Genomic DNA, 115,343 nt, shown 5'->3' on the forward strand with positions numbered 1-115,343 from the left:
GGCGCTAACCCTTGAACATTGATTAGAAAAAGGCACCCGAAACGGTGCCTTTTTCGCATTTAGCATGAATTAAATTAATGCATGCATTCGATAGCTTGTCCCATATGACACGAGTTGGTAGGATTCTGGCCTTTCTCGTTCCCTGGGATATCTCATGTTACATGCACTCTTCTTGGTGGGCCTGGTGGCCGAAGGGATGACCGGCGCGCTGGCCGCGGGTCGGCGACGGATGGATCTGTTTGGTGTGGTGATCATCGCCTCGGCGACGGCCATCGGTGGTGGCACCATCCGCGATGTGCTGCTCGGCCACTATCCGCTGCTCTGGATTGAACATCCGGAATATGTACTGCTGGTTGCGGCAGCTGCGATGGCGGGTGTGGTCTCTGCCCCCCTGATGCGCTACCTCGGCAAGCTGTTCATGGCCCTCGATGCCCTGGGACTGGTGGTCTTCTCCATCTTCGGTGCGGCCCGGGCGCTGGATATGGGCCACGGCGCCGGTATTGCCTGCATCATGGCGGTAGTGACCGGGGTCTTTGGCGGGGTGCTGCGGGATCTGTTCTGCCAGCGCATTCCACTGGTATTTCGTCGCGAGCTCTATGCAGCCATTTCGCTGATCACCGCAGCCCTCTACTGTCTGGCGCTGGATCAGGGCTTGCCGACCAACTGGGCCGCGTTCGGTTCCATCGGAATCGGCTTTGTGCTGCGGCTGCTGGCGGTACGCTTCAAGTGGGGTCTGCCCACTTTCAACTACCAGTACGCGACCCATTGAGTACGCCAGCTTCTGGCGAAGCGGGTTAGATTGCGAGCAACAAAAAAGCGCCCGAGTGGCGCTTTTTTCATGGACGTTCTGCGACTCAGTTAATCCCTTCCGAGCTGAAGAAGGTCGCCTTGTCGGCGATAAAACGGATCTTGATGTTCTTCCCTTCCCCGCCCCAGAGGCAGCTGGTAGTGCCCAAGGCATCATCACAACGCTCCGCCTTGCCCAGAATGGTGCTGGCCTCGGCGTAACTCATCCCCATCTTCAACTGGTTGTAATTTTCACGGTTGAGCTTGCTGCAACCGGTCAACAACAGGGCGATCAGGCCGCAAATCACTATCTTTTTCATCGCTATCTCCTCTCTGGTGGGAAGAGCTTGGCAGTTTGCCAACCCCTTTACCAGCTGCGCACCGGGCCGGTATCGAGGTGAACGAAGTTATCACGGGGATAGTAACCAACCCCACCTACCTTGAGCTGGAGCGCCGCCTTGCGCAGATGGGCCAGCTGTACGCCGGGGATCCGCACATCCACCGCCTGCCCCAAGGTGTGGTAGCTGTGCTTGGCCACGCCGCGGCTCTTGTGGCGCTTCTGACGATTGGTCACCGGGGCGCGATAGCCGGAGATCAGCTGGATTTCGCTGCGCCGGCCCAGCTTGTGCTGCAACAGAAACAACTGATCAAACAGCTTCTTGTCGATGTTGAACACTTCATTTCGCCGGTAATCGCGGAAGATGTGGTTGAGCTCGGCCAACCCGTCGCTCAGATAGTGGCCATTCTCCCAATAGCTGGCGCGCACCCGCTCGCCGGTATTGAGATTGAAGAAACTGAGTTCACGCCCGGTGGTACTGCGGCTGGCCAGTGCAGGGAAGGAGATCAGCGAGCTGCCCAGCAGGCAACCGGCTCCCAACAACAGGCGACGTCGACTTATCTCTTGTTCCAGCATAAGGGGTTCGTCCATCGCAGATTCAAGCGAAAATAGTTGAATAAGATCACTGAATGAATGTGATACAGGCGCTTGAAACTACCCTCCGGCGGGGGGCCCTGTCAAACCTCAATCGCCCATAGAAAAGCCCGGCACAGGCCGGGCTTTTCACTCTGTAGCAGGGATCACAGCAGGCGGCTCTGGAAGCTGACCCGATCAAATCCGTAGATGTCGTTACGCAGTTGCTGGCGACCATTTTCGTCGATCCAGCTGCTCCAGTAGACGGTAAAGACCGGGATCGGCGTGGTGAGCGGCAACCATTTGGTCTGGCTCTCCTTGAGGATATTGGCCACCTTGTCCGGCTGATAGCGGGAGTCCGCCAACAACAGCTCGGCCAGATCGTCCGCATGTTCCACCCGGATGCAGCCCGAACTGAAAGCGCGCGCCCCCTGCTCGAACAGCGCCTTGCGCGGGGTGGAGTGCAGATAGATGGCGTCATTGTTGGGCAGGTAGAACTTGTAGCGCCCCAGGGCGTTGTGATCCCCCGGCTTTTGCCGCAGGCGATAGGGGAAACCGGCGGCCAGCGCCTGATGCCACCCCTCTTCGGTGAACTGGACCGGATTGCCCTCGCTGTCGATCACCTCGAACTGCTCGCGACTCAGATAGGCGGGATCGCGACCCAGCTTGGGCAGGATGTCCTTGCTCAGGATGGAGCGCGGCACATGCCAGGAGGGGTTGAGCACGATGGAACGAATTTCGCTGGCCAGAATGGGGGTGGCCCGCTGCTCCTTGCCGACGATGACCCGGCTGGTAAACACCTCGTTGCCGGACTCCACCACGCTCAGGCGGTAGTCGGGAATATTGACCAGCACGTAGCGGCCACCGGCGAGTTGATCCACCAGATCGCGACGCCACAGGTTGCGCAGCAGCAGGCTGGCGCGCACTTGCGGGCCGGTATTGAGCCAGGAGCGGGTCTGACGGCCGATGATGCCGTCCGCGGTGAGACCGTGACGACGCTGGAACTGTTTGATGGCCTGCTCGGTATCACCATCGTAAATCTGATCACCATGGCTCGGGGCGCTGTCGCCCAGCTCGTTGAGCATGGCGCGGATTTGGCCGAGCTCGGCGGAGCTCTCTCCGGCACGCAGGGTCGGCATATCAAGGGTCGGCCACTTGCTGGCCATCGGCATCGCCAGCAGTTTGTGCACTTTGGCCCGCACCGCCTCGTATTCCGCCACCTGAGGGCGCAGGGATTGTACCTGGGTGAGCAGGTCATCATCGCTGGGCTGGGTCACCACAGGGCGGTTCAAATCGAGCTTGAGGGTCTTCATCTGCTCGCGAGAAACCAGATCCATCCCCCGCCAGGCGTGCTGGAAACGGCTCAGCTTGGTAAAAATGTCGTCATAGATGGCGCCACGCTTGTCTGCAGGAGTGGCCTGCAGGCGCTTCCAAAGCGTGAAAAAATCGGGGTGCAGCTGGGCCAGCACAGCCTCTTGCAACTGCAGCTCCAGCTCGACACGGGCCTGTTCGGCCTGACTGCCCTGATACCAGTCGTGTCCGGTTTCACTGGCCGCCACCACGACTTGTGCTTCGGTCGCATGTACCGCGCCAGCGGGCAAACATCCCAGCCACACCAGATTGGCAAGGGCCAGCCAATACTTCATCCCCATGGGTACCTCAAAACGGTTTGTTCACTCTGTCAGGACTGACAAGCAGACCTGATGCTCAGGCCGCTCATGATGCGTGAACGGCCAATACTTTGCTAGCGCCCGGGGGCATAACGCTGCCAGATAATGTCATACGCATCTGTCTCCTTGAACCGCGCCAACGCCTGATTGAATTGTTGCAAAAACTGCGGCGAAAAGCTGCGCTTGCCCAACATAAAGAAGCTCGGCGATTCAGATACCACCATGGGGTGGCTGGTGAACTGACCGCTCATCCCCTCCTTGTTGAGGGCGCTGGGGGTAGCCAGCATGTCACCGAGGAAACCGTCGATCCGCCCGCGGGCCAGCTTCTCATAATTCTGCTGGTCGCTCACCGCACTCACCTGTTTGGCATAGCGAGCGAGCAGCGACATCACTTCATCACCATAGAAGTACTCTTTGGTGACACCGAGGGAGTAACCACTGGCCAGCCAGCTCGCCAAATCCTGCTCGGGGTAGTGGCTGCCCTTGCGGACCCACAGCAAGGTGCGCCCCGGGTTGTAGGAGTCGGAAAACCAGGCATAACGGGCGCGCTCATCATTGATGTTCGCTTCCATCGCCATGTCTATCTCACCATACTCCATTTCGTGAAGTACCCGCTTCCAGGGCAACTCCACATAGTTGACCTTGCAGTGCATGGAAGTGAGCACAGCCGTCAGCACCTCGGCGGCATAACCGCGCACCTGTTGCGGTGAATCGGCTTCGTAATAATGGTAGGGGGGCCAGTTATCGTAACCGACCTGAATAGGCTCGGGACACAGGGCCTTGGCCAATGCCATTGGCGCCCATAATCCAAGCAGCAGAGAGAGGGAGAGCCACTTCATAGGTCATCCTTGACGAATAGGTGAGTCATCATAAATCGCCCCCTGCAAAATGGCGATAGAGGCCAGATGACTATCGCATCCGCTAGAAAATGACGCAGCAAAGCACGTCTATTTGCCCAACGCCCTGCCGGAGCGCCACTGGCAACCTGCGCCCCGCCAGACCTGTTTAACCGGGAAACAGCAACGTTTGGAACAGGGGTAAAAAGGGGTTAATATGTGACCAAATATTTTTTTGTGATCCACTATGCTTTTTTTGCAATTGGATTAGCATATGCGCGACATCGGCCTACCCATTCTGTCAGGCATAGAGAGTGATATGACGTACAAAAAGTTCGGTTTTTTGACTGCCATTCTGGCGTTAAGCGGTTTTTATCTTTACACCCTCTATCTGGCTGCTCACCCCAACGTGAGCCTGGCCTACAAACTCTATTATCTGGAAGGCAAGACCCGCTTCTGGGAACACAACTCCAGCATGACCTATCAGCCGGGTAACGAGCTCAATCTGACCAAGCCGAGCCGCTTCCTCTCCAGCGAAGGCTGGGCCAAGAAGCCGAGCGATGAAGGCACCCTGCTCAGCGGTCAGGGCGGTCTCTACTTTGTGCTGCCCAAGCAGGCGGCCAATCCGGATCAGCTTACCGTACAAGCCCGCATCAACAGCCCGGAAGCCGGTGCCCTGTTGAAAGTGGCACTGGGTCACGACTTCACTACCACGGTGAAACTGGCCAAGGCGGGTATCAACGAAATCCGCCTCAGTCTGCCCGGTGACTCACTCACGGCAGATCCCAAGCGCCCCAATTTTCTGGCACTCTCGGCACCGACCCCCATCAATGTGCAGTCGGTACGTTTGACCGTAGCCCAGTGATCCTTGCCCCGAATACCGTTTTATAAAAACAACTATCCCAAATAAGGACGTTCTTATGTCGCATCCAGATTTTCGACTCTCTCTGGTCGTTCCCGTTTACAACGAGGAAGAGAGCATCGATGCCTTCATCAACGCGATAGACAACGAACTGGCCCCGCTGAAAGACCAGCTTGAAATTGTATTCGTCAACGATGGCAGCCGTGACCGCACCCGTGAAGTGGTCGAGCAGGCCATCGCCCGCGACCCGCGCGTGACCCTGGTCAACCTGGCGCGTAACTTCGGTAAAGAGGCGGCCCTGACCGCCGGTCTGCATCAGGCCAAAGGGGATGCCATCGTGCCGATGGACGTGGATCTGCAAGACCCGCCCGCCCTGATCCTGGAGTTCGTCAAACTGTGGCAGACCGGTGACTATGACACCGTCTACGGCATCCGCGTCGATCGCAGCGCCGATACCCCGATGAAACGCGTGACGGCCGGTGGCTTCTACCGCTTCTTCAACGCCCTCTCCACCAGCACCAAGCTGCCGGAGAACGCCGGTGACTTCCGCCTGATCGACCGTCGCGTGGTCGAGGCGATCAAGCTGCTGCCGGAGCGCAACCGCTTCATGAAGGGTCTGTTTGCCTGGGCCGGTTTCCGTGCCGTTGGCGTCCCCTACGAGCGCCCGGCCCGTCACGCCGGTGAAACCAAGTTCAACTACTGGAAACTGTGGAACTTCGCCCTCGACGGTCTGCTCAGCTTCTCCAGCTGGCCGCTGCGGGTCTGGAGCTATGTGGGTGTCGGCGTCTCCTTCGTCGCCTTCCTCTACATCCTCAAGATCGTGACCCAGGTGGTCTTCTTCGGCATCGATGTGCCCGGTTACGCCTCCCTGATGTCCGTAGTGCTGTTCCTCGGTGGTATCCAGCTGCTGTCGCTCGGCATCATCGGCGAATACATCGGCCGCATGTTCGTGGAAGTGAAACAGCGCCCGGTCTACCTCATTGAAGGGGTCTATGGCCAGTATGCCAAGCAGGATGCGGCCAAACCGCAGAGCGCTGACAACCACCCGCAAGAGCAGCAGGAGCAAGCGCCTCAATGATATCCCGCGAGGAATTCTGGCGGCTGGTACGTTTCGGTTTTGTCGGCGGGGGGGCCACCCTCGTCGACCTTGGCACCTCCATCGCACTGTTTCATACCTGGCCTACCATCTCGGAGCACCTGGTTACCACGCTGGCCTTTGCCATCGCGTTCTGGTTCTCCTTCTTTGGTCACCGCTACATCACCTTCCAGAAGCAGGGAGCCGCCAGCAAGTTTCTGCTGGTCGCCCTCTTCTCGCTGGCGGTGCGTAACCTGATCCTGAGCGGCCTGCTGTTTGCGGGGCTCTCCGGTCTGCTGCCGGTGGTCATCGCCACCCTGACCGTTACCGTCCTCACTTACGTTCTCTCTCGCGTCTGGGTTTTTGCCTGATGAATGATATGACCAATACTGCCCCGCTAACCGGGGCTGCACTCCCCTATCGCCCGTCACTGCGTATCAGCGGCCGTGACTGGCTGATGATCATCGCCGCCTTCATGCTGAGCCGGGTGGCGCTGTATGGCATGGGTTACTTCGGTGTCCAGCTCTACGGCTCCCCCGATATCGGTCCGCTGCAGGCCTATTGTCAGTTCGACTGCGTCTGGTTCCAGCGCATTATCGAGAACGGCTACGACCTCTACCCGCGCTGGCTGAGCAAGGGCAATGCGGCCAACTGGGCCTTTATGCCGCTCTACCCGATGGTCTCCGGTGCCATCTCCAACCTGCTCAATGTGGAGAGCCTGATCGGCCTCATCATTGTGGCCAACGCCTCCTTCTTCGCCAGCCTGCCGCTGATGCTGCTGGTGCTGCGTCAGCTCAAACTGGGTGACGATACCGCCCGCTTCGGCGTATGGCTGCTCGCCTTCTCCCCCTTCTCCGCCTACTTCGTCTCCGGTTATACCGAGTCGACCTTTATGGCACTGATGCTGGGGATGTTCCTGTTCGCCTATCGGGAGCAGTGGCTGATGGTGGCCGTGCTGGGGGTCTGTATCTCCGCCACCCGCAACCTGGGGGTGATGATGGTCTTCCCGGTGCTGATCCTGGCGCTGCAGGCTTACGGCTGGCGTGAATTTTTCCGCTTTACCGAGCGCGCCTTTAAGGTGGTGTTCACTCTCTGGATGATCCCCTTTGGCCTGTTTGCCTACATGGTCTACCTCTATCACCTGACCGGCGATGCCTTTGCCTTCAAGCACATTCAGGTGGCTTGGGGTCGCTATATGGACAGCCCGCTGGACTGGTGGCTAAGCGGTTTCGAGCTGGGCGGCCGCAAGGCTTACCTCTCCATCATGGTGATCTTCGGCTGGTGCCTGAACGGCTACCTGTTCAGCCAGAAGCGCTGGGCTGAAGCGACCCTGATGTTCATCTGCTGCACCATCCCGCTGATGACCGGCCTCAACGCCATGCCGCGCTATATGTTCGGGCTCTACCCGACCCTGCTGGCCATCATTCTGCTGACCCATCGCTGGCCCGCCATCCGCCCAGCAGTGCTCTGTATCAGCGGTATGGTTGCCTCCTTCATCGCGGTGGCCTTCGTCAACTTCAAGTTCTTCACCGTCTGATGTGACGACGATGCCTGATACACCAAATGCCGGTCACCTGACCGGCATTTTTTATAGGCGCCATTTATATCGACAGAGCATCCCACCCACCCTCCATCACACTTTCCTCTGCTTGAAAACGTAACCATTTGAACTGATGTCACAAATCGGCATTTTGCCGATCCAAGGCACTCTTTGCTGCTCCTAGAATGGGCCCTTGTCCGAACTGCCCTGCTCAAGGAATGGCTTATGCGTCGTGCTCATCACTTATCCCCTCTCTGGCTTGCCCTGCTGGCCGCCCCTCTGTTCATCCAACAGGCGATGGCCGCCCCCGAGGTTCGCCTCTATGTGGATGGTCAACCGGTAGCGGCCCCGATCGCGCTGGACAAGGGCACGGTGGAGCTGACCCATCCCCTTGCCAAGGGGAGCCACCAGATCCGCATCAGCGACGCAGACAACAGTTGCGGTACCAGCTTTGGCCCGAGCGAGAGCAAGCCACTCCCCTTCGGCACCGCCCAACCCATGGACAAATGCAGCAAGGATCAGAGCTTTACCCTGCGGGTGATGCTGGCCGGGGAGTATCAGTTCACCTTCAACCCGGATACCCCCAGCCTCAAGGTGTTGCGGGCGACCAAGAAGAGCGAGTTCAAGCGCCAGCCACCACAAGAGCCCTGCATCAGCTGGGATGGCGGCCCGGTCACGGTGTCGCTCAAAGGGGTCTGGCCCGACGGCACCCGACTGAGGGATGCCTACTCAAAACAGGAGGCGGTGGTCAAACAGGGCAAACTGACCCTGACCCCGAGCAAAGAGAGCGGAGGCCTGCTGCTGCTCGAGTCTGTCAACGCAGCCAAGCCAGCACCGTTCAACTGGGATCAGGCGAGCGTCTATTTCCTGCTGACCGACCGCTTCAACAACGGCGACCCCGCCAACGACCACAGCTTCGGCCGCCAGAAGGATGGTCAGGATGAGGTAGCCACTTGGCATGGCGGTGACTTCAAGGGGCTGACCGAGAAGCTCGACTACATCAAGAGCCTCGGCATGAACGCCATCTGGATCACCCCCATGGTGGAGCAGGTTCACGGCTTCATTGGTGGCGGCGAGCAGGGCAACTTCCCCTTCTACGCCTACCACGGCTACTGGGCGCTCGACTTCACCAAGATTGACCCCAACTACGGCGATGAAGAGAGTCTGAAAACCCTGGTGGATGAGGCCCACAAGCGCGGCATGCGGATCATCCTCGACGTGGTGATGAACCACGCCGGTTATGCCACCCTCGCCGATCTGCAAGATCTGGGGCTCACCGAACTGACCCAGAACAGCGGCAAACTGCCGACCGTTTGGAACCAGTGGCGCCCGAGCGGCGGCCTTAACTGGCATGGCTACAACCAGTTCATCGACTATCAATCACCCGCGTGGAACAAGTGGTGGAGTGGTGACTGGGTGCGCGCCGGTCTGCCCGGCTACCCGCAGCCGGGCACCGACGATGTCACCGGCTCGGTGGCGGGGCTGCCGGACTTTCTGACCAAATCGGCCAAACCGGTAGGGCTGCCGCCGTTGCTGGCGGCGAAAAAAGATACCCTCGCCAAGGCGCTACCCGACACTACCGTGAGTGACTATCTCATTGCCTGGCACACCGACTGGGTGCGCCGCTTTGGCATCGACGGCTTCCGCGCTGACACCGTCAAACATCTGGAGCCCGAGGTGTGGGCCAAGCTCAAGCAGGCGGGCACCGCTGCGCTCAAGGAGTGGAAGACCAACAACCCGGGCAAGGCCCTCGACGATCTGCCCTTCTACATGGTGGGCGAGGTGTGGGATCACGGGGTCGCCAAGGATTTCTGGTATCAGAACGGTTTCGATTCCCTGATCAACTTCGACTATCAGCGCGAGTTCGCCCTGCCCCAGGCCCAGTGCATGGCCAGCGCCGAGCCCACCTATGCCAGCTACGCCAGCCGCATCAATCAGGATCCCGAGTTCAATGTGCTGAGCTACATCAGCTCCCACGACACCAAGCTGTTCTTTGGCGACTATCAGGATGTGCCGCTACAGCGCCGGGTCGCCAACAACTTTATGCTGCTGCCAGGCGGCATCCAGCTTTACTACGGCGACGAGTCCGGCCGCGGGCTGGCCAAGGATGGCGGGGTGTTCGATCAAGGCTTGCGCTCGGACATGAACTGGCAGGAGCTGGCCAGCGGAGACAAGGCTGAGCTGGTCAAGCACTGGCAGCAACTGGGCCAGTTCCGCGCCGCCCATCCGGCCATTGCGGCAGGCAGCCACCAGAAACTCTCGGATGCCCCCTACGCCTTCGTGCGGGAGAAGGGGGATGACAAGGTGGTGGTGGTCTTTGCCGGTCGGCAGAAGTAACTCTTGGGCCATATATACCAGCAACAGAGAGGGGAGCCACTGGCTCCCCTCTCTCGTTTATCTATCTGCCAAGGCTCACTGTGACTGGCGCGCCGCCACCGGCCACTGCAGCCGCGCCTTGACCAACATCTCCTGCCACAGAGGCCAAGAGAGCAGCGCCTGCTGATAGACTCCCGCCTGACCGGGCAACAGGATGCCGTAGCTGGCCAGCCGATAGGCCATCACCGCATAGAAGGCATCGACAATGCCCGCCTCGCCAAAGTAGAAGGGGCCCCGCGTCTGCGACCAGATCCCCTGCAAACGGGCCAGCTCACCGACCGCCTCCACCGGGGGATCGATACGGGTTGGCGCCCCAAGAAAGAAGGGGAGCAGGGAACGGATCTGCCGAAATCCCGCGTGCAACTCGGCGCAGAGGCTGCGAGCCAGTGCCCGCTCGGCCAGCGAAACAGGATAGAGCTGGCGGTCGGGACAGAGCTCGTGAACATATTCGGCGATGGCCAGCGAGTCGTGAACCCGCACGCCATCGTGTTCGAGCCAGGGCACCAGACCGGCCGGTGCCAGCCGCTTGAGCCGCGCCAGCGACTTGGCATCCTCCAGATCGAACACCTGCTCCTGCCACGTCAGCCCGCTCATGGCGAGCACCAGTGCCGCCCGCATCGCCCAGGTGGAGCCGGTGCCCACCGCCAATACCAAGGATCCCATCTGTTGCCTCCTGCATGAGTTGCCTGCGACCGGCCGATCTGCCCTGATGGCAAAACATCCGATGGTCGCTTCACATTTGCGCACCCGCGGGTTTGACCCTCTTGGTGAGCGATGCTAGTTTGATTTTTCAAAACAATCAGTTAGCAACAATGTGAGCCATTAACCGAAATATGGACAGCCAATTTACCATCGTCATCGCAGATGACCACCCCCTGTTTCGGGGCGCCCTTTACCAAGCGGTGCACATGGCCATCAACGACGCTCAATTGCTGGAAGCGGACTCCATCGACAGCCTGACCAGCCTGCTCGGCGAACACCCCGAAGTTGACCTGTTGCTGCTCGATCTCAAGATGCCGGGAGCCAATGGCTTCGAGGGGCTGGCCCACCTGCGCGGCCAATATCCCGACCTGCCCATCGTGGTGGTCTCCGCCTCGGAAGATGCGGCCATCATCCAGCAGGTGTTGCGGCTCGGGGCGCTCGGCTTCATTCCCAAATCGGTGCCGATGAAGGAGCTGGTCAATGCCCTCAATACGGTGATCGGGGGGGATAACTGGGTGCCGGAAGGCATCTCGCTCCATCCTGAATCGGAAGATGGCCCCGATTTCGCCAGCAAGCTGGCCAGCCTCACCCCCCAGCAATACAAGGTACTGATCATGCTGCGCGACGGCAGCCTCAACAAGCAGATCGCCTGGGAGCTCAACGTCTCCGAAGCCACCATCAAGGCGCATATCACCGCCATCTTCAGAAAACTGGGCGTCAAGAACCGAACTCAGGCGGTTATCGCCCTGCAACAGCTCGATATCAAGGAGAGCTGACCCCCGCGCGCAGTGACACGCGGGAGACGACATAGCCAGCCATGCTGGCTATTTGTTGCTCGACAATTAGCACGATCGTACTTTATGCTGCCAGCACCAACGAGGAGAGAGTGATGAGCAAGGGGCGCCTGACCCGGGAAAACATTTTGCAGACTGCCTTCGAGCAGGCGAGCCAGCAAGGGCTGGAGAGCCTGACCATTGGCTCGCTGGCCAGCGCCTGCGAGATGTCGAAAAGCGGCCTGTTTGCCCACTTTCAATCCCGAGACAATCTGCAGATCGCCGTGCTGGAGTACGCCGCCGAAGTGTTCCGACTGCGAGTGATCCAGCCGGTACGTCAGCAGGAGCACCATAGCCAGCACGACAAGCTGATCGCCCTGCTGCGCGCCTGGCAGGCGTGGAACCACTGCTTCGCCGGACGCTGCATGTTTCTCGACGCCTGGACCTCGGTGCAGGATGGCCATGAGCAAAAGAGCCAGGTACAACAAGCAGCACGGCAACTGGTGCGCTTCTGGCTTGACTATCTGGCCCGTCAGGTGGTGCAGGGTCAGGCCGCAGGCGAGTGGCGACAGGAGATGGATCCCTGGCGCGCCGTTTATCGCCTCTATGGCCTCTATCTGGCGGATCAGGTGTTCAACGATCTCGAACTGTGTCAGGATCCGGCCCGCCACTTCTGGCCCGAAGTGGACGCTCTGCTGAGCAGCTGGCGCTGATGTTTTGGCATCCGTTCAACACGAATTTTTAAAAACCGACAAAATAGCACGACCGTTCGCACATAAAAACCACAGGATGACCATGAGCAGCAAGATCTACTTCAACACCCGCCGCTTCAGCCCGAGCAAATGGCTGCTGGGGATCGGTACCCGGTTACACCACAGACTCGCCCCCACCCATGCCAAGCGCACCGCCAGCAAGTTGCTGCTCACCCCCCAGCGCAACCAGCGGGATGGCCACGAGCCAGCGGGCCTGGTGAAGCAGGCCGTCCATACCAGCGAAGGGACGCTGATGAGCTATCGGCTCGGTCAGGGGCCACTGTGGCTACTGATGCACGGCTGGTCCGGCAGCGCCAGCCAGTTCTATCCGCTGATGAGCCATATCGCCGCGCAGGGTTTCACCGCCATTGCCTACGATCATCCGGCCCACGGCCAGAGCGCAGGCAACACAGGCCACCTGCCCCGTTTCGTGCGCGCCTTCGACGAGCTGGCAACCAAGCTTGCCAGCGAAGTAGGCCCGCTGCACGGGGTCATCGCCCACAGCATGGGAGGCGCCGTCACCCTCTCCAGCCGTCAGCCGGGTATCGATACCCTGCCGCTGCTGTTGATTTCGCCGGTGCTCGACTATGTGCCCCAGCTCTACGGCATGGTGGCACGCTCCGGCTACTCCATCCGACTGTTCGATGCGGTGGTCAAGGAGATTGAGCAGGAGTACCAGCACCCCTTGAGCACGGTCGATCCGCTGGGTCGCCTCGCCAGTCGCAGCGGCGCGGCGATGATAGTGCACGACGAGGAGGACAGGTTTGCCCCGCACGGCGATTCCTTGCGGGCCAGTCAGGATGGTCATACCCAGCTGGTGAGCACCCGGGGACTGGGCCACGGTCGCATCCTCGCCAGCGCTCCGGTATTCGCCGCCTTTGATCAGCTGGCACGGCCGGAAAATCCTCACCGCGCCCTTTGACATGGGGCCATGAAAAAAACGGGCGAGCGCCCGTTTTTATATTTGATACAGCGCCTTATAGTTAACTTGTCAGTGGGAACATTCTTGTCAGAACACGATAAGGCGCCAGCATATGGCCAGACCCAATACAGCGTTGTTGCTCACCGGTGGCGGTGCTCGCGCCGCCTATCAGGTCGGCGCCCTCAAGGCGATTGCGGAGCTCTACCCGCGCAATCTCGGCATCCCTTTTCCCATCCTGTGTGGCACCTCGGCGGGGGCAATCAATGTCACCGCACTGGCCTGCTACGCCTCCTGCTTCCATCTGGGGGTGCGCAAGCTGGAGTGGGTCTGGCGCCGCTTCGAGACCCACCACATCTTCGATTTTCATCCCGGTCGCCTGCTGTGGCGGCTGATGTACGAGGGGTCGGCAGGGCTGATCAATCCCCACACCAACCACGCCTTTCACCTCTTTGACAACGCGCCGCTGCACCGCCTGCTGGATCAACTCATCGACTATCACCGCATTGATGACAACATCCTCTACGGCAGTCTGGAGGCGCTGGCCATCACGGCGTCAGATTACGATGACGGCCTCTCCACCACCTTCTTTCAGGGGCGGGCCGACCACCATCCTTGGGAGCGGGCCAGACGTCGCGGGGTGCGCACCGTGCTTACATCTGAGCATCTGCTAGCCTCCTCGGCGCTCCCCTTTGTCTTTCCGGCCACCCGGATTGGCGAGAAGTTCTACGGCGACGGTTCCATCCACCAGCTGAGCCCGCTCAGCCCCGCCATCCATCTGGGGGCGGAGCGGATCCTGCTGATCACCCTGGATCCGCCGGCCCACTCGGCGCCGACCCATCACCACGGCCATCTCACCAGCTCCAATATCGCCAGCCATCTGCTCGATACGGTCTTTACCGACACTCTCAACTCCGATCTGGAGCGGCTGTGGCGCATCAACCAGACTCTGGATCTTATCCCTGAGCGGGAGCGCAATCGCCTCAAGCTGAAACGGGTGGAGACCTGCGTGCTGAAACCGAGTCAGGATCTCGATACCATCGCACTGGCCTACCTGCGCAAACTGCCGCTAAAGTTGCGCCGCCTGTTGCGGGTGCTGGGCGTGAAGGGGGATGAGACCAGCAGTCTGGCGAGCTTTCTGATGTTCTATCCGGGTTATTGCCAGCAACTGATCAAGCTGGGCTATCAGGACACTCTGAGGGAACGGGAGAGAGTCGTCGCCTTCCTCGATATCGAAGGGCTACCAAAAGAGCGGGAATAAACGGGGCTGCCGATGAGTGCGAGGGGACTCAGCGTCCCTCCAGCAAACGCTGCTCCGCCTGCTCCATGGCCACCACGGTTCCAAACAGGATCAGCCGATCGCCAGCCGCCAGCACCAGCTCGGGTCTGGGCTCCAGACTCAGATCCCCGCGCTGCACCTCCTTTATCCGCACCTCATCAAGCGGCAACTCGCGCACTTCACGGCCTACCGCCCACGCCTGATCGTGCAGCAAAAGCGGATGGAGACGTTCAAGCAGCTGATCTGCCTCCAGATTACTGGCGCTCTGATCCCCCCAGTAGAAGCCGTGCAAGAAGCGATACTGGCTGCTGCGCTCCAGCTCCATCCGGCGGATCACCCGACCGATGGGGATATCGCAGTTGAGCAGCAGGTGGGAGACCAGCATCAGGGCCCCCTCCTGGGATTCAGGGATCACCTCAAACGCCCCTGCCTGCTTGTACTGCTCCAGAAAGCTGTCATCCCAGGTGCGCACCAGCACCTTGAGATCCCCCGCCAGTTCGCGGATCAGCGCCAGCATCGCCTCCACCCGCTTGCGGTCATCGAAGGTGATGATCACCAGCCGTGCCCGCAGCAGACCGGCGGCCAGTAGAATATCGCGGCGGCTGGCATCGCCGAAGGCCACCTGCTCCCCCGCCAGCTTGGCCTCGCTCACCCGCTCGGGGTCAAGGTCGAGGGCCAGAAAGGGGATCTCCTCTATCTTGAGAAAGCGGGCACAGGTCTGCCCCGCCCGGCCAAACCCGGCAATGATGACGTGCTGGTTTTTGCTCAGGCCCGACTGGGCGACTTCGGAGCGGGTCAGCAGCGCCGGATCGGTCAGGCTGCGAGCCAACGAATGGGCCTGGGCCACCAGCCAGGGGGTCATGGCGATGGAGATGATGCCGATGCCGATCAGCAGGGAGACCAGTTGCTGATCCAGCAAGCCGTGGTGCAGCGCCAGTGCCAGCAACACAAAGCCAAACTCCCCCACCTGACTCAGCATGATACCGGCTGCCATGCTGTCGCGCTTGCGCTCCCCCATCAGCCGCCCGGCCAGCAGCACCAGCAGGGATTTGCACAGCACCAGCAGCACCACGCAGATCAGCACCTGCCACCATGCCCGCGCCACCAGCTCCCACTCCATGGCCATGCCGATGGTGATAAAAAAGAGCCCCATCAGCACGTCGCGAAACGGTTTGATGTCCACTTCCAGCTGATGACGGTAGTGGGACTCCCCCAGCATCATCCCCGCCAGAAACGCCCCCAACGCCATCGATAGCCCGAGCGAATGGGTCATGAACGCGGCGAGCAGCGCCACCAACAGGGCACTCAGCACGAACAATTCATCGGAGCGGGCCCGCGCCACCTCGTGAAACAGCAGCGGCAGAAACCACTTGCCCACCGCCAGCAGAGTGAAGAGAGCAAACAGCCCCTTGAGGGTGGCCCAGGCGATCTCGGCGGCTAGGGCGCTCCCCTGCACTTCCGGCTGGGCGAGGATCGGGATCATCACCAGCAGGGGCACCACCGCCAGATCCTGAAACAGCAGCACGCTCACCCCCAGCTGGGCGCGGCGGGTATGGAGCTGCTTCTGCTCGCCGAGCTGCTTGATCACCACAGCGGTCGAGGAGAGTGCCAACGTCCCCGCCACCACCAGCGACTGGGCCAGACCCAGCCCCCACCACCAGCCGATGGCGAAAAAGAGCAGTGACGTGAGCAGCACCTGCAACATCCCGACCCCCAGCACCAACCGGCGCATCGCCAGCAATTTCGGCAGGGAGAACTCCAGCCCCAGCGAGAACATTAGAAAAACGATCCCCAGCTCGGCAATGGTCTGCATGATCGACTGGCCGGTGATCACCGCCAGCCCGTGGGGGCCGAGCAAGACGCCGGCAATCAGGTAGGCAAGGATGACCGGCAAGCCGAGGCGCCGGAAAGTTGCCACCAGCAGGACGGCGGCGAACAGCAGGATCAACAGATCGGTGTACAAATTTTCCTCTCCTTTTATCGACTTAAGCTTAGTCAGCCGATCTGGCGGGCAGGAAAGATATATTGGGCATGCCAATTGCAGGGAGGAGACAGTAGTCAGGTGTTACAGGTGGAAGACCATGGAAAATACGTCGTCACTTAATGGCTTTAGCCATGGCATCGAGCAGTGGGTTCGCCAGATGGAGCGGCTCACGCCGTTGCCCAGCGTTGAACGCAACCAGTTGCTCGAGCAGTTGTTGGGGCAGAGCGATCTCGGCGGTCTGCTGACAACTTTTGCCGATCGTGCGGCAAGAATTGTCAGGATCCACGGTCTCTACCTCGATTGTGGCCAGCCTCATGTGCTGATCCAGCACCCGCCGCTGGCCACCCTCAACCTGCACAACTATCCGTTCGAGCTGCGCGGTCAGCATGGCCAGCTGCTCGGCCAGCTCCACTACGAGCTGGAACATCCGCTGAGCGGCAGCCAGCAACGGGTACTGATGCAATACCATCAGCTGCTCTGCCTGCTGCTGCCCCTCTATCTCCGGCTGGAAAAACTGGATCAACTGGTCCGGCTCGATCACCTGACCGGCCTTGGCAACCGCTCCTACTTTGACGAGGCCATCGGCCGCGCCATCGAGCAGCACAGCCGAGAGCCCCATGGTCTGGTGCTGGTGCTGCTGGATCTCGATCGCTTCAAGCAGATCAATGACACCTGGGGCCATCCGGTGGGGGATCTGGTGCTGAGCCGCTTCGCCCAGCTGCTCAAGGGGTGCATCCGCAGCACGGATCAAGCCTTCCGGCTCGGGGGAGATGAATTTGCCCTGCTGCTGCAACCGGCCGAACCCGAGGCGTGGCGCCCGGTCTGGCTGCGACTGCAGCATATGTTGATGACCAACAAGGAGCTCAGCACCTTCTCGGTCGGATGCAGCCTTGGCGCCGCCAGCTGGCAATCCGGGGTCGATGTGCCGAGCCTCTACGAGGCGGCCGACAGTCACCTCTACGCCCGCAAGAAAGCAGGCAAGGCCAGCCCTAACGAATAATCCCGAACTCTTCTTTGCTCCGGCACATGCGCGCCATGTGACCGGAGCTTCTTTTTTTGGGGCTAATCCTCCCTCACACCGAGATCACCTCAGGCAAGATCCTGCTCGGGCAGAACCGGGGCGGCACCGCTCCCCTGCCAGTGACACACCAGCCCGGCCCCCTGCGCCATAAAACCGTCGCAGACAAAGAGCCCCACCACCGCCGCCACCTGCTCGCCATAGTAGAGGATGGGGATGCGTCCCCGTTGCCACGAGGGAACACCATACTCTTGCAGCAGCTTCTTCATCCGCCGACTGCCGCTTCGCCCCACAGGTTTGAGGGGGATCCCGGGCGCCACCTGAAAACGCACCGAGAGTGGCTCATCCGCTCGGGGGAGGCGCAGCCGATCCTCGCCGTGCTCCGCCATGCGCACCACCAGCTCGCCCAAACCGTCCGGCAGGGTCAGCGGCTCACCCACGGTCAGCGGCAATACCTGATGACAGGGTTGCAGGTCAGGGCTCACCAGATAGAGCTGCTCCTGATAACGGCGACAGCTCTGGCGCCCCCAGTTGAGCTGGGGATTGGCATCGCCGCGCGCCAGCGCCACCTCCTGCCAGAGCCTGGCAAGTTGCTCACGGGATGGCATCTCCCCCCCTGACGGCGGATCCAGTAGCGCAGCAGGTTGTTGCGCCGGGTGGGTGAGAGGGTGTGCAGCGGGCCGATATGGAGCACCTCCCCCTCGCCCGCCAGCTGCCAGTCACTCTCTGCCAGCTCCTCCAGCAGCGCCTCCTGTTCGGCGCACAGGGCCATGCTGCGCGCCGCAGTCTGGGCCATGGCGGGCCAGCGCGCCTTGAGCTGGGGGATAAGCGTCTGGCGCAAAAAGTTGCGGTCATAGCTCACATCCTGATTGCTCTCATCCTCCACCCAGCCAAAGGGGAGGCTCGCTGCCGCCTCGGCCAGCTCGGCGCGACTCATATCGAGCAGCGGCCGCAACAGCAGACCGCCAGCAAAGGGCTGGCTTGGCAAGATGCCAGCCAGTCCACGCAGACCGGCGCCGCGCTTGAGGGCCAGCAGCAGGGTCTCCAGCTGATCGTCCTGATGGTGGGCGGTGAGCAGCCACTCCCCCTCCCGCATCCGGGCGGTCAGCCGCTGGTAACGGGCGGTGCGCGCCTGCGCCTCCAGACTCTCGCCATTACCGCGGGCCAGAGTCACCCGCTCGACCAGCAGCTCCACCGCCAATTGCTGACACACGGCTTCACAATGAGCGACCCACTCATCGGCATGGGGACTGAGGCCGTGGTGCACGTGCAGGGCGCGAAGCGGCAGGCCGTGCTCGCGGGCATACTGCGCCGCCAGCACCAGCAGCAGGGTGGAGTCGAGGCCGCCACTGAAGGCCACCAGCAGACCGGTGGAACCTTCCGGCGCTGGCATAGTCAGACAAAAGCGAGAATAAAGATGAGAAATCATAGGCTTCCCCAAAACGGACCGGCCGATCTTAGCAGAGTCGGGCTTATCAAGCTGCAACCCTGCTGCTAGAGTGAGGCTCGCCCGCCCTCTCCACCAAGCTGGCCGCAAGGCGGTCGCACAACCGGTTGGAGCAAGGAAGATGGGCAGGGAAGCAAACAACCCGAATTGGAATCAAACAAGATGAACAATAAGAAAAGCTTACTGGCTGGCCTGATTGGACTGGCCCTGCTGGCTGGCTGCAGTCAGGCACCGCAAGACACCCCCAAACACTCCGGGCTGGCGCTGGCCAATATGGACACCCAGGTCAAACCCGGCGATGACTTCTTCCGCTACGTCAATGGCAAGTGGCTCGCCACCGCCAAGATCCCCGACGATCGCCCCGCCGATGGCGCCTTCTACATGCTGCGGGACAAATCCCTCGCCGATGTGCGGGTGCTGGTCGAGGGGCTGGCCAAGCAGGAGGCCGCCACCGGCACGCCGACCCAGCAGATCCGCGATCTCTACGCCAGCTATCTGGATCAGGCAGGCCGTGACGCCAAGGGGCTCACCCCGCTGGCATCGGCGCTGGCCGACATCGATCGGATCGGTGATCAGGCCGCGCTGGCCCGTGCCTTTGCCCAGTCGGGCCGCATGGGCGGCGGCGCGCCGTTTGGCATCTGGATCGACGCCGATGCCAAGTCCCCCGACCGCTATGCGGTTTACCTCTATCAGGGGGGACTGGGGCTGCCGGATCGGGACTACTACCTCAAGCAGGATCCCGAGAGTCAGGCGATGCGCCAGAAGTACCAGCAGCATATCGCCGCCATGCTGAGCCGCCTCGGGGAATCTGACCCGAGCGGCAAGGCCAAACGGATTCTGGCCCTCGAAACCCGGCTCGCCACCATCCAGTGGGACAACGTGGCCCTGCGGGATCGGGAGAAGAACTACAACAAGCGCCCCGCCAGCGAACTGGCACGGCTCGCCCCCCATCTCGACTGGCAGGCTTATCTCAATGCCGCGGGCATTGCTGGTCAGCCGGAGCTCATCATCGGCCAGCCGACCTATCTGAGCGCGCTGGATCAGGTGATGGCCCAGACCCCCATCGCCGACTGGCAGGCCTACCTCAAGTGGCAACTGCTGACCGACTACGCCCCCTATCTCGATAGCGAGACCGACCGCGCCAACTTCGCCTTCTACGGCACCACATTGAGCGGCACGCCCAAGCAGCGCGCCAGCTGGGAGCGGGCGCTCGGGGTGCTGAACGATCATCTGGGTGAAGCGGTCGGCCAGCTCTATGTGGCCCGCTACTTCCCGCCAGCGGCCAAGGAGCGGATGGAGCAGCTGGTGGAGAACCTGCGCACCGCCTACGGCCAGAGCATCAAGGAGCTCGACTGGATGTCGCCCGAGACCAAGGCGCGGGCGCTCGAGAAGCTGGCCAAGTTCCGCCCCAAGATCGGCTACCCCGACAAGTGGAAGGATTACAGCGCCATCGCCATCAAACCGGATGATCTGGTAGGCAACCTGCAACGCTCGCAAGCCTTTGAATACGCAGATAGTCTGGCGCGCCTCGGCAAACCGGTCGACCGGGACGAGTGGCACATGTCGCCGCAAACGGTGAACGCCTACTACAACCCGAGCAACAACGAGATCGTCTTCCCGGCGGCCATCTTGCAGCCCCCCTTCTTCGACATGACGGCGGATGATGCGGTCAACTACGGCGCCATCGGCGGGGTCATTGGTCACGAGATGGGCCACGGTTTTGATGATCAGGGGGCCAAATCCGACGGTGACGGCATGATGCGCGACTGGTGGACGCCGCAGGATCTCAAGGAATTTCGCTTCCGCACCAGCCGTCTGGTGGCCCAGTACAACCGCTTCGAGCCTATCAACGGCCAGTTCGTCAATGGCCAGTTCACCCTGGGGGAGAACATCGGCGATCTGGGTGGCCTCACCATCGCCCACAAGGCCTACGAGCTGTCACTGGATGGCAAGGAGGCGCCGGTGCTGGATGGTTTCACCGGCGAACAGCGCTTCTTCCTCGGCTGGGCGCAGGTGTGGAAAGGGATGTATCGTCCCGAGCTGATGCAGATGTTGTTGCGCTCCGACCCCCACTCGCCCCCCGAGTACCGGGTCAACGGCGTGGTGCCGAACATTCCCGCCTTCTACGAGGCATTCAACATCCAGCCGGGGGACAAGCTCTATCTGCCGCCCCAGAAGCGGGTGAAGATCTGGTAGCAACATCACGGCGGGCTCCCCGGGAGCCCGCACTCAAGAGACAGCAAGAGGTTGCAAGATGAACAGAGCATTGATGATGGCAGGGCTGCTGACCCTGCCGCTGGCGGCACAAGCACAAGCCGAAGAGGGATTTAGCAAGCAACTGACCCTCCCCTCCGGGCAGGTGATCCGGGTGGAGCAGGGGACAGGTGAACCCGCCTCCATCGGCAGCTATGACGTGCGACTCTATTCGGGTCAGAATGCCCAATTTCCACTGGATGAGTTTCAGGATGGCAAGGTGATGGCCCGCAACGGCTTTATCCGGGAGCTGAAACTGGTCGATTTGAATGGCGACAAGCAGCCCGAGCTGGTGGTCATCATCGAGAGCGCCGGCAGCGGCAGCTATCAGGATGCCGATGCCTACACCGTCAGCCCGCAAGGGGAGCTGGAGATCTTCAATCAGGTCAAGGAGCTGGAGCCCAAAGAGGATGTGGTCAAGGCGCTCAAAAGCCCGCAAGACTAAGCCCTCTCCCCGAATCTGAAATATAAAAAGCCCTGATGATCAGGGCTTTGTTGTTTCTGCTGTTGACGCAAATAGCCTAGAGGCGGGTCGCCCGAATGGAGACCTGCGGCAGCGCCATCTCGTGCTGGGCCGCCACCAGTTGCAGCTCGTAGGCCCCCGCCAGCCAGGTGCGAGCCAGCACTGCATCGACGCTGGCGTTGGTACGTTCGAACGCCGCTACCGGGGTGCAACCGGCCAACAGATTGGCCAGCATGGTGGCGCTCAGCAGATCCCCCACCCCGATGGGGTGGCGGGCAAAAGGGTAGAGCGGGCGGGAGAGGTGAAAATTCCCCTCCTCGCACACCAGCAGCATTTCGAAGCGGTCCATGGCAAAGCCGGCCTTGCCCAGATGCTTGACCATCACCAGCTTGACCCCTTGCGCGCGCAGCTGCTGGCACGCCTCGATGGCCTCCGGCACATTGCGGATATCGCGGCCGGTGAGCTGTTCCAGCTCCAGCAGATTGGGGGCCAGCATATCGGCGCAAGCCAGTGCCCGATGTTTCAGAAAATCGGCGACGCCGGGTGCCACTATGCACCCCTTGTCGGGGTGACCCATCACGGGATCACAAAAATAGAGGGTGGCCGGATTGAGTGCCTTGAGCCGGGCCACCGCCGCCAGGATCTCCTCCCCCTGTTCGGCCGAGCCGAGGTAGCCGCTCAAGATCGCATCGCACTGGGCCAGCACACCGATCTCCGCCAGGCCGTTTACCAGCTGACGGATATGACCGCTGGGCATCACCATCCCCTGCCAGCCTTCGCGGTATTGGGTGTGATTGGAGAACTGCACCGTGTTCATCGGCCACACCTCGATCCCGAGGCGACGCATGGGAAAAACGGCGGCGCTGTTGCCGGCACAGCCAAAGACTACGTGGGATTGAATGGAGAGCACTCGCTTCATGATTGGCGACTCACGCAATAAGAACAGGAATTCCGGAGGGAAAAACGGGCCTTGCGGCCCGTTGTTGTCACTTTCGACTGTTGTCACTGTCGATTAACGCAGCACCTTGACGGTGTAGCTGCCATCGGCCTGACGATAGAGGCCGTGGATGTCGGTCTCGAAACCCGGGTAGTGGGCACCGATCTCGCACAGCATCTCGAGGAACTCGAGCACCGGCAGAGAATCCTGGGTCACCATCTCGCCCGGCAGTACCAGCGGAACTCCCGGCGGGTACGGCAGGATCATGTTGGCGCTGATGCGGTCAACCATGTCACGCAACGGCACCTCTTCCAGATTGCCCGCCAGCTCTTGCTGCCATGCAGCGTGCGGGGTCATCTTCATCTCTGGCAGCACGTCGAACGCCTTGAACATCAGCTCCGGCAGACGGTATTTGCAGGTCAGATCGTGGATGCTCTGGGCCAGCTCCTGAATGCGCATCCCTTCGTAGAAGCTCGGATCTTCACGATAGAGGCTCGGCAGGATGTTCTTGATGGTCAGGTTCAGATCGTAACCACGCTTGAACTCGGTCAGGGCGCGCAGCAGCTGCATCGCCTTGGACTGATCGATACCGATGGAGAAGAGGAACAGCATGTTGTAGGGGCCGGTCTTCTCGACCACGATGCCGCGCTCGTCCAGGAACTTGGAGACCAGTGAAGCAGGGATACCCTTCTCCAGCAGCTGGCCATCACGACCCATACCCGGAGTCAGCAGGGTGACCTTGATCGGATCTAGGTACATGTGGTTGTCATCGATGTCCTTGAAGCCGTGCCAGTCATCTTTCGGATCCAGCTTCCAGCACTCGACGGTGTCGATGTTGTCCGGCTGCCATACGTCGAAGAACCAGCCTTCGCTCTGATCACGCAGACGCTTGATCTCCTTGCGGAAGGAGATGGCGCGATCGATGGAGTCCTTGATCAGGCGCTTGCCGGTGTTGCCACGCATCATGGCAGCAGAGATCTCGGTAGAGGCCACGATGCCGTACTGCGGCGAGGTGGAGGTGTGCATCATGAAGGCTTCGTTGAAGGTCTCTTCCTCCACGTCACCCTTGATGTGGATCATCGAGGCCTGGGAGAAGGCCGCCAGCAGCTTGTGGGTGGACTGGGTTTCGTAGAACACCTTGCCCTGCATGGCTTCGCCGCTCATGCCGCACTTGCCTTCATAGATCGGGCTGAAGTTGGTGTAAGGCACCCAGGCACTGTCGAAGTGGATGTAAGGGGTATCCAGACTCTCCTTGATGAAGCCGGTGTTGTAGAGCAGGCCATCATAGGTGGAGTTGGTGACTACGGCGTAACGGGGAGCCTGGGCACCCGGTGTCGCGGCAACCTTGGCTGCGATGGTCTCGCGGCTGAATTCGCTCTGCGGGATACCACCCAGAATGCCGTAGGCGTTGCGGGTCGGACGGAAGTAGATCGGCGTCACGTCGTTCATCATCATCAGGTGAGTGAGCGACTTGTGGCAGTTGCGGTCAACCAGCACGGTGCTGCCGGCCGGCGCGGAGTACATACCGACGATCTTGTTGGCGGTGGAGGTGCCGTTGGTGACGATGTAGGAGCGATCGGCGTTGAAGGTACGGGCGATGTACTCCTCGGCTTCCTTGTGCGGACCGGAGTGATCCAGCAGGGAGCCCAGCTCCGGCATGGAGATGGAGACGTCGGCCTTGAACGCGTTCGGGCCATAGAAGTCATAGAAGATGCTGCCGGCCGGGCTCATCTGGAAGGCGGTACCGCCCATGTGACCCGGCGTACAGAAGGTGTATTTACCCTCTTCCACATACTTGAACAATGCCTTGGTGAACGGCGGCAGGATGGCGTCCTGATACTCCTGAGTGGCCTGACCCATCTTGAGGGCGATGTCATCGGCCATGCCGAGACGGTACTCGAAGAAGTGCACATTCAGACGCAGGTCGGTCAGGTGAATATCCAGGGTGGACTGATCGTTGGCGAAGGCGAAGATCGGCAGCTTCTCGTTGCGATCGTGGATCTCCTTGCACAGACCCAGGGAGTATTTGTCCCAGTCGAAGATGGCGCCGCAAACGCGGGGGTTCTTCTCGATCAGTTTCAGCAGGTCGGCCACATCGACCGGATAAACAACCTCGAAACCCTTGCGCTCGAGGGAGACTTGCAGCTGGCGAATGGGTTCTTCTTTAAAGAAAACACCCAGGTGGTTGAGGATGGCAATGATATTCATCGTAATGCTCCACACGTAAAGGGGCGCTCTCCATCAGGGATGGTGAGTGAAGAGCGCTCGGAAGATAAAAGGGGGAATTAGTTGCTGGGTTGTTCGTTGAGCAGGGCGTCGTGCTGACGCAGACCCTGTTTTTTGGCGTAGAACATCAGGATGATGAGCGACACCACGAAGGTAGCTGTGAGGTTGGAACCCTTGGCGCCCATCAGGGCCACCAGACAGAAGACACAGGCCACTCCGGAGAAGATCATCGCGCCGATGCTGCGGGAGGTCATGCCCTCAAAGCGGATCAGGTTAATGCTGGAGTAGAAGTAAGGCAGCATGGTCAGCAGCACCGCATCTGTGGTCAGCACGTTGAAGAGATCGGCAGCGTGAGCGGACTGGGAAGTGAAGGCGGTCAGGCCAACCATCAGGGCAGTCATCTTGAGGGAGCCCAGGATCAGACCCTTCTTGGCTACGCCGTTCTTGTCCACTTCGCCATAGATTTTCGGGAAGTTGCCGTCGTTGGCGGCACGCTTGCCCGCTTCGCCCACCAGCATCATCCAGGAACCGAGCGAGGTGAAGCAGGCCAGGGCGGTGAAGGCAGAAACAAACGGCGCAGACCAGCTACCGAAGATGGCGGAAGAGGCCATGGCAAACGGGGCGCCGGAGGCAGCCACTTCACCGGCCGGGAACATGCCGCTGATCACCTGGGTAGAGAGGATGTAGATAACACCCGCGATACCGGTACCCAGCATGGTAGCGAGCGGTACGGTACGCTTGGGGTTCTTCACCATGCCGGAAGAGACGGCGGCAGATTCAACACCGACGAAGGACCAGAGGCAGATCAGCACGGCGCTGATGACCGCATGCAGGTCGCTGCCGCTGGTGGTGTTCCAGTTCTGGCTGTAGACGGTGGCATCAAAGTGACCCCAACCCATCACCGCAGTACCGACAACCGGCAGCAGGATCAGCACCAGACCCAGGGTACAGAGTCGGCTCACCCAGCTACCGCCAAGCAGGTTGACGAAGGTGAAGATCCAGACGGCAGCGATAGTGGCTGCGGCGGCCGGAATTGGGCTGTTGAGAATGGGGAAGAAGACCGAGAGGTAGGAGACGCCGGTAATGGCGATGGCCAAGTTACCGATCCAGTTGGCGTGGTAATAAAGCACACCAGTCTGGAAACCGAACACCGGAGAGATCTCGCCAGCGTAAGCAATGGGGCCACCCTCTTGCGGGTTCTTGGTAGCCAGGCGGGCGAAGACAAAGGCGAGGCCCATGGCGCCTACCAGACAGATTGCCCAGCTAAAGATAGAGATGGAGCCGATGGTGGCCAGTGCCGAAGGCAGCAGCGCGATGCCACTCCCCATCATGTTGCCGGCCACCACACCTGTACAGGCGATAAGGCCAATCTTCTTGCTCGTATCTAGGGACATAAGATCTCCGGTTCTATAAAAGGTCGGGTCGTCACATACACATTTGGCGGAACACCCCGCCAAAGAATGGGCACAGACTAGGCCTCTCATCCCCGGAAAACATAAAGACCAGCTAACGGATAAAAATATGAGGCAACTTTTTTCGCCGCCTCGTCACTTTTGATAAAAACCATTTAAAAACAGTAAATTGACATCACATCACACAGCCGTCTTGATAAAACCTTGATATCCTTCCGCCCCATTTCTGCCCCTTGATAACCCCTTTATCTCGCCGTCTTGATATTTTTGGCCAGATAAACCCGGGATAAAGCAGCTCCCATTGCGCCCCCCTGCCCTTGCGGCCATTTGGAAGCCCTGCGGATCATCACCCTGAGTGGCCGCTAACCTCCTGCTTGACCCTCCGCTCGGCTCATCACACTCCAAACTCAGAGGTAAAGCGCAACGGCGATAACCGGTCAGCAATGAGAAATGGGTCGAGACAGACAGCTTATCCCGCCGCCAACAATGAGCAGATGTCACAAGCTGCGTGCGCGGCGTGAAGCCGAACAAACGCGAGTGCAGCGAATGCCGCGGGCAAGACAAAGGCAGATAGTGGGGAACTGCGGGGGGATAAATCGGGCCGCACCAGAGCGACTATCACCGGTGGCAAACAAGCAGGATTGAAACAAGCAGAAACAGCACAGGCCGCCCGAAGGCAGCCTGTGGATGAGGTCGGCAACCGCACCGACCGGGGGAAAACCAACACTGCGGTGTTAGAAGAGCTTCACCTTGCTCTGGCCCAGCGCATTGAACAGGGCCGGGGTGAGGCTCTCCATATTGCTGTAGAAACCGAGCTGCTGGCAGAGCAGATAGGTCTGCTCGGTCGCCTCCATCAGGAAGGCCTGACTGTAGGCATCACCCGCCGCCTCGGGGCGACCATCCAGCTCCGCCAGCTTGCCCTGCAGTATGTAATAGAGCACAGAGCGGCCGCGACTCGCCGCCTTCTCCAGCAGATAGTTGGCCTGCTGTTGCTGGCCGTTGAGGATCGCCTGCAGGGTCAACGCCTCCCACACCCGGGCTGGCAGGGCGCCGCTGTTTTGCACCACGCTGGCGAGATGGGTGCCAATCCCCTGCAGCCGCTCGCTCTCGGATTTGCCCGCTAGGGTGGCCAGCGCCTCGCCCGCCAGATAGCGCTCCGCCAGCAGCAGAGGCTGATCCGGATGGGCAATCAGCGCCTGCTCCAGCAGATCGATGCCGCGCTTGAGGGCGACCGGATCCCGGCTGTTGATGTAGTACTGCGCCTCCATCATCGCCATCAGGGAGGCATCATCGGTCGGCCAGCCCATCCCCGGCTCGGCATCGGGTTGGTCGAGGGCGCGCAGCAGATCCTGGCTGCTCGCCTGCAACACGCCGTGCACACTGTGGCGACTGAGCTGGTACTGATGGCTGAACAGCACCCGGTTGGTGTTGATATTGCGATACTCCAGATCGAGATAGGTGCCGCGCGGCTGGCGGGTGACACGCACACTCAGCTCCTTGCCGGGCATGATGCCCCCCATCAGAGTGGTGGCACCATACTGCACCCGCAGCGGCGTAGCCACCGCCACCTCCCCCATCAGGGCGCGGGTAATGCCATCGGCGAGGCGCACGTTCTCGTTGTTGTCATCCATGCCGGAGTGAAAGCGGAACACCAGCAGATTGGGATCCAGCATGGCATGCACCTGGGGGCTGGTGTGCTGGTAGCTGAGCATGCTGACAATGGCGATCAGCACGATGGCAACGAAGATATCGAAACTCACCATCTTCCAGCGGCTGCGGGCATCCTTGGCATGGGTGGAGATGGCGCGGGTCAGGGGCCCGGCGGGAAAAGGGGCGACATTGGGCTGTGCATCATCATCCTGCTCAGCCGCGGGCGGGCTCAGATCGGAGAGCGTCGGGTTGTCGGAGAGCGCGGTATTGACCGCGGGCGCGGGCTGCTCGTCCGCCATCACCACGGAAACCACCTGCAGCGGCCGCACTGGTGCCACCAGCTTGTAGCCGCGCTTGGGCACGGTGACGATATAGTCGGTCGCATCGGTGCGACCATCTTTGAGGATCTTGCGCAGTTCGAAGATGGACTGGGTCACCACCTGATCGGTTACCTCGGCGCCATCCCACACCTCGTTGATCAGGGCATCGCGGCCAAAGACGGTGCCAGCATTATGGGCCAGAAACCGCAACAGGTTGACCAGCCGGGGTTCGAGGTAGACCTCGCGGTCGGGGCGACACAACATGTTGTCGTCAACGCTCAGGGTCCAGTCATGGATCTCTAAAACCGATTCGCTCATGATTCACTCGCTGCAGATGGTGACAATGCACGATGAGAGAGACGCAAAACCCGGGCTGACTGAACGGAACAAGGCGCTATCACCACAGGTGACAGATAAAAAGAGAACCGAAGCAATCACATCTCTGAGAGTCAGTCTGGCCAGGCCATCCTGTTTACGTCTGAAGGGCATCCTTGCGGGCATTCCGACCACCGGGATCGGAAGGGATCACTTTAAGCAAAACGGGAGCTGGATCCCACTTTTTTTGGCTATAAATCGCCGTTGAGTTGATCCGACACCGCACTTTCGGCAAATAGCGTGCCAGCTAGCATTCATATGAATACCCCACATACCGGAATCAAAAAGCCCTGAACATCAGGGCTTTCTCATTTCTTCGACAACCGAGGAGACGTTACTTCGCCAGCGGGAGCACATCCTGCTGACGACTGCGGCGCAGATGACGCCGCCACAGGGAGAAGCAACCGTAGCCAAGACTCAGCACCACCGCATAGAGCACCTGGGAGGCGAGCGCCACCAGCACCAGAGCGCAGAGCAGCACGCTTATCCCCGCCAGCCCCTTGCCCACCCCGCCGAGCAGGCGCCAGCCCGCCGCCATGCAGAGCAGGTAGACCAGCACGAAGTTGCCGTTGGCGTAGCGGATCAGCTCATCGAGCGGCAGTCGCAGCCAGATGATGAGAGTGATGCAGAGCAGACAGATGGCGAGCACCAGACCTAGCGCCCGCAGCGGTGCGCCGCGCGCGGTGAGCACGGCCAGCGAAGCGGGCAGCTTGCCTTCCCGCGCCATGCTCCAGATCAGCCGGGCAAAGCCCTGAATGTAGATGTTGATGCTGGCAAAACAGGAGAGGTAACCGAGCACCGCCACCAGCCACTTGGCGGTGGGGCCGAACAGCAGCGCCAGCAGGGAGGGGATGGCGGTGGCGTTTTTCGCCTCATCGCCGTAAAGCCCATATTTGAGCACCACCAGCGAGTGGATCCAGTAGATAAGCCCCGCCAGCAGTACCCCGCCAAGCAGGGCGATGGGGTAATCCCGCTCCGGCCGCTTGAACTCCTCCCCCATGTGGGCGAAGGCTTCCAGCCCGACGAAACACCAGAACATCACCGCCAGCGCGGTGGCCATGGCGGGCCACTCGTCCGCGCTCGGCAAGGGCCTAGCCGCATCGCGCCAGCTCACCTCCCCCTTGAACCAGATAAGCAGGGTGAGCCCCAAAATGGCGAGCGCTATCAACAGTTGCAGGTTGCCGGAGGAGCGCGCCCCGCGCAGCCCCAGCAGGAATACCCCGAGCAGGGTCAGCAGCTGGATGGCCCAGAGGGTCCACTCCCCCATCTCGAACAGGGCATGCCAGAAGCCGGCGGCAATCATCAGGGCGGCGGGCAGCCCCACCGGCAGCACCGCCAGAAACAGGAAGGCGGAGAAGCGCTCGGCGCCGTTGCCAAAAGCGAGGCCAATCAGGTGCGGCGCGCCGCCCGCATGGGGATAGCGACGGCCGAGGCGAGCGAAGGTAAAGGCGATGGGCAGCACCAGCGCAATCAGCAGCAACCAGGCCCAGAGCGAGGCCCCACCCGCCAGCGAGGCGGCGGTCGCCGGTACCACGAAGATCCCGGTGCCGAGCAGCGAGGTGGCGAGCAGCCCCATCCCCTGCCAGAGCCCGAGATCCTTTTTCAACCCAGACATATCCTTTTGTCCCGACTAGAAAAACATCCCGCCATGTTAGGCCTGCTCCGCCCCTTTGTTAAGCACGATGGTTAAGCGTGGGGGCGAAAATATGCAGCCTTTTATTCAGGCTCGGACTCAGCTTGCAGGGATTCGGCCAGAAAATCCCCCAGCAGGGTGATCTTGAGCACCTGCCGCCGCGCCGCCGGATAGATGAAGTAGAGGGTCTTGGCCGGGCTCTGATAGTTGCCAAGCAGCGGCAGCAGACGTCCCGCAGCGATATGGTCATGCACCTGTTCGGCAGGCTGCAAGGTGATGCCGGCCCCGGACAGTGCCGCCGTCAGCAGCGCCGGCCAGTGGTTGATGCGCAGGCGCGAGGCGACCCGCACCTCCTCGCTCTGGCCATCGCCCCCGACAAACTGCCAGCGCTCGTGCTCGCCCCAGTTGCCGTGCAGACACTGGTGGCGGGCGAGATCGGCCGGATGACGGGGCACACCGTGACGATTGAGGTAGTCGGGCGCAGCGCAGAGCCGGTAGTGCTGGGTCAGCAGCGGACGGGCGATCAGCGCCTCATCCTGCGGGCGCAGGGTACGGATGGCGGCATCGACCCCCTCCTCCACCAGATCGACCCAGCGGGGGGTGAGCTGCAGATCCATCTCCAGCTTGGGGTAGCGGTCGAGAAAAGCGGGCAGCAGCGGCACCAGCCGGTGGTGGCCAAAGCTAAGGGGAGCGGCGATGCGCAGCCGTCCGGCCGGCTCGGCCAGCAGGTTCTGGGTGAGCGACTCGGTCAGAGCCAGCTCCTCCAGCACCCGCTGGCAACGAGCGAGAAAGAGCTGGCCCAGCTCGGTGAGGGTCTGCTGACGGGTGGTCTTGTGAAACAGCTTGCCCCCCAGCCACTGCTCCAGCCCCAGCACATGCTTACCCACCATCTGGGCGCTGATCCCCTCTTCGCTCGCCACCGCGCTGTAGGAGCCGAGATCCACTACCCGGGTGAAGATACGCATGCTGGTCAATCGGTCCACAACCGCTCCTTTGTTCGTTCCTGAGTAACACGACCCGCTACAGAGCCCTGATTCACAACCAAAAGTTTAGTAAGAAATAGATTTTAGCCAATTTATTCAACTTTTAGTTACCAATACAGTGATGCCATCCCTCCCCTACAGGATAAATTCCCATGAAAAGTACCTATCTGGCCGCATTACTGGTCGGTCTGCTGGCCAGCGGTGTCAGTCAGGCCGCCGAGAGCAGCTTTATCAGCAACCACGATCATACCCCTGCCTCAGCAACTCAGGCCCGGCCCGATATCTTTCGGGTCAGCCTGCTCGGCACCGGCACTCCGGTACCCCAGATCAGTCGGGGCGGTTACAGCACTCTGGTCGAAGCGGGCAACCAGAAGCTGGTGTTCGATTTTGGCCGCAACTCCGCCCCCCGCCTGTGGCAGCTGCATATCCCCATCGGCCGGGTCAACGCCTTCTTCCTCACCCACTTTCACTCAGACCACACCAACGGGCTGGCGGATCTCTGGCTGACCGGCTGGCTGCAACCGGCCTATGGCCAGCGCCACGCGCCGATGGAACTCTACGGCCCCAAAGGCACCACAGCTCTCGCCCGTGGCTTGCAGCAGGCCTACGCCACCGACATTGCCACCCGGGTCAAGGATGAGGGAACGCCGCTGGACGGGGTGGAGATCAACAGCCACGAGGTCACCGTCGGGGTGGTCTACAACCGGGACGGGGTCAAGGTAACCGCCTTTGACAACGACCACGGGGTCAACATCAAGCCGTCATTCGGCTATCGCATCGACTACCACGGCCACAGCGTGGTGCTCTCCGGCGATACCCGCTACAGCCCCGAAGTGGTGAAGCAGGCCAAAGGGGCCGACCTGCTGGTGCACTGCGTCTCCATGACCTCTGCCGAGCAGATGAAGGCCAACCCCGGCTACAAGGCGATCGCCGGTCACCTCGCCTCCCCCGAGCAGGCGGCCCGGGTAATGAACGAAGCCAAACCGGCGCTGACCGTGTTCAGCCATATCGGCCTCAACGGCAAGATCAGGGTCAAAGATCTGGCGCAGGATCTGCGCGCCCGCTACACGGGCCCCTTTGTCATCGGCAACGACCTGATGCAGATTGATCTGCCCACCACGGCCTCCGGCAAGGGCTATGCCCTCTGGCAGTCGGAGAATATCGACAATAAATAGCTGGCACGGATGCCGGTCAGCCATGGCTGGCATCCGCAATCGACACCGGGGGCTATCTTTAAGGGGTGTTTGACCACAAGGAGTTATCTCTATGAGCCTGAAATGGAAGCACCTCGCCCTGGCCACTCTTCCCTTGTTCGGCATGTCGGCCGCTCAGGCGGCGGTGTTGACCAGCCTTGAATGGCCTCCTTACACCAGCGCCAGCCTGCCTGAACAGGGCAAGAGCAGTCAGGTGGTGACCGCAGCCTTTGCCCTAGCTGGCGACCCGCTGACTATCAAGTTCTATCCCTGGCAGCGGGCAGTGGACGAGGCGACCAACAACCCCGAGGTACTGGGTTATTTCCCCGAGTATCTCGACCCCAAAAGCAGCTGCCTCTTCTCCGACCCCATAGGTAACGGCCCCCTCGGCTTTGCCCAGCGATCCGATCAGCCGGTCACCTGGCAGAGCCTTGATGACCTCAAGGGCAAGAAAATTGGTGTCGTCACCGGCTATGTGAATACCACCGAGTTCGACGAAAAAGTGGCCAGCAAGGCACTCTCGGCCGATGCCACCAGCTCGGACAGCCAGAACCTGCTGAAACTGGGCAACGGTCGGCTCGATTTAGCGGTCATCGACCAGAATGTGATGACCTATCTGCTGGAGAGCGATCCCCAACTCAAGGACGTCGCCGCCAACCTCGGCTTCAACGGCAAGATCCTCGAGGACAAATCCCTCCACGTCTGCTTTACCAACTCCGCCAAGGGGAAAGAGGCACGGGACAAATTCAATAAGGCGCTGGCCAGCGACGAGGTGAAGAAGCTGATGAAGTAGCGGTGCCGCATCCGCTCGCCGCCCCAAACAGCCATAAAAAAAGCCGCCTCTTGCGAGGCGGCTTCTTCATTCAACTTGGTAACCGGAGTTATCAGGCAATCAGCTTGTAGATGATACCGGACATGGCGATCAGGCCGATGATGGTCACGAAGCCGTTGCTGATGTTGCCAGCGTATTTGCGCATGGCCGGAACCTTGGTGATGGCGTACATCGGCATCAGGAACAGCAGCATTGCGATGATCGGGCCGCCCAGGTCTTCAATCATGCCGAGGATGCTCGGGTTGATGGTAGCGATGGCCCAGGTGGTCAGGATCATGAACACGGCAGTGATTTTGTTCAGTTGCTTGGTGTCAACGTTCTTGCCCTTCTCGCGCAGCGCCTTGGCCATCAGGCCGTTCATGCCCTCTTGCGCCCCCAGGTAGTGGCCCAGGAAGGATTTGCTGATGGCAACCATGGCGATCAGCGGAGCCACAGTACCGATAACCGGGTTATCGAAGTGGTTGGCCAGGTAGGACAGGATGGAGATGTTCTGTTCTTTGGCAGCAGCCAGGTCAGCCGGGGAGAGGCTCAGTACGCAGCTGAATACGAAGAACATAACGGTCATCACCATCATGACGTGGGCGCCCAGCAGGATGTTGCTGCACTTCTTCTCGGCACCTTCACCGTAACGACCTTTGTTGTCCACCGCGAAGGAGGAGATGATCGGAGAGTGGTTGAAGGAGAACACCATTACCGGGATAGCCAGCCACAGGGTCTTGATGAAGTCACCGTTGAAGGCGTCGGACAGGGCCGGAGCTTCAGTGATGATGGCACCGTTCCAGTGCGGGATCAGGTAGAACGCCAGACCCATCAGGGTGAGTACGAACGGGAATACCAGCACGCTCATCGCTTTGACGATAACCTGGCCGCCCAGACGAACAACCGCCATCAGACCGAGGATCAGGGCCAGTGACAGAACGGCACGGGGAGGTGCAGACATGCCCAGCTGGTGAACAATCACGCTCTCGACGGTGTTGGTGATGGCGACTGAATACATCAGCACGATCGGGTAGATGGCAAAGAAGTAGAGCAGGGTGATGAATTTGCCTGCGGTCTTGCCGAAGTGCTCTTCTACTACTTCAGTGATGTCGCCATCACGGGTAGAGCCGGACAGCACGAAGCGGGTCAGACCACGGTGAGCAAAGAAAGTCAGCGGCAGCGCCAGGATCAACATGGCAACCAGCGGCCACAGGCCACCTACACCGGCGTTGATTGGCAGGAAGAGCACACCGGCACCGATCGCGGTACCGTACAGACCCAGCATCCAGACCACATCGGCCTTGTTGACGCCGCGGGAGGTGTTGCTGGCTAAACGACCATCAGCTGCAATATTCATGTCAGACATACGTTGTTCCTGTCATCTAGGAAAATGGGATTCTTGTTTGGTCGGGCCTTGGCCCGGTTCCATCTCCCTGGAACGCCTGCTGTCCGTCCTTGATAATAACCTCTCGCCCCACGGCAACCTGGCCATCACTCCTTGTGACAACAGGATTGCAACAAACAACAGTGCGAGATTTTGACCCTGAGGGTCGGCGCCCGTCTCACTTAACAACCGATTAACGTGCGCCACTCTTGATGGGCTGACTTTAATTAAATGCCCTTATTAATCACAGCGTTTTTTTGAATTAATCAACCAAAGTTTGATTTTGGTCGCCTTTCGGACGACCAAGATCACACTAAAAGCGCCTTATTGTGGTTTTTTTTAACAATTCAACTTAGTTTCACTGGAATCAATGGCCTGCGAGCAGCTACATATTTGCAACAAGCCACCCATTTAGCGCGGATTGTGTGCAGCACGGCCTTGGCGTACCCTTGTGACTCACGCCTTTTTGTTGATTGATGATGACCATTACCCGTACCGATCTCGCCGAACTGGCGGTATTTGCCGCCGTCGCCCGTCACCGCAGTTTCAGCAAGGCCGCCCTCGAACTCGGGGTCTCCGCCTCCGCCCTCAGCCATAGCCTGAAGGGGCTGGAAGCCCGTCTGGGAGTACGGCTGCTCAACCGCAGCACCCGCGCCGTAGTACCGACCGAAGCGGGCCAGCGGCTGCTCAAGCAGCTGCTCCCCACCCTCAATACTCTTGAAGAGGCGCTTTGCGAGCTGGCCCGCAACAGCGATGAACCGGTGGGGCGACTCAAGCTCTGCGCTCCGCGCGGCGCCATCGACAGCCTGCTAGCACCGGTGCTCATCGACTATCTGGCCCGTTATCCGCGGATGCAGGTGGAGGTAGTGGAGCAGGAGCTGATGCCCCGGCTGATTGAAGATGGCTACGATGCCGCGCTCTTTTATGGCGATCTGCTGCCCAAGGAGATGATCGGCATCCCCCTCGGCCCGCCCCAGCGTTATCTGGTGGTGGGCTCCCCGGCCTATCTGGCGGAGCACGGAACGCCGGAACACCCGAGCGAGCTGAGCCGCCACGCCTGCATCGGCTATCGCCTCACCCCGCACCATCACTATCGCTGGGCCTTTGCCGCCGATGGCACCATGCTGGAGATCGAAGTGACCGGGCCGCTCACCACCAGCACCCCGGCCCTCTATCTGGGCGCCGCCGAGGCGGGGCTGGGGCTCGCCTACTGTCTGGAAGAGGAGGTGAGCCAGAAGGTCGCGGAGGGGAAACTGCTCACCGTGCTGGAGCCCTGGTGCCCCACCTTTGCCGGCTTCTACCTCTTCTATCCCAGTCGGCATCAGCTGGGCAGCGGCCTGCGCATCCTGATCGACATGCTCAAGGCCCACTACCAAAACCCCGGATTAGTGAGTAATACTCAGCAATTCATCAAGTGAAACCCTGATTATCACCAAATAAGTATTAATCTAGACTAGCTGTTCGATAATCGAACTCCCCGAGAGAACAGATATGTCTGCCTATTTAACACTGCGGCAACGGGCCATGACCCGTCGCTTCTGGGCTTACGCCCTCCCCTCCATTCTTGCCATGCTGGTCTCGGGGGCCTACTACCTCATCGACGGCATCTTCGTCGGCCACTATGTCGGCGCCGCTGGCCTCGCCGGGATCAACCTGGTCTATCCGGTCATCATGGTGCTGATCGGTCTGGCCGCCATGATCAGCATGGGGGCCGCCACCGCTATTTCCTTCCAGCAAGGGGCGAAAAACGACACGCTGGCCCGTCAGGCGCTGGTCAACGCCCTCTGGCTGCTGGCCGGACTCGGGGGCGTTGCGCCGGTGCTGCTCTATTACACCCACACCGATATCCTGCTGGGGCTGGGGATTGAACAGGGCACCGAGACCTGGAAACAGGCGAGCGACTACCTCACATGGATTGGCGGCGGTACCCTGCTGCTGGCCAGCAATCTGGCGGTCCCCTATCTGCTGCGCAACGATGGTCGCCCGAAACTGGCCATGGTGCTGGTGAGCAGCGGCGCCGTGCTCAACATCATCCTCAACTACATCATGGTAGGTCGGCTGGGACTGGGACTGATCGGTACTGCGCAAGCCACCCTGATGGCAGAGGGTGCGGTGAGCCTGATCGGCCTTGGCTACTTCTTTACCCCCTGGGCGCGACTGCGCCTCAGCTGGCGGGATCTGGTGCCCAACCTCCCCGCCATGCCGCACCTGCTCTTTACCGGCCTGCCGAGCCTGATTGCCCAGTTCAACCTCGGCCTGCTGCTGATGCTGCACAACAGTCAGCTGATGGTGTATGGCAATGTGAAGGATCTGGCGGGTTTTACCGTGGCCGGTTACACCGAAGCGGTCTTTATCGTCATTCTGCAGGGGCTCGCCTTCGGCATTCAGCCGCTCATCAGCAAGGCGGCGGGGGCCAAGCGCCATCGCAACCTCAAGTACCTGATGGAGATGGGGCTCAAGTTCACCTTTATCTACGGCATGCTGGTGTGGCTCACCATCCAGCTGCTGCCGGGACAGGTCGCCATGCTCTATACCGGCGACAAGGATCCCGAACTGCTGGCCGCTGCCATCAGCAGCCTGACCCTCAACCTCGGCGCCATTCCGCTGGAGGGGATCATCATGTTCGGCATCGTGCTGCTGCAATCCATGGCGCGTACCCGTCAGGCGCTGGTCATCTCCATCGCCAAAACCGTGTTGCTGCTGCCGCTCATCTTCCTGCTGCCACAACTGTGGGGCCGTGATGGGGTGCTGATAGCCCAGCCCGCGACCGTACTGCTGCTCACCCTGCCGCTCTGCTGGCTGCTGTGGCGCGAGTGGCTGCGCCTGAAGATGGCCTGCGCGCCAAAAGCCAAACACCGCCCACAACCGGCCCGCGCACGCGCCGCCGTCCAGCTGGCCCGTTAAGGCCACCCATCCCGCGCAGCAATAAAAAACCGGCATCCATTGATGCCGGTTTTTGCTATATGGGCGGGTCTGCTTGCGCTTACACAACAAGCCAGGCCAACACCGCTGCCCACACTATGCCAATACTTCTGGCCTGAGCTGGGCCATCAGCCCCGGGTTGTCGGAGTAATCCACCGGAATGGCCACCACAGCTGGCCCCTCCACCGCCAGTGCGGCCCGCAGGGTAACGCGCAGCTCATCGGCCGAACGCACCGCGAAACCGGCCGCCCCGAACGATTCGGCATAGCGTTTAAAGTCGATGGGGCCAAAAGAGACGCCGGAGGTGCGGCAATACTTCTGCTGCTCCTGCATCGCCACCATGTTGTAGCCGTTATCGACCCAGATGATGTGAACGATATTGCTCTTGAGCCGTACCGCCGTCTCCAGCTCCATGCTCGACTGCATAAAGCTGCCATCCCCCGATACCGAAATCACCTTCTCACCCGGCCGTACCAGCGCCGCACCGATGGCCCACGGCAGTGCCACCCCCATGGTCTGCTGACCATTGGAGATCAACACCTGACGAGCGCGGAAGCTGTAGAGGTAGCGGGCAATCCAGATATGGAAGCTGCCCATGTCGACGCAGAGGGTCATGTCGTCGCGCACCAGATCCTGCAGCTCACGCACGATACGCAAGGGGTGAACCGGATTGCCGTGCAGATCGTCGGCCCGCATCGCCAGTCGCAACCGCTGCTGGCGAACCCCTTGCAGCAGCCGATCCACCTCGGGGGGACGGATTTTCGGATTGCCCATGATGCGGGTCAGCTGCAACAGGTTGGCGCGGATCGACCCCACCAGCTCGGCGGTCGGGCAGTAGCTGCTGTCGATATCGGCAGGCAGCACGTCGATATGGAGGATGCGCCGCTCCCGGTCGCCATTCCACAGCACGGGGTCGTACTCGATGGGGCTGTAGCCGATGCAGATCACCAGATCGGCCCCTGCCAGCAGCTGATCCCCCGGCTGGTTGTTGAAGAGCCCCACCCGCCCGGCAAAGTCATCGAAGTGGCAGCTGTCCACCACCCCGGCAGCCTGATAGGTACCGGTCACCGGCAGCCGCGCCTTGTCGAGGAAGGCGCGTACCGCTTCGGCATTTTCCGGCCGGCTCGCCATCAGGCCGAGCAGCACCACTGGATTCTGGGCATTGCGCAGCAGGGTCAATGCCTGCTCCATATTCTGCTCATCGGCGCAGCCCGGCTCCGGCACTTCGCGGGGCACCAGCACATTGCCCTGCACCGGCTTGTTGATGATATCCATCGGCAGGCTGACAAACGCTGCCCCCGGCCGCCCCAGCTCGGCAGCGCGAAAGGCGTTGGCCATCACTTCCGAAATCGCTGCCCCGCTGTTGACCTGGGCGCTGAACTTGGTGACCGGACGGCAGAGGTTGACCGTATCCATGCTCTGATGAGTGAGCTTGAGGCCATCGGCACGGCGCACCGCACCGCCCAGCGCCACCATGGGGTCCCCCTCCGAGGTGGCGGTCGCCAGCCCGGTAATGAGGTTGGAGCAACCGGGGCCCGAGGTGACCAGCGCCACCCCCGCCTTGCCGGTGAGGCGCCCCACGGCGGCCGCCATAAAGGCGGCGTTCGCCTCGTGGCGCACCACTATGGTCTCGATGGGGGAGTCCTCCAGCGCATCGAACACCCGGTCAATCTTGGCACCCGGGATCCCGAACACCTGCTTGACCCCTTGCGCCTCCAGATGACGAACCACCAGCTCGGCACCGCACTTCCACTGTCTGTTTTCCATGATATTGCTCCTTGTCTATCAGCCTTCGGCAGCCTGAATGGCGCGATCGAGATCGGCGGGGTTGAGGTCGGCCTGCCGGAAAGCGGGATCCGATGGCAGGGCCAGATTGAGGTGACGCACCACAGAAAGTCGCAGGGTGCCGTGGGCCATGGTGTAGTCGAGCAGATGGCCGCCCCCCTTGCAATCGGCGGTGATCATGTGTTCGTGAAAGCCCGCCACATTGACCCCCTGTACGAACGGCGGGCAGCGAAAGCCCACCAGAGTTCCCGCCACCGCGGCAAAGCGGAACAGCGGCTGCTGTTCGATGGCTTCCAGCATGGGGCGATAGGGGGGCTCCTGACGCGGCACGGTACGGACCTTGGCCATTTCAAACTGGCCGTCGAGGCGCAGGGCGACGAAGACGTTGTCGGAGCCCACCAGCCGATCCACCCACTGGTGGATCTCATCACGGCTCAGGGGGTGATCGAAGCGACGCTCCAGACAGGGGCGAAAATGGGTCATCACCGCAAAGGGGGTCTTCTGATCGGCGCGGGCGGGCCGGGCCGAGCCATCGGAGCGCAACTGGTGGATCTGGCGCTCGAAGGCGATCAGCTCGCCATCGAGGTGGTTGAAGGTGCCGAGGCCAAAGTCGCCGGCGCAGCAGCTCGCTCATGGTGGTCTCCCCTTCGTAGACCCCCGCCAGCAGGGCGCTCATCAGGGAACTCTGGTAGATCTCGCCACCGTCATGCTGCCTGCGCCAGCGGGAAAACTGCTGGCTCACTTCGAGGGCACAGCTGCACCCGGCACTGTCAGATGTTGCAATATGTTCCATTCGGGTTTCACCTCCACCGTGAATCCTGTTAGCGTTCGGATCCAATGGTGACTTGGTTCACATTTCAACACCAATACGCTGATCCCATGACTTTGAGACTCAATCGATATGGAACTTCGTACGCTCCGCTACTTCATGGCCGTTGTTGAAAAGCAGAATTTCACCCGCGCAGCCGAATCACTCAACATGGCCCAGCCGCCCCTGAGCCAGCAGATCCGCAAGCTGGAGGAGACCCTGGGCACCCCGCTGCTGCGCCGTTTGACCCGCAGTGTCGAGCTGACCGAGGCGGGCGAGAGCCTATATCGGGATGCGGCGCAGATCCTGGCGCTGGCCGATGCGGCAAAACTGAAGGTAAAGCGGATTGCCCGGGGCGAGCAGGGGGCGCTGCGGATCGGCTTTGCCGGCTCCACCGTGCTCCACCCCGCAGTGTTGACCCTGCTGCACGACTACCGGGAACGCTACCCCGAGGTAGCCCTCAGCCCGCAGGAGGGCACCATGCCGGCACTGGTGGAGGCGCTGCGCAACGATCGGCTGGATGCCGCCATCTTGCGGCTGCCCTGCCGCGGTAGCGAGGGCTTTGCCCATCACCTTATCGAGCAGGAGCCGCTGCTGATCGCCCTGCCGACCAGCCATCCCAAGGCCAAGCCGGGCCCCTTGCCACTGGCCAGCCTGAAGGACGAGAGTTTTATTCTGTTTCCCCACGCCATCGGGCCCGGGCTCTATGACGGCATCGTGGGCCTCTGTCGGGAGGCGGGGTTCGAACCGATACTGGGGCCCGAATGCCCGCAGGTGATCTCCACCGTCGGCATGGTGCAGGCGGGCTTTGGCGTGACCCTGGTGCCCAGCTCGGTGGCGGCGCTGCGCCCGCTCGGGGTCAGTTATCACCCCATTGAGGGCAACGGCATGATGACCAGCATCAGTCTGGCGACACGGCCGCATCCAAGCAGTGCCGTGCTGCGGCACTTTATCGCCCAGATCCGTGCCGCCCAGATACGACAAGGCCTCCCGAAGGAGGCCCTGTTGAACAAGCTTGAACCGGTTTGATGGCCAGCTTGCCTGATGCGACGGCTTATTTGACGGTACTGCTTATTTGACAGTCACGCGGGCAAACTTGCGCTTGCCGACCTGATAGACGGCGGTACCGGCACCAATGAGTGCCTTGCCATCTTCCAGCTTCTCGCCATCAACCTTGACCGCGCCCTGCTTGATCATCCGCAGCGCTTCGGAGGTGGTGGCTACCAGATCCGCCTCTTTGAGCAGGTTGGCGATGGCCAGACCTTCGCCTTCCAGTGCCAGCTCGATTTCCGGCATCTCGTCCGGAATGGCGTTCTTGGAGAAACGCTGGGTGAAATCTTCGTGGGCCGCTTCGGCCGCCGCTTCGTCGTGATAACGGGCGATGATCTCTTTGGCCAGCCAGATCTTCACGTCGCGCGGGTTGAGAGTACCGGCAGCGATGCCTGCCTTGAACTCTTCGATTTCGGCCAGCGGACGGAAGGAGAGCAGCTCGTAGTAGTTCCACATCAGATCGTCGGTGATGGACATGATCTTGCCGAACATCTCGCCCGGAGCGTCGTGGACGCCGATGTAGTTGCCTGCGGACTTGGACATCTTCTTGACGCCATCCAGACCCACCAGCAGCGGCATCATCAGCACGCACTGGGTCGCCATGCCGGCATCTTTTTGCAGCTCGCGGCCCATCAGCAGGTTGAACTTCTGGTCGGTACCACCCAGCTCGACGTCCGCCTTCAGCGCGACCGAGTCATAGCCTTGCAGCAGCGGATAGAGGAATTCGTGAATCGCGATGGATTGGCCGCCGGTGTAGCGCTTTTTGAAGTCGTCACGCTCCATCATGCGGGCCACGGTCTGCTTGGCCGCCAGCTTGATCATGCCGGTCGCACCCAGCTCGCTCAGCCAGGTCGAGTTGTACTCGATGCGGGTCTTGGCGGGGTCGAGGATCTTGAACGCCTGCTCGGCATAGGTGAGGGCGTTATGCTTGATAGCCTCTTCGGAGAGCGGCGGACGGGTAGCGTTCTTGCCGGAGGGGTCACCCACCATAGCAGTGAAGTCACCGATCAGCAGGATCACTTCATGGCCCAGATCCTGGAAGGTCTTCAGCTTGTTGAGGATCACGGTATGACCCAGGTGAATGTCGGGGGCGGTCGGGTCCATGCCCAACTTGATGCGCAGCGGGCGCCCTTCCTTCAACTTGGCGACAAGTTCTTCTTCAACCAGAATTTCTTCCGCTCCGCGCTTGATCTCGGCTAGCGCCACCTCGAGCTGGGACATTTTTTGACTCTCCATCACGATTCCACAGGGCCAAACATATTACTGGAATGGCGGGCCAATTGGAAAGGCTGTAAAATCCGTCCATTCTGCCCGACTTCATCTGCTTCTCATGGTTATTTGGCACGCCTTCAACGCACTCCCCCACTGGCACCGCAAGATGGTGCTGATCTTGAGCATCATGATCATGATGCTGGCTGCCTGGCCAAGCGAACAGGCGGTGGCAACACGGGTCGATGAAAACGGCAACGAGATTGCCCTGCGGGAACCGGCTAACGACAACGCGCTAAACGACGAGCTGCCGGCCGAAGCCGCCCTGCCCGTTACCCCGCCCAAGCCACGCTATATCACCAAGCAGGTGAAGGTACGCCGTGGCGACAACATGGGAGTGATCTTCCAGCGCATTGGCCTGAGCACCACGGATCTGCACCTGATCGACCAGCTCGAGGGCAGCGATCCCCTGCGCATGCTGCAACCGGGGCAGGAGCTCACCTTCAAGCTCACCGAAGATGGCCAGTTGCACAGCCTCTATTACCCCCACAGCTTGGAGCAGGCGCTCAAGGTGAGCCGCAAGGAGGAGACCTTTGTCGCCCGCAACGTCAAGATCGCCCTCGACACCCGCGAACAGGTGAGCAAAGGCGAGATCCGCTCCAGCTTCTGGGGCGCCGCGGTGGATGCGGGGATGACCGAAGATCAGATCATGGACTTGGCCGCCATCTTCGGCTGGGACATCGACTTTGCCCAGGACTTGCAGCCGGGGGACAGCTTCCGGGTGGTCTATGAAGACAAGTTCCGCGACGACGAGCGGGTCGCCTCCGGCGATATTCTGGCGGCGGAGTTCGTCAACCAGGGCACCGCCTACCGCGCCGTGCTCAATGAAGATGGCAACTACTACACCCCGGAAGGCAAAGCGATGCGCAAGAGCTTCCTGCGTGCGCCGGTCAACTTCAAATACATCAGCTCCAATTTCAACCCGCGCCGCCTCCATCCGGTAACCGGCAAGATCCGCCCCCATAACGGCATCGACTACGTGGCGCCGGTGGGCACTCCCATCATGGCGGCGGGCTCCGGCAGCGTGGTGGCTGCCGGTTACAACCAGTTCAACGGCAACTACGTCTTTATCAAGCATGCCGGCAACTATGTAACCAAGTACCTGCACCTCTCCAAGCGCACCGTCAACAAGGGACAGCGGGTGAAGCAGGGACAGACCATCGGCACTCTGGGTGGCACCGGCCGCGTCACCGGCCCGCACCTGCACTACGAATTTGTGGTGGGCGGCATTCACAAGAACCCGCGCACCCTCACCCTGCCGCAGGCAGAGACCCTGAGCGGACGCGAGCTGGCCAACTTCAAAAAGCTGGCGATGCCGCAACTGGCCAAGCTCGACAACCCCGAACTGCAGCTGGCCCAGAACAAGCGGGATAGTCGCGGCAACTAAACCATCAGGGCTGGCAGGGTGAAGGCCCTGCCAGCCCATTTTATTGAGCTCGTGCCAGGTAACAAGATTGAAATGAGTCCGCCTTCGGACATAAGATGAGATGGATCACCGGGAGCGGCATGTGGCACGGAAGTAAGGGCTTATCTATCCTGTCTCTCTCACTCTTTTTCCGGTCCGCATTGAGGATGCACCATGGTTGAGCGTTATATCGGTCTGATGTCAAAGACCACGCCATGTGGCATGGGATGATAGCCGTTCCCCTCTTCAGCCTCTCTGCACACCGCATTTTCAAGCAGCAATGAAAGGAGACACATGGCTGAACGCTATATCGGTCTGATGTCGGGAACCAGCATGGACGGCATTGATGCCGTGCTGGTGAGGATCGCCGGGGATGAACTGCGGGTCGAAGCGGCGCTTTGTCACCCCTGGCCGCAAGAAACCGCCCGCACGCTGCATGCCCTCTGCACCCCGGGCGACAACGAGATCGATCGCATGGGGGTGGCCGACAATCTGGTAGCACGCGAATTTGCCGCCGCCACTCACGCGCTGCTGGCCAAGGCGCGGCTCGAACCCAAAGATATTCGCGCCATCGGCAGCCACGGCCAAACCATCCGCCACCGTCCCCAGCTCGGCTTTACCCTGCAGATCGGCAATGCCGCCCTGCTGGCCGCCCTGACCGGCATCGACGTCATCGCCGATTTTCGCACCATGGATATGGCCCTCGGCGGTCAGGGGGCGCCGCTGGTGCCCGCCTTCCATCAGGCGCTGTTTGCCAAGCCCGGCGCCCTGCGAGTGGTATTGAACCTCGGCGGCATCGCCAATATCTCGGTGCTGCCGGGCAATCCGGGCGGGGTCTATGGTTTTGATACCGGCCCGGCCAACACCCTGCTCGATGGCTGGTATCGCCGCCATCAGCCCCACGGCGGCAGCTATGACGCCGGTGGCAAATGGGCAGCAAGTGGCAAGCCCATCCCGGCCCTGCTGGAAAAACTGCTGGCTCACCCCTATTTCGCAGCCCCCGCCCCCAAGAGCACCGGACGGGAGATGTTCACCCTCGATTGGCTCGATGGCGAGCTGGCAGGTACTTCATACGCCCCCGTGGATGTGCAGCGCACCCTGCAGGCGCTCACCTGCCACAGCATCGCCCGCCAACTGCCCGCTCGGCCCGAATCAGTCGGTACCAGCCAGCCGAAAGCCGAGCTGTTTGTCTGCGGCGGCGGCGCCCATAACGCCCCCTTGCTGAAGGAGCTGGCCAGCCTGCTGCCTGCATGGCGCATCGCCAGCACTGCCGAGCTGGGCCTTGCCCCCGACTGGGTGGAAGGCGCTGCCTTTGCCTGGCTGGCCATGTGCTTTGTCCACCGCAAGCCGGGCAACCTGCCCGCCGTCACCGGCGCCAGCCGTCCGGCTGTGCTGGGGGCGCTTTATCCCGCCTGAGTGATGACAAGGGGGCTGCGGATCAGTGTGCCCCCTTGAACAGACGTACAACCTGTTGCCGGATCGGTGCAAACAGCGGGGGCTTTGGCGGCTCCAGATTGATATGGCGCCGCCCGGCACGGGTTTCACAGCGAAGCAGATTCTGGATGTAGTGGTGGTGGGAGCGATGGATCAGCTGTGAGGCTTGATACGCCCACAGTCTGGGCACGCCCCACAGGGTGCTGGCAATCGCCCCGACGATGCAGAAGAAAGCGGGCTCCTGAATTCCCATCCGGCTGCCATTCTCCAGCGCCTCCTTGAGCGAATTGGAGTGAGCAATACAGGTCATGATATTGACCATGAAGGCGTCGTAATCATCCTCCCCACCCTTGCCAACGCGCGCCGTCAGGGTCGCCGCGGGCTTATAACCAAACTGATGGCCGATATTTTCCAACACCGTATTCCGCTGGCGGATCACCTTGCCATAAAACATAAGCATCACCATGCAGTCGATCGCCTTGCACAGCGCCTCGTAGTGGGGATGGCTCTTCTTGGGACGCGGCGCCGTGGCAAGGGCCAGCTCTTCAGAGATAGCCAGCAGGCCCACAGGCACGGCGGTGCTGACAAACGAGAGATCAATCGACAGCTCCAGCCCCTCCTCCCCTTCCATGCGGGCCACAATCACATGTTCGCCAAACAGCCGACGCTGGCGCTCGATAAAAGCGCCAAAGACCAGATCACGAAACTGCTTTTGCGGATAAGGGGTGTCGAGCAGGCTCTCGATGGTCATGATGGCTGCGGATACCCGGCCGCGCAGTCGGTAATCGGCAGGAATGGGAAAGCTCTTTTCCAGGCGAGGAGGTAACCGCTGCCCAGATGTTTGACAATACATATCGCCCAGAACGAAACCCAGCATAAATCCTCCACAGTCAGGTAATGATGATCGCGACGCGATCTCGCTTGCCAATCCTGGGCAATGGCCTGCCGGTGCTTCGATGCTCTCCGTCAGGGCTCCTTGATCACCTTATTAATCATACGATTAATAGCGATTGAAAAAAGCGACATGACTCGCAATCACGCCACTAATTAACAGTTTCACCAAGAAACCATAAAAAGCGGTCGATAAATCCATTTTTTGACTAATTTCCCTTTAAAAACAGCATATTGAACTTTATTTCTGCGAAATCACCTGAGCTGTTTCCGAGCCCTGAAAACCATCCCAATCATCACAACCAGCCACAGATAAGAGGGAGATCAGACAAAGCCGCAAAAAGTGGAAAAAGCGACGACGTGGGGCAACACCACCCATCGGGGGATGCAACCGGCGTGAAGAGAAGCGAATTGCCACCACCGCCCCTCATCCAACGCCACCTCTCATCCAATGCCACCGTTCCTGCACACCGTCACGCCAACGCCATGCTTCCCACTCCTGTGCAGCAGGGGCAGATCCGCCGTGCAAATTCATGGCATAGAATTTTATGGCGTTAATAACAGATCCCGGCTGCCAGCAAGGCGTCATCGAGTATGCCCGAATAATCATTAACAGAGAGGAATGCAAAAGCCGTGAATTATATTCCAGAGGTATCTTTAATAATGTTGATATGCATATTCACAGGGATTTTCATAGCCCCTTAAAAAAGCTGAAAACAGATATCCATGCACCATAATATGCATTATTTGCACATCGGCGCATAATGTTAACCCTTTATTCACACGCAATATCCCGAAGAGGGTGAGAGCAAACCCAGTCAGGGCAAGGCTCTTCGCCGGTTCGGCACCATTTGCGCACGAGTTGGCTACGATTTCGGGTGAATTGAATAGCAATATGATTAAATTTGCGCCCATTGAGCCATCTCATAGAAATGCAATCAGCGGTTTGCAACCCCTTATAGCGACTCATAGAATCGCAGCGTCTGAAATATCTACCCTGTCCTCTTCTCCCTTATTCCTCTCAGTAATTGAGTGGATCACAAATAATAACCGGGGATGCCGCCGCTGGCGCAGTGGCCGTGGCGCACAACAAGATGGGGTAAACCTGTACCTGAATGAACAACAAATATTAAAAAGAGGCATATCTATGAGTGGCACCATCATCAAGTCGGCAAGAAATACCCCCCATGCACCCCAGGATCTGGGCCCCTGCACCCAAACGGTGGCGTTTTCTCATTACAACAATATCTCCGCCCAGCTGCCGGTCGATCCCGCCACCGGCAAGATGGTGAGCGGCGATGTCACCGCGCAGGCCAGACAGTGCCTGAGCAACCTCAAGGCAATCATCGAGAGCATCGGCCATGTGATGGACGATATGGTCAAAGCGACCATCTTCCTGAAAGAGATGGCGGATCTGGAAGCGGTCAACGCCGTCTATCGCGAATTCTTCCCGGGCTATCTGCCGACCCGCACCACCCTCGCCGTCGCCGCCCTGCCGCTGGGCGCGCTGGTACAGATCGATGCCATCATCTCCAACGGCGAAGGCACCTTCCCGCAAGCCCCCTGCCCGTTGGTGAAGCTCGCCCGCAATAGCGACAAGGCGCCGCACAACCCGCTCTCCACCCACACCGTGGCCTTCTCCCACTACAACAATATCGGTGCCCAGCTGCCGGTCGAGGCCGCCTCGGGCCAACTGGTCGCCGGTGGCATCAAGGAGCAGGCGGGTCAGTGCCTGCGCAACATCAAGCACGTGCTGGAGAGCATCGACGTGCCGTTTGACGATATCGTCAAGGTCACCGTCTATCTGACCGATCTGGCCGATCTGGAGGCCGTCAACGAGGTCTACACCACCTTCTTCCCCGACTCCGCCATCGCCCGCGCCGTCGCCTATCTGCCCGCCCGCTCGGTGGTCAGTGCCGCCGCCCTGCCCATGGGGGCACGGGTGCAGATGGATGCGGTCATCTCCCACGGTGACGGCACCCCGCCGCAACTGGTGGAAGATCGTCACAATCTGGTGATCCGTGCCCGCAATACCGACAAGGCACCGCGCAGCCCGCTCCATTGCCAGACTGTAGCCTTCTCCCACTACAACCATCTCTCTGCGCAGTTACCGATAGACCCCACCACCGGCAAGATCCTGACTGGCTGTGTCAAAGAGCAGACCGCCCAGTGCCTGAGCAATATCAAGGCGATTGTGGAGAGCATCGGCCATGTGATGGACGATATCGTCAAGGTCAATATCCAGCTCGCCAATATCGCGGATCTGGCCGAGGTGGATGCCATCTATACCAAATACTTCCCGGCCTACCTGCCCGCCCGCACCGTATTTGGAGTCAGCGAACTGCCCGCCGGCGCCCTGGTGCAGATGGATGCGGTGATGTCCAATGCGGAAAGTACCCCGCCGCAGGCATAAGGTTTGTTTTAAATAATAAAAAGAGACCGGCTGATGGCCGGTCTCTTTTTATGTAACATGTGGGGCATTATTTTTATGGCATCGCCTTAAAGAACGCGAACGTCCGATTACGCTTCGCTAATCGAACCTACAAGCTCATGCATATAATTGATGTCACTACAAATACTTGGGGATAGTTAGTGATGAGTAAAATTTCAGAAAGAGTAAGACATGTAAAAATCAGAGATGGATATTGTTTGATTTGTGGAGAATTTGGCACACTCTCGATAGATCATGTTCCTCCGCAGGGTTCAATTACTGTAACTAAAGTTGAACAACGTCATATTATGGAAATGATGGGAGCTGGTGCCAAATCAATAAAAGGCGTACCATCAACCAATGGAAGCAAATTCAGAACGATCTGCAGCAACTGTAACAGTAATATCTTAGGAGGCAATGATGGCGAGGTTGCGGATGCAAATAAAAAGCTGACAAGTAAAATTCGTAATTATTTTCAGAATCCAATCTCCCCATATAATACCGTCTCTATTGACATAAACCCTATCAAATATGCCAGAGCGATGATAGGCCATATTCTATCTGCGACATCAGTTACCGAGTGTAAAGAGCCACCACAAAAATCACCGTACTTTGACCCACTAAAGAAATTTGTGCTAGGGGATGACCATGCCATTACAAAAACCCATGATATATATTATTGGTTTTATCCTTACGATCGTCACTTGAGCGCAAAGTGTGTGAGCTTTTTCAATCAAGGGCATTCTACAGTACTAAGTTTATTGTCATTTTTTCCAATCGCATTTCTCGTAACCCCAAAAGATGAAGGTATATACCCAACGCATGCCGCACGATTTGATTTCAGTTCTAGTAAATTAGTTCTAGATTTATCCAGTTACAACATTCATTTTTCTGATTTTCCTTTTTCAGAACTAAAAGGAAATCAGATGTGTTTACTAAACGATTGTCAGACAATAATAAGTTATCCAATTAAGAACCAAGATATATAGTATATTTCCCGTAACTATTTTTATTACAATAAAAAAGCGCCTCCCGAGGGAGGCGCTTTTCAGTTCAGTACCAAGCAATCAGCGATTACAGGGATTCAGCGGTCGCAACCACATTTTCCACGGTAAAGCCGAATTCCTTGAACAGCAGCTCGGCCGGAGCAGACTCACCGAAGGTGGTCATACCGATGATCTTGCCGCCGAAACCGACGTACTTGTACCAGTAGTCGGCGATGCCGGCTTCGATGGCCACACGCTTGGTGACGGAGGACGGCAGGACGGACTCTTTGTACTCGGCAGACTGGGCGTCGAACACGTCGGTAGACGGCAGAGAGACCACGCGCACGGCACGGCCCTTGGCAGTCAGCTGCTCATAGGCGGCAACGGCCAGTTCCACTTCGGAACCGGTGGCGATCAGGATCAGCTCCGGAGTACCGGCGCAATCCTTCAGCACGTAGCCACCCTTGGCGGTGTCGGCCAGTTGCTGGGCAGTACGGTCCATCTGGGCCAGGTTCTGACGGGAGAAGATCAGGGAAGTCGGACCGTCGGTACGCTCGATGGCGTGCTTCCAGGCGATGGCAGATTCAACCTGGTCACACGGACGCCAGGTGCTCATGTTCGGAGTCAGACGCAGGGAGGCGACCTGCTCAACCGGCTGGTGAGTCGGGCCATCTTCACCCAGACCGATAGAGTCGTGGGTGTAAACGAAGATGGCACGCTGCTTCATCAGGGCGGCCATGCGCAGGGCGTTGCGAGCGTACTCCATAAACATCAGGAAGGTGGCGCCGTAGGGGATGAAACCACCGTGCAGGGCGATACCGTTCATGATGGCGGACATGCCGAACTCGCGTACACCGTAGTGGATGTAGTTGCCGGAGGCATCGTCGTTGGTCAGAGACTTGGAGCCGGACCACATGGTCAGGTTGGACGGAGCCAGGTCAGCAGAGCCGCCCATGAACTCCGGCAGCAGCTTGCCGAACGCTTCCAGAGAGTTCTGGGACGCTTTACGGGTTGCGATCTTGGCCGGGTTGGCTTGCAGGGTTTCGATGATCTTGGCGGATTCAGCAGCCCAGTTGGCCGGCAGTTCGCCAGCGGTACGGCGCTTGAACTCGGCAGCCAGCGTCGGGTGAGCGGCTTCATAGGCAGCGAACTTGGCAGCCCAGTCGGCTTCCAGCGCAGCGCCCTTCTCCTGAGCGTTCCACTCGGCAGCGATATCGGCCGGGATAACGAACGGAGCGTGGTCCCACTTCAGGAAGGCACGAGCAGCGGCGATCTCGTCGTTGCCCAGCGGTGAGCCGTGGCAGTCGTGAGAACCGGATTTGTTCGGGGAGCCGTAACCGATGATGGTGCGGCAGCAAATCAGAGTCGGCTTGCCGGTCTCGGCCTTGGCGGCTTCGATGGCGGCATTGATGGCTTCCGGGCTGTGACCGTCAACAGCCGGGATAACGTGCCAGCCGTAAGCTTCGAAACGCTTGACGGTGTCGTCGGTGAACCAGCCTTCTACGTGACCGTCGATGGAGATACCGTTGTCATCCCAGAACGCGATCAGTTTGCCCAGTTGCAGGGTACCTGCCAGGGAGCACGCTTCGTGGGAGATACCTTCCATCAGGCAGCCGTCGCCCATAAAGGCATAGGTGTAGTGGTCAACGATGTCGTGGCCCGGCTGGTTGAACTGCTCAGCCATGGCTTTTTCGGCGATAGCCATACCAACGGCGTTGGTGATGCCCTGACCCAGCGGGCCAGTGGTGGTTTCAACGCCCGGTGCATAACCGTACTCCGGGTGACCCGGGGTGCGAGAGTGCAGTTGGCGGAAGTTTTTCAGATCGTCGATGGAGAGGTCATAACCGGAGAGGTGCAGCAGGGAGTACAGCAGCATGGAGCCGTGGCCGTTGGAGAGAATGAAACGGTCGCGGTCGGCCCACTTGGGGTTGTTCGGGTTATGTCTGAGGTGGCTACGCCACAGCACTTCGGCGATATCCGCCATTCCCATGGGGGCGCCCGGGTGACCGGAGTTGGCTTTTTGAACGGCATCCATACTCAATGCACGAATGGCATTGGCAAGCTCTTTACGAGAAGGCATCTGAATCTCCTGCGATTGCTTCATTTGATGGCCAAGATTAAGGCGCGTTATTGTCCCAGCAGGGCGCGCGGCGTGCAAATATTATCTGGATGAATAAAGTGGCTTTGGGAGGACAATCGCTTTTCTTGCCCTCTATTGACCAAAGCAACCAGAGAAAAACGTTTGATTTCCATCCCTTTCGGGATAGGAGAGCACCGCTTGTGACCCATTGGACACTGCGCGACAAAATAGTGCTGGCAATCGGGGGGGGCGCTAATTAAAATAGACGTCCAGATGTAGATACCTCTACACCATCCCATTCATCCGGTTATTGCCGTGGCGATAACCCAGACAAGCTGAGACTCTTATCATGGCAAAGCTGTTTACTTCCGAGTCGGTCTCCGAAGGCCATCCCGACAAGATTGCGGACCAGATCTCCGATGCGGTACTGGACGCCATCCTCAAGCAAGATACCAAGGCACGCGTTGCCTGCGAGACCCTGGTCAAGACCGGTATGGTCATGGTGGCTGGCGAAGTAACCACCTCTGCCTGGGTTGATATCGAAGAGATCGTGCGTGATACCGTACGTGAAATCGGCTACACCCACTCCGACATGGGCTTCGATGCTGACTCCTGCGCCGTGCTGAACGCCATCGGCAAGCAGTCCCCGGATATCAACCAGGGCGTTGACCGCAGCGATCCGCTGGAGCAGGGCGCTGGCGACCAGGGCCTGATGTTCGGCTACGCCACAAACGAAACCGACGTGCTGATGCCGGCCCCCATCACCTACTCTCACCTGCTGGTGAAGCGTCAGGCTGAAGTGCGCAAGAACGGCACCCTGCCGTGGCTGCGTCCGGATGCCAAGAGCCAGCTGACCTTCGCCTACGACGACGCAGGCAAGATCATCGGTGTGGATGCCGTGGTGCTGTCTACCCAGCACGCCGAATCCATCAGCCACAAAGATCTGGTTGAAGCGGTACGCGAAGAGATCATCAAGCCGGTGCTGCCAGCCGAGTGGGTCAACAAGGACACCAAATACTTCATCAACCCGACCGGCCGTTTCGTTATCGGCGGCCCGATGGGTGACTGCGGTCTGACCGGTCGCAAGATCATCGTCGACACCTACGGCGGCATGGCCCGTCACGGTGGTGGCGCCTTCTCCGGTAAGGATCCGTCCAAGGTTGACCGCTCCGCTGCCTACGCCGCCCGCTACGTTGCAAAAAACATCGTTGCCGCCGGTCTGGCCGATCGCTGTGAAATCCAGATCTCCTACGCCATCGGCGTGGCCGAGCCGACCTCCATCAGCGTCGAGACCTTCGGTACCGCCAAGGTCGCCGAGGAACTGCTGGTCAAACTGGTGCGCGAGCACTTCGAACTGCGCCCGTATGGCCTGATCGAAATGCTGGATCTGAAGCGCCCGATCTACCAAGCCACTGCCGCCTACGGTCACTTCGGTCGCGACGAGTTCCCGTGGGAGCAGACCGACAAGGCCGAACTGCTGCGTTCTGCCGCTGGCCTGTAAGGCTCGCTGTTGTGATAAAAGGGGAGCCTGGCTCCCCTTTTGCTTATCCGCTATCTGACGAGATGTTGATGTCTGCCACCCCTGCCCAGCTTGTCGCCCTACTGCAACAACGCGTAGAAGCCTGCTTTGTGCAGGCCGAGACGCGCCTTGGCCGCACCTTCCCCCGCCCGCGGATCTACTGCAATATGCGGGGCCGGGCGGCGGGATCGGCGCGGCTGCAAACCTGGGAGCTGCGCTTCAATCCCGCCCTCTATCAGGCCAACCAGCAGGCGTTTCTGGATGAGGTAGTGCCCCACGAGGTGGCCCATCTGCTGGTCTATGCCCTTTGGGGTGAACATAGCGGTGAAGGTCGCGGCAAAAACCGGGTGCTACCCCACGGCCGCCAGTGGCAATCGGTGATGCGGGAGGTATTCGGCCTTGAGCCCAGAACCACCCACAGCTTCGATCTGGCGGTATTGGCGCAGCGCACCGTGCCCTATCGCTGCCTCTGTCAGCAGCATCAACTGTCGATACGCCGCCACAACAAGGTGGTGCGTGGCGAGGCCCGCTATCACTGCCGCCGCTGCAAGCAACCGCTGGAGCGGGAACGGCCGGAGCCAGAGCTGTAAGCCAGCTTGTGTCGCGCCCCTGTGGTAGGGTGCCCGCCATCGTTCGTCAATCACCCTGTTTTGCAAGGAATCCCATGCGTTTCATCTCCTCCCTCGCCCTGACCCTGCTGGCCGGTTTGCCGCTGCTCAGCTCCCCCCTGCACGCCCAGACCTTTCGCGAAGCCAAGCAGGATCTGGTGAAGCTCTATCGCAGCCAGCCTGCGGTCACCACCTTCTACTGCGGCTGCGACATCGACTATCAGGGCAAGAAAATGAGCCCGGATCTCGCCAGCTGCGGCTATGAGCCGCGCAAGCAGGCCAAACGCGCCGCCCGCATCGAGTGGGAACACGTGGTCCCCGCCTGGGAGTTCGGCCACCAGCTGCAGTGCTGGCAGGATGGCGGTCGCAAGAACTGCGAGAAGGTGAGCCCGGAGTTCAACAAGATGGAGGGGGACATGCACAACCTCTTCCCCGCCATTGGCGAGGTGAACGGCGATCGGGCCAACTACCGCTTCTCCGACTGGAACGGCAAGCCGGAGCAGTACGGCCAGTGCCAGATGCTGGTGGATTTCAAGGATCGTCGGGTGCAGCCGCCCAAGGGGCCGGTACGGGGCCAGATTGCCCGCGCCTACCTCTACATGAGCCAGCAGTATGGGCTGCGTCTGGCAGCGCAACAGCGTAAACTGTTTGAAGCTTGGGATCGCCAGTACCCGGCAGAGGGCTGGGAGTGCGAGCGCAATCGCCGCATCGGCACGCTGCAGGGCAATACCAATCCCTTTATTGAAAAGCAGTGCCAATAACCCCATTTGACCAGGGAGGGGGATTGCCCCTCCTATCATGAAGCCCTTCCCCACTGCCGCGTGAGCCTTGCTCGCCGCAGGATATAAAGGGTTTCCAAGCAAGAGACTGACAAGCAGCCATGCGCATTCCACGTATCTATGAACCGGCCACCCTGCAAGTTGGCCAGACCATCGCCCTGTCGGAAGACGGCGCCAACCATATCGGCCGGGTACTGCGCATGCAGCCGGGCCAGCAGCTCGAGCTGTTCAACGGCGATGGCAATCAATATCCCGCCACCATCGCCAGCGTCGGCAAAAAGTCGGTGGAAGTGACCATCGACAGCTGCGACGTCCAATCAGTGGAGTCACCGCTGGCCATCCACTTGGGTCAGGTGATCAGCCGTGGCGACAAGATGGACTTCACCATCCAGAAATCGGTGGAGCTGGGCGTCACCTGCATCACCCCGCTCTTCTCCGAGCGCTGCGGCGTCAAGCTGCCGGCAGACCGGCTGGAGAAGAAGCGCGAGCAGTGGCAAAAGGTGGTGATCAGCGCCTGCGAACAGTGCGGCCGCAACGTGGTGCCAGAGGTGCGCATGCCGATGGAGCTGGACGCCTGGCTGGCAGAAGAGACCAAGGAGCTCAAGCTCAACCTGCACCCGCGCGCCGAGTACAGCATCAACACCCTGCCCGTTCCCGAGCATGGGGTGCGCCTGCTGATTGGCCCGGAAGGGGGATTGTCGAGCGACGAGATCGCCCGTACCGTGCAGGAAGATTTCAAAGAGATGCTGCTGGGGCCGCGGGTGCTGCGCACCGAAACCGCCGCCCTGACTGCGATCACTGCGCTGCAGTGCCGCTTTGGCGATCTGGCCTGAAGCAGGTTTTAAGAATCTCACTCGCAATCGAGCTACCAGAAGGATATTCGGATGACCATTAAACTCGGCATCGTGATGGACCCCATCTCGGCCATCAACATCAAGAAAGATTCCAGCTTTGCCATGCTCGAAGAGGCGCAAAAGCGCGGCTATGAGCTCTTCTATCTGGAGATGAAGGATCTCTACATGGAAGCCGGTCGCGCCTTTGGCACCATGCGCCCGCTCACCGTCAAATATGACTATGCCGACTGGTACACCCTGGGCGAGGTGGTGGATCAGCCCCTCTCCAACCTCGATGTGATCCTGATGCGCAAGGATCCGCCGTTCGACACCGAATTTATCTACGCCACCTACATGCTGGAGCGGGCCGAGGATGAGGGTTGCCTTATCGTCAACAAGCCGCAAAGCCTGCGCGACGCCAACGAGAAGCTCTACACCGCCTGGTTTGCCGAGCACACCCCGACCACGCTGGTGACCCGCCGCGCCGACAAGCTGCGCGCCTTCCACGCGAAGCACAAAGACGTGATCTTGAAGCCCTTGGACGGCATGGGCGGCGCCTCCATCTTCCGCATGAAGGAAGATGACGCCAACGTCGGCGTGATTATCGAGACCCTGACCGCCCACGGCAGCCAGTACTGCATGGCGCAGACCTATCTGCCGGCCATCAAGGATGGCGACAAGCGGGTGCTGGTGGTGGACGGTGAGCCGGTGCCTTACTGCCTGGCGCGCATTCCGGCGCAAGGCGAAACCCGTGGCAATCTGGCGGCCGGTGGCCGTGGTGAGGCACGTCCCCTGAGCGAAGCTGACTGGGCCATCGCCCGTGCAGTTGGCCCGACGTTGAAAGAGAAGGGGCTTATCTTCGTCGGCCTCGACATCATCGGCGATCGGCTGACCGAGATTAACGTCACCAGCCCGACCTGCATTCGCGAGATTGAAGCGGCCTTCGATGTTCACATCACCGGCATGTTGATGGATGCCATCGAGCATCGGCTGGGCAAATAATCGCCAGACAGGCTAAACCGGCCTGTTCAGGGGTAACCCACCCCCGACAAGCCAGGAAACAGAGAGGGTGGCCCGGCGCCACCCTCTCTGTTTCAAGACAATCCGGAAAGGGGCGGGATCTCGCCCAGCCCAAAAAGCGGTTTTTCCCATGGGGATCAACTGCCATAATTGACCTCAAATACCTTTGCACTATTTGGCCTCTATGCAAACACTGCAAAATCACTTCCTGCTTGCCATGCCAAGCCTGACGGATCCCTACTTCGAGCGCTCGCTGGTCTATCTGTGCGAGCACAACGAAGAGGGCGCCATGGGACTGGTCGTCAACATTCCGGTGGAGATGTCGCTGGACACCATGCTGACCCAGCTCCAGCTCAACCCGCCCAACAACCCGGAACTCAAGCAGCCGGTGCTGCAAGGGGGGCCGGTTCATGCCGATCGCGGCTTCGTGCTGCATAGCTTCCGCCCCGGTTTCAACTCCACCCTGCAGGTGGGGGATGAGATGATGGTGACCACCTCCAAGGATATTCTGGAAACCCTGGGTACGAGCGAGGCCCCTGCCCATTGGCTGGTGGCCCTTGGCTATGCCGGCTGGAGCGCCGGGCAGCTGGAGCAGGAGCTGGTGGATGGCGCCTGGCTGGTGATCCCCCCCAATCCGGCTCTGGTGTTCAAGACCCCCATTCACAAACGTTGGCAGCAAGCTGCCGCCAGCATAGGGGTGAACCCGGTTCACCTCTCCAGCGACATCGGCCACAGCTGATCGGCTGGCCCGCTCCGCTCTCTATTTCGAGGATTTATCAGTTATGTCATCACGCAGCATCATGGGCTTTGACTATGGCACCAAGAGCATTGGCGTCGCCATCGGTCAGGAGCTGACTGGCACAGCCCAGCCTCTGCGCGCCCTCAAGGCCAACGACGGCATCCCCAACTGGGACGAGATTGAGAAGCTGCTCAAGGAGTGGCAACCGGACCTGCTGGTGGTCGGCCTGCCGCTGAACATGGATGGTACCGATCAGGAGATCACGGTACGGGCCCGCAAGTTCGGCAACCGGCTGCATGGCCGCTTCGGCAAACCGGTGGAGTTCAAGGATGAGCGACTCACCACCACAGATGCCCGCGCCCGCCTGTTTGAGCGAGGCGGCTATCGCGCGCTGGAAAAAGGCAGCGTGGACGGGGTCTCGGCGCAGTTGATCGTCGAAGCCTGGATGGAAGAGCAGTACAACTAAGCCATCAACAGCAAGGCAAGGGTCGCAGCCCTTGCCTTGTCTCGCACTATCCTCCCCTCATTACGCCTGTGATTGACCCGCCACCAGCCCCTCGGCCTCTGTCGGCGTCGCATTCATCATCCGGTTGAGCCAGGGCACCATCAGCCCCATCACTACCGCAATCAGCAGGGTCGCCATCCCGATCTTGCCAAATACGCCGGTGTAAATGGGCAAAGTTTGCAGCGGATCCGTCACCCCTTGCGGCACGGCGGTAAAGGTCGCCACATAGCCACCCAGCAGGGACGCCATCGCTTGAGTCAGGAACCACATTCCGAGAATGAAGCCCATCAGCCGTTGTGGCACCAGCGCGGCGACCATCGCCAGTCCCAGCGCACTGATCATCAGCTCGCCCAGACTCTGGAACAGGTAGATAAGCACCATAAACCAGGGGGAGGTAAGCCCCTGCTCATCGGCAAACCACCAGCCGGATGCTGCCGCCGTCAGAAAGCCCAGCGAGCAGAAGAACATCCCGAGGGTGAATTTGAGCGGCATGGTGAGATCCCGCCCCTTGCTGCCCATCCGGGTATAGATCATAGCGAGTACCGGGCTACCCACCACCACCCAGAAGGGGTTGAGCGCCTGGAAGCTAATGGGGTTGACGCTCATGCCCAGCATCTCGTGGTGCATGTTGTTGATGGCAAAGAAGTTCAGAGACGTCGGCATCTGGGCATACAGCACGTAGAAGAGCACTGCCTCCAGCATCAGCACGAAGGCCACATACATCTTGTTGCGGCCCACTGTGTCGAGCCTGAATGCCTCGCGAAAGAAGAAGATCACCACGGCGATGGTTACCGTCATCAGCACCATGTTGGCGATCACCACGTGGTGCATCAGCCAGGCGCAGAAGAAGACCATGGCTACCGAACCCAATATAACCAGCAGCAGTTTGCTGTAATCGAGCGGCAGGTGATCCGGCTCGGAGCCAATATCCTTGACCATATTGCGGCAGGCAAAGAAGGTAAGCAGCGCAATAATCAGCCCCACCCCGCACAGGTTATAGGTCACGGTATAGCCGTAATGATCGGCAATCACCGGCGCCAGCGAGAGGGAAATAAGGGAGCCGATATTGATCGACATATAGAACAGGGTAAACGCCCCATCCAGCCGCGGATCTTTTGGCTGGTAGCATTTTGAAAGCAGGCTGGCCGGATTGGCCTTGAACAGACAGTTACCGACTGCAATGGTGCCCAGCGCATAGAAAATCAGGTCGGGATTATAGATAGAGAGGCCGGTCATAAAGTAGCCTATCACCAACACGATAGCCCCGAGCACCATGGTGCGCTTGGTGCCGAGCACATGGTCACCGACATAGCCACCGACCGAGATCAGGCCATATACCAGCGCAGAGAAGGCACCGAAGGTAATAAAGGATTGCTCTTGGGAAAATCCCAGTTGCTGCACAAAGAAAACCGCCAATATCCCCTGCACGCCGTAATAACCGAAGCGCTCCCAGAGTTCGACGAAAAATATCATAAAGAAGGGTTTGGGCTGTTGTAACAACCCTGTGGGTGCTGTTGCTGGACGCATATCAACCTGCCTTTGCTGAGATTTATTTTTATTAATCTGGTGGTGGCTGCCGCACTATTTTCTCTTCCGTCATTGCCATAACTGGGAGCACAGTCAGCCTGCCAATCTGGCTATTTTCGGGTGCACGCGCCCCGTTCGATGAAAGGTGTTTTTTCATCTAGCCGGTTTCAATTAGGTGTTATCGGGGGATGGTGAGTGGCGTCTCCCAGTACAGTTACCGGCTCCGGGTTCGACCTTTGCTGCATCCCTTCACTCAAGCCGGTTTATCAACCTTGATGCTTATTCCCCTCTGCTCCATCACTCATGGCTGGTGGCCATGATATGGCCACAGACGACCTGTGGGGCTGGCTCACGCCGCGCTCTACTGGCTATCACACTACACAGGCGCTATCTAACCCCGCCATTCCAAGGGGTGTCATGCTATATCACTGCAAATACAGGAACTTAATGGTCGATCACACTTCAAAAGTGACCATTAGTGAAGTTTTCTAATGAAACCACATGAATTTTTTTCGTGAAAAGAGCTTCACTCGAGACGTGCAACCAAGGCTAATCTGTGCATGAAGAGAGTTGAATGACACACAGCTGAACCCGAGCTCGGCACTTAAGTCGTGCCAAAGCCCACTCATCCGGGCGATGCGACAACAAACAGCCGGAGCTGATGGCTCCGGCTCATCGATAGGCACCATCACGGCCACATTAGCGTGGCGATTCGTCGTTGTAGAGTCGCCGGATCTCGTTGCGCAGCCACATCACCTTGGCATCCTGATTGTGTCGTTTGTGCCACAACAGGATGAAGGCGATCTCCAGCTGGGCGTAGAGCTTCTCGGGGAGCGGCAGCGGCATGGCGATCAGATTGCCATGATGCCGACTGGCATAACCACCGCAGTAGGAAGGAGCCACCGCAATCAGTTCGTGGCTCGACTGGGAGGCGATATGCAGCGCCTGCTCGAAGCTTGAGACCATGATGGGCACCTCCCGCTTCAATCCCTCATCCTCCAGCAGACTGTCGAGAGCCCAGGTATCGTTCGCTTCCCACACCATGCTGATCTGGGGGCAGGCCAGAAAGTTCTCCAGCGACCACTTCTGCCCGAGCAATGGGTGATCCTTGCGCAGGAACACGACCGGGCGATCGGTGAACAGCACCTCGTGATCGATGTAATAAGGCAAGCGGTTGACCCTGGCCCGAGAGCGGCCATGGGTCTCGCGGGCGCAGAAGCCGAGATCTGCATCGCCATTGACGATGTCGTTGAGGGAGTGGTGATCCCACCCCAGCATCCTGACCACCGAGTTGGGGTACTTCTGGTAGATGGTCATGGGCAGATCGCTCAGGAAGCTGATGTAGAAGGGGGACTCCATCACCAGCGTGAAACGGGCACCATCGGGGATCGCCTCGCTATTGAGCGAGGTGATGCTGTCGGTGAGTTGGAACCAGACCTTCAGCTCCTCCTCCAGGGTCAGGGAGAGGTTGGTCGGCTGCAACCCCTGCCGCACCCGCACAAACAGGGGATCGTCAAACCACTCCCGCAATTTGGCCAGAGACTTGCTCACCGCCGACGGAGTGACACAGAGCTTTTTGGCCGCCCCTGCCACACTGCGCTCCTGCATCAGGTACTTGAAGACCACCAGCAGGTTCAAATCGAGTTCACCCAGATTGCGCATATCCCCTCTCATCTTCCATCAGCCCTGCGAGCGCGCTTCACGAAGCGCGAGCAATGGTAACAGCCCTTTGACAGCCAGGTAACTGAGCAGTGCCAGCAGCAGGGCATAGATCAGCATCTCGGACGGAGTAAAGCCAAGTTGGCCCAGCAGCCAGATATAGAGGCCGGAGAGGCTGATCTGCATGATGCAGAGCACGGCGCTGGCAAAGGCCACATTGTGCTGGCAACCATCGAGCGCCTCCCCCATCGCCACCCCGAAGCCACAGGAGAACCCGACACAGACCAGCGCAAACCCCGGCAGCAAAAGATGGATATCCCCCCCCGCCTGCCAGCTGCCGATCAGTGAGCACGCCGCCAGCAGATAGGAGAGATGAGACACCGCCAGCACTTTCTGTTTGCCCAGCCAGCGCAACAGCAGAGGGGTCAGGAAAGAAGTAGACATACTCACGCCGGCCATCACCATCATCACGATGGAGTACTGCTCGGTAGTGAAGCCAAACTCCTTCATCAGGATCAGCGGCGAGACGCTGACATAGACCAAAATAGAGGTCACGCTGGCACTGGTCAGCAGGGAGAGCAGCATAAAGCGCGGCGAGCGCAGCAGGGCAAAGGGAAGCGCCGCGCCACTCCCCGGTTGACGCACCGGACGGGTCTCCTTGAGCAGCAACAGGTTGACCAGACCGCTAACGGCCGCCACCAGCGCCATCGCCACGAAGATCGCACGCCAGTCAAAATGGGACAGGATGAGGTAACCGAGCACCGGCGCCAGCACCGGGATCACGCAGATCACCCCGTTGATCATCGAGAGCGCCATCGCCAGCCGCTCCTGACTCAGCACATCCCGCAGTACGGTAAAGGTCATGATATAGAGCGCACCGGCCCCGACTCCCTGCCAGAAACGGCCGAAATAGAACTGGCTGATCCCCTCTGCACTGCCTGCCACCAGCGAGGCAAGGACAAAAATCAGCGCGCCACCGAGCACCACCCAGCGCCGCCCGAAGCGATCGGCAATCATTCCCCCCAGCAGCACGGTGGCAGCCATGCCGAACAGATAGATGGAGAAGGCGGTGTGGATCTGCGCTTCGCTCGCCCGCAGGGTATCGGCAATCTTGGGCACGGCGACCAGATAGAGATCGATCCCGACCGGATAGAGGATGATCATCAGAAAAGTGCACAACAGGAAAACAGGCATGGATGCTCCATTACAGATTGGCCCGCCAGCATCAGCCAGATGGCAGCAACAGGCGAAGAGTGGCAGGTCCAAGGTGGTGACAAAGGTAGCAACGCAGCGCGTCGCAATGGGGCAACTATATGGGAGCCCAGCGCCCTCACCTAGTGAAGAGATGGCGATCGATACCTTCCAAAATGGAAATATTGTTTCTGCCGATGTGCGATTAAGGCAACTGGAGGGACAAGTTGCCAGGCAGAAGAGCACCGTGAGCGGAGTAAAAATAAACGCGATAAAAAGTGCGCCGGGCAATCCCGGCGCACTTGCTTGCGGTAAAACGCTGCCCCCGTGATTAGTTGGCCAGCTTGCTCAGAATGGTATAGGCCGCCTTGACCCGGGCATCATTGGGATAGTTGCGGTTGGCCAGCATGACGATGCCAATCCCCTTGGCCGGGACAAAGGCAACATAGGCACCAAAGCCGTTGGTCGATCCCGTCTTGTTGTAGAGCCGCTGCTCCCCCATATCTTTGGGCGCGGCAAAGCGTTCTACCGGATTGGCCTTGTAGCTCACCGCCGGCGAGTTGCCCGCCAGCAGCGCCTGCTCGGTGACGGGATAGGCATAACTCTCCCAACCCAGCCCCTGGGTCATCTCTCCTACAGAGAAGAAACCGGTGTGAGTCATGGCAATGGCCTGCTGCATGGCGGCGTCACCCCGCCTGGTCATGTTGGCCTCGACAAACTTGATGAAATCCGCCGAGCTGGTCTTGATACCATAGGCCTCGTCCGCCAGCACTCCCGGATTGACCCGGATCGGTTTCTCCTCTTTGGCATAGCCGTAGGCGTAATCGCCCATGGCTGCCGCAGGCACCTTGAGGTAGGTGTGGGCAAGGCCGAGCCCCGGCAACAGAGTCTGGCTAATCAGTTGCTCGAAGGGTTGGCCCAGAGAGCTCGCAGCCAGATAGCCGAACAGACCTATGCTGGGGTTGGAGTACTCCCGTTGGGTACCGGCGGCAAAGAGCGGCGTCCACTGGCGGTAGTAGGCTTGCATCTTCTCTGCCGAGTCGACCGCATCGGGGAACTGCAGTGGCAAGCCGCCTGCACCGTAGGTGGCGAGATCAACCATGGTCACGCCATCGAAGGCAGACCCTTTTAGCCAAGCTGCGTGCTGACTCACCTTGTCATCCAGCTTGAAGCCCCCCTTGACCACGGCGTAGGCACCTAGGGTCGCGGTCAGGGTCTTGCTGACAGAGCCGATTTCAAACAGGGTCTGCTCGCTGACGCGCTGACCGCTCTCCATGTTGGCAACGCCATAGTTGAAATAGTGGGCCTTGCCATCTTTCAGTACGGCGACTGCCATCCCCGGGATCCGGTACTCCTTGAGCACGGGTTGAATGGCGCCGTCCACGATGGCGGTGAGAGGAGCATCCTGTGCGGCAGAAGCGAATGAAGAGATCAGCAGGGAACCCAGCGTCAGCAGCGAGAGAGTTGTTGGTTGTTTCATGACTTCTGTCTTGTGGTGAGTTGAGAAGTGCATCATAAGGACGCTTGGTGAGCTGAGCGTGAACAACTATGAAGTCGGTGTGAAGTCATTGAAAAACGGGCCATTTCAATGGTTTTACGGCGTACTGAGCCCGCCCTGAGCGACTGGCGTATAAGCTGTAGGTGCCAAAAGAGAGAAGCAAGGTACGGACAAGCCGAAAACGGGAGGAATAGTGAAATCACAGGAACAGATCACGGCGGTGCTAGCGGCGCTGGAGCAGGTCATTCTGGGTAAACCGCTGCAGCTGAAAATCGCGCTGGTGACCCTGCTGGCGCGCGGTCATCTGCTGCTCGAGGATCTGCCCGGCATGGGCAAAACTACTCTGGCCCACTCCCTGGCGCAGGTGCTGGGGCTTGCATGCCGGCGGATGCAGTTCACCGCAGATCTGCTACCCGCCGATTTGCTGGGCCTGCAGATCTTTGACCCCCAGCAGCAAACATTTCGCTTTCACCCCGGCCCCATCTTCACCCAGATTCTACTGGCGGACGAGATCAACCGTGCCAGCCCCAAGGTGCAGAGCGCATTGCTGGAGGCGATGGCCGAGGGCAAGGTGAGCATCGAGGGCCATACCCATCCACTCCCCGATCCGTTTTTCGTCATCGCCACCCAGAATCCGGCGGATCAGGCGGGCACCTATCCACTGCCGGAATCCCAGCTCGACCGCTTCGCCGTGCGACTCTCGCTGGGTTTTCCGCCGCGAGAGGCGGAACGCCAGTTGCTGCGCGGCCACCAGCCGAGCGGCCCATTACCCGCCATGCTGGATGCTGCTGAGCTGGCTGCCCTGCAAGCGGAAGGTGATGCTATCCATGTTTCCGATGCCACCCTCGACTACCTGCTGGCACTGGTGCACCAGAGCCGCTTTGATGGGGATCTGCCACAGCCCCTCTCCCCACGAGCGGCCCAGACCTTGCTGGCGGTGAGCCGGGCCTGGACACTGGTTGCGGGACGGCGCTTTGTCACGGTAGAGGACGTGCAGGCGGTCTTCCCCTATGTGGCCGAACACCGGCTACGGGGCAGCTTCGGCGTACAACAAGGGGACGCCGCCCCACTGAGCCAGCGGTTGCTGGCCCGGGTCGATCCGGACAATCCCTGATGAGCAAATTGTTTGATCGTTGGCAGCAGTGGCGAGCCCGCTGGCAGCGACGCTGGCTCGACCGTCGCATTCCGCCGGCGCGCCAGATAACGCTGGGGCCGCGCAGCCTCTTTATCCTCCCCACCCGCATGGGGTTACTCTATCTGCTGGTGCTGCTCGCCATCTATCTGCTCGGCACCAACTACCAGAACAATCTGGTGCTGCTGGTGGCCTACTGCCTCGGCAGCCTGTTTATGGCCGCCATGTGGCTCACCCACCGCAACCTGTTGGGGTTGGAGCTGCTGGGGGGCCCGCCGGTGCTGGGGGAAGCGGGTAGCCAGCTGCCGATCCGTATCTTGGTGCAGAGCCCGCGCCCGGTGCTGGCACTTCACTTTAGCCTCAACGAAGGCACCCTCTGGCTGGCACAGGCCGACGCTGTGCCCAGCACAGTTATCCTGCCAGTATCGGGCTCTCGCCGCGGGCCACTGCCCCTTGGTCGATTGCGGGTCGAGAGCCGCTACCCCCTCGGTCTGTTTCGCTGCTGGTCCCTGCTGGACTTGCAACTGGAGGGCTGGCTTTCCCCCAAACCCGCGTTTGGGGCGCTAATAGGGGTACATGCGACCCAAAGCGAAGGACATCAGGGCCAGCCCGCTCCAGCGCCCCTCGGTGACTTTGATACCCTGCGGACACATCAGGCCGGTGAACCACTGAGCCGGGTCGCCTGGAAGCAACTTGCCCAGGGGCGCGGCCTGCTGACCAAACAGTTCCATGAGCCACAGCAGGATGACACTCACCTCACCTTGCAGCGGATCGCGGGTGGGGATCTGGAGCAGCGGCTGGCAGTGCTGGCCTGGTGGTGCGCAGATTACGGCAAGCGGGGCATCCCCTTTACCCTGACACTGGCAAACCAGACGCTGGGGCCCGATAGCGGTGCCGCCTTTGTGCAGCGCTGCCTGCTGGCACTGGCCCAATTCGATGCAACACCACCGAAGAGCACGCCAGATGCTGCTCGATAACCGCCGCCTGCTACCACTCATCGCCCTGCAACAGCTGCTGCTGGTCGCGGCGCTCTGGCCCCAGTTGCAGCTCTGGGTAGTGGCAGTAGGCACCACCACCCTCGGCGTCCGGGCCATGATGCTGTGGCGCGGCTGGCCGCCCCTGCCTGCCCGCTGGTTGGCGCTGCTGGCCATCACAACCGTGGTGTTGCTGGGACTACAGTGGCGTGGCTTGGGCACCCTGCCTGCCCTTATCAATCTGCTCTGGCTCGGCTATAGCCTCAAGATGATCGAGGTTCGGCGCGAGCGGGATATCGAGCTGGTGCTTCTGCTCGCCTTCTTTCTTATCGCGCTGGCGCTGGTGCAGCGACAGAGCATCGGCTGGACGGCCGGAATGACAGTAGCGCTCTGGCTGGCAGCGACCGCGCTGGTGGCCGCCATCGCTCCCGAGCAGAAACGGCCTTGGCGCAGTGCGGGCAGTGCCCTGCTGCTGGCGCTTCCCCTGCTCATCACTCTGTTTCTGCTGCTGCCAAGGCTGCCGCCCCTCTGGCAGATGCCCACCACCAGTCGCGCCCTGTCGGGGCTCTCGGAAGAGCTGGCCCCCGGCGATATCAGCGAACTGGTCAACTCCTCCGAACTGGCCTTTCGGGTCACCTTTGCCGATGGCCCGCCCCCTGTCCGTGAGCGCTATTTTCCGGTGATGCGCCAAGAAGTTTTCGATGGTCAGCGCTGGTTGCTGAGCCCCGAGGTCAAAACATGGCAGCAGACAGTGCCGGTGCAGACCGGGCTCACCCTTCTGGCGTCCTCTTCTCAGGCCAACACTCAACTGACAGATACTCTGTTGCCCGCCGGGAGCTACGAGGTGATTGCCGAGCCCCAGCGCCACCGCTGGGCCTTTGCCCTGAGCGAACCGCGCCTGCTGGCGGGACCGGTAATGCTCACGCCTCTCGACACCCTCTATCGGCAGGGGAGCGGCGAGGTGGCGATCCGCTATCGCATTGGCCGCGGCGAAGCGCTGCCCGAGGATGACCACCAAGCCGCCCAGCGCAACCTGCAACTGCCAGCCGGGGGCAACCCGAGAGCGCAAGCTCACGGCCAAGGGCTGGCCGCACGCCATCCGGATCGCAGCACGCTGGTCGCCGCCCTGCTCGAACAGTTTCGCAGCCAATCCTATTACTACACTCTGACCCCGCCACGGCTTGGCCGTGACGGGGTGGATGAGTTCCTGTTCGATACCAAGCGCGGCTTTTGCGGCCACTACGCCATGGCAACCGCTTTCGTACTGCGCACTGCCGGTATTCCGGCACGGCTGGTCACCGGTTATCTCGGCGGTGAGTGGAATCCAAGGGGCAACTATCTGGCGGTACACCAGTTCGATGCTCATGCCTGGGTGGAGTATCTCGATGAAGGAGGAACATGGCGGCGAATCGACCCCACGGCGGCAGTGGCACCGGAGCGTATTGAAGGCGGCGTGAGGGAGGCGCTGAGCGACGAGTTTACCGCTGCCGACCCCCTCGCTTTGCAGCGTTATCGCAACTGGGCTCTGCTCAATCAGCTGCGCTGGTGGGGCAACAATATCGACTACCAGTGGAGTCGCTGGGTAATTGGTTACGATGCGGGTCAGCTCTGGCAACAAATCGGCCTGCGCTGGCCTGCACTGGCGGGGCACACACCCTGGTTGATCCTCGCCAGCCTGATGCTGGTCGCCCTGCTGGTGAGCCTGCCCTTGCTGCTGCCCGCCCGCCTGCCGCCAGAGCGGCGCATCTGGCAGCCCCTGCTCAAACGGGGTAAACGCAGTGGCTACCCACCCCAACGCGCCGAGAGCATGGGGGCATGGTGCGAGCGGCTGGCACGGCTGCGTCCCGACCTTGCCCATCCCCTGCTAAAGAGTGCGTGGCTCTATCGCCGCTGGCGTTATGCCCCCCTCAACGACCGGCAACAAGGGCGCTGCTGGTGCCAGTTACGACGGCGTATCAGACAGCTCGCCCAGCGCTGGGATCAACAGCCAACGAGTGCGCCATAAAAGAAGGGGGAGCCACCGGCTCCCCCTTCAGGTTTTAATCAAGAGGTTTGACTCACCGCTTGTTATTTTTTGGTCGGATTGTCCCAGATCCCCTCTTCCAGCTGGGAGCGGATCTCGGGGTACTTGTTAGCATCGAAGGTGGGCACCTTGCCCAGCCGGAGCTGGTCGTTGTAATCCTTGGCCAGCTTGATGGCGACGCTGGAGAGCAGCAGGATCGCCACCAGGTTGACGATGGCCATCAGTCCCATGGAGACATCCGCCATCGCCCACACGATCGGCAACTCACCCACGGCACCGAACATCACCATGCCCAGCACAAACACCCGGAACAGCATCAGGCCGCCCTTGTGGTTGTGCTCGAGGAACACCAGATTGGTCTCGGCATAGGAGTAGTTCGCCACGATAGAGGTGAAGGCGAAGAAGAAGATGGCCGCCGCAATGAAGATGTTGCCACCGCTGCCAATCTGGGAGGAGAGCGCCCGCTGGGTCAGCTCGACACCGGTCACGCCGGAGCCCGGCTCAAACTGACCTGACATCAGGATGATGGCGGCGGTACAGCTACAGATGACGATGGTATCCATAAAGACCCCCAGCATCTGCACATAACCCTGGGAGGCCGGGTGCGGCGGATAGGGAGTGGCAGTCGCTGCAGCGTTGGGCGCAGAGCCCATGCCCGCTTCGTTGGAGAAGAGACCGCGCTTGATACCGTTGATCATCGCCTGGGAGATGGCATAACCGAGCGCACCTGAGCCTGCCTGCTCAATCCCGAAGGCGGACTTGATGATCAGCATGAAGACATGGGGCAACTCGGTGATGTTCATCGCCACGATCACCAGCGCCAGCAGGATATAAGCCAGTGCCATAAAGGGCACCACCAGCTCGGCAAAACGGGCGATGCCACGAATGCCGCCGAAGATAATCAGGCCGGAGAGCGCCACCAGCGCCAGACCGCTGACCCAGTCAGGAATGCCAAACGCCACCTTCATCGCCAGACTGATGGAGTTGGCCTGCACCGCGTTGAACACCAGACCGAATGCCAGGATCAGGCAGAGCGAAAACACCACCCCCATCCAGCGCATGCCAAGGCCTTTCTCCATGTAGTAGGCCGGGCCACCACGGTAGTTGCCATCCTCATCCTTGACCTTGTAGAGCTGGGCCAGGGTGCTTTCGACGAAGGCGGTCGCCATGCCGATAAAGGCAATCAGCCACATCCAGAAGATGGCGCCGGGGCCACCCAGATAGATGGCGACAGCCACACCAGCCAGGTTGCCGGTGCCGACCCGGGCGGCAAGGCTGGTACAGAGGGCCTGGAAGGAAGAGATGCCTGCGTTGTCCGATTTACGGCTGTTTTTCAGCACGGAAAACATGTGGCCAAAGTGACGGATCTGGATAAAACCCAGGCGGAAGGTGAAAAAGATACCGACCCCGATGAGCAGGTAGATGAGCACGGCTCCCCACATCAGGTCGTTTAGCATCGCAATCAAGGTGTCCATAATTCTCTCGTTGTTATTCACATCCATGGTCAGTCTGCGCTGACCGTTTTCTGTCTGTCGTTTAATTAGCGTTTCGCTAAAGGGGCGGAATCTAGCACAGCGGGAGAGCCCGGAATAGTGATCCCGGTCACGCGAGACACAAAAAACGAACGGTAAAAGCCCATAAAGCTCCATTTAAATCGCAAACTTTCAACAAACTCAATAATTCAATCAGACAGGCCACCATTAAGCCCCATAAGAGAACCATTTTGATATATCCCTGATGAGCTATCCGAAAACGCAAACGCTTGCATGAAATGGCTTTCAAACGGAGACATTTCGCCAAACGTTTTCGCTGTAATTAAATTTCAAGTACGTAGCGAGATAATTTATGTGATCGACGACACAAATATGGATATTGGCTAAAAAAGTTCAGCTGAAAGCAAACCGGAGCGAGGTCGGGATGAAATGTAAAAAACCTTACTAATCATATAGTTTCACGCCATAAAACGGGATGGCTCAACAGCCTGAATGTTTAACAACCAAGCGCCCCTATTGCAGGATGCAGCACATCAGTATTAATTAGGCAGGCAATGACGATGGGCCGCCCCCATCGCGCTTTTCTGAGCCTGAGGCACCAAGATCCTGTAATTTTATTTCAGAACCACCGTCTCAAGCCCGCAACCCAGGGATTACTCCCTCATTAAGAGATGATATTCGCTATGGCCGATAAATTAACCCAGCTGAAAGCCCTGACCACTGTTGTTGCCGACACCGGTGATATCGAAGCCATCAAACGCTATCAGCCCATCGATGCCACCACCAACCCCTCTCTGGTTCTGAAGGCCTCCGAGATCCCCGAGTACGCACCGCTGATCGAAGACGCCATCAAGTGGGCCAAATCCCAGAGCCAGGACAAGGCACAGCAAATCATCGACGCGGGCGACAAGCTGGCAGTCAACATCGGTCTGGAAGTGCTGAAGATCGTTCCGGGCCGTATCTCTACCGAAGTGGATGCCCGTCTCTCCTTCGATACCGAAGCCAGCATCGCCAAGGCCCGCAAGCTGATCCGTCTCTACAACGAAGCGGGTATCTGCAACGACCGCATTCTGATCAAGCTGGCCTCCACCTGGGAAGGGATCCGTGCCGCCGAAGTGCTGGAGAAAGAGGGTATCCAGTGCAACCTGACCCTGCTGTTCTCCTTCGCACAGGCCCGTGCCTGTGCCGAAGCCGGTGCCTTCCTGATCTCCCCGTTCGTGGGTCGCATCCTCGACTGGTACAAAGCCAAAAATGGCCGTGATTACACTGCCAGCGAAGATCCGGGCGTGGTCTCCGTTACCTCCATCTACAACTACTACAAGCAGCACGACTACCCGACCGTGGTCATGGGCGCCAGCTTCCGCAACACCGGCGAGATCCTGGAGTTGGCCGGCTGCGACCGTCTGACCATTGGCCCGGCCCTGCTGGAAGAGTTGAGCAAGGCTGAAGGCGTCGTGGTACGCAAGCTGGACTACACCGGTGAGCGCAAGGCCAAACCGACCCCGATGACCGAGGCCGAATTCCGCTGGGAGCTGAACCAGGACGCCATGGCTCACGAGAAGCTGGGCGAAGGTATCCGCATGTTTGCCATCGACCAGGGCAAGCTGGAAACCATGCTGGCTAGCCGCCTGTAATCAGTTAATTTTTCTACGAAAAACCGGGCTCCCTCAGGGGAGCCCGGTTTTTTTGTACCCGACTTTTAGCACGGTCATAGTGCTGTAACGAAAACGTTTTATTTTCAACCTCGTTATGTTATACGGATGGTGAAAACGATAAAAACCAAGGAGGGAGCCATGGAAATGTTCAACTTCGATTATGACGAGGTAGTTGAACTCGGTTCACGTAGCCGCGGGACAACGGGAAAAAAACGCAAATGGCGCGAGATTGAGGCGTTGAAAGACAAGCAGCGTCTGCAGAAGGAGCTGCAATCCATTGATATCGCCTATGAAGGTCTGACCGACGAGATTGAACTGTAATACCACCAGACACCTGTAAAAGCGCCCCGCACAGCCGGGGCGCTTTTTTGTTGCCTCCGACCAGCGCTCAGAAACACACCTGCCTGCTTGTTAAAGGGCTATAAAACAAAAGCCCCCGTATCGACGGGGGCTTGATGCAGAACAAGTGGACTTAGCAGTAGCCGTAGCCCAGCAGACGCTGGTAACGCTGCTCCAGCAACTGCTCGCTATCGAGCGGACGCAGAGCGTCCAGGTCCTGCTTGATGCGGGCCTTGAGGTTTTTGGCCATCTTCTCTACATCGCGGTGAGCGCCGCCAAGCGGCTCCTCGACGATGGCGTCGATGAGCTTGAGCTCTTTCAGACGCTGGGCTGTGATCCCCATCGCTTCGGCGGCTACAGAGGCCTTGTCGGCGCTCTTCCACAGGATGGAGGCACACCCTTCCGGCGAGATGACGGAGTAGGTGGAGTACTGCAGCATGTTGACGCGATCACCCACACCGATTGCCAGCGCACCGCCTGAACCGCCCTCACCGATCACGGTGCAGACCACCGGCACGGTCAGACCGGCCATCACTTTCAGGTTGCGGGCAATCGCTTCGGACTGGCCACGCTCTTCGGCACCGACGCCAGGGTAAGCACCCGGGGTGTCGATAAAGGTGATGATCGGCATCTTGAAGCGCTCGGCCATCTCCATCAGGCGCAGAGCCTTACGGTACCCTTCCGGACGCGGCATGCCGAAGTTGCGCTTGATCTTCTCTTTGGTCTCGCGACCCTTCTGATGACCAATCACCATCACCGGCTCACCGTCGAGACGGGCGATACCGCCGACGATGGCCTTGTCGTCGGCATAGGCACGATCGCCAGCCAGTTCGTCAAAATCGGTGAAGATATGCTCGATATAGTCAAAGGTGTAGGGGCGCTGGGGATGACGCGCCATCTGGGATACCTGCCAGGCCCCCAGATCACCGAAGATCTTCTTGGTCAGCTCTTCGTTTTTCTTCTCCAGCCGGCGGATCTCGTCTTTCAGATCCACGGCGTGATTGCCTTCACTCACATGTTTGAGTTCATCAATCTGCGCCTGCAACTCGGCAATCGGCTGTTCAAAATCCAGAAAAAGACTCATAGGGCCTTAAAACCTCTAATCAAAAACCAACTCGACCCGCTCTCGCCCAAGCAGGACGCGCAAGTCATCTAACAGTTGATCGGTGGGCGTCACCCGCCACTCGGTACCAAGCGTCAATCGCACCCGGGAACCGGGGCGACAGTAGTTTACCTGAACCGGACAGACTCCGGCACGAGCGGGCTCCAAAATCTCGCACAAACGCGGAAAAAAGCGATCATCGATACGCTGTTCATCGAGGGAGATGCGGATTGCTCTGGCAAAACGCTCCCTCGCATCGTTGATATCCAGTAATTCACGGGCCGACATTTTAAGGCCACCGGAGAAGTCATCAAAGCTGACCTGTCCAGAAACCACCAAAATGCGGTCTTTTTGCATCAATTCTTCATATTTTTCCAGCGCTTCACTGAACAGGGTCACATCGAGACGGCCGGAGCGGTCGTCCAGGGTGAAGATCCCCATCTTGTTGCCACGCTTGGTCACCATGCTGCGGGCGGCAATCACCAGCCCCGCCGCCGTGGTCACGGTATCGCGGGAAGTAGGATGCAGATCGCACAGGCGGCCCGAGGTGTAACGGCGCAATTCGCTGCTGTACTGGTTGATGGGGTGACCGGTGAGATAGAGCCCGAGGGTCTCGCGCTCCCCTTCCAGCCACACCTTGTCAGGCCAGTGCGGCACGTTGGCGAACGCCTTCTTGACGTCGTCGATCTCCTCAGTAAGCACACCGAACATGTCGACCTGCCCCACCGCCTGCGCCTTGGCGTGCTGCTCGGCGGCGCGCATCGCCTCCTCCAGGGTCGCCATCAGGGCGGCACGGTGGGGGCCGAGCCGATCCATGGCGCCGGAGAGAATAAGCTTCTCCATCACCCGCTTGTTGAGCTTCTTGATGTCGACCCGGTTGCAGAAGTCGAACAAATCGCGGAACGGGCCATCCCGATCCCGCGCCTCCAGAATTGCGTCGATGGGGCCTTCCCCCACCCCCTTCACCGCACCGATGCCGTAGACGATATGGCCATCTTCGTTGACGTTGAAGCGATAGCGGCCAGTGTTCACATCCGGCGGGATCACGGTGAGCCCCATCCGCTGGCACTCATCCACCAGGGTCACGATCTTGTCGGTATTGTCCATATCGGCGGTCATCACCGCCGCCATGAACTCAGCCGGAAAGTGGGTCTTGAGCCAGAGAGTCTGGTAGGAGACCAGCGCGTAGGCCGCGGAGTGGGATTTGTTGAAGCCGTAGCCCGCAAACTTTTCCACCAGATCGAAGATCTTCATCGCCAGCTCGCCGTCGACGCCATTCTTGACGGCGCCCTCCTCGAAACCGGCCCGCTGCTTGGCCATCTCCTCGGGTTTTTTCTTACCCATGGCCCGGCGCAACATGTCCGCGCCACCGAGCGTGTAGCCCGCCAGGGTCTGGGCAATCTGCATCACCTGCTCCTGATAGAGGATGATGCCGTAGGTGGGTTCGAGGATGGGCTTGAGGCTCTCGTGCTGCCACTTTTCGTCCGGATAGGAGATGGCTTCATTACCGTGTTTACGGTCGATGAAGTTATCCACCATGCCTGACTGGAGCGGGCCCGGACGGAACAGAGCCACCAGTGCGATCATGTCTTCGAAGCAGTCGGGGCGCAGCCGCTTGATGAGATCCTTCATGCCGCGGGATTCAAGCTGGAATACCGCTGTGGTCTCGTAGCGCTGCAGCAGGTCGAACGACTTCTTGTCATCGATGGGGATGGCGGCGATATCGACCGGCGGCTTGCCCTCTTTGGCAAGACGCGGGTTTATCATGCCGAGCGCCCAGTCGATGATGGTCAGGGTCCGCAGACCGAGGAAGTCGAACTTCACCAGACCGGCGTATTCCACGTCGTTCTTGTCGAACTGGGTGACCGGGTGGTGGCCCTCATCATCGCAGTAGAGCGGCGCAAAATCGGTGATCTTGGTGGGCGCGATCACCACGCCACCGGCATGTTTACCGGCGTTGCGCACCACCCCTTCCAGGCGGCGGGCCATGTCGATGAGGTCTTTGACCTCCTCATCCTGCTCGTAGAGCTCGGGCAGCTTGGGCTCGGCCTCGAATGCCTTGGCAAGCGTCATGCCCGGATCCGGCGGGATCAGCTTGGAGATGCGATCGACAAAGCCGTAGGCGTGGCCCAGCACCCGGCCCACATCCCGCACCACCGCCTTGGCCGCCATGCTGCCGAAGGTGATGATCTGCGACACCGCATCCCGGCCATACATGTCGGAGACGTGCTCAATCACCTCGTCGCGTCGGTCCATGCAGAAGTCGACGTCGAAGTCGGGCATGGATACCCGCTCGGGGTTGAGGAAACGTTCGAACAGCAGGTCAAATTCCAGCGGATCGAGGTCGGTGATCTTGAGGGCGTAGGCCACCAGAGAACCTGCACCCGAGCCACGGCCCGGGCCAACGGGGATGCCGTTGTCCTTGGACCACTGGATAAACTCCATCACGATGAGGAAGTAACCCGGGAAGCCCATCTGGTTGATCACTTTCAGCTCGATGTCGAGACGCTCGTCATACTCGGGACGACGCTCGGCCCGCACCGCCGGATCCGGGAACAGAAACTCGAGACGCTCCTCCAGACCCTCTTTCGACTTGGCCACCAGAAAATCTTCGGTAGTCATGTCGCCGGTCGGGAAGTTGGGCAGGAAATATTCGCCGAGACGCACCGTCACGTTGCAGCGCTTGGCGATCTCCACCGTGTTCTCCAGCGCCTCGGGAATGTCGGCAAACAGTTCCGCCATCTCCTCCTGACTGCGCAGGTACTGCTGGGGGCTGTAGCGACGGGGACGGCGCTTGTCCATCAGGGTATAGCCATCGTGGATGGCGACCCGGATCTCGTGGGCGTCGAAGTCATCGGCGTTGAGGAACACCACCTCGTTGGTGGCGACTACCGGCAGCGCAAACTCGGTGGCAATCGCCACCGCCATGTGCAGATAGACCTCTTCGTCGGGTCGACCGGTGCGCAGCAGTTCGAGGTAGTAAGCATCGGGGAAATGGGTCTGGTAGAAGGCGAGACACTGCTCGGTCATCTGGCGGTTGCCCTTGAGCAGGAACTTGCCCACATCCCCCTCGCGGCCGCCGGAAAGGACGATCACCCCCTTGGCATGCTCGGCAAGCCAGCCCTTGTCGATGACCGGACGCCCCTGCACGTGGCCGCGCTGGTAACCGCGGGAAATAAGCAGGGTGATGTTCTGGTAGCCGTCGTTGTCCATGGCCAGCAGGGTGAGGCGGAACTGCTCGTCGCCGAGCTCATCGCTCTGCACCCAGAAGTCGGCACCGACGATGGGTTTGATCCCCTTGCCGTGGGCCGCGCCATAGAAGCGCACCAGACCGCACATGTTCATCTGATCGGTCAGCGCCAGCGCCGGCATGTTGTTGGCCGCCGCCGCCCCGACGATGGGGTTGATCTTCTGCAGGCCATCGACCATGGAGAAGTCGGAGTGGACTCGCAGGTGGACAAAACGGGGGTCAGCCATCGTCATCTCCTCTCGCTGCTCAAACTAAATGGCATGGTCTACTCGATCCCCAGTGCGCGGCGCACCGGTTTGAAGCTCTTGCGATATTCGGGCAACGGGCCCCGTTCGGCCAGAATGGCGAGGTGCTCCGCAGTCGGATAGCCCTTGTGACGGGCAAAGCCATACTCGGGATGACGGCTGTCCAGCTCGGTCATCTCCGCATCGCGGGTCACCTTGGCGAGGATAGAAGCGGCGCTGATGGCGGCCACCAGGCTATCGCCCTTGACCACGGCACGCGCTTCCATCGGCAATGCAGGGCAACGGTTGCCATCGATAAAGACCAGCTCGGGGGTGACCTTCAACCCCGCCACGGCGCGCTGCATCGCCAGCATGGTGGCATGCAGGATGTTGAGCTCGTCGATCTCCTCCGGAGTGGCGCGACCAATGGCCCAGGCGAGCGCTTTCTCTTTGATCTCGTCAAACAGCGCGAGGCGCTTCTTCTCGGAGAGCTTCTTGGAGTCTGCCAGCCCGACAATGGGATTGGCGGGATCGAGAATGACCGCAGCGGTGACCACGTCACCCACCAGCGGGCCACGGCCCACTTCGTCCACACCGGCAACCAGCTTGTCGTCAGGAATATCGATCATCATCTTGTAGCCTTGAATCAAAACAGGCCCCGTGGGGCCTGACAGGGGGCGACTGGCGCGGCATTACCACTCGAAAACAGATTAACGGATGGCACGGCGCAATCGACGGTCCGAAATAGCGTTATCTGCCGAGCAGATCCACCACCGCGTCGGCGGCCTGCGAGTCGGCATTGCAGCGGATCAGCTGGTGCAGCTCGGTGAAGGTGTTGACCAGCGCGCTGTTGTCGTGCTCGAAGTACTTGCTCACCTCTTCCACCAGATTCTCCGGGGTGCACTCGTGCTGGATGAGTTCCGGCACCAGCATGCGACCGGCCAGCAGGTTGGGCAGGGAGACAAATTCGGTCTTCACCAGTCGCTGTGCCAGCCAGTAGCTGAAGGGCTTGAGCTTGTAGCCCACCACCATCGGCTTTTTGACCAGCATGGCTTCGAGCGCCGCAGTACCGGAGGCCAGCATCACCACGTCAGCGGCGATCATCGCCTCGCGCCCCTGCCCTTCCAGCAGCACCATCTCGAGATCCGGCGCCACTTCGGCCTTGATGGCCATAAACTGCTCGCGCCGTTTCTGGTTGACCAGCGGCACGATAAAACCGAGATCCGGATAGCGCACCGTCAGGTGTTTGCACGCCTCGAGAAACAGGGGGGACATAAAGCCCACTTCCGCCGTGCGGCTGCCCGGCAGTACCGCCAGCCAGCGGCGGTTGGCATCGATACCGAGATTGCGACGCACGGCAGCCTGATCCGGCACCAGCGGAATGTCATCCGCCATGGTGTGGCCGACAAAACGGCAAGGGGCCTCGAAACGGTCGTAGAAAGCTTTCTCGAACGGCAGGAAGGCGAGCACCATATCGGTGGCGGCCTTGATCTTGTGAATCCGGTTCTGGCGCCAGGCCCACACCGAGGGGCTGACATAGTGAACCGTCTTGATACCGGCGCGGCGCAGTTTCAGCTCCACCCCGATATTGAAATCCGGTGCATCCACCCCGATGAAGATATCGGGCGGATTGGCGATAAAGTGGCGCAGCAGTTCGCGACGAACCTTGAGGATACGCGGCAGACGGCCCAGCACCTCGGTGATCCCCATGACGGAGAGCTCTTCCATCTCGAACAGCGCCTTGACGCCCAGAGCCTGCATCCGCGGCCCGGCGATCCCTTCAAACTGCGCGTCCGGGTAGCGCTCTTGCAGCTCGCGCACCAGACCGGCAGCCAGAATGTCGCCGGAGACTTCTCCGGCGACGATACCGATGCGAACCGGATCAGGCACGGATGATCCCGCGCTCGTTGTCTTTGAGGAAGTCCACATAGAGCTGGACTGCCGGCTCGGCTTGCGCCATCTCGATCAGCACCGGCAGCACCTCTTCGATGGTCTTGCCAGAGCGGAAGATCTCTTTGTAGGCACGCTTGACGGCGGAGATCGCCTCAGCGCTGAAACCGCGGCGACGCAGACCTTCGGAGTTGACCCCGAACGGCTTGGCGTAGTTGCCGGCGGCCATCACGTAGGGCGGCACATCCTTGTTCAGGGCGGCGCAGCCACCGACGAAGGCGTGGGAGCCAACGCGGCCAAACTGGTGAATGGCGGAGAGACCACCGAAGATCACGAAGTCACCGATCACCACGTGGCCCGCCAGGGTGGCGTTGTTGGCGAAGATGCAGTTGTCACCGATGATGCAGTCGTGGGCAACGTGAACGTTGACCATAAACAGGTTGCCGCTGCCCACCCTGGTCAGAGATTGATCCTGAATGGTGCCGCGGTGGAAGGTGCAGTTCTCGCGAATGACGTTGTTGTCGCCAATCTCGAGGAAGGTGCGCTCACCGGCGTACTTCTTGTCCTGGCAATCCTCACCAATGGAGGTGTGCTGGAAGATCTTGTTGCCGCGACCAATCTTGGTCGGGCCCTTGATCACCACATGGGAGCCCACCCAGGTGTTGTCGCCGATTTCTACCTCGGCGCCGATGACAGAAAAGGGGCCGATTTCAACCCCTTTACCGATCACGGCAGACTCATGGACGATAGCAGTATCGTGAATGGTGGCAGTCTGATCGATCACGTGTGTTAAACCTCGCGTTTGGCGCACATCAGCTCGGCGGTACAGACCACTTCACCGTCGACGGTAGCGACACCGGTGAACTTGGCAATACCGCGACGCTCTTTCAGGAACTCCACGTCGAGCACCAGTTGATCACCGGGGCCGACCGGGCGCTTGAAGCGAGCGTTGTCGATTGAGGCAAAATAGTAGAGTTCGTTTGGAGACGGCTTGCCCACCATGGTAAAGGCCAGGATACCGGTGGCCTGTGCCATCGCTTCCAGGATCAGTACGCCCGGGAACACCGGCTTGGCCGGGAAGTGCCCCTGGAAGATCGGCTCGTTGAACGAGACGTTCTTGATGGCGCGCAGAGTTTTGCGCTCATCGCTGATCTCGTAGTCGTCTACACGATCCACCATCAGAAACGGATAACGGTGGGGCAGCAGATCCATGATTTCCTGGATACCCAGGCTCTTCTTTTCAGTAGTCAAAACAGTACCCTATACCAATCGTGATTATTCTTGATCCAGCTTCTTCTCAAGCTTGCTTAACCGCTTGTGCATCTCTTCGATACGCATCACCCGGGCGGCGGTCTTGCGCCACTCTTTATTGGTTTGCAGAGGGATGCCGGAAGAGTAGACACCGGGCTCGGTAATGGGTCGCATCACCATGGCCATACCGGTAACGGTGGCCTGGTCGCAGATCTCCATATGCCCGTTAAAGACGGAAGCGCCGCCAATGATACAGTATTTGCCGACCTTGAGACTACCAGCCATCACGGTAGAGCCCGCCACGGCGGTGCCGTAACCGATCTCCACGTTGTGGGCGATCTGGCACTGGTTGTCGATGATGACGTTGTCAGCGATGCGGGTATCTTCCAGCGCACCGCGGTCAATGGTGGTACAGGCACCGATCTCGACCCGGTTGCCAATGGTCACACCGCCGAGCTGGGGGATCTTGATCCACTCGCCACGCTCGTTGGCATAACCGAAACCATCGGCCCCGATCACTGTGCCGGATTGAACCAGACAGTCGGTGCCCATGGTCACATTGTGATAGAGGGTGACGTTGGCCCACAGCCGGGAGCGAGCTCCCAGCCGGGTATTCTTGCCAACGAAACAACCCGGGCCAATGCGGACATCGTCACCCAGCACAACGCCGGATTCGATCACTGCATTGGCACCGATAGCCACTCTCTCGCCCAGCTGGACGTCGGCCGCGATAACGGCACTCGGATGGATATCCGTGGCCGGCTGCGGGGTGGTGTCCAGCAGTTGGGCTACCCGGGCAAAGCCCACATAGGGGTCTTTGAGCACCAGGGCATTGGTGGGACAAAATGGCAGATCCGCTTCGGTAATGAGCACGGCGGTCGCCTTGCTCTGCTCCAGATAGTGCCGGTACTTTTTGTTGGACAGGAAGGTGATATCCCCCTCCCCGGCCTTTTCCAGTGTCGCTACCTTGCGGATTTCCAGGGTTCCGTCGCCATGGACCTGGGCCCCCAGTTGCTGGGCCAGCTGTGCGAGAGTGAATGCCATCAATTAGTTGCTCTTGCTTACCTGAGAAATAACCTGGCCGGAGATGTCCAGCTTGCTGGCGGCATACGGGGCGGCATTGCGCTCCAGCACCAGATCGTAACCATTGCTCTTGGCGATGGAATCGATGGCAGCCTGCACCTTGGTCAGGATCTTGTTGCGCTCTTCGGACTGACGGCGGCCGTTGTCCTGCTCAAAGGCTTGACGCTTCTGGTTGAACTCCATCTGCAGCTTGGCCAGCTTCTCCTGGTTCTGCTTCTTCTGCTCGGCGCTCATGAAGGCTTCATCCTTACGGAACTTCTCGACCAGCTTCTGGCCTTCCTGTTCCAGCTTCTGCAGCTCACGCATACGCGGCTCGAATTCACCTTTCAGCTTGGCTGCAACGGCTTCACGCTGGGGCAGCTTTTGGAAGACTTCGCCCATGTCGACCACGGCGATCTTGGTCTCAGCGAAGGCAGAACCCATGCCGGCAGCCATCAGTGCAAAGCTCAAACCAGCTACTTTCAACGCTTTATTCACACTTACTCCTTGTTCCCTCATGGCGAGGGCTACCTGATTTACCCGATTATGCAAGCGGCGTTAGGACCGTCTTGTTACCTGGTGAGGCACGCATACTGCGCGTCCCATCATTGAAGACCCCCACCGCATGGGTGGGGGCGAAACTCTGCTTAGAAAGTACGACCGATGTTGAAGGAGAAGACTTCGGTGCGATCCCCTTCATATTTTTTGATCGGCTTGGCCAGGGCGAACACCAGCGGGCCCATCGGCGAGAGCCACTGCAGGGAGACACCGGCAGAGACTCGGATATTGCCCGGGTTGGAGTAGTCCTGGCTCAGATAGTTGCAATCAGAACCGGCGGCGCAAGGATATGCTCCGTTGGCAAAGTCAGTGCTCCAGACGGTACCTGCGTCCATAAAGACGGTGGAACGGATCTGCGGACGATAGGTCTCGGAAACGAACGGGGTCGGGAAGACCAGCTCCAGTGAAGCGACGGCCAGAGCGTTACCGCCCACCGAGGTATCGGAACCTTCGTAGTAGCCAGTTTCACACGGCTGAGAACCCGTACAACTGCCAGTACCAGGTTTGTTGTAGGTCTTGTAGATCGCCTTGGGACCAATGGTATTGCTCTTGAAGCCGCGTACCGTATCGAAACCACCGGCATAGTAGTTCTCGAAGAACGGCAGCATGGAGTCGTCGCCATAGCCGTTACCGTAGGAGACACGACCCTTGCCGATCATTACCCAGCTATGATCCGCATCGAGCGGGAAGTAGTGGGCATCTTCGGCAGAGAGCTTGTAGTACTGCAGCTCCATGCCCGGCACGGTCACCTTGGCATTGATACGTTGACGATCACCGGCGGTCGGGAACATCCCCTTGTTCAGGGTAGAGCGGGTCCAGCCAGCGGTGACATCAACGGTCACGAAATCGAGGTTGGAACCATCCTGTGAGTAAGCATTCCAGAACTGATCCATCTGTACCGACTGGCGGTTATCATTCCACTGATCCCAGCAGTAGGTATTGCCATCAGTATCCGGATTGTCCTTCAGACACTCCTGATAGTTCTGGGCATTGAATGACGGACGGCTCAGCTTGGTGCTCTCGATACCGGTACTGAAGTCGAGACGGTTGAACTCGTTGACCGGGAAGCCGCTGGAGAGACGGAAACCGATGGTTTCGTTCTCGTAATCGACAATATCGGCATCATCGGCACGGAACTGGTTGTAGTAGACCCGACCACCCAGGCTGACACCATCCACGGTGAAGTAGGGGTCGTTGTAGCTCAGGTCAACGTTCTTGGAGTAGTCGTTGGTGCTGGCGTTGATGGAGACCTTCTTACCGGTACCCATAAAGTTGTCCTGGGAGATCCCCGCCTGCAGGCTCAGACCCGATTCGGTACCGTAACCGATACCTGCGTTGATGGAGCCTGCTGGCTGCTCCTTGACCTTGAAGTCGAGGTCAACCAGATCATCGTTGCCCGGCACCCGCTTGGTGTCCACTTCGACGCTCTCGAAGTAGCCAAGGCGGTTGAGACGGCTCTTGGACTGCTCGATGTTGTCGGAGGAGAGCCAGGTGCCCTCCATCTGGCGCATCTCGCGACGCAGTACCTGATCTTCGGTGGTGGCGTTACCGCTGAAGTTGATATTGCGCACATAGACACGGGGGCCCGGCTCAACGTTGACGATCAGCTCCACTTCCTTGGTTTTGTCATTGATCTGCGGGAAGGTGACCACTTTGGGATAGGCGTAGCCATAACGGCCGAGGAACTTGGAGAGCACCTCTTCGGTATGAGTCACCTGACTGGCAGAGTAAGTGCTGCCGGCAGCGATCGGGATCAATCCCTTCATCTCACCACCGCGATCGATCAGGTCACCCTTGAGCTGGACACCTGAGACCTTGTACTGATCCCCTTCCTTGATGTTGAGGGTGACGTAGACGCCCTTCTTGTCGGGGGTCATGGAGACCTGGGTAGACTCTTGCTGGAAGCGGATATAGCCGCGGTCCATGTAGTAGGAGCGCAGGGTCTCGATATCACCGGCCAGTTTCTGCTTCTGATAGCGCTGATCGGCGGTGAAGTTCCACCAGGGCACTTCGTCACGCAGGGAGAGCTGGGCAATCAGCTTCTCTTCAGGGAAGACGCTGTTGCCGACGATGTTGATCTGCTGGATCTTGGCCGCTTCACCTTCCACGAAGGTGAACTTGAGGTCGACCCGGTTGCGCGGCAACGGGGTGACGATGGCCTTGACCTTGGCGGAGTATTTACCCACGCCATAGTAGAAATCTTCCAGTCCCTTCTCGAGGGAAGTGAGCACGGTGCGATCCAGCGGATCACCCACACGGATACCGGAGGACTCCAGACTCTGGGTCAGTTGCTCCTCTTTGATATCCTTGTTGCCGGCAAACTCGATGCTGGAGATGGTCGGACGCTCCTTGACCATCACCTGCAGCACCTGGCCGTCACGATAAACCTTCACATCCTCGAAGTTACCCGAGGCATAGAGCTTTTTGATGGCGCTGGCCAGAGCCACGGAATCGACGGTATCACCGACCCGGATCGGCAGGTTCAACAGTGCGGCACCCAGGGTCACCCGTTGCAGACCTTCGACCTGGATATCTTGCACCACAAAAGAGGCAGGGGCCGCCTGGGCCAGGAAACTGGCACCCAGCAGGCAACTCAACACCAATGCTTTTTTAACAGCCATTTTGTTCTTATGTGTCCTTGTTGATGCTCTGGCCTCAGAGGCGAGCGAAATCGTTAAACAGCGCAATGCCCATCAATAACATCAGAATGGCGGCGCCGATCCTGAAACCCACTTCCTGTATTTTCTCTGATACCGGCTTGCCGGTGACCGCTTCGATCAGGAAATAGACCAGATGGCCACCATCGAGCACCGGCAGGGGGAACAGATTGATAATCCCCAGGTTGACGCTGATAAGCGCCAGAAAACTCAAGAAATAGACCAGACCATAGTCGGCACTGCTGCCGGCGCCCTTGGCAATGGAGATGGGGCCGCTCAGGTTGTCCAGCGACACGATGCCACCGATCAACTTGCCAATCATGTCAAAGGTGAGCGTGATCAGGCTCCAGGTCTTGTCCGCGCCATGCCACAGCGCCTGCAAAGGCCCATACTGTAACAGAATTCGATATTCATCCGGTAATGGAACCAGTTGCGGCGAGAGACCGACGAATCCTAACAGCTTGCCCTGCACCTTGCGGCTATCCGGGGTCAGGGTCAGGTTGAGATCACTATTGTTGCGCTCAACCACCACTTGCAGGGGTTCGCCCGGTGCCTGCTGCACCAGCTCGACAAACTGGGCCCACGCGGTAATAGGCTGATCGCCGACCTGTTTGATACGGTCACCGACCTGCAGCCCCGCCTTTTCACTGGCACTCTTGGCCACCACTGCAGCCACGACTGGCAGCACTTTGCCACTCAAGGGGACAATTCCCAAGCTGCCGATGGGCGACTCTTTATCCGGATCGAAAGTCCAGCCGGTCAGCGACAAGGTTTTATCGGTGGCATAGCTGGTATTGGGTGCCTGCACCTTGAGAGTCACAGCATCATCACCCAGATGACTGATAAGGGCGTAAGTGACGCTCTCCCAGTCACCGGTCTGCTCATCGCCGACCCCGACAATCTCCATCCCCGGCACCACACCCGCCTCGGCTACGATGGATGCCGGACGCACTTCACCGATCACCGGCTTGACGCTCGGCACCCCGATGATAAACATCAGCCAGAGTGCAAACAGGGCAAAGACGAAGTTGGCCATAGGACCTGCGGCAACAATCGCCATCCGCGCCCAGACACTCTTGTGGTTGAAGGCATACTGCTCGTCACCGGGCTTGAGTTCATCGACCCGGCCATCGAGCATCTTGACGTAGCCACCGAGGGGGATCAGCGCCAGCACATATTCGGTGCCATCTTTACCCATCCGGCGCCAGATCGCCTTGCCAAAACCGATGGAGAAGCGCTCAACCTTGACGCCACAACGACGGGCCACCCAGAAGTGACCAAACTCGTGCACTGCGACCAGCAGGCCCAGCGCAACAACAAAGGCACCGATATTCCACAACACACCGCCCATCAGCCAAGCTCCTCAATCAAAGTGTGAGCACGGGCTCTTGCCGCACCGTCCAGGGCAAACAGATCATCGAGTGAGCCGACTGCGCTGCTCTCCAGCGCCAGCATCACTGCCTCGTTGATCCGGGCAATATCCATAAAGCCGATGCGCCCGGCCAGGAAGGCGGCAACCGCCTCCTCGTTGGCCGCATTGAGCGCAGTGGTCGCCGCTTGTCCCTTCTGGCAGGCATTGATGGCCAACGCCAGACAGGGGTAGCGATCGTAATCAGGCCGGATAAAGCTGAACTCTCCGACACTGAAGAAATCCAAAGGTTCCACACTGGAGGGGATGCGATTGGGATAAGCCAGCGCATGGGCGATGGGGGTACACATATCCGGATTGCCAAGCTGGGCCAGCACAGAGCCATCCTTGTACTGCACCATGGAGTGGATCACCGACTGCGGGTGGATCACCACCTGGATCTGCTCGGGCGCCGCATTGAACAGCCAGCGCGCCTCGATGTACTCCAGCCCCTTGTTGATCATGGTGGCGGAGTCGACCGAAATCTTGGCCCCCATCGACCAGTTGGGATGAGCGATGGCCTGCGCCGGCGTCACCTTCGCCAGATCGCTGATCTCGGTGTAACGGAACGGACCGCCGGAACCGGTCAGCAAAATCTTGCTGATCCCCGCCGCCGCCAGATCGCAAAAACCGGGCTGGCGCTGCACGGCGGTCGGCAGACACTGGAAGATAGCATTGTGTTCGCTGTCGATGGGCAGCAGCTCGGCGCCATGTTCGCGCACGGCTTCCATGAAGAAAGCACCGGACATCACCAGCGCCTCCTTGTTAGCCAGCAAAATTCGCTTGCCGGCACGTACCGCGGCCATGGTCGGGGCCAGTCCGGCCGCACCGACGATGGCGGCCATCACGCTATGGGTGTCGGGGTGAGCGGCAACCTCGCAGAGGGCTGCTGCACCAGACATGACCCGGGTCGCACTGCCGTGCGCTTTCAGACGGGCAGCCAGTTCACGGGCGGCATCCTCATCGACCATCACGGCAAAACGGGGGAGAATTCGAGGCAGTCCCGCAACATGGCATCCACGTTGCGCGCGGCGGTCAACGCCAATACTTGCCAACTGCCCGGGTTATGGCGCAGCACTTTCAAGGTACTCTGACCGATGGAGCCGGAGGCCCCCAGAATAACCAGTGACTTGTGCATCAAAACTCCTGACTGAGTAGCAGATAACTGAGCAGAAACACCGGCAGGGCGGCGGTCAGGCTGTCGATCCGGTCGAGAATGCCGCCATGACCCGGCAGCAGGGTGCCGGAGTCCTTGATGCCTGCTTCGCGCTTGAACATGCTTTCGGTCAGATCGCCGAGTACGGAAGCAAGCACCGCCAGCAGAGAGCAAAACAGCACGGTGATCATCTTGGCAGGAACAAATCCCATCGACCAGGTAACGCCGATGGCCAGCAGGCTGGCGGTAAAGAGGCCGCCACACATTCCTTCGATGGTTTTGCCCGGACTGACGGCGGGGGCAAGCTTGTGCTTACCGAACGCCTTGCCGAAAAAATACGCGCCAGAATCTGCCGCCCAGACCAGTCCCATCACGAACAACAGGATCCAGGCGCCCATCATGGGGTCATGGTAAAAGTTGTAACCACGGATGGCGACCAGCGACCAGAAGAAGGGAACCAGAGTCACCAGACCAAACAGCGACTTGAGCCAGATAGACTCTTTCCACAGCTTGGCGCTTTGGGGATAGCGCAGCACCAGCAACAGACCCAGCAGCCACCAGCTTACCGCGGTCCAGAGCACGCCCATCACGAGGGGGTGCAGGTGGGGCGTCCAGAGTTGCTCCACCGGCAGCCAAAAGAGGCTGGCACCGAGCAACAGACAAAATACAATGGGCAACCATTGCTGCGGAGCAGCAGAGACAAACCCACTCCATTCGCGACTGGCCAACAAAAACACCAGCGCAGCCAACAGGGCAAAAAATTTCAATGGCAGAAAGAAGAGCGCCCCCAACACCAGGGGGATCAACATCAAAGCAGTAATAATTCGTTGTTTTAGCAAAAGAAACCTCTCTCTTGGGAGCGGGGTTTAGCCGGTCTGCTGCTCGGCGATCAATTCCCGTATCTGTTCACCCGTGCAACCGAAGCGACGCTCGCGGGCAACGAAAGAGGCAACCGCCTCACTGAACTCGGCCTCGTTGAAATCGGGCCACAATACCGGGGTAAAATAGAGCTCGGCATAGGCGAGCTGCCATAACACAAAGTTGCTGATGCGATGATCGCCACCGGTGCGGATCAACAGGTCCACGGGTGGCAGATCGGCCATGCAAACCTCGCGGGTCAACATGGATTCATCAATGTCGTCAGCGGCCAGTTCACCGGCCGCCACTGCTTTAGCCAGCTTGCGGGCCGCCTGGGCGATATCCCACTGGCCGCCATAGTTGGCCGCAATGTTCAGGGTCAACCCCTTGTTATTGGCGGTCAAGGCTTCCGCCTTGGCGATTTTGGCCTGCAACCGCTCACTAAAGCGAGCTGTATCGCCAATCACCTTGAGCCGGATCCCGTTGTTGTGCAGTTTCTGCACCTCACGACCCAGCACTGTGATGAACAGTTCCATCAAGGCACTGACCTCCCCTTCCGGGCGGCGCCAGTTCTCGCTGGAGAATGCAAACAGGGTCAATGCCTCGATCTTGGCACGCGCAGCAAAGGTAACGGCCTCGCGCACTGACTTGACGCCCGCCTTGTGGCCATAAACCCGCATCTTGCCTCGGTTCTGGGCCCAGCGACCGTTACCATCCATGATGATGGCGACGTGACGGGGTAAAGACGAGTTGGCACAATCACCCAACGCAGCCAAAAGCGACATGTAATTCTCCCACAAAGACAAAAGCGCCGTGCAGGGGCACTACACGGCGCTCGTAATATACCTTTCAGACGGTTAGATTTCCATTAGCTCCTTCTCCTTTACGGCAAGGGCCTCATCGACCAGCTTGATGTAGGAGTCGGTCAGTTTCTGGATCTCTTCCTGGGCGCGACGGTCGTCATCCTCGGAGATCTCTTTGTCCTTCAGCAGCGCTTTCAGGTCGGCGTTGGCGTCACGACGGATGTTACGCACGGCAACACGAGCGTTTTCCGCTTCGGCACGAACGATCTTGGTCAGGTCACGACGGCGCTCTTCGGTCAGCGGCGGCAGCGGTACGCGCAGGGTCTGGCCATTGCTGGACGGGTTCAGGCCCAGATCGGAGGTCAGAATCGCCTTCTCTACCGCCTGGATCATGGAGCGGTCAAAAATGGAGATGGAGAGGGTGCGAGCATCTTCTGCCACGACGTTGGCCAACTGTTTCAGCGGAGTGGCAGCACCGTAATACTCAACCTGGATGCCGTCGAGCAGGCTCGGGTGAGCGCGGCCGGTACGGATCTTGGACATTTGAGTCTTGAGCGCTTCTACGCTCTTGCCCATACGGTCCTTGGCGTCGTTTTTAATCTCGTTGATCACAGTGGTTTTCCTTTTGGCGAACGAGCCGCTACACGGCCCGTGTCTATCTTATTTACTGACGTGATGGATAGGATAAGAGCGCCAGGTGGCTCACTTTTATCTTATTTACCAACGTGGTGGATCAGAGTGCCTTCCGGTTCACCCATGACAACCCGGCGCAGGGCACCCGGTTTGTTCATGTTGAACACGCGGATCGGCAGATCATGGTCACGTGCCAGGGTAAAGGCAGCAAGATCCATCACCTTGAGCTCTTTTTCAAGAACTTCATCATAACTCAGTTCATGATACAGCACGGCATCCGGATTCTTGACCGGATCTTCGTTGTATACACCATCAACCTTGGTGGCTTTGAGCACTACGTCAGCTTCGATCTCGATCCCGCGCAGACAAGCCGCAGAATCGGTAGTGAAGAAGGGGTTGCCGGTACCGGCAGAGAAGATAACGACTTTGCCAGCACGCAGCTGGCTGATTGCCTCGGCCCAGCTGTAGGAGTCGCAGACGCCTTGCAGGGAGATGGCAGACATCAGACGGGCATTCACATAAGCACGATGCAGGGCATCACGCATGGCCAGACCGTTCATCACGGTTGCCAGCATACCCATGTGGTCGCCCACCACGCGGTTCATGCCCGCTTTGGCAAGACCGGCACCACGGAACAGGTTGCCGCCACCGATGACCAAACCGACCTGAACACCCAACTCAACCAGTTCTTTGATCTCTTGGGCCATCCGCTCCAGCACCGCCGGATCAATGCCGAAACCCTCGGATCCTTGCAGGGCTTCACCACTCAACTTCAGAAGAACACGTCTGTATGCAGGTTTGGGATTGGTACTCATGTCACTGATTCCTGGTCATATAAAGACCGCGACATAAGTCGCGGTCTGGGGAAACGGAAAAACCGGTTCGATTAGGCCTTTTGAGCGGCCGCGATTTGGGCTGCAACTTCAGCAGCGAAATCGGTCTCTTGCTTCTCGATGCCTTCGCCCACTTCGAAACGGGTGAAGGAGACAACGTCAGCGCCTTCTTTCTTCAGCAGCTCGGCAACGGTCATGGAAGGATCCTTCACGAACGGTTGACCAGTCAGGGAAACCTCACCGGTGAACTTCTTCATGCGGCCTTCAACCATCTTCTCGGCGATCTCTTTCGGCTTGCCGGAGTTGATGGCGATGTCGATCTGGATTTCGCGCTCTTTGGCAACGACTTCAGCAGACACGTCTTCAGGCTTGACGAATTGCGGGCTGTTGGCAGCAACGTGCATGGCCAGATCTTTGGCCAGCTCGGCAGAACCACCGGTCAGCTTGGTGATAACACCAATGCGGGAACCGTGAACGTAGGTACCCAGGTTGTCGCCTTCAACCAGCATCACGCGACGCAGGTTCATGTTCTCACCGATCTTGGCGATCAGGTTGGTGATGGTCAGCTCGACGGATTCGCCGTTACCGAAGTCAGCGGCTTTCAGCGCGTCAACGTCAGCAATTTTCTGGGTCGCAGCGATGTCAGCGATCTTCTGGCCCATTGCCATGAAGCTGGCATCTTTGGCGACGAAGTCGGTTTCGCTGTTCAGCTCGATCATGACGGCAACGTTGCCTTCGGTGCGAGCAAAGATAACGCCTTCAGCGGCGATACGGCCAGCTTTCTTGGCGGCTTTGGCCTGACCGGATTTGCGCATGTTCTCAATTGCCAGCTCGATATCACCAGCAGCTTCTTCCAGTGCTTTTTTGCAATCCATCATGCCAGCGGCAGTGCGCTCGCGCAGTTCTTTTACCAGGGCGGCAGTAACGTTAGCCATGTCCAGTATCCTCGGTCTTGAATTGACAAGAAACAGGGGCCACAAGGGCCCCTGCTAACCAATTACATCAGCTTGGTTAATAAGGGCTTTACAGTCCTTATCAATTACTCAGCTTCAACGAAGCCATCTTGTTCGGCTTGAACAACGATGTCCTGAGCGCGAGCTTCCAGTACGGTGTCAGCAGCAGCATTCAGGTACAGCTGTACGGCACGGATAGCGTCGTCGTTACCCGGGATGACATAGTCAACGCCGTCCGGGTTGGAGTTGGTATCAACGATGGAAACTACCGGGATACCCAGGTTATTGGCTTCTTTGATAGCGATATGCTCGTGGTCGGCATCGACAACGAACAGAACGTCAGGCAGGCCGCCCATGTTCTTGATACCACCCAGGCTCTTCTCCAGCTTTTCCATTTCGCGAGTACGCATCAGCGCCTCTTTCTTGGTCAGCTTGTCGAAGGTACCGTCCTGGCTCTGGGTTTCCAGATCTTTCAGGCGCTTGATAGACTGACGAACGGTTTTCCAGTTGGTCAGCATACCGCCCAGCCAGCGGTGGTTTACATAGAACTGGTCGCAACGCTCAGCGGCTTCTTTTACGGCTTCAGACGCGGCACGCTTGGTACCAACGAACAGTACCTTGCCTTTCTTGGCAGCTACGGAGCTGATGAAGTTCATGGCATCGTCAAACATCGGAACGGTTTTTTCCAAGTTGATGATGTGAACTTTGCTGCGGGCACCGAAGATGTAGGATTTCATTTTCGGGTTCCAGTAACGAGTCTGGTGACCGAAGTGAACGCCGGCTTGCAGCATGTCGCGCATAGAAACTTTAGCCATTTTATACCTCTGTATTGGGGTTAGGCCTCCACACATCCCATATAACCGACCCGTTAAGGCACCCCGGCATATGTGTCGATGTGTGTGTGTTGTTTAAGTAAGGGTGATGAAATCGGGACGCAAGTTCCCCATTCCGGCGCGCTTTATACCATAACTTTGTTCAGGACACCACCGGCCGACACCCTAAACAGGTGTAAATATGGATCCCGCCAGAGGATGCTGCGACGCCGATTTGACGTTGTGATGACAATCACACTGGAAGTACGCGGGGGTTGCGGATAAAATTTTGCCCTGATTGCAAACGCATCTATTTTTCATTACCTGTCCTGTCTGCCCTCGCAGGCCCAGTGGCAGGCCGCAAGAGAGATCCCATGTCCATTAAAATCAAGACACCGGAAGAGATTGAAAAGATGCGCGTTGCCGGCCAATTGGCCGCCGATGTGCTGGTCATGATTGCGCCCCATGTCAAAGCTGGCGTCACCACTGACGAACTGAACACCCTCTGCCACGACTATATTGTCGACGTACAACAGGCGGTTCCAGCTCCGCTCAACTACCACGGCTTCCCCAAATCCATCTGCACCTCGGTGAACGATGTGATCTGCCACGGTATCCCGAATCACAAGAAGCTGCGTGATGGCGACATCATCAACCTGGATATCACCGTCATCAAGGATGGCTACCACGGCGATACCTCGGCCATGTTCATCGTGGGTGAAACCACCCCGCTGCGCCGCCAGCTCTGCAAGGTTGCGCAAGAGAGCCTCTATGCCGCCATCAAGAAGGTGCGCCCGGGTGCCTGCATCACCGAGATCGGCGCTGTTATTCAGCCCATCGTCGAGAAGGCAGGTTTCTCCGTAGTGCGTGACTACTGCGGCCACGGCATCGGTGCCGAGTTCCACGAAGAGCCGCAGATCCTCCACTATCGCAACAGCGGCAAGCTGGAGCTGAAAGCGGGCATGTGCTTCACCATCGAGCCCATGGTCAACAGCAAGAAGTACCACTGCAAAGTCAATCCGAAGGATGGCTGGACCGTCACCACCAAGGATGGCGGCGACTCCGCCCAGTGGGAGCACACCCTGCTGGTGACCGAGGATGGCTGCGAAGTGCTGACCCTCCGCCCCGACGACACTATCGACCGCTTCATCAAACACAGCTAACATCGAACCCCGGCCCTTTAGCGAAAAGCGCCGGGGTTTTTACTGCCCGTTTCAGCCATATGCCTGCCACTTGTGTGTGAGATGCCATGGACGCCAGCCTGCTTTCCCCCCACCTGTTACCCGACGACCAGCTCACCCGCGACAACTGCAAAGAGTACCTGAGCCGCTTTCTCGGCTGGCTGCACGCCCGTTTCGATGCTGGTGACAACATCATCGAGCTGGTCGCCACCCGCTCCGAGTACATGGATCAGTTGCTCTGCCGGTTGTGGCAGAAGTTCGGCTTTGACAAGAGCGATCTGACCCTGATCGCGGTGGGGGGCTATGGCCGCGGCGAGTTGCACCCCCACTCCGATATCGACCTGCTGATCCTCTATGATGGCGACGAGCTGGACGAGGTGTTGGGACTACGCATCGGCGAGTTCATCACCTTGCTGTGGGATCTCAAGCTTGAGGTGGGTCAGGCGGTGCGCAACGTGGCGGAGTGTCTCGAGCAGGGGCGTGCCGATATCACGGTCGCCACCAACCTCATTGAGGCCCGCTACATCACTGGTCGCCAAGAGGGCTTCCGGCAACTGAAAGAGGCCACCGGCCCCCAGCACTTCTGGCCGAGCGAAGCCTTCTTTCGCGCCAAGCGCCAGGAGCAAGCGGAGCGTCATCAGCAGTTTCTCGGCACCGCCTACAAGCTGGAGCCCGATCTCAAGAGCAATCCGGGCGGCCTGCGCGACATTCAAACCCTCGCCTGGGTCGCCCGCCGCCACTTTGGCGCTACCACCTTGTTCGAGATGACCAGCCACGGCTTTCTCAACCGTGCCGAGTACCGCGAACTACTCGACTGCCAGAATTTTCTCTGGAAGGTGCGCTTTGCCCTGCACATGGCCATCAACAAGGGAGATAACCGCCTGCTGTTCGATCGCCAGCGCACCGTGGCCCAGATGCTGGGGTTCGAAGGGGAAGGCAACACTCCGGTCGAGCAGATGATGAAACGCTTCTACCAGACGGTGCGGCGGGTCTCGGAACTCAACGAAATGCTGCTGCAGCTGTTTGACGAAGCGATCCTCGGCAACACCGCCATGGATGTGCGCCGCCTCTCCGACGAGTTCCAGCTCCGTGGCCGCCTCATCGATGCGGTGGATGCGGAGCTGTTTAGCCGTGAACCGGCCGCTATCCTGCGCCTCTTCTATCAGATGGCCCAGCATCCCGAGATTGCGGGCATCCACTCGGCCACCTTGCGCCAACTGCGCGAGGCACGCCGCAAACTCAACTGCTGGTTGCAGGACTTGCCTGACTGCCGTCGCCTGTTTATGGCGCTGCTGCGCCACCCCAACGGCATCGGCCTGCCGCTCACTCTGATGCACAAGTACGGCATCCTCGCCGCCTATCTGCCGCAGTGGAACCTCATCGTCGGCCAGATGCAGTTCGACATGTTCCACGCCTACACGGTGGATGAGCACACCCACCGGCTGCTCAAGAACATTCACCAGTTCCCCAATCCGGCCAGTCGCCAGAGCCACCCGCTCTGCCACGAGGTCTTCACCCGGCTGCGCAAACCGGAGCTGCTCAGCATCGCCGCCCTGTTCCACGATATCGCCAAGGGGCGGCGCGGCGATCACTCGGAGCTCGGCGCTGTCGATGCGCTGGAGTTCTGCCAGCTGCACGGTCTGGATCGCTACGAGAGCCGACTGGTCGCCTGGCTGGTGCGCCACCATCTGCTGATGTCGGTCACAGCCCAGCGCCGCGACATCTATGACCCCGACGTGGTCACCGACTTTGCCCAGAAGGTGCGCGACGAGCAGCATCTCGACCTGCTCTACTGCCTCACCGTGGCCGATATCTGCGCCACCAACGATACCCTGTGGAACGACTGGAAGGGCACCCTGCTGCGGGAACTCTACTTCGCTACCCAGAAGGCGCTGCGCCAGGGGCTGGAGAACCCGCCCGACATGCGACTGCGGATTCGCGAAAACCAGCGTCAGGCCAAGCAACTGCTGGCGCAACGGGATGTATCGGAAGAGGCAATCAACCAGCTCTGGGCCGATTTCAAAGCCGACTATTTCCTGCGCCACAGCCCGGAGCAGATTGCCTGGCACTGCCGCCACATCATCGAGCATGGCGACAATCCGGCACCGCTGGTGATCATCGGCAAACACCCGACCCGCGGCGGCAGCGAGGTGTTTATCTACTGCCGCGATACCCCGAATCTGTTTGCGACCGTGGCCTCGGCACTGGATCAGAAGAACCTCAACATCCACGACGCCCAGATCATGAACTCGCGCAGCAACTATGTACTCGATACCTTCGTGGTGCTGGAGCCGAGCGGCGAACCCATCAGCCCCAACCGCACCGCCACCATCAAGAAGGCGCTGGAGAAGGCGCTGCAGGAGCCGGGCAAGCTGGTGCTGCGCAACAAGCCGCTGTCGCGGCGCCACCGCCAGTTCAGCGTGCCGACCCGGGTGGTCTTCCTGCCCCGCTCTTCGCCCACTAAAGGGGAGAGCCGTCACACCCTGATGGAGCTGACTGCCCTCGATACCCCCGGCCTGCTGGCGCGGATCGGTGCCGTTTTCCAGCAGTGCGGGCTGTCGCTGCACGCAGCCAAAATTGCCACCTTCGGCGAGCGGGTCGAGGACTTTTTCAGCCTGACCAGCCTCGATGGCGAGCCATTGACCGCCGAGCAGCAAAAACAGCTGGAAGAGCGACTGGTACACCAGCTCAATCCCCAGCAGTCGGTACTGGATTAAGCGAAGAGTGATTCGAAAGAGGCTGGTTGTCGGGCGTTTTTTACCATACCAAACAACTGGTTGGCGCACACCGGATGAAGAAATGGCCGCTGGCCGGAAGAATTCCGGTCAACCCCTTAAAAACAGTCGGAAAAGTGTGATACAACAAACAGAATTTTTTAAAGGAAACCTGTCATGACCGAGTTGCAACAGATCATTGAAGCGGCCTTCGAGCGCCGCGACACCATTACTCCGGGCTCCGTGGATAGCGCCACCAAGTCCGCCATCCTGCAAGCCATCGACCTGCTGGACTCCGGCAAGGCACGGGTTGCCGAGAAGATTGCCGGTGAGTGGGTTGTCCATCAGTGGTTGAAGAAAGCGGTACTTCTCTACTTCCGCATCAACGACAACGGCATCATCAAGGGCGATGATGCCCAGTACTACGACAAGGTTCCCCTCAAATTCTCCAACTACACCGCCGAGCAGTTCAAGGAAGCGGGTGTGCGCGTGGTGCCGCCGGCGACCGCCCGCAAAGGCTCCTTTATCGCCCCCAATACCGTGCTGATGCCCTCCTACGTCAACATCGGCGCCTTCGTTGACGAAGGTACCATGGTCGATACCTGGGCCACTGTCGGCTCTTGCGCCCAGATCGGCAAAAATGTCCACCTCTCTGGCGGCGTCGGCATCGGCGGCGTACTGGAGCCACTGCAGGCCAACCCGACCATCATCGAAGACAACTGCTTTATCGGTGCCCGCTCCGAAGTGGTTGAAGGGGTGATCGTTGAGGAAGGTTCCGTCATCTCCATGGGCGTCTTTATCGGCCAGTCCACCCGCATCTATGACCGCGAAACCGGCGAAATTCACTACGGCCGCGTACCGGCTGGCTCCGTGGTCGTCTCCGGCTCCCTGCCCTCCAAATGCGGCAAGTACAGCCTCTACGCGGCGGTGATCGTCAAGAAGGTTGATGCCAAGACTCGCGCCAAAGTCGGCATCAACGCCCTGCTGCGCTCCATCGATGAGTAATCAGCATTGCTGTGATGAAAAGGGCGCCTGATGGCGCCCTTTTGATTTTGGCGCCCCTGTCACAGGCAAGCCATGAGGCATCGGTTAAGATGGATGGGACAGGATCGTTTCAAACCGAGGAAGCCTGATGTACGAGAATCTGAAGAGCCTGGGGATCCAGGATCCCGCCTCCGTCGACAGCTATACCCTGCGCCAGGAGGCCAACCACGACATCCTCAAGATCTACTTCAAGAAGCAGAAAGGCGAGTTCTTCGCCAAGAGTGTCAAATTCAAGTATCCCCGCCAGCGCAAAACCATGCTGGTCGACTCGGGCACCCATGAGTACAAGGATGTCACCGAGATCAACGCCAACCTCAAGTATGTGGTGGATGAGCTGGACAGCCTGACCCAGGGCGTCCATCAGCAAGCCGACCCGGACATCAAGCAGAAGATCCTGCGCGACCTGCGCCATCTGGAAAAAGTGGTACAAAACAAGATCAGCGAAATCGAACGGGATCTGGAAAAACTCTAATCCCCCCGACTCGACAAAAGAGCGCCCTGGTGGCGCTCTTTTTATTGGCTGGCTTTATGGGGCTATGGGGTTATCTGGCAATGCCGTGCGATAAGGTGAGCGGAGCACACCACCTTATGCTGTTGGGCCACCATTGGGCAACCCGTTACATATCGCCCCTTGGGCAACGAGACTCCTGCCGAGCTCGACCTGCTGTGACTCGCACGATCCATAACCAGAAATAGCAAGAGGGAGGCTTTCGCCTCCCTCTTCAAACACGCTGATATTCAGGCAACAGAATTAGTTGCTCTTCATCCAGATGTCCATGTCGGTTTTCAGGTTGTCGGACTTGGTACCGAAGATGGCTTGAACGCCGGAACCAGCCACTACCACACCGGCAGCACCCAGTTTCTTCAGACCAGCCTGGTCAACTTTGGCAACATCTTTCACGCCAACACGCAGACGGGTAATGCAAGCATCCAGAGAAGCGATGTTCTCTTTACCACCGAAGGCGGCAACCAGAGCAGCAGACATCTCGTCTTTGCCTTGGCCAACGCTCTCTTCAGCAGTCTCGTCTTCACGACCCGGGGTTTTCAGGTTCATGGCACGGATAACGAAGCTGAATACGACGTAGTAGATGGCCGCGTAGACCAGACCCAGACCTACCAGCAGCAGCATGTTGTCGGCACGCGGTGATTGCACCACGAAGTCGATGAAGCCGTTGGAGAAGGTGTGGCCGTGTACGATACCCAGGGAGTTGGTCAGCACATAAGCCAGGCCAGCCAGTACAGCGTGGATTGCGTACAGAACCGGAGCGATGAACAGGAAGGAGAATTCAATCGGCTCGGTGATACCGGTCAGGAAAGAGGTCAGAGCTGCAGAGGCCATGATACCCACGATCTTGGCGCGGTTTTCCGGCTTGGCAGCGTGAGCAATGGCGAACGCAGCAGCAGGCAGACCGAACATTTTGAACAAGTAGCCACCAGCCAGCTGACCAAAGCCGTTACCGGCAGCGCGGGACGCGTCATCAGCAGTCAGGAAGCAGGTCATGATACCGTGAACAGTTTCACCGGCACCGTTGACGCAGGTACCAGCCTGATAGAAGAACGGTACGTTCCAGATGTGGTGCAGACCGAACGGGATCAGGGAGCGCTCAACCACGCCGTAGATACCGAAGGCCAGTACCGGGTTCTGGTTGGCAGCCCAGTCAGAGAAGGCACCGATAGCGCCACCCACTGGCGGCCAAATCACGGACAGGATCACACCCAGACCGATGGAGAGGAAACCGGTGATGATGGGTACGGCACGTTTGCCCGCGAAGAAGCCCAGGTACTCTGGCAGCTGGATCTTGTAGAAACGGTTGAACGCCCAGGCAGCGATACCACCGGCCAGGATACCACCCAGCACGCCGGTTTCGATGGTTTCAACACCCATCACAGGTGCCATGACCTTCAGGGTTGCGACCATGATGCCGTAGCCAACGATGGCTGACAGACCGGATACACCGTCGTTATTGGTAAAGCCCAGAGCAACACCCACTGCGAACAGCAGGGCCATCTGGCCAAATACGGAACCACCGGCTTGCTCCATCAACTGGGAGACAATTTCCGGCATCCAGCTGAAGTGGGCAGCACCCACCCCCAGCAGAATACCTGCGACTGGCAAGACTGATACTGGCAGCATCAGCGCCTTACCAACCTTTTGCAGATTAGAGAAAGCATTTTTGAACATTGTGTGCGCTCCTGAATGGATTGTCGTCCCTGAACGATCTATCTGGATGAAATAAGCACTGATTCATTCAGATATCTTCGAGTCGGGCTTGTTTATTTTGACCATCAGAATATAACCCAGCGGGTCATAAATTGCTGCTTTCGAAGGCGGGGGAATATTGAATTTGGAGGGAAGATCACAACTTGTTTATCGGCTAAAAAACGCCTCTAATATAAGTTAATAATCTGCATTATCACTCTATTACAAATAGATATAAATTGCAGTTTCACTTTGTATTTTAATAATGCCATTTATATCAAATGGCAACTCATTGTAACCCAATGTAACGGCGTGATTTTTATTTATTACAGTCTACCGATTAAAAAGGCCTCCAACAAGGGAGGCCTCAACAAATATATCTGACCTGCAAATGGTCGTATTACTCTATTTTTGCGAGCGCTTGACTGCATCAATAAACACGCTTTTTGCCTTGGTTGAACCGGCCCGCTCGGCCTCGTTCACCAGCTTCATCGCCTTGTCGATATCCCCCGCCTTGACAGCTTTTTCGATCTGGCTCTGGTAGAAGGCTTCAGTTTCACTCAACATGGCAGGAGCAGGTTTGGCTGCGACCGCAGCTGTTGCAGTTGTGGTAACCGCTGCGGTAGTCGCTATCGCGGCAACCTGCTGACCCTGGCTCATGGCCACCTTGTCGGCATATTCGGGTTTGAATACCGCTTCAAGGCCACTCCCACGGGCCATATCCTTGACTTTGATCTGCACCAAACCCCAAGGGGAGTGCGGGATCACCGGATCCTTGATATCAGGCTCAACGGTACCATTAGCGCGAGCAAACGCTTTTGATGGATGCAGGATCGTTGTGCTGCCTGAGAGCTTATCCGCGGGCGCATAAACGATCATGTATGTTTCGCTGGCCGGGTTGCCAGGCATGCTGCGGTCAACAAAAACACGCCCTTCAATGCGGTCATTATCGAGTAAGTGAGCAGGCTGATAGCTGAATACTGACTCACCTAGGACCCGAGTCACCTTGAACTCGGCATCCAGCATAATGACTTTGGGCACCATCACGGTTTTGCTCACCTGTGACGCCAGGCTGATCGCCAGATTACCGGTGTTGGCCGGCAGGCGATAAGCCGCAAAGTAACTCATCCCCTCATCAAACTGAAAAGCGGGTTGCTTGCCATCAATGGCCAACAAGGTCTCACCTTCAAGCAAAGGGGCATAACTGAAATCTTTAAACGCCACACAGCAGCTGGAGGCTTTGGCCAACGCTTGCTTGGCTTGGTCTGCATCGCTCAAGATAGAGCCGTGTTCTTGCAGAGGAACAACCATGTTTCCGGCACAACCGGTTAATAGCGCAGTGATTACGGCTGCAATAGACATCTTTACCCGTTTCATTTTTCTTATCTCCATAATCCGGTGGCCGTGATCCGGCGAAACAAAACTGCCCCCATAAGGGGGCAGTCACTAACTTAACTTAAACTTTTGCTTACCACCAAGCTTCTGCTTGAACACCAAACTGGTAGGTGTCTTTGGAGGTATTGCCTTCGAAGACTTTCTTGTCTTCATCGTTAGCCAGGTAGGAGGCGAACACACGGATTTCCGGACGGGCCCAGAAGCTGGAACCGGCAGACCAGGCTTGTGCCAGAGTCAGCTTGTAGCCAGCATCTTTGTCTTCGCTACCATTGGTAGACTTGTTGTTGTCCTTGAAGTAGCCGCCTTCAAAGATGGTCTTGTTGAAGTCATCCCACTTGTACATCGGGCGAACAACAACAGACATGGTTTCCCACTTGTCGTTGCCGTCCCACATTTCGTTGCCTACACCGTAAACCAGCTGGTGACCCATCTCCCAGGAGTTGCCCATCGGAACAACGCCCCAGTTGATGATACGGAAACCATCGGCACCGTCTTTGGCTTCAGCGCCGTACCAGGAACCATCGCCATAGAAGGCCATGGTCTTGGAGTAACCTTCGGTACCGTATTGCAGCACGGTTTTGTTGAAACCACCGAGGATGCCTGCAGTCAGTTCAGCAGTCAGCATGACGCCATCTTGCGGGTCTTTCTTCAGTGCTTTCTGATCATTGGTTTCATTTACCAGAGCGTAATCCACGCCCAGTTCCAGAGAGGCATCAGTCCACAGCGGGATGCCGGCATAACGCAGATCCAGAGTATTGACGTTCAGATCTTCGTTTTTGACGTAGTTTGGAGCTGCACTGGTACCGGTATTGGTGTACTGGCCAAACACATCGGCAGCGCTGCGATCGTTGCGTACCCATGCGAAAGATACTTTACCCGGACCAGCCTGGATGCCTTCGATACCAGCACCAGCACCGGAGATGTTCCAGTAGTAGAAGTCGGAGATGTGGATGTCATGGCGTTGATAGTAACGCTTACCAGCCCACAAGGTTGCTTCTGGAGCAAAGTTCAGCAAGCCTTTGGCTTGTACGTTGAACTGACGCAGAGCGAAGTCGGAATCACCATTGCACTGCTTGGCATCGAAGTTACAAACAGTACCGGTACCTTCCCAGTCGTTTGAACCGTTGGAAGCCATGGCAAACATGGAATCAACATAGAAAGTCTTGCCATCTTTGTTGAATACTTCCTGACCCAGTTGCACTTCACCGTAGGTATCATTTTCGTTACCCAGACGGCCAACTTTATTGACGTTGTATTTAACCATGTCGCCGTCGCCGGAAACACCGACGCCGGAACGGAAGTAACCGTGGAAATCTACGGCAAAGGCGGCTTGGGAAGCCAGGGCGGCAGTAACAGCTGCTGCAATCGGGAGCCACTTCATTTTCATTGTCATATTCCTTATTTCCCGCAGTGAGGAGTGTGATCCTGAATATTCAACTTCTTATCACCATGTAATCCTGTTGGTGATAACCGAGGTTGATTATAGGGAGCGTATTTCACGACAAATATGAAGCGACTCACAAAATGGCGACAAATCGCTCGGCAAACGATCGCCACAACACCAGTCAACAAAAAACCGACCAACCAAGCAATAGTTAACCAATGAAATCACAAAACAAGCAATTACGGTAAACTTGAAAGCGTTACCAGCAATTAATTCGCGACTGAACCAAAGTCATTATTTTACGTTCGAATGACAAAAACATGACTGAGATCGCTTTCAAGATTGAACTTTTATTTGGATGACGGGTCTGCGGTGCGCTTGAAACCATTACGCCGATGGAATGCCAAAAGGGGAAAATATCCCTCCGCCACTATCGACAATAAGAGTGGGAAATATGCTTGCTGAGTGAGATTACATTTGTGCAAATAACAATCCCCTGTCGGTTAAGGATCAGGGGATTGATATGGCTCTATTTCAGAGAATATTCAGGGCTAAATATGCCACTTTTTCAGCCAGCTGAGTGCCACCTGTTCGGGTTCATCGTGCACGGTGGCATCCAGCTCCAGCGGGGGAATCACTCGCGTGGCCCCCAGCTCTTGCAGCAATCCGTCCAGCCGACGGCCTGCGCCACAGAAATGCTCATAGCTGCTGTCGCCCATGGCAATCAGGGCATAACGCAGCCCCTTGAGCCAGGGCGCCTTGTCAGCCAGCTCGCCGGCAAAGGGCTGCAGATTGGGAGGAATGTCCCCCTGCCCGGTGGTGGCACTGACCAGCAATAAAAAACGGCCGGGGTCGATGTCCGCCAGCCGTGCTTCTTCGTGCAAAGAACAGTGATGCCCCTTGCGTTCCAGCTCATCTGCCAAGGTCTCGGCCACCAGCATGGCTGCGCCGTAGACAGTTCCCACCACGATATCGATCTGCGCCATTCTCCTCTCCCTGCTTGAGTCACTCTTTTGAGCAACTCTATCAGCAAGCTGGCGTCAGATGCCACCGGTTCAGGGCTGAGGATCTAGCGCTTAGTAGTCGCTCTCGCTGGCGGGCCAGCCCAGCTCGGCAAACAAGCGCAGCATATCCTGACCGAGCGGCGCCTGGATCCGCATCGGCACCTTGAGCACCGGATGGGTAAAGCTCAGGGTGCGGGCCACCAGCAGCAGCCGTTCGCAACCAAAGTGCTCGCGAAAGAAACGGTTGTGACGACCATCCCCGTGGGTGGTATCCCCGACGATGGGGTGGAACAGGTGATCCATATGGCGGCGCAGCTGATGCTTGCGGCCGGTCTTCGGGAACAGTCTGACCAGACTGTAGCGACTGGTGGGGTGCTTCTTGGAGACCGCGTGGGGCAGCTCGACCTGATGCAGGCGCCGGAAGGTGGTGACGGCATCTTGCGCCGGGCGATCCGGGTTGCTCATGGCATCGGCAATCTTGTCCAGCTGCTCCTTGAGGGGATAGTCGATCACCCCCTGTTCGGGTGCCCAGCCCCGCACCAATGCCAGATACTCCTTGTGTACCTGACGTTGGGTAAAGGCTTCGGTCAGTGCGCGGGCAATCACCGGATCGAGCGCAAACAGCAGCACACCGGAGGTGGGCCGATCGAGGCGATGCACCGGATAGACATGGCGACCACCGATGAGATCACGGGTCATCTGCATGGCAAAACGGGTCTCGCCCTTGTCGAGCCAGCTGCGGTGCACCAGCAGACCGGACGGCTTGTTGACCGCCACCAGCCACTCATCCTGATAGAGCAGGGTCAGCTTCAGGTCACTCTCTTCTTGGGTTTGATCTGGCATCATTGTTCGATCACTTTGCCGGAAAGCAGCAGATCGAAGCGGGCGATCAGGCGCAGCAGCGCTTCTGCCTCGGCCAGATCCTCTTTGTAGACTTCGCTGGCCATGGGATAAAGGGAGACGCTGGTGGGCAACGGCGCCTGCAACATCACCAACTGCTCCATGCGCGGGATCAGCACGAACTGCAGCCACTGATCAAAGCTCAGGGTATCGACACAAAAAGGCAGGGTGCTTGCCAGGGCTTCGTCACCGGGATGGTCAGCTTGCCAGCGCTCAAGGCGCTGCAACTCGGCGGTGAGTTCCCCCAACAGGCCAGCTACCAGCAAATATTGATTCATCTCGCTCTCTTCCTCATAACCACAGATTGATCCGCGGATCCGACAGGGCCAGCCAGGATGCCAGTACATTCGGTCGCGCAGCACCGGCGATTCAGCCAGCTCGTCGACATACACGGCAGCCAGCGCGGCCTGCCGCCGTTAAAAAAGGGCGATACTATACACCTCCCCCCGCATGGCTGCCATGTTGATATCTGCCACAACGCGCGTCTGCTGCCACTGGCTATCCTCGGCAAGGGACTTATAATCGGCCCGCATCACCATTAGCCGGATCTCACCATGTCTGTGACGCCTACTGCCATCAATACCTTGACCGAATTTCTGACTCAGGCTGGCACCCAGTTCCAGCTGTTTGACATGGGCCGCCAGGTGCGGCCACTGGCAAGCGATACCTTTGTGCGTATCGAACAGCAGCAGGAGCCCTATCCCTGGCCGCTGCAACAGCACGCCTGGTTGGGTGTGCACTTCTTCCAGCCGAGCGAGTCTCGCCACTACCTCTGGTTCCTCAAGTTCGCCCTCGATGAGCGCGGCCTGCTGATGTCAAATGGCCCCAAGCTGTTCATGGATCAGGTGGTGGAGACCCTGGGCTACAAGCTCACCGGCGATCTGGACGAGGAAAAAGCCCAGCGCTTGGCCGACAACCCCTACACCTTCCGCCCAGCGGAGGCCAAGATGGCCAGTCTGCACGCCAAGCTGGCGCGCCAGCTGGAACAGGCCCCTTCCGCCTATTACGATGCCCTCTGCCACTATCTGGCCGCCCCCAACGACACCGGTTGGCAGACACTGGGGCTGCAGGGTTTTGCCGATCTGGCCGAACGGCTGCATGATGAGCGCAATCTGGCGCTGATCTGCAAGGCGCTGCCCAAGCTGCCGCAAGAGCCGCTCTACGCCCTCTGCCAGAGCCTTGAAAACTCCCCGCTGCCGCCGGCGGTACAAGGCGCCCTGCTCGAGCGGATCGGCAAGGAGCAGGAGTGCGCCGCCCCCAATCCGGAGACTCTGGCCTATCTCTGCCGCGCTATGGCCTCCTGCCCCGGCAGCACGCTGCGCACCAACAAACTGCTGACCCTGCTGCAAACCCAGCCGAGCCCTGCGCTGCTGCTCGCCATCGCCGGCCGGCTCTGGCCCGATCTGAAAGATGCCAATCTGCTCAGCCACTATCTGGAACAGCTGGCGCTACAACCGACCCAGTTCTTCAATCAGGTTTTTGCCGAGTTGGTCACTTTACCGGCCCTGCGCAATGATATGCTGGCCAGACTGCGTGACCCCGACCGCAGCGATGCGCTGGGCAAGGCCATCGGCCGCCTGTTTGCCTCGGCCTGATCCCTCGCCTCCCCCTCACACCACGAGGCAACACGGCGGGAAATAAAAAAGGAGATCGGGAGTGCCGAGCAGGACTCCCGGTTATCGACATCACGATAAGGAAGCCCGCCTATGGGAGAGATGCTCGGAATTTTGTTGCTGATTGCCGTTGCCGGCCTGTTCTGGCTGCAACGCCAACAGGCAGAAGTGGCCTGGCAATACATGCGCCGCTACTGCCAGCGCCATGATCTGCAACTGCTGTCGCTGGCCCGCAACCGGCGGGAGCTGGCACATAATCCCCTGCGGCTGCTGACCCACTATCAGTTTGAATTTTCCAGCGATGGCGAGAGCCGCTATCAGGGCACCCTCAAGATGCAGGGGCTGCACGTCGTGGGCGTTGATCTGCCCCCCCATCGCATCCCCTCTGCCTGATCCCCAATCTCGTCTCTGCGCCCGGAGGCTATGCCTGTCTATAATCTCAAGGATTAAACAAAGGGAGAGACGAGATGGAACCCCTTGTCCACGATCTGCCAGCCCTGTTTGCCCAGCTCGGGATGGCCAACGACGAGCTGAGCCTGCACCGCTTTGTGCACGACCATCACCTCGACAATGAGACCCTGCTGCCGGAGGCGGGTTTCTGGAGCGCCGCCCAGGCCAGCTTTCTGCGCGATGCTCTGTGGAACGACTCCGACTGGTGCGAGGCAATCGACCAGCTCGATGTGATGTTGCGCCAGCCCCGCTAAACCGCCCGCCCCTTTCCTCCCCTGCTGGCTTTGGTTAAGATCCCGCCCCGAAATCGATCCCTCCTTCTCACCCAGAGCATGCTTATGTCCGCCCACGAGATCATCCGAATTGCCAACGAGCTGGCCGCCAAGGGCCTGACGCCCACCACCGCCATGATCAAGGCCCGCCTCACCCAGCCTGTACCGATGGCCGAGCTGCTGAAAGTGCTGAGCCAGTGGAAGCAACAGCCCATCGCGACCGCCGAGAGCGAGCTCCTGCCAGAGGCCGTGCCCCAGCCAGCACCAACGCTCACCCTGCAGCAACTCGCCGAACAGCTCGCGCGCATCGAACAGAAGGTGGATCGCCTGACCGACCTGCTCATCCAGCAGGAGCAAGGCTGAGCCATGTATATCGTCGAACTCTGCTTTGAGTGCTACCGCGATACCTCCCTTGGCGACGCCGAGCGGGCCATTGTCAACTACCTCGACATGCTGCGTTATCAGGGCCAGATCCTCGGGCGGGAGTTCCCCACCAGCATGCATGAGGGCTATTTCGTCAGTCGGGTGGTCTGCCCGGAGCAGGATAGCCTGCACCCCGACAACCAGAGCGATCAGGTCAAGCTGGCCGAACAGCAGCTCAATCAGGCGGGGTTGCTGGCGCCCAAACTCCAGCTGCAGGGGGCGGATCTGCTCTCCGACAGCACAGATCCTTGCGGCCAGCAGGGCGAGCGGCCGAGCTGGATGGTGCTCTACACCAGCTTTTTGCATACCTGCTCGCCGCTGCGCTGTGGCGACCACTTCGCCCCCATTCCGCTCTACCAGCTGCCCGCAGTCGCCAACGGCGATCAGAAGCAGATCATCAAGTGGCAGGAGGATTGGGAGGCGTGCGATCAGTTGCAGATGAACGGCTCCATCGCCGAACATGCGGCGCTGCACGAAATCGGCGAAGTGGGCAGCCGCCTCTACCGGCGCGGCAGCGATCTGGCCAAACGGCTGGAAGTGCTGAGCGGCATCCCCACCTACTACTACCTCTACCGAGTGGGCGGGCTGAGCGCCGCCGAGGAGAAGGCGCGCCCCTGCCCCAGCTGTGGCGGTGAGTGGGCGCTGGCAGAGCCACTACACGAGATCTTCGACTTCAAGTGCGACAGCTGCCGTCTGGTCTCCAACCTCTCCTGGGATTTCAAGGATTAAGCGCGTTCCCTGTACGCGATGCCATAAAAAAGAGCCTTGCCGCATGGCAAGGCTCTTTTCGTTCCGATGAGTAACCTTGGCTCGAACAGGTGCTATTGCGGCAACGTCTCAAGCCGCTCCAGAAACGCCGGCAAGGAGGGAGCCAACGTCAGACGGCGGCCAGAATCGAGCCACTCCAGCCACACCTGACCACTCTCGTTATCCAGCGAGATGAGCGTCATCTCGTTGCGGGTGGTGGCAATAAAGATGGAGGGGGTTCGTTTTAGCTTGCGCAGCATCAGCAAGTGGCCGATGAGGTTCTCCCTGAGCAGGTCGAGATCCGCGTCGTTCCACGGCAGGATCAATTCAAGGCGCAGCCCCTTGAAAAGGCAGGGGATGGGGCGGCTGAACCAGTGCCCGAACAGGGCGATGGCGCTGGGATGAATCGTCAGCTCAAGAGCATCGGCCATAGCCGTAAAATCGGCGGGTTCGGAGCGATGGTGAGGACGCCAGGCAACCCGACCATCGGCAGGCTCACCAAGTTGGCAGGGGGAACGCCAGTCCGCCTCCCACTCGCACAGGGGCAGGCCTCGTCTGGCCTCGCCATCCCGTTGCCAGCGGGCAAAAAAGTGCTCCAGGGCAGACAAAACTTGATCCGACATCGAAAATCCCCACAATTGCTGGCAAAGTCCGCTATTGCACCACCAAACCCGGTAACAGACAAGGTTGCCAGCCGACCTTGCGACCCGGGATACAGAACACGGGATACAGAGAGGCCGACGCCCAAGCCAAACGGCTGCAACCATCCGGCCCTGCAATGGCCCGTTTCATTCCACTCATCATGAGCACATTACGTGAGCAACCCTGTGAGCAAACAAGATAGATACGCCGGAGCCAGCGCCCTGACCGGCCTGAGCCTGGGCCAGCAATCCGATTACATCAGCCAGTACACCCCCTCCCTGCTGCAGCCGGTTCCCCGCAGCCTGAACCGGGATGATCTCAAGCTGGGCGATGATCTGCCCTTTAGCGGTTGCGATGTCTGGACCCTCTATGAGCTCTCCTGGCTCAACGCCAGGGGCAAACCGATGGTGGCGGTGGGTGAAGTGACCATCCCGGCCACCAGTGCGAACCTGATCGAATCCAAATCCTTCAAGCTCTACCTCAACTCCTTCAACCAGACCCGTTGCGACTCTATCGAGGCAGTCGCCGCCATGCTGACCAAGGATCTGAGTGCCTGTGCGGGTGAGACCGTCAAGGTGACCCTGTTCCCCCTCGACAAGGCGCCGCACCAGATTGCCCTGCTGCCCGGCGAGTGCATTGATGAGCAGGATATCGAGGTAGACAATTACGAGTTTGATGCGTCCCTGCTGCAAGGGGCAGCCGGTAGCGAGTTGGTCGAGGAGACCCTTCACAGCCACCTGCTCAAATCCAACTGTCTGGTGACCAGCCAGCCCGACTGGGGCTCTGTGGTGATCCGCTACAAGGGGCCGAAACTCGATCGGGAGAAGCTGCTGCGCTATCTCATCTCGTTTCGCCAGCACAACGAGTTCCACGAGCAGTGCATCGAGCGGATCTTTATCGACCTCAAGCACTATTGCCAGCCTGAGCAGTTGACCGTCTATGCCCGCTATACCCGCCGCGGCGGCCTCGACATCAACCCGTTCCGCTCCGATTTCGAAGCCGTGCCCGCCAACCTGCGTCTGATCCGCCAATAAAGTCGAGCTGCGACAGAGAGGGCAGGTACGCTGCCCTCCATGACTGGCAAAAGGCTTCAATTGATGCTTTACGCAGCAGGGATAAGGGTGCTGGATAATAAAATCCAGACGAAACCCACTTGCCGGCCACCAGCAAACCACAGTAAACGCTGGACTCGCAGGGGGGGGCTTGGATAACATGCCAACACCTCTGCGCCGTCCTTAATCCAATGAATCAACTGTTTTTTCTGGCCATGATGATGTCCTCCCTGTCAGCTCCGAATCTGGATCTGGACAAGGAGCAACTCTCTATCGATCTGCAACAAGCGCAATCGATGGTACTGACCGATCCTGCCAGATGCGTCCAGATCACCACCGCCTTCCTGACGCGCGCAGCCAATAATCCCCAGCAAATCATCAGCAATCGCCAGGAGTTCGGTTATCGCGAGCCCATCCTGAGCTACAGCACGGCGACCCAGACCATAGGTGCCCATCTGCTCAAAGGAGAGTGTCTGCTGCAACTGGGCCAATATCAGGCCACCCAGCAAGCGCTCGACAAGGCGATGGCGCTGGCAGACAAAGAGCGGCAACCGGAACTCAAGGCCCACGGCCTCTATCTCAAGATCCGCAGTCAGGCCCTCAAACCGGATAACCAGAGCACCAGCCGCGCCCTGATGGATCAGCTGGACGAACAGCTGGCCGTCCCCACACTCAAGCAGAGCCAGCTGCAGGTCTATGGCCGCCTGCAACGCACCAGCTACGACATCGAGAACCAGCACTTCGATGATGCCAAGGCCCATCTGGCTGACGCGCGGATCTGGGCCGCCAAGACCCCCAATCCCCTCGCCAGTGCCTGGGTCAGCGCCATCAGCGGCGACCTCTATCGCGCGCTGCAACAGCCACAGCTGGCGCTGGGGGAATATATCGATGCCCAGCAACAGGCCAAAAGCCTCAACGACCCGCTCTTTCTTGGCCTGCTGTCGAACCAGATAGTGAAACTCTACCAGCAGGAGCAGGAGCCCCAGAAAGCGCTGCAGTATGCCAATGAGGCGGCCAACTACTTCCACTCCATCGGCAACCCCTCCCTGCTGTGTGACTCCCTGATGGTGCTGGCGCGACTCAATCGCGAGCAGGGCGACCTCAATATGGCGCTGGTCTACTTCTTCAATGCGCTGGATCTGCTCGATGAGGGGAGCAACCGACCACAAGCCTCCCTGCTCAAATACGAAATCGGCAAAACCTACCTGCAAAGCGGCAACCTCTCGCTGGCCAGCAACTACCTCAATGCGGCCCGTCAGTCCCATGAGCTGAGCGATGCCAAAGAGCCGCTGATCGATACCCTGCTGCTGCTCGGCGAGCTCTATCTGAAGAAACAGGAGGCCGCCATCGCCATCCTGCAGTTGGAGAACGCCCGTGCGCTGGCCAATCAGCTCGGCGATACTCGCCGTCAGTACGAGGTATTCCGCCTGTTGTCGCTTGCCTACGAGCAGAAGGGGTATCTGCGCCAGGCACTCGACAGCTACAAGCGCTTCCACCGTCTTGGCGAGGAGGTACGCCAGCAGGAGCAGGCCATGGAGCAGGCGGCAATCCGCGACAACTATGTTCAGGTCGAGCGGGTGCAACATATCAAGGAACTGGAGCAGCGACTTAACAACAGCCAGCATCAGCAGGAACGCTATCTCTGGTCGAGCATCACCACCAGCCTGCTGCTGGCGCTCTTTATCTACCTCTTCTTCACCCTCTGGCTCAAGCTGCGTACTGCCCGCCTGCAACTGAAACGGACCAATGAGGCCCTGCTGATCGAGCCACGCTCGGGGCTGGCCAACTGGCAGCGGCTGATGAACCGCTGGCCACGGGAGATGGCAAAGCGCCAGCTGAAATCGGATCGCTGGTACCTCAGCGAACAACCCTCCACCGAGTTCGATGACAAGCTGCACTATCTGCTGTTCCGGGTACCCTTCCTGGTCAATACGCTGGAGCGCCACGGCTATCAGGCCAGCAGAGAAATCGAGCAGGCCTTCGGTGCCTATATGGACACCCTGACCCCGCAAGATGGCCGTATCTATGACTTGCGTGAAGGACACATGCTCTATGTGGTGCCACAGCGCCACGTGACCAACCTGCATCAACTGGCGGGAGACCTGCTGACTGCCATCGCCGCCTTCCCTTGCAACTATCCGCTGGATCGCCGGATCAGCCTCGGGATTGTCAGTCACCCCTTCCTGCCGAAGGCGGCAACCGCGCTCGATCACAATGGCCTCTTTGACCTCTGCTATCTCGCCCTGTCGGGAGCCATTCAGCTCAGTGAAAAATGCCAGCAAAACGCCTGGTTGGAGCTGGCTGCGATCGATTGCCAACAAGCGGCATTTTTTAATGGGGATGTGTGGCAATGCGGCCTGATGGCAATTGACAAGGGACTGGTAAAAGTCAATTCTTCTCATGAAAAGCAATGGGTTAATTGGCCCAGCCTTGCAAGGAAGCCGGCAGCCGATAACCACCAGGAAATAATGTAGATAACAGGCGAGGATCGAAACAAAGTTCGACCACTGTTGCTATCCAACACCAAAAACAATAATGACAACAGGGCGACCTGATAATGAATGACATCGCTGCCGTAGCAGGACAATTGGCAAGACTCAGGGAATCCCTTCAGCAGAAACAGCTGGAACTCGACGGCGTGCTGTCGTTTTCCGATGCAGAGCGTGCCCGCGGCATCCAGTTTATCAACAAGTTGATGCTCTCCTGCCGTGGCTTCGACCGCGAGCTGGACAATCGCTTCGCCAAGCTCAAGCAGAAACTGGATAACAATCCCGCATTTACCTCGCTGGACGCCGACCTGCTGGCCATTGAAAAATTGCTGCAGCAGCACAGCAATGCGCTGGAAGAGTCGATCACCCTGACCCAGACCGCCATCGATCTTGGTTCCAAACAGCTGAAAACCATCAAGGGCTTCCCGGAAGAGACCCGCAAGTCCCTCAAGGAATTTCTGGCAAGTCCCGCCGGTTACGGCATTGCCGATCACCAGAAGAAGGTGATCAAGCTGCTGGAGTTCTACCAGCAGGCGATCAAGATCCAGCTGCTGCCAAGTCAGCCCCTGTTGGCACCGTCAGGTGCAACTCAACAAGAAAGCGATACTGCCAGCAACGATGGTCAGCCAGATGTCGACCCGTTTGATCTCAAGGATCACGCTCGCATCGCCGATGAGCTGCAGCGACTTATCACCGAACTCGACTTTGCCGGCGCCATCGGCGAGAGCCTGAGCGATATTCGCCGTCAGCTGCTGATCGGGATCAACCCTGCCCTGCTGGCGGAAACCTGCCTGCAGGTGATCGAGCTCATCATCGAAGGCACCCGTGAGGAGCGCAAAGCCTCCCGCGCCTTCCTCAGCTCCCTCAACGAGAGCCTGTCCGCGGTACATGTCGGGTTTACCGAATCCCTCGATGAGGGGCGCGCGCTGCAAAACGAAACCCGAGAGACCCGCGAGGCGCTGGTCAACGAGTTGCAGGCGATCGATCACTCACTGGCCAGCCATAACTCCATCGATGCGCTCAAGCGCGCCATCTCCGGCCATATGGGCGCCATCAACCTGCTGCTGCAAGAGCGTGACAGCACGGCGGCGCGGGAGCGTCACCTGCTCACCCGCCTCTCCACCATGGAGTCCAAGCTGCGCTTGATGAAGGAGGAGACCGCCGAGTACAAGAAGCGGCTGACCATTCAAAAACACAAGCTGTTCCTCGACAGCCTGACTCAGGTACACAACCGGGCCGCCCTCGATGAACGGCTGGAGCAGGAGTACAAACGTTGGCTTCGTTACCGCACTCCGCTCTGCATGGCGATCATCGACATCGATCACTTCAAGAATATCAATGACAACTACGGCCATATGGCGGGTGACAAGGCGCTGAAAGTAGTCGCCAAGGCGCTGCAGAGTGCGTTGCGTGACACAGATTTCATCGCCCGTTTTGGTGGGGAAGAGTTCGTGGTGTTGCTGCCCAACATCAACCCGGACAAGTTCCAGAAGCCGCTGGAGACCCTGCGCCAGACCATCAAGAGTATCCCGTTCCGTTTTCGCGATGCCAAGGTGGAGATCACCATCTCCATCGGCGCAACCCTGTTCAAGGATGGGGACAACCCGTCAGATGTCTTTGAACGAGCAGACAAGGCGCTCTACCACTCCAAGAACACCGGTCGGGATCAAGTGACACTGGCCTGACAAGCGACTAAAAAAACAGCGAACAGTCGTCGCCCTATTTCCCTCCACCCTCTGTTACCACTACTATCGATCTCAGGGGATGCAACATAGCGTCCCCTTTTCTCCCCAGGGAAAAACACAACGATAACAAGTGAGTAAAGGGGAACCTATGATTACGCACATCAATCCCGTCGGCAGCATGGATTTGCTGTCACAGCTTGAGGTGGATCGCCTCAAGCAGACTGCCTCCAGCGATATCTATCAACTGTTTCGCAACTGCTCGCTGGCAGTGCTCAATTCCGGTAGCCATACCGACAGCTCCAAGGAGATCCTGGAGCGCTTCAAATCGTTCGATATTCATGTGATCCGGCGCGAGCGCGGGGTCAAGCTGGAACTGTTCAATGCCCCCGAGCACGCCTTTGTCGATGGCGAGATCATTCGCGGCATTCAGGAGCACCTCTTCTCGGTGCTGCGCGACATTCTCTATGTCTCCAATCAGCTCGAGTCCAACCGCCAGGTCAATCTGACCAACTCCACTCATATCTCCAACGTGGTGTTCGCCATCCTGCGCAACGCCAAGGTGATCCTGCCCGGCGCCGATCCCAACCTGATCGTCTGCTGGGGTGGCCACTCCATCAACGAGATCGAGTACCAGTACACCCGCGCCGTGGGCAGCGAGCTGGGCTTGCGTGAGCTGAACATCTGTACCGGTTGCGGTCCGGGTGCCATGGAGGGCCCGATGAAGGGGGCCGCCGTCGGCCATGCCAAACAGCGGGTGCGCAACGGGCGCTACATCGGCCTCACAGAGCCTTCCATCATTGCGGCCGAACCGCCCAACCCCATCGTCAACGAGCTGGTGATCCTGCCGGATATCGAGAAACGGCTGGAAGCCTTCGTGCGTCTGGGCCACGGCATCATTATCTTCCCGGGCGGGGTCGGCACCGCCGAAGAGCTGCTCTATCTGCTCGGCATCATGATGCATCCGGCCAACGAGCGGCAGCCGATGCCCATCATCCTGACCGGCCCGAAAGAGAGTGCCGACTACTTCCGTGCCATCGACGACTTCATCAAGGCGACCCTGGGTGAACCGGCGACCAAGCTCTACCGGATCATTGTCGGCGATGCACCGGAAGTGGCCAGAGTGATGAAAGAGGCGATGCCGAAAATCCGCGAATACCGCAAATCGGTCGGCGATGCCTACTCCTTCAACTGGTCCCTCAAGATTGAGCCGGAGTTCCAGCTCCCCTTCGAACCGGATCACGCCAGCATGGCCAGTCTGGATCTGCACCGCAACCAGCCGCCCCAGTTGCTGGCCGCCAACCTGCGTCGTGCCTTCTCCGGCATCGTCGCCGGCAACGTCAAGGAAGGGGGCATTCGCGCCATCGAGAAGAAAGGCCCCTTCAAACTGCACGGTGACAAGGAGCTGATGCACCTGATGGACAAGCTGCTGGAGAGCTTCGTCAAGCAGCAGCGGATGAAGCTGCCGGGCAGCCAGTATGTGCCCTGCTACGAAATCGTCCGCTAGGGTACGACAGCCACATCATCGACAGAGGGGCGCATCGGCGCCCCTCTTTATTGGCGCTATACCTTCCCGACCGCCATCAATCCCCCATAAGGCGAGCGGTTTGTTACAATGGGGCGTCCCGACCGCCAAGAGTGCCCCATGTCAACTATCCGGCCACACCTGCTCATCATCGATGCCCTCAACCTCATTCGCCGTCTGCACGCGGTACAGGCCCAGCAGGCATTGACACCTGCCCAGGCGCTGGTTGCAACCCGCGCCAACCTTATCAATACCTGCCGCAAGCTGCTGGCCAATAGCGAGCCGACCCATGTCATTGCCGTGTTTGATGGCGAGGTGCATAGCTGGCGCAAAGAGGTCTATCCGGCCTACAAGGCGGGGCGAACCCCCATGCCCCCCGAACTGCGTGAGGGGTTGGCAACCCTGCAGGATGCCTTTTGGGAGTGCGGGGTCGATGCCCTGCTCTCCGAGACCGATGAAGCGGATGATCTCATCGCCACCCTCGCCAGCGGCATCGCCAGCCATGGCCATCAGGCGACCATCATCTCCACCGACAAGGGGTTCTGCCAACTGATCTGCCCGCAGATCCGGGTGCGCGACTACTTCAACAAGCGCTGGCTGGATGCCGCCTTCGTCCAGCAGCAATATGGGGTAGCCCCTGCTCAGCTGGTCGACTTCTGGGCCCTGACCGGTATCAGCGGTTCCAATATCAAGGGGGTTCCGGGGATCGGCCCCAAGACCGCCACCCAGCTGTTGCAGCAATATGGCAATCTGGCAGCCATGCTCGAAGCCTGCCAGCAAGAGGACGCCGCCAAGCCATTGCTCAAGCTGCGCCAGCATCAGGATGAGGCCCTGCTGGCCCAGCGGCTGGTGCGCTTGCAGCGGGATATTGTGCTGGGATTCAACCTGCGGGACATCCGCTACCCGCCCCAGCCAGACTAAAGTGCCGAACAAAAATGCAGGCAAGGGCGTGAACCATGACGAGACTCACCCTCGCTGTTGATAAAAGTGAGTAGAATGTAAAGGAATGTGGTTGGTTTGCTGAGTAAATGCTATAAAGCAGCCCCATCCTCCCCTATACCCTGGAAGTGGAACCCTCTCATGTCCAAAAGAAAAATTACCGTGATCCCCGGCGATGGCATCGGCCCCAGCATCATTGAATCAGCCATCCAGATCCTGACCCATGCGGGCTGTGACTTTGAGTACGAATACGCTGATGCGGGTCTGGTTGCCCTCGAGAAGCATGGTGAGCTGCTGCCCCAGGCCACCCTGGATCTGATTGAGAAGAACAAGGTGAGCCTGAAAGGGCCATTGACCACGCCGGTCGGCGGCGGTTTTACCTCCATCAACGTCTCCCTGCGCAAGAAGTTCAACCTCTACGCCAACGTGCGTCCGGTCATCTCCTTCAAGGGCACCAGAAGCCGTTACGACAACATCGACATCATCACTGTGCGTGAAAACACCGAAGGGATGTACTCGGGTGCAGGTCAGAAGCGCAGCGATGACAACAAGAGTGCCGAGGCGATGAGCATCATCACCCGCGAAGGGGCCGAGCGCATCGTCAAGTTCGCCTTCGAGCTGGCTCGTCAGGAAGGGCGCAAGAAGGTCACCATCATCCACAAGGCAAACATCCTCAAGTCGACCTCCGGCCTGTTCCTCGAAGTGGCCCGTGAAATCGCCAGCCACTACCCGGATATCCAGAGCGAAGAGATGATCGTCGATGCCGCCTGCATGAACCTGGTGATGTATCCGGAGCGTTTCGATGTCATGGTCACTACCAACCTGTTCGGCGACATCCTCTCGGATCTCTGCGCCGGTCTGGTCGGCGGGCTGGGCATGGCGCCAGGTGCCAACATCGGCGATGGCGCCGCCATTTTCGAGGCGGTCCATGGCTCTGCGCCCGACATCGCAGGCAAGAACATTGCCAACCCGACCTCGGTAATCCTCGCCTCCATCCAGATGCTGGAGTACCTCGGCATGCAGGATAAGGCCGAGCGGATCCTCGAGGCAGTACGAGCCACCATCGAATCCGGTGATCGGGTCACACGAGATCTGGGCGGCACGGCCTCCACC

The 115,343-nt window shown here is 59.2% G+C and carries 96 protein-coding genes and 3 pseudogenes (2 of these 99 cut by a window edge); 51 read left to right on the plus strand and 48 right to left on the minus strand.

What is annotated here, in order from left to right; genetic code table 11:
• Both cysZ and ACTG1P_RS07595 read left to right on the plus strand, forming a co-directional pair.
• Positions 1–8, plus strand: the final stretch of a protein-coding gene (cysZ, locus tag ACTG1P_RS07590; RefSeq protein ID WP_005338455.1) for a sulfate transporter CysZ. Its footprint begins 757 nt before the window's first position; only the last 8 of its 765 coding nucleotides appear in the window; its start codon lies beyond the left edge, outside the window; its stop codon occupies positions 6–8.
• Positions 9–154: 146 nt separating this feature from the next.
• Positions 155–769, plus strand: coding sequence for a trimeric intracellular cation channel family protein (locus tag ACTG1P_RS07595; protein WP_440000915.1), 615 nt, complete (start codon positions 155–157; stop codon positions 767–769).
• Between the two features lie 85 nt (positions 770–854).
• On the opposite strand, the gene ACTG1P_RS07600 is transcribed toward ACTG1P_RS07595, so the two are convergent.
• The 4 genes from ACTG1P_RS07600 to ACTG1P_RS07615 all read right to left on the minus strand — a co-directional run bounded on the left by ACTG1P_RS07600 (position 855) and on the right by ACTG1P_RS07615 (position 4,205).
• A complete protein-coding gene (locus ACTG1P_RS07600; protein ID WP_199427500.1) occupies positions 855–1,106 on the minus strand; it encodes a DUF3862 domain-containing protein in 252 nt (83 codons plus the stop codon).
• Between the two features lie 47 nt (positions 1,107–1,153).
• Positions 1,154–1,699 (minus strand): DUF882 domain-containing protein, encoded by a 546-nt coding sequence (locus ACTG1P_RS07605; RefSeq protein ID WP_139746499.1) that lies wholly within the window; start codon positions 1,697–1,699, stop codon positions 1,154–1,156.
• 164 nt (positions 1,700–1,863) lie between these two features.
• On the minus strand, positions 1,864–3,348 hold the full coding sequence (locus ACTG1P_RS07610) for a L,D-transpeptidase family protein (RefSeq protein WP_440000916.1): 1,485 nt from the start codon (positions 3,346–3,348) through the stop codon (positions 1,864–1,866).
• Between the two features lie 92 nt (positions 3,349–3,440).
• Complete coding sequence (locus tag ACTG1P_RS07615) at positions 3,441–4,205, minus strand: substrate-binding periplasmic protein (protein WP_440000917.1); 765 nt, start codon at positions 4,203–4,205, stop codon at positions 3,441–3,443.
• Between the two features lie 316 nt (positions 4,206–4,521).
• Between ACTG1P_RS07615 and ACTG1P_RS07620 the strand changes: the two genes are divergently transcribed.
• From ACTG1P_RS07620 to ACTG1P_RS07640, 5 genes are all read left to right on the plus strand, one after another.
• A complete protein-coding gene (locus ACTG1P_RS07620; RefSeq protein WP_041202288.1) occupies positions 4,522–5,067 on the plus strand; it encodes a hypothetical protein in 546 nt (181 codons plus the stop codon).
• A 55-nt stretch (positions 5,068–5,122) separates the two neighbouring features.
• Complete coding sequence (locus ACTG1P_RS07625; RefSeq protein ID WP_075114161.1) at positions 5,123–6,142, plus strand: glycosyltransferase family 2 protein; 1,020 nt, start codon at positions 5,123–5,125, stop codon at positions 6,140–6,142.
• Positions 6,139–6,510: a GtrA family protein gene (locus ACTG1P_RS07630; RefSeq protein WP_005338463.1), complete on the plus strand. Its 372-nt coding sequence runs from the start codon at positions 6,139–6,141 to the stop codon at positions 6,508–6,510. The genes ACTG1P_RS07625 and ACTG1P_RS07630 overlap by 4 nt, the downstream gene beginning before the upstream one ends.
• Positions 6,510–7,676 carry a hypothetical protein gene (locus ACTG1P_RS07635; protein WP_440000918.1) on the plus strand — a complete coding sequence of 389 codons (1,167 nt, stop codon included), beginning with the start codon at positions 6,510–6,512 and terminating at the stop codon, positions 7,674–7,676. The genes ACTG1P_RS07630 and ACTG1P_RS07635 overlap by 1 nt, the downstream gene beginning before the upstream one ends.
• Before the next feature lie 228 nt (positions 7,677–7,904).
• The gene (locus ACTG1P_RS07640; protein ID WP_440000919.1) at positions 7,905–10,016 is read left to right on the plus strand and encodes an alpha-amylase; all 2,112 of its coding nucleotides are present in this window, start codon (positions 7,905–7,907) and stop codon (positions 10,014–10,016) included.
• Positions 10,017–10,091: 75 nt separating this feature from the next.
• Here the strand turns inward: ACTG1P_RS07640 and ACTG1P_RS07645 are convergent, their stop codons facing one another.
• On the minus strand, positions 10,092–10,718 hold the full coding sequence (locus ACTG1P_RS07645) for a glutathione S-transferase N-terminal domain-containing protein (RefSeq protein WP_440000920.1): 627 nt from the start codon (positions 10,716–10,718) through the stop codon (positions 10,092–10,094).
• Positions 10,719–10,888: 170 nt separating this feature from the next.
• Here ACTG1P_RS07645 and ACTG1P_RS07650 point away from each other — a divergent pair, with 170 nt between their 5' ends.
• From ACTG1P_RS07650 to ACTG1P_RS07665, 4 genes are all read left to right on the plus strand, one after another.
• Positions 10,889–11,533 carry a response regulator gene (locus tag ACTG1P_RS07650; protein ID WP_005338467.1) on the plus strand — a complete coding sequence of 215 codons (645 nt, stop codon included), beginning with the start codon at positions 10,889–10,891 and terminating at the stop codon, positions 11,531–11,533.
• 113 nt (positions 11,534–11,646) lie between these two features.
• Entirely contained in the window at positions 11,647–12,243 is a 597-nt protein-coding gene (locus ACTG1P_RS07655; protein ID WP_440000921.1) for a TetR/AcrR family transcriptional regulator, read from the plus strand.
• Positions 12,244–12,325: 82 nt separating this feature from the next.
• Positions 12,326–13,204, plus strand: coding sequence for an alpha/beta hydrolase (locus ACTG1P_RS07660; RefSeq protein WP_440000922.1), 879 nt, complete (start codon positions 12,326–12,328; stop codon positions 13,202–13,204).
• A 112-nt stretch (positions 13,205–13,316) separates the two neighbouring features.
• The gene (locus ACTG1P_RS07665; RefSeq protein ID WP_005347843.1) at positions 13,317–14,462 is read left to right on the plus strand and encodes a patatin-like phospholipase family protein; all 1,146 of its coding nucleotides are present in this window, start codon (positions 13,317–13,319) and stop codon (positions 14,460–14,462) included.
• 28 nt (positions 14,463–14,490) lie between these two features.
• On the opposite strand, the gene ACTG1P_RS07670 is transcribed toward ACTG1P_RS07665, so the two are convergent.
• Positions 14,491–16,443, minus strand: a complete 1,953-nt coding sequence (locus tag ACTG1P_RS07670; protein ID WP_440000923.1) for a cation:proton antiporter domain-containing protein — start codon at positions 16,441–16,443, stop codon at positions 14,491–14,493.
• A gap of 118 nt (positions 16,444–16,561) precedes the next feature.
• On the opposite strand from ACTG1P_RS07670, the gene ACTG1P_RS07675 reads away from it, so the two are divergent.
• Complete coding sequence (locus ACTG1P_RS07675; protein WP_005347848.1) at positions 16,562–17,464, plus strand: GGDEF domain-containing protein; 903 nt, start codon at positions 16,562–16,564, stop codon at positions 17,462–17,464.
• A gap of 89 nt (positions 17,465–17,553) precedes the next feature.
• Here ACTG1P_RS07675 and tilS read toward each other — a convergent pair.
• Positions 17,554–18,911: pseudogene (gene tilS / locus ACTG1P_RS07680) on the minus strand (tRNA lysidine(34) synthetase TilS).
• 180 nt (positions 18,912–19,091) lie between these two features.
• On the opposite strand from tilS, the gene ACTG1P_RS07685 reads away from it, so the two are divergent.
• Complete coding sequence (locus ACTG1P_RS07685) at positions 19,092–21,125, plus strand: M13 family metallopeptidase (protein WP_440000924.1); 2,034 nt, start codon at positions 19,092–19,094, stop codon at positions 21,123–21,125.
• 58 nt (positions 21,126–21,183) lie between these two features.
• Positions 21,184–21,627 (plus strand): PliI family lysozyme inhibitor of I-type lysozyme, encoded by a 444-nt coding sequence (locus ACTG1P_RS07690; RefSeq protein ID WP_440000925.1) that lies wholly within the window; start codon positions 21,184–21,186, stop codon positions 21,625–21,627.
• A gap of 76 nt (positions 21,628–21,703) precedes the next feature.
• Here the strand turns inward: ACTG1P_RS07690 and pdxY are convergent, their stop codons facing one another.
• The 6 genes from pdxY to ACTG1P_RS07720 form a co-directional block, all read right to left on the minus strand.
• The gene (pdxY, locus tag ACTG1P_RS07695; protein WP_440000926.1) at positions 21,704–22,564 is read right to left on the minus strand and encodes a pyridoxal kinase PdxY; all 861 of its coding nucleotides are present in this window, start codon (positions 22,562–22,564) and stop codon (positions 21,704–21,706) included.
• 93 nt (positions 22,565–22,657) lie between these two features.
• Positions 22,658–24,790 carry a lysine decarboxylase CadA gene (locus ACTG1P_RS07700; RefSeq protein ID WP_440000927.1) on the minus strand — a complete coding sequence of 711 codons (2,133 nt, stop codon included), beginning with the start codon at positions 24,788–24,790 and terminating at the stop codon, positions 22,658–22,660.
• A gap of 77 nt (positions 24,791–24,867) precedes the next feature.
• Positions 24,868–26,202 carry a cadaverine/lysine antiporter gene (gene cadB / locus ACTG1P_RS07705; RefSeq protein ID WP_440000928.1) on the minus strand — a complete coding sequence of 445 codons (1,335 nt, stop codon included), beginning with the start codon at positions 26,200–26,202 and terminating at the stop codon, positions 24,868–24,870.
• 752 nt (positions 26,203–26,954) lie between these two features.
• Entirely contained in the window at positions 26,955–28,508 is a 1,554-nt protein-coding gene (cadC, locus tag ACTG1P_RS07710) for a lysine decarboxylation/transport transcriptional activator CadC (protein ID WP_440000929.1), read from the minus strand.
• Between the two features lie 391 nt (positions 28,509–28,899).
• Positions 28,900–30,180: an L-methionine/branched-chain amino acid transporter gene (gene yjeH / locus ACTG1P_RS07715; protein WP_440000930.1), complete on the minus strand. Its 1,281-nt coding sequence runs from the start codon at positions 30,178–30,180 to the stop codon at positions 28,900–28,902.
• Between the two features lie 101 nt (positions 30,181–30,281).
• Positions 30,282–31,181 (minus strand): LysR family transcriptional regulator, encoded by a 900-nt coding sequence (locus tag ACTG1P_RS07720; RefSeq protein WP_440000931.1) that lies wholly within the window; start codon positions 31,179–31,181, stop codon positions 30,282–30,284.
• Between the two features lie 152 nt (positions 31,182–31,333).
• On the opposite strand from ACTG1P_RS07720, the gene ACTG1P_RS07725 reads away from it, so the two are divergent.
• Together ACTG1P_RS07725 and ACTG1P_RS07730 are read left to right on the plus strand one after the other, a co-directional pair.
• The gene (locus tag ACTG1P_RS07725; protein WP_440000932.1) at positions 31,334–32,356 is read left to right on the plus strand and encodes an MBL fold metallo-hydrolase; all 1,023 of its coding nucleotides are present in this window, start codon (positions 31,334–31,336) and stop codon (positions 32,354–32,356) included.
• 91 nt (positions 32,357–32,447) lie between these two features.
• Complete coding sequence (locus ACTG1P_RS07730) at positions 32,448–33,167, plus strand: substrate-binding periplasmic protein (RefSeq protein WP_203118245.1); 720 nt, start codon at positions 32,448–32,450, stop codon at positions 33,165–33,167.
• 91 nt (positions 33,168–33,258) lie between these two features.
• Here the strand turns inward: ACTG1P_RS07730 and ACTG1P_RS07735 are convergent, their stop codons facing one another.
• Complete coding sequence (locus tag ACTG1P_RS07735) at positions 33,259–34,551, minus strand: HAAAP family serine/threonine permease (protein ID WP_199252027.1); 1,293 nt, start codon at positions 34,549–34,551, stop codon at positions 33,259–33,261.
• Between the two features lie 497 nt (positions 34,552–35,048).
• Here ACTG1P_RS07735 and ACTG1P_RS07740 point away from each other — a divergent pair, with 497 nt between their 5' ends.
• Positions 35,049–35,987 (plus strand): LysR family transcriptional regulator, encoded by a 939-nt coding sequence (locus ACTG1P_RS07740; protein ID WP_042055187.1) that lies wholly within the window; start codon positions 35,049–35,051, stop codon positions 35,985–35,987.
• Between the two features lie 73 nt (positions 35,988–36,060).
• Positions 36,061–37,473 (plus strand): MATE family efflux transporter, encoded by a 1,413-nt coding sequence (locus ACTG1P_RS07745; RefSeq protein WP_440000933.1) that lies wholly within the window; start codon positions 36,061–36,063, stop codon positions 37,471–37,473.
• Between the two features lie 114 nt (positions 37,474–37,587).
• Here ACTG1P_RS07745 and alsS read toward each other — a convergent pair whose 3' ends face one another.
• Complete coding sequence (gene alsS, locus ACTG1P_RS07750) at positions 37,588–39,258, minus strand: acetolactate synthase AlsS (RefSeq protein WP_252655971.1); 1,671 nt, start codon at positions 39,256–39,258, stop codon at positions 37,588–37,590.
• Between the two features lie 18 nt (positions 39,259–39,276).
• Positions 39,277–40,069: pseudogene (gene budA / locus ACTG1P_RS07755) on the minus strand (acetolactate decarboxylase).
• A 108-nt stretch (positions 40,070–40,177) separates the two neighbouring features.
• Here budA and ACTG1P_RS07760 point away from each other — a divergent pair.
• Positions 40,178–41,113 carry a LysR family transcriptional regulator gene (locus ACTG1P_RS07760; protein WP_043818935.1) on the plus strand — a complete coding sequence of 312 codons (936 nt, stop codon included), beginning with the start codon at positions 40,178–40,180 and terminating at the stop codon, positions 41,111–41,113.
• A gap of 42 nt (positions 41,114–41,155) precedes the next feature.
• On the opposite strand, the gene tyrS is transcribed toward ACTG1P_RS07760, so the two are convergent.
• Positions 41,156–42,355 carry a tyrosine--tRNA ligase gene (gene tyrS, locus ACTG1P_RS07765; protein ID WP_005347884.1) on the minus strand — a complete coding sequence of 400 codons (1,200 nt, stop codon included), beginning with the start codon at positions 42,353–42,355 and terminating at the stop codon, positions 41,156–41,158.
• A 109-nt stretch (positions 42,356–42,464) separates the two neighbouring features.
• Between tyrS and ACTG1P_RS07770 the strand changes: the two genes are divergently transcribed.
• Positions 42,465–43,790 carry a peptidoglycan DD-metalloendopeptidase family protein gene (locus tag ACTG1P_RS07770; protein ID WP_440000934.1) on the plus strand — a complete coding sequence of 442 codons (1,326 nt, stop codon included), beginning with the start codon at positions 42,465–42,467 and terminating at the stop codon, positions 43,788–43,790.
• A gap of 312 nt (positions 43,791–44,102) precedes the next feature.
• Positions 44,103–45,224 (plus strand): anhydro-N-acetylmuramic acid kinase, encoded by a 1,122-nt coding sequence (locus ACTG1P_RS07775; protein WP_440000935.1) that lies wholly within the window; start codon positions 44,103–44,105, stop codon positions 45,222–45,224.
• A gap of 22 nt (positions 45,225–45,246) precedes the next feature.
• Here ACTG1P_RS07775 and ACTG1P_RS07780 read toward each other — a convergent pair whose 3' ends face one another.
• The gene (locus tag ACTG1P_RS07780; RefSeq protein ID WP_440000936.1) at positions 45,247–46,119 is read right to left on the minus strand and encodes a hypothetical protein; all 873 of its coding nucleotides are present in this window, start codon (positions 46,117–46,119) and stop codon (positions 45,247–45,249) included.
• A 1,161-nt stretch (positions 46,120–47,280) separates the two neighbouring features.
• Here ACTG1P_RS07780 and ACTG1P_RS07785 point away from each other — a divergent pair.
• Positions 47,281–48,546, plus strand: coding sequence for a Rid family detoxifying hydrolase (locus ACTG1P_RS07785; protein WP_440000937.1), 1,266 nt, complete (start codon positions 47,281–47,283; stop codon positions 48,544–48,546).
• A 182-nt stretch (positions 48,547–48,728) separates the two neighbouring features.
• Entirely contained in the window at positions 48,729–49,553 is an 825-nt protein-coding gene (locus ACTG1P_RS07790; protein ID WP_182969565.1) for a metal-binding protein, read from the plus strand.
• 85 nt (positions 49,554–49,638) lie between these two features.
• On the opposite strand, the gene tkt is transcribed toward ACTG1P_RS07790, so the two are convergent.
• Positions 49,639–51,630 carry a transketolase gene (tkt, locus tag ACTG1P_RS07795; RefSeq protein ID WP_421283513.1) on the minus strand — a complete coding sequence of 664 codons (1,992 nt, stop codon included), beginning with the start codon at positions 51,628–51,630 and terminating at the stop codon, positions 49,639–49,641.
• 349 nt (positions 51,631–51,979) lie between these two features.
• Here tkt and metK point away from each other — a divergent pair, with 349 nt between their 5' ends.
• The 7 genes from metK to ruvX all read left to right on the plus strand — a co-directional run bounded on the left by metK (position 51,980) and on the right by ruvX (position 57,594).
• A complete protein-coding gene (gene metK, locus ACTG1P_RS07800; RefSeq protein WP_005338519.1) occupies positions 51,980–53,131 on the plus strand; it encodes a methionine adenosyltransferase in 1,152 nt (383 codons plus the stop codon).
• Positions 53,132–53,199: 68 nt separating this feature from the next.
• On the plus strand, positions 53,200–53,739 hold the full coding sequence (locus tag ACTG1P_RS07805; RefSeq protein WP_440000938.1) for a SprT family zinc-dependent metalloprotease: 540 nt from the start codon (positions 53,200–53,202) through the stop codon (positions 53,737–53,739).
• Between the two features lie 74 nt (positions 53,740–53,813).
• Positions 53,814–54,518, plus strand: coding sequence for an endonuclease (locus ACTG1P_RS07810; protein WP_440000939.1), 705 nt, complete (start codon positions 53,814–53,816; stop codon positions 54,516–54,518).
• A gap of 119 nt (positions 54,519–54,637) precedes the next feature.
• Positions 54,638–55,369 (plus strand): 16S rRNA (uracil(1498)-N(3))-methyltransferase, encoded by a 732-nt coding sequence (gene rsmE, locus ACTG1P_RS07815; protein ID WP_005343824.1) that lies wholly within the window; start codon positions 54,638–54,640, stop codon positions 55,367–55,369.
• Positions 55,370–55,420: 51 nt separating this feature from the next.
• Positions 55,421–56,371 carry a glutathione synthase gene (gshB, locus tag ACTG1P_RS07820; protein ID WP_019445234.1) on the plus strand — a complete coding sequence of 317 codons (951 nt, stop codon included), beginning with the start codon at positions 55,421–55,423 and terminating at the stop codon, positions 56,369–56,371.
• Positions 56,372–56,573: 202 nt separating this feature from the next.
• Positions 56,574–57,128 carry a YqgE/AlgH family protein gene (locus ACTG1P_RS07825; RefSeq protein WP_440000940.1) on the plus strand — a complete coding sequence of 185 codons (555 nt, stop codon included), beginning with the start codon at positions 56,574–56,576 and terminating at the stop codon, positions 57,126–57,128.
• A 43-nt stretch (positions 57,129–57,171) separates the two neighbouring features.
• The gene (gene ruvX / locus ACTG1P_RS07830; protein ID WP_005343821.1) at positions 57,172–57,594 is read left to right on the plus strand and encodes a Holliday junction resolvase RuvX; all 423 of its coding nucleotides are present in this window, start codon (positions 57,172–57,174) and stop codon (positions 57,592–57,594) included.
• Between the two features lie 60 nt (positions 57,595–57,654).
• Here ruvX and dtpB read toward each other — a convergent pair whose 3' ends face one another.
• The 3 genes from dtpB to ACTG1P_RS07845 all read right to left on the minus strand — a co-directional run bounded on the left by dtpB (position 57,655) and on the right by ACTG1P_RS07845 (position 62,013).
• On the minus strand, positions 57,655–59,160 hold the full coding sequence (dtpB, locus tag ACTG1P_RS07835) for a dipeptide/tripeptide permease DtpB (RefSeq protein WP_440000941.1): 1,506 nt from the start codon (positions 59,158–59,160) through the stop codon (positions 57,655–57,657).
• A gap of 699 nt (positions 59,161–59,859) precedes the next feature.
• The gene (yidZ, locus tag ACTG1P_RS07840; RefSeq protein ID WP_440000942.1) at positions 59,860–60,822 is read right to left on the minus strand and encodes an HTH-type transcriptional regulator YidZ; all 963 of its coding nucleotides are present in this window, start codon (positions 60,820–60,822) and stop codon (positions 59,860–59,862) included.
• An 18-nt stretch (positions 60,823–60,840) separates the two neighbouring features.
• Complete coding sequence (locus ACTG1P_RS07845) at positions 60,841–62,013, minus strand: MFS transporter (protein WP_440000943.1); 1,173 nt, start codon at positions 62,011–62,013, stop codon at positions 60,841–60,843.
• Between the two features lie 151 nt (positions 62,014–62,164).
• On the opposite strand from ACTG1P_RS07845, the gene ACTG1P_RS07850 reads away from it, so the two are divergent.
• A complete protein-coding gene (locus ACTG1P_RS07850; RefSeq protein WP_184234604.1) occupies positions 62,165–62,341 on the plus strand; it encodes a hypothetical protein in 177 nt (58 codons plus the stop codon).
• Here the strand turns inward: ACTG1P_RS07850 and ampC are convergent, their stop codons facing one another.
• Complete coding sequence (gene ampC / locus ACTG1P_RS07855; RefSeq protein ID WP_440000944.1) at positions 62,342–63,490, minus strand: FOX/MOX family class C beta-lactamase; 1,149 nt, start codon at positions 63,488–63,490, stop codon at positions 62,342–62,344.
• Between the two features lie 211 nt (positions 63,491–63,701).
• Between ampC and ACTG1P_RS07860 the strand changes: the two genes are divergently transcribed.
• From ACTG1P_RS07860 to ACTG1P_RS07870, 3 genes are read left to right on the plus strand one after another with little or no spacing between them, the layout of a single operon-like run.
• Complete coding sequence (locus ACTG1P_RS07860) at positions 63,702–64,622, plus strand: AAA family ATPase (protein WP_440000945.1); 921 nt, start codon at positions 63,702–63,704, stop codon at positions 64,620–64,622.
• Positions 64,622–65,617, plus strand: a complete 996-nt coding sequence (locus tag ACTG1P_RS07865; RefSeq protein ID WP_440000946.1) for a DUF58 domain-containing protein — start codon at positions 64,622–64,624, stop codon at positions 65,615–65,617. The genes ACTG1P_RS07860 and ACTG1P_RS07865 overlap by 1 nt, the downstream gene beginning before the upstream one ends.
• Positions 65,604–67,619, plus strand: a complete 2,016-nt coding sequence (locus ACTG1P_RS07870) for a transglutaminase family protein (RefSeq protein WP_440000947.1) — start codon at positions 65,604–65,606, stop codon at positions 67,617–67,619. Before ACTG1P_RS07865 ends, ACTG1P_RS07870 begins: the two co-directional genes overlap by 14 nt.
• 62 nt (positions 67,620–67,681) lie before the next feature.
• Here ACTG1P_RS07870 and ACTG1P_RS07875 read toward each other — a convergent pair whose 3' ends face one another.
• Entirely contained in the window at positions 67,682–69,112 is a 1,431-nt protein-coding gene (locus ACTG1P_RS07875) for an alanine/glycine:cation symporter family protein (RefSeq protein WP_013724018.1), read from the minus strand.
• Positions 69,113–69,813: 701 nt separating this feature from the next.
• On the opposite strand from ACTG1P_RS07875, the gene tal reads away from it, so the two are divergent.
• Together tal and ACTG1P_RS07885 are read left to right on the plus strand one after the other, a co-directional pair.
• Positions 69,814–70,764, plus strand: coding sequence for a transaldolase (tal, locus tag ACTG1P_RS07880; RefSeq protein WP_440000948.1), 951 nt, complete (start codon positions 69,814–69,816; stop codon positions 70,762–70,764).
• Between the two features lie 159 nt (positions 70,765–70,923).
• Positions 70,924–71,106, plus strand: a complete 183-nt coding sequence (locus ACTG1P_RS07885; protein WP_440000949.1) for a DUF3545 family protein — start codon at positions 70,924–70,926, stop codon at positions 71,104–71,106.
• 151 nt (positions 71,107–71,257) lie between these two features.
• Here the strand turns inward: ACTG1P_RS07885 and accA are convergent, their stop codons facing one another.
• From accA to rpsB, 17 genes and pseudogenes are all read right to left on the minus strand, one after another.
• On the minus strand, positions 71,258–72,208 hold the full coding sequence (accA, locus tag ACTG1P_RS07890) for an acetyl-CoA carboxylase carboxyl transferase subunit alpha (protein WP_440000950.1): 951 nt from the start codon (positions 72,206–72,208) through the stop codon (positions 71,258–71,260).
• 15 nt (positions 72,209–72,223) lie between these two features.
• Complete coding sequence (gene dnaE / locus ACTG1P_RS07895) at positions 72,224–75,703, minus strand: DNA polymerase III subunit alpha (protein ID WP_440000951.1); 3,480 nt, start codon at positions 75,701–75,703, stop codon at positions 72,224–72,226.
• A gap of 38 nt (positions 75,704–75,741) precedes the next feature.
• Positions 75,742–76,332 carry a ribonuclease HII gene (gene rnhB, locus ACTG1P_RS07900; protein WP_005343795.1) on the minus strand — a complete coding sequence of 197 codons (591 nt, stop codon included), beginning with the start codon at positions 76,330–76,332 and terminating at the stop codon, positions 75,742–75,744.
• A 118-nt stretch (positions 76,333–76,450) separates the two neighbouring features.
• A complete protein-coding gene (lpxB, locus tag ACTG1P_RS07905) occupies positions 76,451–77,590 on the minus strand; it encodes a lipid-A-disaccharide synthase (protein ID WP_440000952.1) in 1,140 nt (379 codons plus the stop codon).
• Positions 77,583–78,374: an acyl-ACP--UDP-N-acetylglucosamine O-acyltransferase gene (gene lpxA / locus ACTG1P_RS07910; protein ID WP_440000953.1), complete on the minus strand. Its 792-nt coding sequence runs from the start codon at positions 78,372–78,374 to the stop codon at positions 77,583–77,585. Before lpxA ends, lpxB begins: the two co-directional genes overlap by 8 nt.
• Before the next feature lie 5 nt (positions 78,375–78,379).
• Positions 78,380–78,841: a 3-hydroxyacyl-ACP dehydratase FabZ gene (gene fabZ / locus ACTG1P_RS07915; RefSeq protein ID WP_005338559.1), complete on the minus strand. Its 462-nt coding sequence runs from the start codon at positions 78,839–78,841 to the stop codon at positions 78,380–78,382.
• A 24-nt stretch (positions 78,842–78,865) separates the two neighbouring features.
• A complete protein-coding gene (gene lpxD / locus ACTG1P_RS07920; protein ID WP_005338561.1) occupies positions 78,866–79,885 on the minus strand; it encodes a UDP-3-O-(3-hydroxymyristoyl)glucosamine N-acyltransferase in 1,020 nt (339 codons plus the stop codon).
• Positions 79,886–79,888: 3 nt separating this feature from the next.
• Entirely contained in the window at positions 79,889–80,401 is a 513-nt protein-coding gene (locus ACTG1P_RS07925; RefSeq protein WP_005338563.1) for an OmpH family outer membrane protein, read from the minus strand.
• A gap of 149 nt (positions 80,402–80,550) precedes the next feature.
• On the minus strand, positions 80,551–83,082 hold the full coding sequence (gene bamA, locus ACTG1P_RS07930) for an outer membrane protein assembly factor BamA (RefSeq protein ID WP_440000954.1): 2,532 nt from the start codon (positions 83,080–83,082) through the stop codon (positions 80,551–80,553).
• Between the two features lie 34 nt (positions 83,083–83,116).
• Entirely contained in the window at positions 83,117–84,469 is a 1,353-nt protein-coding gene (rseP, locus tag ACTG1P_RS07935) for a sigma E protease regulator RseP (protein WP_440000955.1), read from the minus strand.
• A pseudogene (gene ispC / locus ACTG1P_RS07940) lies at positions 84,469–85,664 on the minus strand (1-deoxy-D-xylulose-5-phosphate reductoisomerase). The gene rseP and the pseudogene ispC overlap by 1 nt, the downstream one beginning before the upstream one ends.
• Positions 85,664–86,521 (minus strand): phosphatidate cytidylyltransferase, encoded by an 858-nt coding sequence (locus tag ACTG1P_RS07945; RefSeq protein ID WP_026034918.1) that lies wholly within the window; start codon positions 86,519–86,521, stop codon positions 85,664–85,666. The pseudogene ispC and the gene ACTG1P_RS07945 overlap by 1 nt, the downstream one beginning before the upstream one ends.
• Positions 86,522–86,548: 27 nt before the next feature.
• Positions 86,549–87,325 (minus strand): polyprenyl diphosphate synthase, encoded by a 777-nt coding sequence (gene uppS / locus ACTG1P_RS07950; RefSeq protein WP_005338574.1) that lies wholly within the window; start codon positions 87,323–87,325, stop codon positions 86,549–86,551.
• A 72-nt stretch (positions 87,326–87,397) separates the two neighbouring features.
• The gene (gene frr, locus ACTG1P_RS07955) at positions 87,398–87,955 is read right to left on the minus strand and encodes a ribosome recycling factor (protein ID WP_005338576.1); all 558 of its coding nucleotides are present in this window, start codon (positions 87,953–87,955) and stop codon (positions 87,398–87,400) included.
• A gap of 101 nt (positions 87,956–88,056) precedes the next feature.
• Entirely contained in the window at positions 88,057–88,791 is a 735-nt protein-coding gene (gene pyrH, locus ACTG1P_RS07960) for a UMP kinase (protein ID WP_005338577.1), read from the minus strand.
• A gap of 71 nt (positions 88,792–88,862) precedes the next feature.
• Positions 88,863–89,744, minus strand: coding sequence for a translation elongation factor Ts (tsf, locus tag ACTG1P_RS07965; protein WP_005338578.1), 882 nt, complete (start codon positions 89,742–89,744; stop codon positions 88,863–88,865).
• A 104-nt stretch (positions 89,745–89,848) separates the two neighbouring features.
• Complete coding sequence (gene rpsB, locus ACTG1P_RS07970; protein WP_005303470.1) at positions 89,849–90,577, minus strand: 30S ribosomal protein S2; 729 nt, start codon at positions 90,575–90,577, stop codon at positions 89,849–89,851.
• A gap of 371 nt (positions 90,578–90,948) precedes the next feature.
• Here rpsB and map point away from each other — a divergent pair, with 371 nt between their 5' ends.
• The 4 genes from map to ACTG1P_RS07990 all read left to right on the plus strand — a co-directional run bounded on the left by map (position 90,949) and on the right by ACTG1P_RS07990 (position 95,985).
• The gene (gene map, locus ACTG1P_RS07975; RefSeq protein WP_005338579.1) at positions 90,949–91,737 is read left to right on the plus strand and encodes a type I methionyl aminopeptidase; all 789 of its coding nucleotides are present in this window, start codon (positions 90,949–90,951) and stop codon (positions 91,735–91,737) included.
• Between the two features lie 86 nt (positions 91,738–91,823).
• Positions 91,824–94,472: a bifunctional uridylyltransferase/uridylyl-removing protein GlnD gene (gene glnD / locus ACTG1P_RS07980; protein ID WP_019445217.1), complete on the plus strand. Its 2,649-nt coding sequence runs from the start codon at positions 91,824–91,826 to the stop codon at positions 94,470–94,472.
• Between the two features lie 174 nt (positions 94,473–94,646).
• Positions 94,647–95,474, plus strand: coding sequence for a 2,3,4,5-tetrahydropyridine-2,6-dicarboxylate N-succinyltransferase (gene dapD / locus ACTG1P_RS07985; protein WP_005338581.1), 828 nt, complete (start codon positions 94,647–94,649; stop codon positions 95,472–95,474).
• Positions 95,475–95,601: 127 nt separating this feature from the next.
• Entirely contained in the window at positions 95,602–95,985 is a 384-nt protein-coding gene (locus ACTG1P_RS07990) for a DUF3461 family protein (protein ID WP_279497889.1), read from the plus strand.
• Positions 95,986–96,264: 279 nt separating this feature from the next.
• On the opposite strand, the gene ptsG is transcribed toward ACTG1P_RS07990, so the two are convergent.
• From ptsG to ACTG1P_RS08020, 6 genes are all read right to left on the minus strand, one after another.
• Complete coding sequence (gene ptsG / locus ACTG1P_RS07995; RefSeq protein WP_108612673.1) at positions 96,265–97,695, minus strand: PTS glucose transporter subunit IIBC; 1,431 nt, start codon at positions 97,693–97,695, stop codon at positions 96,265–96,267.
• A 423-nt stretch (positions 97,696–98,118) separates the two neighbouring features.
• A complete protein-coding gene (locus tag ACTG1P_RS08000; RefSeq protein WP_440000956.1) occupies positions 98,119–99,090 on the minus strand; it encodes a MalM family protein in 972 nt (323 codons plus the stop codon).
• A 91-nt stretch (positions 99,091–99,181) separates the two neighbouring features.
• The gene (locus tag ACTG1P_RS08005) at positions 99,182–100,495 is read right to left on the minus strand and encodes a maltoporin (RefSeq protein WP_440000957.1); all 1,314 of its coding nucleotides are present in this window, start codon (positions 100,493–100,495) and stop codon (positions 99,182–99,184) included.
• Between the two features lie 548 nt (positions 100,496–101,043).
• A complete protein-coding gene (locus tag ACTG1P_RS08010; protein ID WP_440000958.1) occupies positions 101,044–101,478 on the minus strand; it encodes a flavodoxin in 435 nt (144 codons plus the stop codon).
• A gap of 90 nt (positions 101,479–101,568) precedes the next feature.
• Positions 101,569–102,342: a tRNA pseudouridine(65) synthase TruC gene (gene truC / locus ACTG1P_RS08015; protein WP_440000959.1), complete on the minus strand. Its 774-nt coding sequence runs from the start codon at positions 102,340–102,342 to the stop codon at positions 101,569–101,571.
• Positions 102,339–102,674 (minus strand): YqcC family protein, encoded by a 336-nt coding sequence (locus ACTG1P_RS08020; RefSeq protein WP_005338596.1) that lies wholly within the window; start codon positions 102,672–102,674, stop codon positions 102,339–102,341. Before ACTG1P_RS08020 ends, truC begins: the two co-directional genes overlap by 4 nt.
• 276 nt (positions 102,675–102,950) lie before the next feature.
• Between ACTG1P_RS08020 and ACTG1P_RS08025 the strand changes: the two genes are divergently transcribed.
• The 5 genes from ACTG1P_RS08025 (at position 102,951) to ACTG1P_RS08045 (ending at position 105,883) form a co-directional block, all read left to right on the plus strand.
• On the plus strand, positions 102,951–103,991 hold the full coding sequence (locus tag ACTG1P_RS08025) for a DUF3549 family protein (RefSeq protein WP_440000960.1): 1,041 nt from the start codon (positions 102,951–102,953) through the stop codon (positions 103,989–103,991).
• Between the two features lie 111 nt (positions 103,992–104,102).
• Entirely contained in the window at positions 104,103–104,402 is a 300-nt protein-coding gene (locus ACTG1P_RS08030) for a DUF3301 domain-containing protein (protein WP_440000961.1), read from the plus strand.
• Between the two features lie 74 nt (positions 104,403–104,476).
• On the plus strand, positions 104,477–104,713 hold the full coding sequence (locus tag ACTG1P_RS08035; RefSeq protein WP_088869965.1) for a DUF2789 family protein: 237 nt from the start codon (positions 104,477–104,479) through the stop codon (positions 104,711–104,713).
• Between the two features lie 84 nt (positions 104,714–104,797).
• The gene (locus tag ACTG1P_RS08040) at positions 104,798–105,094 is read left to right on the plus strand and encodes a hypothetical protein (protein WP_440000962.1); all 297 of its coding nucleotides are present in this window, start codon (positions 104,798–104,800) and stop codon (positions 105,092–105,094) included.
• Between the two features lie 3 nt (positions 105,095–105,097).
• Positions 105,098–105,883 (plus strand): Zn-ribbon-containing protein, encoded by a 786-nt coding sequence (locus tag ACTG1P_RS08045; protein WP_440000963.1) that lies wholly within the window; start codon positions 105,098–105,100, stop codon positions 105,881–105,883.
• Between the two features lie 92 nt (positions 105,884–105,975).
• On the opposite strand, the gene syd is transcribed toward ACTG1P_RS08045, so the two are convergent.
• Entirely contained in the window at positions 105,976–106,524 is a 549-nt protein-coding gene (gene syd / locus ACTG1P_RS08050; RefSeq protein WP_058058265.1) for a SecY-interacting protein, read from the minus strand.
• A 204-nt stretch (positions 106,525–106,728) separates the two neighbouring features.
• Here syd and queF point away from each other — a divergent pair, with 204 nt between their 5' ends.
• From queF to ACTG1P_RS08080, 6 genes are all read left to right on the plus strand, one after another.
• Complete coding sequence (gene queF / locus ACTG1P_RS08055) at positions 106,729–107,577, plus strand: NADPH-dependent 7-cyano-7-deazaguanine reductase QueF (RefSeq protein ID WP_440000964.1); 849 nt, start codon at positions 106,729–106,731, stop codon at positions 107,575–107,577.
• Between the two features lie 209 nt (positions 107,578–107,786).
• Positions 107,787–110,069: a tetratricopeptide repeat protein gene (locus ACTG1P_RS08060; protein WP_440000965.1), complete on the plus strand. Its 2,283-nt coding sequence runs from the start codon at positions 107,787–107,789 to the stop codon at positions 110,067–110,069.
• 83 nt (positions 110,070–110,152) lie between these two features.
• A complete protein-coding gene (locus tag ACTG1P_RS08065) occupies positions 110,153–111,769 on the plus strand; it encodes a diguanylate cyclase (protein ID WP_440000966.1) in 1,617 nt (538 codons plus the stop codon).
• A gap of 148 nt (positions 111,770–111,917) precedes the next feature.
• Complete coding sequence (gene ppnN / locus ACTG1P_RS08070) at positions 111,918–113,273, plus strand: nucleotide 5'-monophosphate nucleosidase PpnN (RefSeq protein ID WP_005338611.1); 1,356 nt, start codon at positions 111,918–111,920, stop codon at positions 113,271–113,273.
• A 138-nt stretch (positions 113,274–113,411) separates the two neighbouring features.
• Positions 113,412–114,212: a flap endonuclease Xni gene (gene xni, locus ACTG1P_RS08075; RefSeq protein WP_440000967.1), complete on the plus strand. Its 801-nt coding sequence runs from the start codon at positions 113,412–113,414 to the stop codon at positions 114,210–114,212.
• A gap of 159 nt (positions 114,213–114,371) precedes the next feature.
• Positions 114,372–115,343, plus strand: the 5' portion of a protein-coding gene (locus ACTG1P_RS08080; protein WP_440000968.1) for an isocitrate dehydrogenase. The gene runs 36 nt beyond the window's last position; only the first 972 of its 1,008 coding nucleotides appear in the window; it begins with the start codon at positions 114,372–114,374; its stop codon lies beyond the right edge, outside the window.

The organism is Aeromonas sp. 11P (assembly GCF_051920165.1).
In the GTDB taxonomy this organism is placed as follows: Bacteria; Pseudomonadota; Gammaproteobacteria; order Enterobacterales; family Aeromonadaceae; genus Aeromonas; species Aeromonas veronii.

Excerpts from the sequence above, each read along its gene's own strand:
- ACTG1P_RS07990 (WP_279497889.1), top strand. The coding sequence starts at position 95,602 with ATGTACGAGAATCTGAAGAGCCTGGGGATCCAGGATCCCGCCTCCGTC.
- ACTG1P_RS08040 (WP_440000962.1), top strand. The coding sequence starts at position 104,798 with ATGTCCGCCCACGAGATCATCCGAATTGCCAACGAGCTGGCCGCCAAG.
- xni (WP_440000967.1), top strand. The coding sequence starts at position 113,412 with ATGTCAACTATCCGGCCACACCTGCTCATCATCGATGCCCTCAACCTC.
- ACTG1P_RS07745 (WP_440000933.1), top strand. The coding sequence starts at position 36,061 with ATGTCTGCCTATTTAACACTGCGGCAACGGGCCATGACCCGTCGCTTC.
- ACTG1P_RS08065 (WP_440000966.1), top strand. The coding sequence starts at position 110,153 with ATGAATGACATCGCTGCCGTAGCAGGACAATTGGCAAGACTCAGGGAA.
- pyrH (WP_005338577.1), bottom strand. The coding sequence starts at position 88,791 with ATGAGTACCAATCCCAAACCTGCATACAGACGTGTTCTTCTGAAGTTG.
- rpsB (WP_005303470.1), bottom strand. The coding sequence starts at position 90,577 with ATGGCTAAAGTTTCTATGCGCGACATGCTGCAAGCCGGCGTTCACTTC.
- ACTG1P_RS07665 (WP_005347843.1), top strand. The coding sequence starts at position 13,317 with ATGGCCAGACCCAATACAGCGTTGTTGCTCACCGGTGGCGGTGCTCGC.
- ACTG1P_RS08060 (WP_440000965.1), top strand. The coding sequence starts at position 107,787 with ATGAATCAACTGTTTTTTCTGGCCATGATGATGTCCTCCCTGTCAGCT.
- ACTG1P_RS07850 (WP_184234604.1), top strand. The coding sequence starts at position 62,165 with ATGGCGATCGATACCTTCCAAAATGGAAATATTGTTTCTGCCGATGTG.
- ACTG1P_RS08000 (WP_440000956.1), bottom strand. The coding sequence starts at position 99,090 with ATGAAACGGGTAAAGATGTCTATTGCAGCCGTAATCACTGCGCTATTA.
- rsmE (WP_005343824.1), top strand. The coding sequence starts at position 54,638 with ATGCGCATTCCACGTATCTATGAACCGGCCACCCTGCAAGTTGGCCAG.
- ACTG1P_RS07760 (WP_043818935.1), top strand. The coding sequence starts at position 40,178 with ATGGAACTTCGTACGCTCCGCTACTTCATGGCCGTTGTTGAAAAGCAG.
- ACTG1P_RS07630 (WP_005338463.1), top strand. The coding sequence starts at position 6,139 with ATGATATCCCGCGAGGAATTCTGGCGGCTGGTACGTTTCGGTTTTGTC.
- ACTG1P_RS07770 (WP_440000934.1), top strand. The coding sequence starts at position 42,465 with ATGGTTATTTGGCACGCCTTCAACGCACTCCCCCACTGGCACCGCAAG.
- ACTG1P_RS07740 (WP_042055187.1), top strand. The coding sequence starts at position 35,049 with ATGACCATTACCCGTACCGATCTCGCCGAACTGGCGGTATTTGCCGCC.
- ACTG1P_RS07660 (WP_440000922.1), top strand. The coding sequence starts at position 12,326 with ATGAGCAGCAAGATCTACTTCAACACCCGCCGCTTCAGCCCGAGCAAA.
- ACTG1P_RS07845 (WP_440000943.1), bottom strand. The coding sequence starts at position 62,013 with ATGCCTGTTTTCCTGTTGTGCACTTTTCTGATGATCATCCTCTATCCG.
- dapD (WP_005338581.1), top strand. The coding sequence starts at position 94,647 with ATGACCGAGTTGCAACAGATCATTGAAGCGGCCTTCGAGCGCCGCGAC.
- rseP (WP_440000955.1), bottom strand. The coding sequence starts at position 84,469 with ATGGGCGGTGTGTTGTGGAATATCGGTGCCTTTGTTGTTGCGCTGGGC.
- glnD (WP_019445217.1), top strand. The coding sequence starts at position 91,824 with ATGGACGCCAGCCTGCTTTCCCCCCACCTGTTACCCGACGACCAGCTC.
- ACTG1P_RS08035 (WP_088869965.1), top strand. The coding sequence starts at position 104,477 with ATGGAACCCCTTGTCCACGATCTGCCAGCCCTGTTTGCCCAGCTCGGG.
- dnaE (WP_440000951.1), bottom strand. The coding sequence starts at position 75,703 with ATGGCTGACCCCCGTTTTGTCCACCTGCGAGTCCACTCCGACTTCTCC.
- ACTG1P_RS07640 (WP_440000919.1), top strand. The coding sequence starts at position 7,905 with ATGCGTCGTGCTCATCACTTATCCCCTCTCTGGCTTGCCCTGCTGGCC.
- ACTG1P_RS08010 (WP_440000958.1), bottom strand. The coding sequence starts at position 101,478 with ATGGCGCAGATCGATATCGTGGTGGGAACTGTCTACGGCGCAGCCATG.
- syd (WP_058058265.1), bottom strand. The coding sequence starts at position 106,524 with ATGTCGGATCAAGTTTTGTCTGCCCTGGAGCACTTTTTTGCCCGCTGG.
- ACTG1P_RS07785 (WP_440000937.1), top strand. The coding sequence starts at position 47,281 with ATGAGTGGCACCATCATCAAGTCGGCAAGAAATACCCCCCATGCACCC.
- ACTG1P_RS07690 (WP_440000925.1), top strand. The coding sequence starts at position 21,184 with ATGAACAGAGCATTGATGATGGCAGGGCTGCTGACCCTGCCGCTGGCG.
- cadC (WP_440000929.1), bottom strand. The coding sequence starts at position 28,508 with ATGAGCGAATCGGTTTTAGAGATCCATGACTGGACCCTGAGCGTTGAC.
- ACTG1P_RS07870 (WP_440000947.1), top strand. The coding sequence starts at position 65,604 with ATGCTGCTCGATAACCGCCGCCTGCTACCACTCATCGCCCTGCAACAG.
- ACTG1P_RS07610 (WP_440000916.1), bottom strand. The coding sequence starts at position 3,348 with ATGGGGATGAAGTATTGGCTGGCCCTTGCCAATCTGGTGTGGCTGGGA.
- ACTG1P_RS07595 (WP_440000915.1), top strand. The coding sequence starts at position 155 with ATGTTACATGCACTCTTCTTGGTGGGCCTGGTGGCCGAAGGGATGACC.
- ACTG1P_RS07635 (WP_440000918.1), top strand. The coding sequence starts at position 6,510 with ATGAATGATATGACCAATACTGCCCCGCTAACCGGGGCTGCACTCCCC.
- ACTG1P_RS07725 (WP_440000932.1), top strand. The coding sequence starts at position 31,334 with ATGAAAAGTACCTATCTGGCCGCATTACTGGTCGGTCTGCTGGCCAGC.
- ACTG1P_RS07810 (WP_440000939.1), top strand. The coding sequence starts at position 53,814 with ATGCGTTTCATCTCCTCCCTCGCCCTGACCCTGCTGGCCGGTTTGCCG.
- ptsG (WP_108612673.1), bottom strand. The coding sequence starts at position 97,695 with ATGTTCAAAAATGCTTTCTCTAATCTGCAAAAGGTTGGTAAGGCGCTG.
- ACTG1P_RS07775 (WP_440000935.1), top strand. The coding sequence starts at position 44,103 with ATGGCTGAACGCTATATCGGTCTGATGTCGGGAACCAGCATGGACGGC.
- gshB (WP_019445234.1), top strand. The coding sequence starts at position 55,421 with ATGACCATTAAACTCGGCATCGTGATGGACCCCATCTCGGCCATCAAC.
- dtpB (WP_440000941.1), bottom strand. The coding sequence starts at position 59,160 with ATGCGTCCAGCAACAGCACCCACAGGGTTGTTACAACAGCCCAAACCC.
- ruvX (WP_005343821.1), top strand. The coding sequence starts at position 57,172 with ATGTCATCACGCAGCATCATGGGCTTTGACTATGGCACCAAGAGCATT.
- ACTG1P_RS07655 (WP_440000921.1), top strand. The coding sequence starts at position 11,647 with ATGAGCAAGGGGCGCCTGACCCGGGAAAACATTTTGCAGACTGCCTTC.
- ACTG1P_RS07615 (WP_440000917.1), bottom strand. The coding sequence starts at position 4,205 with ATGAAGTGGCTCTCCCTCTCTCTGCTGCTTGGATTATGGGCGCCAATG.
- yidZ (WP_440000942.1), bottom strand. The coding sequence starts at position 60,822 with ATGCGCAATCTGGGTGAACTCGATTTGAACCTGCTGGTGGTCTTCAAG.
- accA (WP_440000950.1), bottom strand. The coding sequence starts at position 72,208 with ATGAGTCTTTTTCTGGATTTTGAACAGCCGATTGCCGAGTTGCAGGCG.
- uppS (WP_005338574.1), bottom strand. The coding sequence starts at position 87,325 with ATGTCGCTTTTGGCTGCGTTGGGTGATTGTGCCAACTCGTCTTTACCC.
- ACTG1P_RS07650 (WP_005338467.1), top strand. The coding sequence starts at position 10,889 with ATGGACAGCCAATTTACCATCGTCATCGCAGATGACCACCCCCTGTTT.
- ACTG1P_RS07735 (WP_199252027.1), bottom strand. The coding sequence starts at position 34,551 with ATGTCTGACATGAATATTGCAGCTGATGGTCGTTTAGCCAGCAACACC.
- pdxY (WP_440000926.1), bottom strand. The coding sequence starts at position 22,564 with ATGAAGCGAGTGCTCTCCATTCAATCCCACGTAGTCTTTGGCTGTGCC.
- ACTG1P_RS07645 (WP_440000920.1), bottom strand. The coding sequence starts at position 10,718 with ATGGGATCCTTGGTATTGGCGGTGGGCACCGGCTCCACCTGGGCGATG.
- tkt (WP_421283513.1), bottom strand. The coding sequence starts at position 51,630 with ATGCCTTCTCGTAAAGAGCTTGCCAATGCCATTCGTGCATTGAGTATG.
- ACTG1P_RS07605 (WP_139746499.1), bottom strand. The coding sequence starts at position 1,699 with ATGCTGGAACAAGAGATAAGTCGACGTCGCCTGTTGTTGGGAGCCGGT.
- ampC (WP_440000944.1), bottom strand. The coding sequence starts at position 63,490 with ATGAAACAACCAACAACTCTCTCGCTGCTGACGCTGGGTTCCCTGCTG.
- ACTG1P_RS07685 (WP_440000924.1), top strand. The coding sequence starts at position 19,092 with ATGAACAATAAGAAAAGCTTACTGGCTGGCCTGATTGGACTGGCCCTG.
- cadB (WP_440000928.1), bottom strand. The coding sequence starts at position 26,202 with ATGTCCCTAGATACGAGCAAGAAGATTGGCCTTATCGCCTGTACAGGT.
- ACTG1P_RS07700 (WP_440000927.1), bottom strand. The coding sequence starts at position 24,790 with ATGAATATCATTGCCATCCTCAACCACCTGGGTGTTTTCTTTAAAGAA.
- rnhB (WP_005343795.1), bottom strand. The coding sequence starts at position 76,332 with ATGATGATCGATATTCCTGACGACAAGCTGGTTGCCGGTGTGGACGAA.
- yjeH (WP_440000930.1), bottom strand. The coding sequence starts at position 30,180 with ATGTCTGGGTTGAAAAAGGATCTCGGGCTCTGGCAGGGGATGGGGCTG.
- metK (WP_005338519.1), top strand. The coding sequence starts at position 51,980 with ATGGCAAAGCTGTTTACTTCCGAGTCGGTCTCCGAAGGCCATCCCGAC.
- ACTG1P_RS08005 (WP_440000957.1), bottom strand. The coding sequence starts at position 100,495 with ATGAAAATGAAGTGGCTCCCGATTGCAGCAGCTGTTACTGCCGCCCTG.
- ACTG1P_RS07865 (WP_440000946.1), top strand. The coding sequence starts at position 64,622 with ATGAGCAAATTGTTTGATCGTTGGCAGCAGTGGCGAGCCCGCTGGCAG.
- lpxD (WP_005338561.1), bottom strand. The coding sequence starts at position 79,885 with ATGGCATTCACTCTCGCACAGCTGGCCCAGCAACTGGGGGCCCAGGTC.
- ACTG1P_RS07825 (WP_440000940.1), top strand. The coding sequence starts at position 56,574 with ATGCAAACACTGCAAAATCACTTCCTGCTTGCCATGCCAAGCCTGACG.
- tyrS (WP_005347884.1), bottom strand. The coding sequence starts at position 42,355 with ATGTCCCAGCTCGAGGTGGCGCTAGCCGAGATCAAGCGCGGAGCGGAA.
- ACTG1P_RS07780 (WP_440000936.1), bottom strand. The coding sequence starts at position 46,119 with ATGCTGGGTTTCGTTCTGGGCGATATGTATTGTCAAACATCTGGGCAG.
- ACTG1P_RS07885 (WP_440000949.1), top strand. The coding sequence starts at position 70,924 with ATGGAAATGTTCAACTTCGATTATGACGAGGTAGTTGAACTCGGTTCA.
- ACTG1P_RS07675 (WP_005347848.1), top strand. The coding sequence starts at position 16,562 with ATGGAAAATACGTCGTCACTTAATGGCTTTAGCCATGGCATCGAGCAG.
- ACTG1P_RS08045 (WP_440000963.1), top strand. The coding sequence starts at position 105,098 with ATGTATATCGTCGAACTCTGCTTTGAGTGCTACCGCGATACCTCCCTT.
- ACTG1P_RS08025 (WP_440000960.1), top strand. The coding sequence starts at position 102,951 with ATGTCTGTGACGCCTACTGCCATCAATACCTTGACCGAATTTCTGACT.
- tsf (WP_005338578.1), bottom strand. The coding sequence starts at position 89,744 with ATGGCTAACGTTACTGCCGCCCTGGTAAAAGAACTGCGCGAGCGCACT.
- map (WP_005338579.1), top strand. The coding sequence starts at position 90,949 with ATGTCCATTAAAATCAAGACACCGGAAGAGATTGAAAAGATGCGCGTT.
- truC (WP_440000959.1), bottom strand. The coding sequence starts at position 102,342 with ATGATGCCAGATCAAACCCAAGAAGAGAGTGACCTGAAGCTGACCCTG.
- ACTG1P_RS07730 (WP_203118245.1), top strand. The coding sequence starts at position 32,448 with ATGAGCCTGAAATGGAAGCACCTCGCCCTGGCCACTCTTCCCTTGTTC.
- ACTG1P_RS07790 (WP_182969565.1), top strand. The coding sequence starts at position 48,729 with ATGAGTAAAATTTCAGAAAGAGTAAGACATGTAAAAATCAGAGATGGA.
- ACTG1P_RS08030 (WP_440000961.1), top strand. The coding sequence starts at position 104,103 with ATGGGAGAGATGCTCGGAATTTTGTTGCTGATTGCCGTTGCCGGCCTG.
- tal (WP_440000948.1), top strand. The coding sequence starts at position 69,814 with ATGGCCGATAAATTAACCCAGCTGAAAGCCCTGACCACTGTTGTTGCC.
- ppnN (WP_005338611.1), top strand. The coding sequence starts at position 111,918 with ATGATTACGCACATCAATCCCGTCGGCAGCATGGATTTGCTGTCACAG.
- ACTG1P_RS07625 (WP_075114161.1), top strand. The coding sequence starts at position 5,123 with ATGTCGCATCCAGATTTTCGACTCTCTCTGGTCGTTCCCGTTTACAAC.
- ACTG1P_RS08020 (WP_005338596.1), bottom strand. The coding sequence starts at position 102,674 with ATGAATCAATATTTGCTGGTAGCTGGCCTGTTGGGGGAACTCACCGCC.
- ACTG1P_RS07620 (WP_041202288.1), top strand. The coding sequence starts at position 4,522 with ATGACGTACAAAAAGTTCGGTTTTTTGACTGCCATTCTGGCGTTAAGC.
- alsS (WP_252655971.1), bottom strand. The coding sequence starts at position 39,258 with ATGGAAAACAGACAGTGGAAGTGCGGTGCCGAGCTGGTGGTTCGTCAT.
- ACTG1P_RS07805 (WP_440000938.1), top strand. The coding sequence starts at position 53,200 with ATGTCTGCCACCCCTGCCCAGCTTGTCGCCCTACTGCAACAACGCGTA.
- ACTG1P_RS07600 (WP_199427500.1), bottom strand. The coding sequence starts at position 1,106 with ATGAAAAAGATAGTGATTTGCGGCCTGATCGCCCTGTTGTTGACCGGT.
- ACTG1P_RS07875 (WP_013724018.1), bottom strand. The coding sequence starts at position 69,112 with ATGGACACCTTGATTGCGATGCTAAACGACCTGATGTGGGGAGCCGTG.
- bamA (WP_440000954.1), bottom strand. The coding sequence starts at position 83,082 with ATGGCTGTTAAAAAAGCATTGGTGTTGAGTTGCCTGCTGGGTGCCAGT.